Here is a 95,588-nt window from a genome sequence, read left to right as displayed (position 1 = left end):
GATTTTTCCCTGAACGCGACCCTGCTGGAAGGAAACACTGCGGCAGGCAAAGGCGGGGCCATCGGGCTCATTTCCGGTTTCACCACCCAGCTGATTTCAAACACCACGATTACGGGCAATTCGGCCGGAAGCGGGATGTCGGACTCGGGCGGCGGCGTCTACATCCTCAACGGCACGACAATCATCGAAAACTCGACGATCAGCGGCAATACAGCCGGTGTCTCTGGCGGGATCGCCGCGAGGGGTTCGGTCACGCTGGAATCCTCGATCGTTGCGGGCAACACGGCCATCTTCAACACGCTTGGCAACGATGTTGGCGGGGGCTTTAGCAGCGATACGACCAACCGGTTCACATCCTCCGGCAACAATTTGATCGGGGATGGCACGTTCGACGGCCAGACCTTTTTCACAAATGGCACGGGCGGCGACATCGCTGGCACCCCATTTGCACGTCAGGATCCGGGCCTCATAAGCTTGTCTGATAATGGTGGCCCGGTGCGCACGCTGGCCCTGTCCAATCTGAGCCAGGCTATTGATGCTGGCAGCAACAGTTCTGGACTGACGACAGACGCAAGGGGTGTCGCGCGGGAAAGCGGCGGGAGCGCGGATATTGGAGCGTTTGAGTTTCAGGAACCGCCCACCACGGCGCAAACACTCGTTGTTACCACGCTTGATGATGAGCTCGACACAACTACCACCGACGCAACAATCGAGCTGTTCGGCGGCGCGGATGATCTTTCCCTTAGGGAGGCCATCTTCCTCGCCGAGCGCGACCGGACAACCGCTGACACCATCACGTTTGACCCAAGCCTTGCGGGCGGCACGATCACGCTCACTGATGGGCAGTTGGGCATCTATGGCGCGGTGACCATTGATGGCGATGTGGATGGCGACAACAGGGCCGACATCACCATCGATGGCAATAATGCGAGCCGCATCTTTGTCGTGGGCGACGATCCGTTGATCGGCCCAGTAGATGTGACGCTCAACAGCCTCGACATTGCGAACGGAAACTCGGGCAGCCTCAATGGCGGCGCCATTTTCGCCCGCAGCGTGGCCGGCAATCTGTTTATCAACGATAGCACGATCCGGGATAGCGCAACCTTTTCGGCCGGTGGCGGGCTGTTTTTGTATGACAGCAATGTGAGCATCAATGCCAGTCTGATCAGTGGCAACACAGCTGGCGGGGACGGCGGCGGGATCTACAAGACGTCTCCTCTGGGTGCTTATACCACGACGATCGCCAATACGACGATCACCGGCAACACGGCGGGAAGTGGGAGCAACAACAGCGGCGGCGGCGTCTTCAATTACGAGGGCGACCTGGTCATTCAGAACTCGACCATCAGTGGCAATACCGCAGGCATTGCGGGTGGCGTCGGGTCCTACGGAGACAATCTCGCGAATACATCGGTCAGTTCGACAATCATTGCTGGAAACACTGCCACCCAGTCTAGCTATGGAAACGATGTCGGCACACATACGACCAGCAACACAACCAGCTCGTTCACATCGCTCGGCGACAATCTGATCGGTGATGGCCAGTTCAGCGGTAACACTTTATTCACCAACGGCACAGGCGGCGACATCGCTGGTACGACGGCCGCGCAGATCGATCCGCTTCTTGGTGCCCTGGCTAACAATGGCGGGCCGGTTCAGACCCTGGCGCTGCAGCAGGGCAGCCAGGCCATCGACGCGGGCAACAATGATCAGTCTTTGACGACCGATGCCCGCGGAGTTGCGCGTGACAACGGCAGCGGCACCGATATCGGCGCGTTCGAGCTTCAGAGCACACCAACCACGCCGCAGAGCTTTGTGGTCACTACGCTGGACGATGAGCTGGATTTCAACGGACCCGATTCCAACCTCGAGACCATGGGCGGAGCCGGTGACCTCTCCTTGCGGGAAGCGATCTTCCTTGCCAATCAGAACGACCTGACCGCCGACACGATCACCTTTGACACGAGCCTTGCCGGTGGAACGCTCACCCTCACCCAAGGTCAGCTGGTGCTCACCTCGGACATCACCATCGATGGTGACACGACCGGAGATGACAAAGCCGACATCACCATCAGCGGCAATGATGCCAGCCGGGTGTTTAACGTCACGGGGACTGGAACCGACGTCGTCCTCTACAGCCTCGACATCACAAACGGCAATGCGTCCAACACCGGCGGAGCGATCTACGCCGCCGGTGCGGGCAGCCTGACCATCGATAACAGCACCGTTCGCGACAGTGTGGCAGGTATCTATGGTGGTGGGCTTATGGTCTCCGCTACTTCGTTAACCCTGACGTCCAGCCTCATAACCGGCAACACAGCTGGAGACGATGGCGGCGGGGTGTTCACAAACACCGACCTCTTTGGGACCACCGCGACGATTACCAACACAACGATTACCGGGAATGCGGCCGGAACCGGCAGTGACAATTCCGGAGGCGGATTATTTAACGTTGACGGCCTTTTGGTCATCGAAAACTCGACGATCAGCGGCAATACGGCCGGGATCAGCGGCGGCGTCGGAACGTTCGGAGATAGTGCCACCCGCACGGATCTGTCGTCGACCATCATCGCAGGCAACACCGCCACGCAAGCCGGCTATGGCAACGATGTCGGGACCAATCGCACGTCCAATTCGACAAATAGTTTCACCTCGCTTGGCAACAACCTGATCGGCGATGGCAGTTTCAACGGGACCGGGTTCTTCACCAACGGCGTGGGTGGCGACATTGTCGGAACGATCGCAACACCGATCGATCCGCTTCTCGGTGCTCTGGCTGACAATGGCGGACCGGTGCAAACGCTGGCGCTGCAAGCGGGCAGCCAGGCGATTGATGCGGGCAACAATGACCAGAACCTGACGGAGGACGCCCGCGGTGCGCCGCGTGAGTTCGGCACGGGTGCGGACATCGGTGCGTTCGAGAAGGCCGATGTGGCGACCAACGGGCCGGATACGCTGTTCGGGACGGGCGCTGCCGATCTTATCAATGCGCTCGACGGGCTTGATCTGGTCAATGGCTTCGGCGGCGATGACACCCTCAATGGCAACATCGGCAATGACACCCTCAATGGTGGGGACGGCAATGATACCTTGCGCGGTCAGAACGGTACCGATGAGCTGAACGGCGAAGATGGAGACGACACGCTCGAGGGTGGGGCGGGGATCGATACCCTCAATGGCGGGGATGGCGCCGACAACCTCAATGGCGGCGGCGGTCCCGATACGCTCAACGGAGATGATGGGAACGACGTCCTTGCTGGCAGCGCCGGCAATGACACGCTCAACGGCGGGGATGGCAACGATCAACTGTTCGGTGGGGCTGACTTCGACACGCTCAACGGTGAGCTCGGCAATGACTTCCTCAATGGCGGCGCGTCCAACGACATCATCACCGGTGGAGGTGGCAATGACACGCTGATCGGCGATGAGGGCAATGACAACCTGAGCGGTGGCGGCGGGGTCGATCTGCTGTCGGGCAATGCCGGCAATGACGTCATGGCGGGTGGGGCAGACAGTGACACACTGAACGGTGGTGGCGGCGATGACCGCATGTTCGGTGGGGCGGGGGATGACATCTCCCGCGGTCAGGCGGGCAACGACTTCATCTCGTCAGGCTCCGGCGATGACACGCTTGAAGGCGGCAATGACAATGACAGCCTGTTCGGCGGCTTCGGCGAAGACACGTTATCGGGCAATGATGGCAACGACTTCCTGCAGGCAGGCGCGAGCAACGATGTGCTGTTCGGTGGCGCAGGCGACGACACGCTGCAGGGCCGCGAAGACAATGACTTCCTCAATGGCGGAGCAGGCACCGATAGCCTGACGGGCGGCACGGGCGCAGACACGTTCGTCTTCGCCCCCGCTTTCGGCAATGACACGGTCACGGACTTCCAAGACGACATCGATCAACTGGACCTAACGGCCTTCAACTTTGCCAGCGTCAACGGCGCTCTCTCCTTCGCCGCTGATGTTGCCGGAGACGTGGTCTTCACCTTTGGACCCAACACATTCACCATCCAAAACACCACCCAAGCGCAGCTGGTGGATGATATCTTGATTTGAGGCTGGCCCGGTGCCATCCGGGCAACGGTGGCTTTGGCAATGGTCTTATCACGATACCAACTCGCGGTTTCTGCCACTTCATTGTGCAGTTTGGCCGTTGGTGTGGCTGGTTTCAGTCTTTGCGCGAGGGCGCGCGCCGTATATTTTCCACGCGCAAGGATTCGATCGCCCTAACGTCAGGGGCGATCATTTTTAACTGCTCGGCAATCTTAAAGAGTGTGCGAATGACACCGGGACAAATGGCTTTCGTGTCAGGCATGAAACACCTGCTGAGCTATGATCAGCAGGGCGCCAGGATGCTCTTGTGATGGCGCATCCATCATCGATCACAAAGGCGGTTCGGCTGCTTGCGCTGGCGTCGACCGCGCTTGGTGGCCTTGTGATGGGCGGCATTAGCGCGGCGCAGGCGCAACTTATTGATCCGCCAGACCCGGTCAATCCACCCGGTTGCACCGTTAACGTAGCTGGGACTGTAGCAACCTGCCAAGGCCCGCTGGCAATCTACCCTGGCGGCTTACAGGCACTGGGCCCGTTCCCGGTTACGAACCCGGCGGGAACACTTACTACCCTGCAGGTCCTCAACCTACCTGCGCCCATCGGCGGGAATGGCGTTGATTTTACGACGTTTGACTCCAACCTCAGCCTGAACATCGACGTGAGCCCAAACGGCATAAACTCTGCCGGTGACGGCGTGTTGGCTCTGGTTGAATCGCCATTCACCGGTCTCACCACCGGTAATGGCTCCATCACCATAGATACAAGCGGTAACATTCAGGCGGTACTGAATGGGATAGTCGGCACTGTCAGGGACACGGCCTTACCCGGGGCACGCGCCACGAATTATTCCGTCACCATCAGATCGCAGAGCGACATCACATCCGCTATTCGGGGAATATTCGCAATAACGCCGCCCTCGGGCACAATCGATATAACGTCAAACGGTGTCATCACGGTTAATGCTGCAAGTGCTCAGGGATTTTTCAATCCGGCCGGGATCGAGGCCGAGAATGTCGGGAGCGGCGTTGTTCGGATATCGGCCAATGGCGACATCCTGGTGACAAACGTCGGTGCCCCGTCATTCTCTCCGCCAGGGTTTCCGCCCGGACCGATTACCGGCTCTATCGATGGAATTCGTGCGCCAGCAGCGCTGGGTGATCCAAATATCCCCAATGACATTCTGATCACCGCCTCAGCCGGGACCACAATTACTGCCCAGGCTCCGACCTCCGCCAACGGCATTTTTGCGACAGCCGAAAGGGGAACGGTCGTAGTCGATTCCAGCAGCAACATCACAGCAACAAGCCCAGGTGCTTCAGCTGGAATCAATGCTTTTACGACGATCTTTGGACCTGTTTCAGTCACATCAAACGGCACAATCACGGCCACAGATTTCGGGATTTCAGCTTCGTCGAATGCCGTCAATACCGGCGGCTTTGGCGGTGTCACCATTGATGCAAATGGGGCCATCACGGTCAACGACACCGACGGAGATAGTCAAGCCATCGGCATCTCGGGCAGAGCGCAGTTGTCTGGTGACGTGATCATCCGTGCAAGTCAGACGGTTACGGTGTCCGGGAACAATGCCATCGGTTTGCTTGCGTCGGCCAATGGCACGGGCAACGCCGAGTTTACCGTAAGCAACACAGTGAACGCAACCGCGGGCGCGACAGGCATAGTAGTTGGGGTTCAGCCGGGGAGCACAGGAACGGTGAATGTCAACGGCACGAGTGTTTTCGGCGGTACCGTTTCGGCGATTGACTTCCTCGGGCCCGCCGGCTCCACCAATGTGCTCAACACGAGCGGCACAACCTCGCTTTCTGCGACCAGCGGTGTTGCGGCTCAGGGCGGCGCTGGTAATACGACGATCAACAACACCGGGGTGCTCAGCACGCTTACGAACGGGGCTATCCGGCTCGATATCGGCGGCGGCACCAACGCGTTCAACAATCAGGCAGGCTCCACCTTCAACTCAGGCGCGATTGTCAATCTTGGTGCGGGCAACCTGTTCACGAACGCCGGTACGCTCTCGTTGGGAGGTGTCGGCGCGAACTCTCTGACGACTATCACCGGCAACTTCGCGCAGACGGCCTTCGGGACCTTTTTGGTGGATGTGGACGCGGGCGGGACCAACGACCTGCTGGCGGTCAACGGAGCCGTCGATCTGACGGGCTCAACCCTTGCTCTCACCCTGACAGGCGACTTCAGCGCGCCGCCCATTCAGGACAATCGCATCATCATTCAAAACGACGGTACCGACGCGGTCACCGGAACGTTTGGTAACGGTTTGGGCCTCAATGGAGCGGGAACGATTTTTACCGCCGTTAACACGGCTGCCGGCGATGGCAATGACGTTGAGCTCCAGCTGTTCCAGACGTCGATTACGCTGCCAAACGGAGCTACCAATGCGGAAGTCGTAACATTTCCTGACGGCTTTCCGGCTTTCACGTTCTTCGTCAATGGGACCGATGCGGCGACTTTCTCTGGCGCCCTGTCTCAGGCGGGTTCGCCCGTTGCCATCAACTTCAACGGAACGGGGACGTTGGATGTGACCAGCATCAATCCAGTAACCGGTCCGCTTACCGTCAATGGCGGTCTGCTGAACTTCACGGGGACAGGTTCGATCGGTTCGACGACGGTGGCGGTCAACACGGGCGAGTTACAGACTGACGGCGGCGCCTTTACCGGATTGCCGCACGTGACAGTCGCAGCAGGCACGCTGTTTGACGTGAATGGCAACGAGACGCTGGCGTCACTTGAAAACAGCGGAACAACGGATGTCGATCCAACCGCTACCCTGACTGTCGCGACTGTGACCAACAATACGGGCGGGCAAATCGTCAATGCAGGCACCGTCAATGCCACCACCGCCACCAATAATGGCGGTGTGACGAACTCCGGCACATTCGGCGCAACCACGCTCATCAACAATGCTCAGTTCATCAATTCGGGCCTTCTGACCCTGATCAATCCGTTCGACAACAATGCCGGTGGTACGCTGATAACCTCAGGGGTCGTCAATGGAGGTGTGGTCAATGATGGCGCCATCAATGCGAGCGGTACCTTCAATGGACCGATCACCAACCAGGTCACCGGCCTTTTCACGGTCACGGCTGACCTTGTTGGGAACGGCGCTTTCACGAATGCCGCGACCCTTGATGTTTCCGGCGGATCGTTTACCGGTCTGACGGCCCTAACCAACACTGGTGCGGTCACGGTTGACCCGAACCGAACCCTTGCCGCCGCAACCGTCAACCAGACGGCAGGAACGATGACCGTGAACGGCTTCTTAACCGGGGACACCACGATCGGTGGCGGTCTTCTGCAAGGGGTTGGTCAGATAAACGGCAATCTGACGGTGGGTGCGGGCGGCATTGTATCGCCAGGAAACCCGGGTCCTTCGATTGGTACCCTGAATGTGGCCGGCAATTTTACCCAAACCACGACGGGCAACCTGTTGGTTGATATCGACGCCGCCGGTAACTCCGACTTGCTCGCCATTACCGGAACGGCCAATCTGAATGGCGCGCTTGCAATCGTGGGCCTCAGTCCGCAGGCCGCGTTTCCAAACCAGCAAAGCTACACCATTTTGACCGCTGCGGGCGGCAGGACGGGACAGTTCAGCACGGTAACCGACAACCTGCCCGATCTGGACCTCAGCGCGACGTATCTGCCGAACAGCGTTGTCATTGGATACACCCGCACCGCGGCTGCGGCCGCGCTCTCGGATAAATCGATCTTCGCTAACAGCGTGACAGGATCGGTCCTCGCGTCGCGCCTGTTTGCCGAGGCAATGCGCGAGCGCCAGGGTGTACGCCAATTGGGAGACGGTGCGGGCTTGGGCCAAGATGGCGCTTCGCTGGCCTTCGGTGCTGCGACCGACGCAGGTTCAGCGATGCATAACCCTTGGATGTCTTCCTTTTCCGATACCGGCGGTTCTGTTCCTGGTCTCGGAGAGCCTACAACGAGCTTCGAGGTCTGGCTGGGCGGGTTAGGGGCCTTTGGCGAGGTCGATAGCACGAGGGTTGCGCCAGGTTTTGATAGCGCCGTTGTCGGCTTTGCTGGCGGCTTGGACGTGGTGAACAACGGTGCGTTCGGGACTTTACGGTTTGGTGTGGCGGGGGGCTATACGGTTTCGGATATTGACAGCCTCAGAAGCGGCGCCGATGTCGAGACCATCCATGCCGGCGTCAGCGGGAGCCTGGCTTCTGGTCCGTTCCTTCTGAATGCTGCCGGTGCCTTGGGTTTCCAGACCTACGATCTGGATCGTTTGGTGCCTCTTATTGGAGCGCCTGCAGTGCTTGCCCGTTCGTCGGCTGACGGAACTCTTATCGAGGTCGCGCTGGATTCATCCTATGATCTTGCGGCGGCTAACGGTTGGGGAACCGCCCACAATTTGCGCGTCGCGCCGATCGTCTCGTTCGATCATGTCGCAATTGCGCGAGATGGGTTCGTTGAGACCGGTGCGGGCATTTTGAATCTGACCGTGGACAGCAGCGACTTCAGCCGAAGCTGGCTCGGTGCTGGCGTTGAGTTTGCAGCGACTTTCGAAGGCGAAAACGGTTTTTCGGTCACGCCCTCGCTCGCCGTGAAGTACGAGCATGGCATCGGGTCCGACACGCTTTCGGTGAATTCTCAGATCCCAACGGTGGCGGGCGCAACATTCCGCGACAGCGGTGCAGCTCTTAACGACCATGCGCTGGCTATCAACGCTGGGCTGGACGTGGCCGTGTCTGACAGGTTCTCGCTTACAACGACCTATGCCGGGTCGTTCGGCGATAACGCCTGGTCCCATCGCGGCGGGATTTCAGCAAGCTTGGCCTTTTAGTCGTCTCACAGGGCAGGAACACGCGGCGGGCTGTTTCGCCTGGCTCCTCCGCCCCGCGAAGCCGCCCGCATTAGCCGGGCCAGAAGCTTAGTAGACGTCGCGCAGGTAACGCTTCTCGCGCTTGAGGTTGGCGACATACTGCCCCGCATCGTCTGCCGACAGGCTTCCATGCTCGGCGATTAGATCGGTAAGCGCCGTATCGACATCGCGCGCCATGCGCGTTGCGTCACCGCACACATAGAAGTAGGCGCCTTCCTCAAGCCAGGCGAACAATGCCTTTCCGTTCTCGTGCATGCGCGTCTGAACATAGATTTTTTCGGACTGATCTCGGGAAAACGCCAGGTCGAGCCGCGCCAGGAGGCCATCGGCACTCATCTTGCTGATCTCATCTTCATAAATGAAGTCGTCGGAGCGGTGCTGGTCGCCAAAGAACAGCCAGTTGCTGCCTGTTGCGCCGCGCGCCTGACGCTCGTGCAAAAATGCGCGGAACGGCGCGATGCCTGTGCCCGGACCAACCATGATCATGGGCGCATCATCTTTTTCGGGGATGCGGAAGGCCTTGTTGGGTGACAGGAAAACGGGCGCGGTGTCACCCTCTGCCAGGGCATCAGCCATGAAGGTTGAGCACACGCCGCGGTGGGGTCGGCCTTCGGCTTCCCAGCGGACTGCAGCAACGGTCAGGTGCACCTCATCGCCATGGACCTTCGGGCTTGATGAGATCGAATAAGCTCGGTGTTGCAACGGCTTAAGGTGGTCAAGGAACTCCGAAGCCGGGATGACAAGCTTGTCATCGAGGTTCAGGAGGTCAAGCGTGTCGCGACCCCACATGAACGCCTCAAGAGCCTCTTTGTCGCCATTGGTCGCGATGCTGCACAGTTCGTCATGGCCGCTTCGTTCGGCGATCGCGTTGATCATCTCTTTCGAGGGCGTCGTGATCTCAAAACGCGTCATCAACGCGTCTCGGACCGACATGTCGAGCTCTTCGATGTGGGCGTCGGCTGGAACTTCCAACCGCTCCATCATCAGATTAACAAGCTCGGGATTGTTTTGCGGAATGACGCCGATCGCATCGCCAGCTTCGTAAGATAGGCCACTCTCGCTCAGATCGAACGCGATGTGGCGGATTTCCTTGGCCGAGCCAGAGCCAGACAACAGCCGGTTTTCGACCGTTGGCGCGGGGTAGGGGTTCTTGCGGTTCCATTTGGGTTTGCTGGTCTCTGCAGCGCCGTTGGCCTGTTCTGCGACGGGCGCGAGTGCCCCCGGAACGGCGTCCGCAATCAGCGGCAGTGTGCCTTCAATCCAGGCTGCCGCCGGATCCTCATAGTCAACATCGCAATCGAGCCGCTGGGTCAGGCGGCGGGCACCAAGCTGTTCAAGACGCATGTCAACGAGCTTCCCGGCGTGGCAGAACTCATCATAGCTCGTGTCACCAAGTGCCAGCACGCCGTAGGAAAGATGTTCCAGGCGCGGCGCTGTATCGGCGGATAGAGCATCCCAGAAAAGCTGGGCATTGTCGGGCATTTCGCCCTCGCCATAGGTCGATATGACGATGATCGCCTGGTCCATGCTTGCAAGCTGTTCCATGGAGACATCGTCAAGCCCGGCGACATTCGTCTGGAAGCCCTTTGCGCGCGCGGATTGCGCTGTATCCTGTGCAACCATCTCAGCGTTGCCGGTCTGCGTACCATACAGAACGTCGAGCTTGACGGCCTGCTGGGCAGGCGCCGCGGCGGCCGCAGTCTGCTGTTCGCCCATGGCTGCGCGCGAGTGTAACCCTGCGAGGAAGCCGGAAAGCCAGGCCCGCTGGTCCTCGTTAAAGGGCGCGGAATCGGGGATGTAGGGTACTTTCATTGATTACTGTGTCCTCAGGCGGCTGACTGCTCAGGCAGGCTCTTGCCAGCAAACAACTCTTCAAAACTCGGAATTTCGCCCATTGCGTCAACGTTTTTCCGGTCCTGATGCAAAATCCACCCGTAGGTGCCGGGGCTATCCATCGACAGAATGTTGCGCAGCTTGAGAGCTTCCTTGAAATCAAGAAGGCGCTTGTTCGAGATCATCACAGCGAGTTCCTCGTCGCCGTAGACATCGACGGCGGCACGTGCGTGTTTCACGAGGCCGTTCATGACTGCAAAGTCCTCTGTGAGGACCAGATTGCGCGTTGCTTTCGCCGTCTCGGGGGACTTCAGCTCTGTCCCTTTCGGCAGCCTTGAAAGCGCAACCTTCTGTGTGGTCTCCAGAACAAACCAGTTGTTGAGAAGACGGAACATATCGTCCGTGTCGACTTCGCCGTAACCGGGCACGCGCCCGTCCATCACGGGCATGCCCGAGCGCCAGGCTTTCTTGAATTTGGCAACCTGCATGGTCGCAAGACCGGTCGCCAGCTCCTCGATCAAGGCCTTACGGGGCTTAGCGGCAAGGATGGCGTCTGCATCCTGGTACTGCAGCAACGCCTTGGGCATCACGTAGGCGAAATTACCGCGTTCGGTGTCCCAATCTTCCAGCAAGGCGTGCGCGCGGCGCGAGTCGGTCGCGTTGGCGTGCCATGTGAGAAGCGTATGGACGGCTTGGGCGTGGACGTCGGCCTGGGGGTCATTTCCATCCAACGCGCCGGTAATAACCGAATCTTCGCTGATGAACTGCCGCAAGCGACGTTCCGGGTCATATTGATAAGCAAAACCGCCCGACATGCCGTTGCCATACCCCATGGCGAAGCCGCCCAAGTTCAGAACGGCTCCGTTTGTCATGTACTCGGCAAAGAAGTCGCCAACACCTTCGACAACCGCCGTCGCGCCGGAGTTGCGGACCGCAAACCGGTCGCCAGCCTGACCGCCGATAAATGCGCGGCCGCCAGTCGCTCCGAACAGCGCAAAGTTGCCGATCAGGACGTTGTCGCCGACCGCATTTGGGCCGGACGCTGGTGAGCGGACGACGATCTCTCCGCCGCAAGCGCCTTTGCCGACGCCGTCATTGCATGTGCCGGTGTGAATGAGCTGCATGCCGTCATTGCAGAACGCGCCGTATGACTGACCCGCTGAGCCGTTGGTCGTAATGGAAACCGAGCGCGGCGCCAGGAAACGGCGACCGCGGCTGTCGGTGACGGCAGCCGGAATGTCTGCGTCCTTCAGCTCGTGGTTGAGCATGCGTTCGATGTCGATCGCCAACTGCCCACCAACGCTCTTATTCCGGTTGCTGAGCTGCAGCGTGTTTCCACCAATTTCGACCGTCGTCTGGCGCCCTTCGATGAGTGCGGAACGGACCAGATCGAGAAGCGTATCGTCCACGGAGTAGTCGCGCTCAAGATAGATCGGGTTCTCGACAATATTCTCGTCAACCCGGGTCAGCATGGCCCGCAGGTTCAGCTTGCCCACCGACGAGGGATGGTCAAGCAAATGCAGCAGGTCCGACCGACCCCGCGCTTCGCGCAGCGAACGGAAGCCAAGCTGAGCAAGAATTTCCCGTACTTCGTGGGCGATATTCAGAAGATACTGACCAAGCGCACGCGGATCGCCATCGAACACCTCCGGGTTGGTCGTCAGACCAGCGGGGCATTTGATGTTGCAGTTCTTCGCCATCACGCATTTGAGCATCATCAGTGCGGTGGTGCCGAATTCGAAGCTGTCACCGCCCAAGAGCGCGGATTTAACGACGTCGGAGCCGGTCTGGTGTGCGCCAGAGCAGCGCAGAACGACTTTCTGACGAATGCCATTCGCGCAAAGCGCCTGATGGACTTCGGCAATGCCGATCTCTGCAGCGCGACCGGTATATTTCAGCGAGGTGACTGACGCAGCGCCGGTGCCGCCCGTGTTGCCGGCGACGTTGATGACGTCCGCGCCCGCCTTGGCGACGCCGACGGCAATTGTGCCGATGCCTTCGGAGCTCACCAGCTTGACGATGACGCGAACGCGCGCCGCCTTGGCGTCGTGGATGAGCTGCGCGAGGTCTTCGATCGAATAGGTGTCGTGGTGCGGGGGCGGGGAAACCAGTTCCACGCCGGGCGTGCCGCCTCGAGCCGCAGCGATCTCGACGGTCACCTTAGGCGCGGGCAACTGCCCGCCTTCACCGGGTTTTGCGCCTTGGCCGATCTTGATCTCGATCTCTTCAAGCGACGGGTCTGCAAGGTAGCCGGCCCAAACGCCGAACCGTCCGGACGCAAATTGCTTGATGCGCGACGCGCGTATCGTGCCGTAGCGGGAGATGTGCTCGCCGCCTTCGCCGCTGTTCGACATTCCGCCGACCATGTTGGTGCCGTGCGCAACCGCTTCATGTGCGTTGGCGACAAGTGCCCCATGGCTCATGGCACCCGATGCAAGGGCAGGCGTGATGGTGTGGGCTGGTTCGACCTCGTCGAGTTCCACCGCTTCGGGCGCTTCCCGCAACCGGCTGATGTAGTCGAGCGCTTCGCCATGGACATTGACGTGCAACTCGCCACCTTCAATCCAATGGCCATCAATGCTTGACCGGAAACGGTCCACCAAAGACTGCGCGAGCGCATCAATGCGGCTCAGTTCAGAGGCGAGGGGGCCGGTCAACGAGAGAGCGTAATGCCCTTCTGCCAGGGTGCGGCAGCGAAGCCCGCGGATCACAAAGTCATTGTTGCCGGCCCGGTTGAACAACATCATCTCGCGCCGAATCTCTTCGGGTTCGCGCATGAAGGTGATGTCCGCCGGGAACGCGAGAACGTCGCGCAGTGCAGCCGGGCGTTTTGCGCGCTCTTCAGCCATATTGCGCGAGAAACGCTTGTATCCCGGCGTCATCGAGAACGTGTCGATCGCCTCGGGCGTGAGCTTGTCGAAGCTGGTATGCGTGTAGCCAGCCTCATCGATATCGAAGGCATCGCGCATCTTGTTGAGCGTCAAAAGCCGCATCGTGTCCGCAGCTTCGTCGGCGTCGTCATTCGCGAACGCGATCTTTTCCTCGGTCAGGTCGACAAAGCCGCGCACGGCGGCCACGCCGTAGGAGTGTCCCGCACCCTCGCTGCGTTCCTTGAACAGCCCGAGGATTGGAATATCTTTTTCATCTTCCACGCTCAGCGCACGCGCATGCCAATCGGCAGCCGATTGAGCAATCGTTGGGAAGCGTACGCCGCCAACTGGCGTCTTCATATTCGGGAAGTAACGCCGGAAGACCGGGTCGTCGGTATCGAGGAAGTTAGGCTCAAAGAATTCGCCGCCCGAGTAGCTCTCGACCGTACATAGACCCACCTTGCCCATCGTCTTCATCAGCGACTTTTCGGCCGCTTTGACGAATTTGCGGTACGCCTTCGAGGGGTCATCGGGGAATGTTTGCTCAGCACGCAGCCGCACGGCGAGCGCGTAGACCGCCGATGCACCGAAGCCGAGCGCGCAGGCGATATGGTGAGCCGATGCGATCTGCCCGCTTTCCACGATGATCGATCCGTCGAGCCGCAACCCCTCCTCGATCAGCCGCTGATTGACTGCCGACACCGCCAAAGTCATCGGGATAGCTGCCCGTTCACGGCTGACGTGCCGGTCCGTGAGGATGACGATACCGCCATTCTCCCGAATGAACGCTTCGACCTCGTCGCAGAGCATGTCGATGCCTTCGACGAGCGCTGTTTCGTTCGCCGCACTGTCGGTCAAATGGGGCGTGTACAGCAGATCGAAGCGACCGACCGGGCAATGTGTCTGTGAACGGATCTTCAACATGTCGACCATGGTGAGGATCGGTGAGGACAGTACGATCTGCCTTTGGCCAGGAATGCGTGCTGGCCGGCCCTTGTTCGGCTTCGCCCCCAAAGCGACGCGCAAAGTCATGCCATCGGCTTCACGGATCGAATCCAATGGCGGATTGGTCACCTGCGCGAAGCGCTGGGAGAAATATTTCGCGACGCCGCCCTCATTGTCTGAGAGCGCATTGATGGCGTTGCCGTACCCCATAGCCGAAACCTTTTCGGCCCCCGCAGCGAGCATCGGGTCCATCAGAAAGCGGAAGCTTTCCTGATTGTGCGAGTAGGACACGTGCCGGGCTGGCGTGTTCAGATCGCCATCATAGCGTGCAGCGGCAATTTTTGGGTCGATCTCCGCCTCTGCCAAGTCGTCGACGTGAACCTGCGCGTCAGCAAGAAGAGTTGAATAATCCTGCCGCGCCGCCAGCATCTCCAGCGTCTGCTTCGTGTCGAAACAGCGGCCTGCATCGTGGTCATAATAAAGCATACCGCCGGCTTCGATGCGTCCGCGGCTGATGACCGTCTCGCAAGGGAAGTCGATCTGCCCAGCTTCAGACATAACCGCGATGAAATCATCGGTCTCGATCGAGCGAAGTGGTCTAAGACCCAATCGGTCGAGGCGAGCACCAATGATCCGGCCATTGCTGAAAATGAGCGCCGCCGGGCCATCATTCTTTTCTTCGTACAACGAAAAATAGGCCAGCATGTCGCGCACCTGCGGCGACAGGGTGTCATCATTTTCCCAAGCGGGGGGCATCATCGAGACAACGGCGGTGACAAGGTCAAGATCGTCGTCGAAGATGCGCGATTGCAAGGTCTGATCGAGGCGGCAGCTGTCCGATTGGCCTTTGGGGCTGACAATTGCCTTATGACGGGCACGCGCGACCGCTGCCTCCGACAACCGGTTTTTCTTGTCGGTGTTCAATTCGCCATTGTGCGCCATCAACCGGAACGGCTGCGCCATGGTCGGGTGCGGATCGGTGTTGGTCGAAAAGCGCGTATGGAAGAAAAGCGAGTGAACCGCGTGATGAGGATCACTAAGATCCTCAAAATAAGGGATGATCTCGCTTGAGTTCAGACGACCTTTGAAAACCTGGGTGCGCGCCGAAAGAGAGATGGGATAGAGCCCATCGAGTTCCGCGACGGTGTAAGCTTTGGCCTCAATCGCAAGCAAAGCGTCGTTGATGAGCCGGTCAAAATGCCAGGCATCGCAGCCATCAGGCGCTGCGAAGATCCACTGCCGAACAAGCAGCTGATACTTCAAGGCCGCAGGTCGCACTGCGTCCCGATTAACCGGCACGTCACGCGCGACGAGGACTTGGAAGCCCGCGGCATCGAGTGCTGCTTCGATCACATCGAACGCTTGCTGATGGTGTTCTGGATCGTTGGGCAAAAAGAAATTGCCAACTCCAAACGAACCGAGCTCCAGCGTTTTGCCGACGATCTTCGAGAAAAAGGCCTGTGAGAGGTCAACGCTGATCCCCGCACCATCGCCGACGCCTTCCGATGACATGCCGCCGCGGTGCGGAACCGCACACAGCGCTTGATGACCCAGCTGCATCAACTCATGGGTCTGCTTACCGTCCTTACGGGTCAAAAAACCCACGCCGCATGCGCTGTGTTCGCGCTGCGGATCGTACAGGCCAAAAGGATTTGTAGCGGCAACCATGGTGTGATCGTCGATGCGTCCGTCAGAGGGAAGGTCAGATGTAGTGCCCGCCGATCTCATCGCAAAGAGTACAGATCGACGCGTAAGTCTGCTAAATTGCTATAGCATATGAGCAATTTGATTAGAATGGATAGTTGCTCAACGCAAGATGCCGTGCAATCGCCGACCTTCAGCCAGTGCGGCGATCCGATGGGCATTTTGTCGCTAACGGGCCGTTTTCCGGCTGTTAAGCCCCAGGGAATCAGACGACAGCAGCCTCGGTGGCTGCCGAAATATCGTCGTCGGTCACGCCCGGCGCACGTTCCACGATCTTGAGCCCGCCATCAACAACGTCCAACACACCCAAATTGGTGATGATACGGTCCACCACACCTGTGCCCGTCAGTGGCAGCGTGCAGGATTTGAGTAGCTTCGACTCGCCACGTTTGTTGGTGTGATCCATCACCACAACCACGCGGCCTACGCCAGCGACGAGGTCCATCGCACCGCCCATGCCCTTGATGAGCTTACCCGGGATCATCCAGTTGGCCAGGTCCCCGTTTTCCGCGACCTCCATGGCACCCAGAATGGCCATAGCGATCTTGCCGCCGCGGATCATCGCAAAGCTCTGGGACGAATCGAAGTAAGCCGTGTTCGGCAATTCGGTAATCGTCTGCTTACCGGCGTTGATCAGGTCGGCATCCACCTCGTCTTCGGTAGGGAACGGCCCCATGCCCAGCATGCCGTTTTCCGATTGCAGGGTGACCGTGATTCCATCGGGGATGTAGTTGGCAACCAGGGTGGGAATCCCGATTCCCAGATTGACGTACATTCCGTCTTCAAGCTCTTGTGCAGCTCGCGCGGCCATCTCGTTGCGATCCCACGGCATTTTTAGTCTCCAGAAAAGGGTGATTGCGCTCTGGTGAGAGTTTGTTAGGCGGCGCGGACGGTGCGTTGCTCGATGCGCTTTTCGTGCTCACCTTGAATGAGGCGGTGCACATAAATGCCCGGCAAATGGATCATGTCAGGGTCAAGCTCGCCGGTCTCGACGATCTCTTCTACCTCGACAACACAAACCTTGCCGCATGTGGCTGCAGGCACGTTGAAATTACGCGCCGTCTTTCGAAAAATGCAGTTGCCGGTCTTGTCCGCCTTCCAGGCTTTGACGAGCGCAAGATCCGCAACGATCCCACGTTCGAGAATGTATGTCTCGCCATCAAAGTCTTTGTGCTCTTTTCCCTCGGCAACCATCGTCCCGACACCAGTTTTCGTAAAGAATCCAGGGATGCCAGCTCCGCCTGCGCGCATGCGTTCGGCGAGCGTGCCCTGCGGGTTGAATTCGATCTCCAGCTCTTTCGCCAGATACTGACGCATAAACTCGTCGTTTTCGCCAACGTAAGAAGACATCATCTTGGTAATCTGATGGGTATCGAGAAGCTTTCCCAAGCCAAAACCATCAACGCCGCAATTATTTGAGGCGATGGACAGGTTCTTGACACCGCTGGCCACCAAAGCGTCGATCAGCAGCTCGGGGATGCCGCAAAGCCCGAAACCGCCCGCCGCGATCGTCATATTATCGTGCAACAAGCCTTCGAGAGCTTGTTCAGCGTTTGCATATATCTTGCCCATAGAGACTGTCCCTCATCGCGGCTTGGCAGGGTTGGCGCGTCTTTCTCATGATGCGTCGCACAAGACAAGAGCGTGCCGGAAACAGTGACAAGTCTCGATGAGCCATGCCGGCCCCGGGTCAGGACTTGCGCATCAGGTGCATCAAGTATGAGCGCGGGAAGCAGCGCTTTCTACCTCTTGCGGGGCAAACCAGCGGTCCTTTCGGACCCGGATCGATCCGTGCCGGCGACGGGTTGATCGGAATCTCAGTGCCGAGGCAGAGGGGCACAAGCTCGCCGATCGTGTTAACGCTACGTTAACGCTGACGCGGCGCGCCATGAGCACAGCGTGACATCTGTGCAACATAGATTGGCAAACCCCTGTGGGAACCCGATATGCAGGCACTTGTCGCTTGCACCCCCGAAAACCTTCGCTCATGCACAGGTCACGAGTTTGGTTTGTCCGACTCGGCTTGTTCTGGTTGGACAAGTGCTTTCAGGGTCAACAGACCTGGCGCTGCTCCCACATCCTGAATGAGCTTCAACCGGATCAGGTGGTCTGACACGCTTGGTTCTTTAGTTTGATGATTTGGAGGTCTTAAATGACTACGGCAAAACGCCTTCTCCTCGGTACAGCTGCGGCGTTCGTCGCAACCTCCGGGGCGCATGCCGCCGACCTCGGCCTGCCGGTTGCACCGGCTGTCGACTACGTGCAGATCTGCACGATTGGCGGTTTCACTGGTTTCGTCCTGCCTGGCGGCGATGTCTGCTTCGACATTTCGGGTTTCGCCCGCTTCCAGGCGGACATTGGTGTTGACCGCGAAGATGTCGGTTTCAACACCGATAGCGACGATGACGACATCGACTTCGCAAGTGAAGTTGAGATTGACCTCGATGCTCGCACGATGACTGAGTTGGGCTTGCTGCGCGGCTTCATCCGTTTGGGTGCCTCCGGTGAGCCGGAAGATTATGGCCTGAACGTGAACAAGGCTTTCGTTCAGATTAATGGTTTGACCGCAGGTTTGACCGATTCCTTCTTCGACCCGGTTTATACGGACTACGCCATGGCTGGTCTGGGCGCTGCTGACGGCGGCACCGACGACCTTGCTCTGATCGGTTACTCCTTCAACGCTGGCAACGGCATCATCATCATGGCCTCAATCGAGGACAATGGTGGTAACGGTCGTTTTGCTGGTATCGCAGATGTCACAGTCGGCCTGACCGGTACACCAACCCAGGGGCTCCTTGTCCGCGGTGATGGTGGTGTTGATCTCAACGGTAACTTCCCTGGACCGGGCGTTGCAAACTCTGGCACAGTTGTTGCTGGCGAGCATGCCTTCCTGCCGGGCGGCACAATTGGTGATCGCCAGGACACAGACAATGGTCTTGCGCTGGTTGGCGCCACCCAGATCACGCAGGCCTGGGGTACTGCTAAGGTTGCGGGTGCAATCGTGCAGGTCGACGAAGATGGTACCAATGCCATCGACTCGGAAATTGGCTACGCACTTCAGGCTTCAGCTGAGTTCAACCTGCCGTTTGGCGTTAGCTCGGTGTTCGGTATCTTCGGTATCTACACTGAAGGCGCTCTGTCCTACACCGGTCTTGGTGGCGCGACGCTGGGCTTCCCGGCCACGGCTCTGCCTGTTGTTTCGGGCGGTCTGCCTGCGGCTACTATCGACATTTCGTACGATGCTCTCATCGACGGTGCCGGTAACCTACAGCTGACAGAAGCGTTCGCATTGGGCGCAGGTTTTGAGTTCGGTCTGAACGCTATGACTGACCTCGAACTTGATGCGTATTATGCTGACGTTGACCACTTCGGTCTTGGTGGCCTCGGCGACTACCAAGTCTTTGGTATTCGTGGTTCTGTTGCTTACCGGCCGGTCAGCGGTCTTGAGCTGCGTGCGGGCGTCGGCTACACCAGCTTCGACGTCGCTAATGGTCTTGATCCGTTCATCGACGACGGTATCACCGGTCGTTTTCGGATCACCCGTTCTTTCTAATCTGAACATTCAGAGTAGTGGAACAATTGAAGAGCCCGGGTTCGCCCGGGCTCTTTTTTTATTTGGTTCGCGCGCATTCACACCGGAATACTATGGCGTGGTGCTACAGCAGAATTCCTGCCGCCGGCCGGCCTTGAGAAAACCTGAACGCATTCTCCCAAGTCTAACCTTGCGCCTTCGCTAGAAAGCCGCTTTTGTCCATTGGTAAATATCACGCGCCCAAATGGATGGGTGCGTACGCCATGGCCGGGGGAGCTTCAACAGCATGTTTAATTGGCGCGCTTGGATTATCCCAGGTCTTGCAACCCTGATTGTCCTAACAGCGCTTGCTGTCATAGTCCGTGGCGGGCCGATCGAAGCGGACCTTGCGGAGCGTTCAGCCGGTATATTTGCTGAAGACGGTACACCCTGGGCGTCTTTGACGTTGAGCGGCAGAGATGCCACTATGAGTGGCTTGGCGCCCAGCGAAGCAGCACTTGATGCCGCTATTTCTGCGGCGGACCGGGTGTGGGGCGTTTACACAGTCGACGTGAGCGCACTTCAGCTGATGCCACTGGCTGATCCTTACACGCTGGAATTCACAAAATCAGTCGATTCGGTCACGGTGACCGGGGCCTTCCCTGGTGAGGATGTCCGGACCGAGGTTCTGGATGCTGTGCGCGCGGGGCTAGGTGACCTGACCTTGGTTGATCAGACTGAGCTTGCACGCGGCGCTCCGACAGGTTTCTCGGCGTTCGCCGCCTTCGCAGGCGCTGGCGTTGCCAGCGTTGCTGATGGATCTATCGGTTTGGAGGGTGCAAGCCTAACGGTCGACGCCACGGCTCTGGATCAAGAGAGCTTCACGACTGAAGTCGCGCGCCTCGGTGAACCTGTCGATGGTCTTGAAATGGCATCCCTCAGTCTGCGGCCACCTTTGGCTGACCCTTACACGTGGGCGGCTGAGGGCACCAATGGCGGCGTGGTGCTGACCGGGTTTGTACCAGATGAGGAAACGCGGGAAGCGCTCGTCAACGCTGCAAGCGGGCTTGGATCCGTTGATGATCAGATGCTGTTGGCCTCGGGAGCGCCGGACGGATTTGCGTCTGCGGCATCGGCGTTACTGACGCAAATGAGTGCGCTGGATAATCCATCGGCATCGATTTCGGTTGACGAAGCCACGCTTAATGGTGAGGCGCCCGATAGCGCCACCTTTGATGCAGCCAATGCTTTCCTGAGCGCGATACCCGACGGGTTTGGCAGCATATCCGGCACTGTTTTGCCGCCCATCGCCGACCCTTTTACGACGATACTCCGCATGACTGGCGACAGCTTCATCCTTACCGGGGTTCTTCCCGATGAGACCAGTCGGGCTGTGCTGTTTGATGCGTTCGAAGCGCAGGGCCTGACGGTTGGTGATGAGACAACGATTGCTCGCGGGGGCCCATCACAGTTCGAGATAGCCACTGTGCTGGCTGGTGCGGCTGAAGCCATGTCTGGCTTGACCGACGGCGTGGCAACCCTCACCGGTGAAGCGTTGGACATTTCCGGTACGGCACCAAGCTTTCAATCTGTTGGCGCCGCCGAAGAGGGCTTCGCTGCCCTTGCCGCACAGGGCGTTTCGGTTGATGCCGCCATCGAAGCCGGTCCCGCGTCTCCGTTCACGTTCAACGCTTCAACGCAGGGCGCGGGCGTCACGCTTGACGGTTTTGTGCCAAGTGAGGGCAGCCGCGATCAGGTCCTGACCGACGTTGCGGCTCTTTTTCCCGGTGAAAGCGTGATCGACAATTTGCAGGTGGCCAATGGGGCGCCGGGTGGGTTTGAAGCGCTTGTAACAGCAGGCTTGCGGGGACTTGGTCGGCTTGAAGGCGGGCTGTTTTCCATATCAGACAGCGATGCCAACCTTGCGGGTGAAGCGTTCTATGACAGCTCAGCCGATAGCATACAGAGCGATTTGCTGGCCGGTCTTCCCGATGGCATCAATCTGAGCGCGGAGATCGGTGTTCTTCCACCACCTGAACCCGTGGATGAAACGCAATGCCAGCTGCTGTTTGCGCGCTTGCTCGCCGATAACGCCATTCGCTTTGACACAGGCAGCGCGACCATCGACACCTTGAGCTTTGGCCTGGTCGATCGTTTGGTTCGAACCTTACAATCCTGCCCCGACGCGAGGGTCGAGATTTCCGGTCACACGGATTCAGATGGCAGTGACGACCTGAATCAAACTCTTTCGGAAGAACGCGCCAACGCCGTCCTCGATTATGTTTTGGCGGCCGATGTGGACCCTGCCCGCGTCACGGCACAGGGTTATGGCGAGACCGATCCGATTGCGGACAATGCGACCGACGAGGGTAAAGCCCGCAATCGCCGAATTGAATTCAACGTTCAGCGTGAGCAGCAGGAATAAGGCGAACTCCCATGTCCTATCTTATCAGTCAGCTCTGGCTTTTTCTTCTGATCGCGTTCGTCATTGGCGTCATTACCGGGTGGGTGACGACCAAAGCTGCTGACGACAGCAAGTAGGAGGGCCTTATGTTCAATCTTTTCCTGCATACCGCTCTTCTGGTTCTGGCAGCGTTCATTCTTGGGGCTATTCTGGGCTGCTTGCTGCGGCGTTTCTTTGCAAGCGGCTCAAGCTACGGTGCGTCGGCGCGATCAACCCCTGCGGAAACCGCCGCTGCAGTGGCAACGGCAACGGTTGCAGCGCGCACTCAGTCTGAGCCTGATCCAAAGCCCACGCCCACGCCCGCACCCGCGGCCGAGCCAGAGCCTCAGACGGCTGCGGAACCCGAGCCCGAGCCCGAGCCAGAACCTGCAGCCGAGCCGGCGCAGGCAGTCGCCGCGGATGGTATGGATGAAGAAAAGGCGGCCGCAGCAATCGCAGCGCTTCCGGCTGATGCTTCCAATGAAGACAAGGCCAACGCTGTTGGTCAGCGGCCCGAGGGCATGGACGCGCCGATCGGCGGCAAGAAGGACAACCTTCAGCGCATCAAAGGCATCGGCAAGGTCAATGAGGGCAAGCTCAACGATCTTGGTATCTACCATTTCAGCCAGATCGGTGAGTGGAACGCGTCTCAGTCCCGCTGGGTTGGAACATTTCTGTCGTTTGCCGGGCGTATCGAACGTGAGGACTGGATCGGCCAGGCAAAGGTGCTCGCAGATGGCGGCGAAACAGCCTTTGCCAAGCGCGTTGATAAAGGCGAGGTCTCAACCTCAAAGTCGCGAAAAAAGAAGAGCTAACCGCCGGTTACATGCTCCGGATGGCCGACGTTCCAGCGTTAGCATTCAATGAAAGCTTCGCTGTGATGCTATTTCTCGCGTAGCCGACGGAAACCCTCTGCATCAAGATGCACACGCGCATTTGCGTCGGGAGCTGGCTACAGGCTGTGCGCCTCAAAGAAGTGCTGCATGACGTCCAGCACTGGTCCGCGCAGGGCAGGGGCATGCCCTTGCCCAGGAACGATTTCCAGTACACCTCCGCTTTTCTGCTGCGCGAGCGAAACGGCGCGTTGCGCAACGTCCGTATCAAGCAAATCTGATAATTCGCCCCGCACGATCATCACTGGCGCGCGCGCGAGCGCCTGGAAGGGTGCCCAAAGGGCGATCGGGCCCGATTGGGCTGAGACCGCCGCTAAACCGTCAAGAATTCTGGGGTCATAGGCGCGTTCGGGCCGACCATTCTTTTCGTTGAAGGTAAGGCGTGCGGCGCGCGTCCAATCATCGTCGGAGAACGCTGGAAATTGCGGGCCAAGGGCTTCGCGCAGGCGCTGTTCTGCCTCCGGCCAGCTCTCCGGCGGCTCAACTGGCCCATCGCCCAACTGCTGCTTCAGTCGTAGCAGCCCTGCACTGGCGATCTCAGGCCCGATATCGTTGAGGACCGTCGCGCGGATCATCCCGCCGCGCACAAGCGCTATGATCATAGCAAGAATACCGCCGCGCGACGTGCCAACAAGGATCGCGTGTTCAATCCCAAGCGCTGTGCAGACCTGCAGAACGTCATCGGCTTCCTGCTGCACGGTGTAGCTGCTTGCATCGGGTGCGTACTCGGACGCTCCCCGACCGCGCGCATCGAGCATGACGACCTGGCGGGGCTGTTCGGGGTGGCCGGCGAAATGATCGCGTAAGTCGTAAAAGTCGCGCCTGTTACGGGTAAGCCCAGCCAGGCAAAGTAGAGGCGTCCGGCGGCGCCAGTCATCCGCGTTTGGTGTCGCTCGCTCAACGCTCAAGGCCAAGCCGTCTCGCGCTCGTACGGCTTGAATGCTCGTCGAAAAGCTCACGGTCCGCCCGTTATCCGCGGGCGAGGAGCGTCTGATAGACGGTGATGTTTTCCAGGACCCGCTGCACGTAGCTGCGTGTTTCGGAAAAGGGGATGAGTTCGATCCAATCGATAACGTCCACTTGACCGCTCCGTGGGTCGCCGAAGCGTTCGATCCATTGGGGTACCCGACCCGGACCCGCATTGTAGGCGATGAAGGTCAGGATGTACGACCCTTCATAGGTTGCGATCAATTCATCGAGATGGAACGACCCAAGAGCGACGTTATGCGCAGGGTCCGATGTGAGCCGACCCGTTGCGTGCGAAACACCCATTTGTCGCGCAACACGTCGCGCCGTCTCAGGCATCAGCTGCATCAGGCCCAGTGCGCCAGCGCGGCTGCGGGCGGTTGCGTTGAACCCGCTCTCCTGCCGGGCAATCGCGTAGGCAACCTCTCTTGGGAGGCGGTCCGGAATGCGAGCATTCCGGGGGAACGCATCGGTTGGGTAGCCAAGTGTTGCTAACGACCGATGGGCGCGTGCCCCAATTTTTCCAATCTGAACAACGCTCTGAGCGTCACCATGATGCTCTGCAAGGTCGGCCATAGCCACAATTGCGCTGGGGTCTGTCTCCGCGCGCGCCATGGCGTACAGGAAGATTCGCGCGTCTGTTCGCCGGCCGAGGGCATACAAGATGTCCGCATAGGTGAAAAAAGCGGAGTTGGGGGTGCGCGCCGACGGGAGGCCGGGCAGCTGAACGCTCTGGCCGCGAACGGCCGCTGCGGCCTGTCCGTAGAACGTCTCGCCATAATTCATCGCCTGATTAAAGCTTTGCCGTGCGCCGCTCTCGTTCCCACCAGCCGACTGGGCGCGCGCCAGCCAATAATACCCGCGCGAACGCGTGATAGGGGTTGTCCCGATATCGAGGATTTGGCGAAAGTGCGGCTCAGCCCGCGCGGGGTCGTTCATGAAACGCAGCGCGATCCAACCGGCGGTAAAGGCCGCTTCGGCATTGTCGCCAGCATCATCGCCGGGGAGGTTCTGCACCACTTGGTAGGCGAGCTGTGGCTGGCGCACTTCAACCAGATCGCGCGCCACGATGCGGCGTTCGCGCCACCACAGATCCTGGCGCAGCAAGGCTGGTCCCGTCTGTTGAACAGACAACAGGATGTTCGCCGCCTCTTGCGGCCGGTCGGCCCGGCGATACAGCCGCGCTAGCTCATACCGTAGATGAATGTCATTGGGAGCGGCCTGCTGGGCCGCTCTGACCGTGCCAAGACCATCAGTTCCCTGGCGGATGGCCACTGCGCGCGCACCGATAGACGCTCGGTCTGCCGCAGTCAGAAAGCGTCCGACACGCTCGGCCCCGGTTATGCGATCTCTGTACAGGAGCCAGTGAGCACGCGCGCGGTGGTCGTCTTGCGTCAGCAGGTCACCAATCGACGATAGGGCAGCAGCCTCCAGACCATCATCCAGCACATCAGTACGCCAAAGGGCTGAGGCGATGGTGCGTGCCCTTTGCACATTGCCTTCTGCCTTCAATGCCCGTGCCAGCATCAATTGCCCGGCAGCCGTCCGTGGTGCCTCACTGCCGAAAACCGATGAGGGGGGCGTTTGCGACCGGTAAGTTTCAGCGAGCGCCGCTTCGGTTCGCCTTGCGATGACGCTTGCGCCCGGCCATTGAGCCATCGCATCGCGCAGACCTGTACGAAGCTCTAGCGGCGTTCCGTTCGCACCGAAGCGACCGATGAGCCAAAGCCCAAGGTCTCGTGCGATCGGGTCGCTGATAGCCTGGGCCAGGGCGTAGGCCCGCGTGCCGTTGTTGGCATCCAAAGCGTCGAGAACCGGTTGAATTGCTGCGGCCGCGCGCTGGACCTCACTGCCACCAAAATTGGCGAGGCGGATGATGGACGTGTGCTGAGCTGCCTCGCCAAGCGCGCTGAAATGCCTGTTGGTTTGCACCGTGGGCGCCAGCGATCCCGCGCTCGCAACTGTGGTACCCACAACCGTCCCGATGGTGAGCGCCGCAAGCTTTGACATAAGCGGGCCGTAGCGCAGACGCCCCAGTGTAAATCTCAGTCGCCAGTTGAAGAAAGAGAGTGAAAATATTGAAAACATATATCTTTCCCGTTTCTTCAGATAGATCTTGTGGCGGCCGTGATGGGACGCTGTCCGCCAATCGATGTTCGCAAACTGCGGCAGCGGTTAGGCAGTGAGAACGGAGGGCCGCAGTTCCACGAACCATTAACGATGCTTCCTAGCAAAAGATGGTGAAAAGGCGATGAAGCTGGCATGGGTGTGCGGCGTCCAGTTTCGGGACTGGACATTGCCGTTTTGGCAATGGCTTGCTCATCGGGTCGCGCGTTTCTATGGTCCGCCGCGGTCGGCAAGCGGCCTGTTTGAAGTGCTGAAGCCTTGCCGTTTTGTTTGGAGACGTTGATGCCACATTTGTCAGGCTCGATCCCCGCCTTGGTGACGCCGTTTGACGGTGACGCAATCGATATGGACGCGCTGGAAGCGCTTGTCGATTGGCAGATCGCGGAGGGGTCAAGCGGACTGGTTCCTGTCGGGACGACAGGTGAATCGCCAACCTTGAGTCACGATGAACACAAGCAGGTCGTCGAGTGCGTGGTCAAGCGCGCGGCCGGGCGCGTGCCTGTGATTGCGGGCGCCGGCTCGAACAACACGTATGAAGCAATCGATTTCGGGCAGCACGCACAGTCCGTGGGGGCTGACGCGATACTGGTGGTCACTCCTTATTACAATAAGCCCGGTCAAAGTGGTCTGTACGAGCACTTCATGGCAATCGATGCCGCAGTCGATCTGCCCACGATCATCTACAACATTCCTGGGCGCTCGGTCGTGGATATGTCCGTTGGCACCATGGCACGGCTACATGCTGATGGCCGGGCCATCATAGGCGTCAAAGATGCGACTGCCGATCTCGTACGGGTGTCTCAGCAGCGCGCAGCCATGGGGACCGATTTCATCCAGCTATCAGGTGAAGACGCCACCGCCTTGGCCTTCAATGCCAACGGGGGAAATGGCTGCATTTCGGTGACCGCTAACGTGGCGCCTGGTCTATGCGCCCGTATGCAGGCGGCGTGTGCAAGTGGTGACTTCAAGGCAGCGCTCGAAATTCACGACACGCTGATGCCACTGCACACTGCTTTGTTCGTCGAGACCAACCCCTCACCGGTCAAGGCCGCGCTGGAGATGCTGGGCAAGTGCAAGGCCGATGTTCGCTTGCCTATGGTGCCGGTCTCCGATGAGACGCGCGCGCAACTTTCCCATGCCCTTCAGTTTGCCGGTCTGTTGAACAGCTAAGCGTTCGCTGCCATATCGGGCCGCGAAAGCAGGGAAGCATGGCAGCGAAGAAGAATACCAAGCAGGGCCCGCGTCGGACGGTGGCCGAAAACCGCAAGGCCCGTTTCAACTACGAGTTCGTCGAGACGTTTGAAGCGGGGCTCCAACTGACGGGAACCGAAGTCAAGTCGCTGCGCGACGGCAAGGCCATGATCGCGGAGAGCTACGCATCGCCGGAGGGTGATGAGCTTTTTCTCATCAACGCGCACATACCTGAATACCTGCAAGGCAACCGCTTCAATCATGATCCGAGGCGTCCGCGACGCCTGTTGATGCATCGGCGGCAGATCAACCGCCTGATCGGCGCGACGCAACGCGAGGGCATGACAATCATACCCACGCGCATCTACTTCAATGACCGGGGGCGGGCGAAGCTTGAGGTAGCGCTCGCCAAAGGTAAGAAAGTTCACGACAAGCGTCAGACCGAGAAAGACCGGGACTGGGCGCGTGACAAAGCTCGGCTGCTGCGCGATCGCGGTTAGTTGGCGCCGAGCTCGGTGGCTATCGATCGAAAGACGGCGTCGAACATGTCCGGGGTCAGGCGGCCTGTGTTCGTGTTGTAACGCGAGCAATGGTAGCTATCGATCAAGGTTGGCTTGCCGGGAATCCGGTGGCGCGCATTATGCGAAAAGGGGTAGGCACTGCGCTTTTCTGCGATAGCTCGCAGGATCGCGTCATGGGCAATGCGCCCCAGAGCCAAGATGACCTCGCAGTGCGCATTTTGGGCGATCGTGGCCGCTAGAAACTGATTGCAGGTAGCGATTTCTGCGCCGACCGGTTTGTTCTGCGGTGGCACGCAGCGAACCGCGTTCGTAATGCGCGTATCGTGAAGTGTGAGCCCGTCATCTGGATTTGCCTGGTATCGTCCCGTCGCAAACCCAAAGCGCGTTAGAGTGTCGTAGAGAAGGTCGCCAGCCCAATCGCCGGTAAAGGCACGCCCGGTGCGGTTCGCGCCGCGCAAGCCTGGCGCCAACCCGACGATCAGCAAGCGTGCTGAGGGAACGCCGAAGGACGGCACCGGCGCATTATGCCAGTCTGGGTGGGCTTGTTTTTGTGCTTCGATGAAGCTGTGGAGGCGCGGGCATAGGGTGCAAGGATTAGGCGGCTCGGTGCACTCAATCGTCGTCGTATCCGTCGTCATCATCCATGCCGCCAACGTCGAAGGCCCGGCGTGATCCCCTGCCGGCTTCGCCTCTGCCCACAAGGTCCGCCAACGTCGCTAATTCCAGGAAATGGTCTGCTTGTCGCCGCAAGTCGTCCGAAACCATAGAGGGGTTCGTCTTAAGAGAGGAGATAATGGAGACCTTGCATCCTTGCCGCTGGATCGCATCCACAAGCGGGACGAAATTTCCGTCACCCGTGAACAGCACGATGTGGTTAACTTGATCACACAATCCAAGCGCATCAACGGCGAGATCGACATCAAGGCTGGGTCGTGATCGCCGCTTATTACCCTGATTATCGGTATAATCGCGCATCGGCTTTGTCGTGACTTGAAAGCCGTTATAGTCAAGCCAGTCAATCAGAGGCCGCAGAGAGGAAAACTCCTGATCTTCAGCTAGAGCCGTGTAATAATACGCGCGTAAAAGATACGCGTCGCCGACAAACTCGTCGAGAACGCGCCGGTAATCGACATCAATATTCAAAGCTCTGGTTGTTTGGTAGAAATTCGCGCCGTCTATGAAAAAAGCCAGACGTTCCCTTGTGTCGAAGGGGCTCACTGTGAGCATCAATGTTCCCTAAAGTACATAACTAGCGCCAACGTGACGTCCTATCGATACAAGATTACTGCGTAAGCGCAAGTCGCGTTTTTACACTATTGAATAGGCAGGCGGGCGCCCGCCTGCGTTAATCGCTTGCGCCGCAAGCTGCGAATGCGTATAGCCCAACCAATCCTAGAATTTGAAGGAGGGCCGCATGGCTCGTGTGACTGTCGAAGATTGCGTCGACAAAGTCGAAAACCGTTTTGAACTCGTCCTGTTGGCGGCGCATCGTGCGCGCACCATCTCGTCGGGTGGTGAGCTGACCATTGATCGTGATCGTGACAAAAATCCGGTGGTTGCTCTGCGAGAAATCGCTGAAGAGACAGTGCTGCCGGGTGATCTGGAAGAGGCGCTTATCCATTCGCTGCAGACGCAAGTCGAGGTTGATGAGCCTGAGCCTGATGTCGTCCCGCTGATCCCTGCGCCAGAAACGATGACAGGTTTTGGTGCGCCGGCTGGCGCTGATCCAGCGGAAGATGCTCCAAGCTTTGAGCGGATGACCGAAGAAGAGCTCTTGGCTGGTCTTGAGGGCATCGTACCGCCTGAGCGCAAAGACGACATGTAGCGTGGTTCGAGCGCGGGGCTAGCATCACCGCGCGCGTCCAGTAGAAGCTACTTGCTCATTCATAAGTCGCCGACGGATCATCCTTGGTCTGTCGGCGTTTGCATTTGTTCCCAACTGACGCCACTTTGATCTTTTGGGCGTAGTGTCGGGCTCTGTCTGGCCGCGTGCTCACGCAAAGTCGGAGTCCCGTTGCGAAAAATGATGCGGCAATACGAACTTGTCGAACGTGTCGCTCGCTACAATCCCGATGTGGATGAGGCGCTGCTGAACCGCGCGTACGTTTACGCGATGCGCGCGCACGGCCAGCAAAAGCGCGCGACGGGCGATCCCTATTTTTCGCATCCTCTCGAAGTTGCCGCGATCCTCACCGATTTGCGCCTTGATGAATCGACCATTGCTGTTGCCCTGTTGCACGACACGATCGAGGATACCGAGGCCACCCGCGAAGAAATCGACCGCCTGTTCGGCGCGGAGATCGGCAAACTCGTTGATGGTCTGACGAAGCTGAAAAAGCTCGACTTCATAACGTCGGAGGCCAAGCAGGGCGAAAACCTGCGCAAGCTGTTTGTAGCAATATCCGATGATGTCCGAGTTCTTTTGGTCAAGCTCGCAGATCGCCTGCACAATATGCGCACGCTCGGCGCTATGCGCGAAGATAAACGCCAGCGCATTGCCCGCGAAACGATGGAAATCTACGCGCCGCTTGCTGGTCGGATCGGCATGCAGGACATGCGTGACGAGCTTGAGGATCTTTCATTCGAGATTCTCGATCCCGAAAACCGGGCCATGGTGCAGAGCCGCCTGAACGAGCAGCTTGCCCAGGCAGACACCATCATCAACACGACCGTGGAGACGTTGCAGGACAAGCTCGCCGAATACGGTCTTGCATCACAGGTGACCGGGCGGCGGAAGCGGGCCTATTCGATCTACCAGAAGATGCTGCGAAAGGGCCTTTCGTTCGAGCAACTCTCCGACCTTTTTGCGTTCCGTATCATCGTAGCGAACCCGACGGCCTGTTACCGGGCGCTGGGGATCGTTCACACAACCTGGAAATGCGTGCCCGAGCGCTTCAAAGACTACATCTCGGTTCCTAAGCAGAACGATTACCAGTCTCTGCACACCACCGTGATCGGACCCTTCTCACGCCGCGTTGAGCTGCAGATCCGCACACAGGCAATGCATGCGGTTGCCGAGTATGGCATTGCCGCGCATGGCTTCTACAAAGACATGTCGACCGAGGAGGGCCGGGCGCTACAATCATTTCGCGAAGACAGCCAAGCGTTCGCCTGGATAAGGCGCACCGTCGAGACCCTGAACGGCGACGATACGGCAGAGGAGTTTCTCGAGAACACAAAACTCGAATTGTTTCGCGATCAGGTCTTCTGTTTCACACCGAAAGGTCGTGTCATCGCCTTGCCGACTGGCGCAACGCCTATCGACTTCGCCTACGCGGTGCATACGCAGATCGGCGACACCTGCGTCGGTGCGAAGATCGATGGCAAGCTCATGCCGCTACTGACCGAACTCAAAAACGGTAATCAGGTCGAGATCATCATCTCAAAGGCCCAGGTCCCGCCCCCTGCGTGGGAACAGTTTGCGCGCACAGGAAAAGCAAGGGCAGCCATTCGGCGTGCCACGCGCCAGGCGGTTCGCAAGCAGTATCTGGGCCTGGGCCGTTCGGTCGTCGAACGCGCGTTCGATCGTCTGGGCGAGCGTTTCAGCGAGGCAGTGATCGAGAAGGCGCTCCCGCGCCTGGCGCACAAGAGCGTTGATGACGTGTTGACTGCGGTCGGTCGTGGCGAATTGGCCTCGCGTTTGGTGCTCGCAGCCATATTTCCCGAGGTACCTGCCCCCGAACCCAGCAACCCGGCACGGACCGACGATGGTTGGTTTGCGCTTGAGCGCGCGGCGGCTTTGCAGTTCCGCATCCCCGATGAGCGGGCGCAACTTGACCGGCCCGCCTCTGGTGGCATGGGGGGCGACGGCCCGCCGGTTCGTGGTCTTGATGAGAGCATGCCGGTGCGCTTTTCGACCGAAGAACCTCCCATTCCGGGCGACCGGATCGTGGGAATTGTGACGGCTGGCGAAGGCGTTACGATTTACCCGATCCATGCCAAAGCGCTCGCGGCCTTCGAAAACGAACCGGAACGTTGGCTTGATGTCCGTTGGGACCTCGACCCGACCGAAGCGCAGCTGTTTGAGGCCCGGATCAAGGTGACAACGATCAATGAGCCCGGCAGTCTCGCCCGCGTGGCTGCGATTGTCGCCGAACAGGCAGCAAACATTGAAAACCTCGTCATGGAGCGGCGTGGATCGGACTTTCACGATCTGGTTTTCGAGATGGAAGTGCGCGATTCCATGCATCTTCAGAGGATTGTTGCCGCCCTGCGCGGCTGCCCCGTCGTCAGTGACGTTGATCGCATCGGGGTCGCCGCCCAAAAGCCCAAGCCCGAAGACACTACAGGCAAAGGTATGGGTGATGATGTGGTTGTGGGGGTGCGCAGAGCGGGCTAAATCCTCTGCGGACCTCGCACCGGCGCTGTGATCAATGGGATCAACTGGACCGTGTGCGCGAAGAACGGAAAGCCGCGATGAGTTTGACGCGTGATGAAGTGCTCGACATCTTCCGTTCCCAAGATGCAATCCTTGAGGGTCACTTTGTCCTGAGTTCTGGATTGCACAGCGGCACCTTCCTGCAAAAAGCGCTTGTGTACCGGTCTCCGGAGAAGACCGAGCGGCTTTGCCGCGCGCTGGCCGAAACCATTCGCGCCAGTAGCCTTGGCCCGATCGACGCCATCGTGGCGCCTGCCATGGGCGGCATTGTCCCCGGCTATGAAACGGCCCGGCAACTCGGCGTTCCCTATATGTGGGTCGAGCGCGAAAACGGTGTCTTCCGGCTAAGGCGAGGGTTTTCCGTATCTCCGGGCGAACGTGTGCTCATCGTCGAAGATATCATCTCTACTGGCCTTTCTGCCCGGGAAGCGGGCGATGCCTTGCGGGAAGCGGGGGCGGACGTGATCGGTTGCGCCTGTCTCATCGACCGCTCTGCGGGAGAAGCCGATCTTGGAATGCCCGTTATAGCGCTCGCTGACTACAAGGTCCCTGCCTACGCTCCGGACGCTCTGCCGCCGGAGCTGGCGGCGCTGCCGGCGATCAAGCCCGGCTCTCGCGGCCTGAGCTAACGGCTTTCCGATCATGTTGTTTCGTCGCCGTTCTACGCCCAGCTGGTTTGAAACTGCCCGTCTATGGCTTTGGCCCCGCCGGAGTTTTGCCCGCTCAACGCAGTATGTTCTGAAGCGGATCAAGCGCGTGAACGCCTCGCCACGGGCCATCGCGATGGGCGTCGCGTGCGGGGCCTTTGTTTCGTTCACGCCCCTTCTGGGGCTGCACTTTCTGACTGCCTTTGCCCTGGCTTGGCTGTTCGGCGGCAATTTGATCGCTGCAGCGCTGGGCACCTTTGTCGGCAACCCGATCACATTCCCCTTCATCTGGGCGTTCACCTACCGGGTCGGGCAGGTGATGCTTGGCTCTCCGGTCAATGTGAACGAGCAACCGCCAATTGTGGAACTGGAAAAGCCAAGCGGTCTCACCATCGAAGGGCTTGGCGGTTTTTTTGAAGCCGCGTGGCCGATCATGAAACCGATGCTTGTCGGCAGCGTGCCATTGGGGCTGACGGCTGCGGCCGGCATGTTCGTTGTGACCTATTGGACGGTTGTCGGGTACAGCAGCGCGCGCCGCGCGCGTTTCAAAACCAAGCGTCGTCTGCCGCGCGACAGCATGGCCGCCGCCGAAGCTGGGGAAGACCGATGATCATCGGATTGGGCTCGGACCTGTGCGATATTGATCGAATTGAAAGGTCCATCGAGCGCTTCGGCGAGCGCTTCACGCATCGGGTGTTCACGGAGATCGAGAGGCGTAAGTCCGATCGCCGCCGTATGCGCGCTGCATCCTATGCGAAACGGTTTGCGGCCAAGGAGGCTTGCTCCAAGGCGTTGGGTACGGGCCTCAACCACGGGGTCTACTGGCGCGATATGGGGGTCGCCAATCTTCCCTCGGGCGCCCCCACCATGAAGCTCACAGGGGGAGCGGCGAAACGTCTGGCCTCTCTCACGCCTGACGGCCATGAAGCGCGCATTCATCTCACCATCACCGACGACCACCCATGGGCGCAGGCTTTTGTGATCATCGAGGCGTTGCCGAAGCCGCAATAGCTTGAGGCCAATCGACCGTTGTGTGCTGGTTGCCCCAGTGCCACGATTGTGGCGCAATCGACCTGCAGGCGACAGGGCTAAGCGATCATATGTTGACTTAACGCCCCCAAGCGCCGACATCACCGCCAAACGACGTACCCCGCTTCGATGAGTCATGGCTCCGCGCGAAGGCGCGACAGGGGCTTTACATCCAACTGGGCAGCACAAGGTTTATACCCATGGCCGAGCACGGATCCGCTGATGACACGACCGAAGAGCAGCCCAAGAAGAGCGAGCTGTGGGATACGGTCGTTGTTCTATTTCAGGCGTTTCTTATCGCGCTGGTCATCCGAACGCTTCTTTTTCAGCCCTTCGTCATTCCGTCCAGTTCGATGGTCGGCACCTTGCTGATTGGCGACTATCTGTTCGCCAATAAGTTCGCCTACGGCTACTCACGCCACAGCTTGCCGTTCAGTCCGGACATTTTCGAAGGACGCCTGTTCAGTTCCGATCCTGAGCGCGGCGACATCGCGGTCTTCAAGCTGCCGTCCGATGGATCGACCGACTACATCAAGCGGGTGATCGGACTGCCGGGCGATGTGGTCGAGCTGGAGGGCGGTCAGATCATTTTGAATGGCGAACCGGTTCCGCGCGAGCCAGTCGATCCCTTTGTCCATCCTGACACCGGCCAGACGGTCCCCCAGTTCGAGGAAACGCTGCCCAACGGCGTCACCTACCGGGTGCTCGACCTGATCGAAAACTCGATGCTCGATACGTCTTCTCAGCCGTTCATCGTGCCCGAGGGCCACTACTTCATGATGGGCGATAACAGGGACAACTCGTCGGACAGCCGGACGGCCCTGGTGGGGTATGTCCCGCTTGAGAACTTCGTTGGCCGGGCTGACCTCATCTTCTTCTCGATGCGTGAAGGGTCATCGCCGTGGCAAATCTGGCGCTGGCCGTCCGACGCCCGATTCGGCCGAATTTTCGATGGACTTTGAGGGCGTTGAAAGCCTGCTGGGCCATCACTTCGCCGACCGGAGCTTGCTTGAGCGCGCTCTGACCCATGCGAGCTTCGGCAGCGGGGCTTCTGCAGCGGATAGCACCTATCAGCGGCTTGAGTTTCTCGGTGACCGGGTGCTCGCCGTTGTGATAGCCGACGCTCTGATGGCGCGCTATCCCAAAGCCGACGAAGGTGAGCTGGCGCGCAGGCTCAATCATCTTGTCAGGGCCGAAAGCTGCGCGCTGATCGCCCGGGGCCTCGGCGTGGATCAGCATGTTCGGACTGATGATCTCGATATGCGCAGCGATACCCGCGCCGCCCGCGCCGTTCTGGCCGATGTCTGCGAAGGGCTGATCGGTGCGCTGTATCTCGACGCAGGGCTGGAGGTCGCGCGCACGTTCATCGAGCGTCACTGGTCGCGAATGATGGATGAGGCGGGTGGAGCGCGGCGCGACCCGAAAACCGCGCTCCAGGAATGGGCGCACGGCAAGTTCAAGGCGACGCCCGCTTACGTTGAGACTAGCCGGGCTGGGCCCGACCACGCCCCGGTATTTGAGATCGCGGTCCACGTCGATGGCGTTCAGCCGGTGTCTGGCTCGGGCAAGTCCAAGCGCGACGCGCAGCAGGCAGCAGCTCTCGCGATGCTTATCGAACACGGTGTCTGGGAGGCTGACCGCCCATGACCGGCAAGGCCGACCGACGGGCCGACGATGGCCCGGCCATATGGCCGACCCATGAGGGCGACGTGGCCGACCCACAAGCGGACACGCGCGCAGGTTTCGTTGCGCTGATGGGACCGACCAATGCTGGCAAGTCGACCTTGCTCAACCGTTTGGTCGGCGCAAAGGTCGCCATCGTCTCGCACAAGGTTCAGACAACGCGCGCCTTGATCCGGGGCATCGGCATGTTCGGTGAGACCCAAGTGGTGTTCGTCGATACCCCAGGACTGTTCAAACCCCGCCGCTCACTCGACCGGGCGATGGTGCAAACGGCATGGTCGGGTGCGAAGGACGCGGAGTGCATCTGTTTTGTGATCGACGCGCCCAAGGGCCTGACGGAGATTGTCGAAGCTGCGCTTGAAGACTTGCAGAAGCTTGGTGGGCCGAAATGGCTGATCCTGAACAAGATCGATCAGATGGACCAGGCAAACCTGTTGCCTCTGATTGCGGACATCAACACAAAGCTTGCCTTCGACGAGACGTTTCCGGTTTCCGCCACCACAGGTGAGGGGCTGGATACGCTCGTCGATAAGCTGCGCGAAACAATGAAGCCCGGCCCATGGCTCTATCCTGAGGACCAACTGTCCGATCTGCCGATGCGCATGCTCGCCTCGGAACTCACCCGTGAAAAGCTCTACGAGCGCCTGCATCAGGAATTGCCCTACGTCTCCCACGTGGTCACGGAAGACTGGAAGACCTCGAAAAAGGGCCACCGGGTCGAGCAAACGATCTATGTGGAACGGGAGAGCCAGCGAAAAATCGTACTGGGCAAGCGCGGCGCAACCATCAAATGGATTTCCACCGAGGCCCGCAAAGCCATCGGCGAGGCCGTCGAGGCACCCGTACACCTGTTCCTGTTCGTCAAAGTGCGCCCAAACTGGACGACGGATCCCGAGCGTCTCAACGAGATCGGGCTCGATCTGTCGACAGGGTAGGGAGCGCGCACCTATGTCGTTACCGGCTGTGCATGGGCAGAGGCGATAGACGGAACAAGCGTCGATGGAATGGACCGCATCAGCGATCGTGCTGGGAACCCGCAAGCATGGCGAGGCGGGTGTCATCCTCGAGGTCATGACCCGCGACAAAGGCCGTCATCTTGGTCTGGTCCGCGGCGGGCGCTCGCGGCGCATGGCTCCTCTCCTTCAGGCGGGCAACAGCCTTTCGGCAACATGGCGTGCGCGCCTGGATGAGCATCTGGGGAATTTCACCGTCGAAGGCGAAAGGCTTCGCGGGGCGGACCTCATGAACCGGCCGACGGCGCTCAACGTCATCCAATTGTGCGCGGCCCATTTGCGCTTATTGCCTGAGCGTGACCCGCATGCCCGGCTGCACGACATGCTCGGACTGATATTGGAGAATGTCGACGATCGCACCACGCTGCTGGCCCTTGCTGCGCGGTTCGAACTGTTGCTGCTTGAAGAGCTGGGTTTTGGTCTTGATCTCAGCACCTGCGCGGGCACGGGCACGCGAGACAACCTGATCTACGTGTCACCGAAATCGGGCAGGGCGGTCTGCGCCGAAGCAGGGGAACCCTATAAAGACAAGCTTTTGGCGCTGCCCGCGTTTTTGCGCGGCTCGCTGGACTGGCTGGTACAGGGCGATATCGCAAAAGCGTTCGCGCTTACAGGCTTCTTCCTCGAACGGGACGTGTGGGTGCCACGGGGCGTCAGGCCGCCGGATGGGCGGGAGACGCTCGTCAGTCGATCGGGGTAACACCACCGCTTCCGATCGCGCTCACCGGTATAGATGGCGCGTAAGAACGTCTTGCGATGTGGCGGGCCAAGGATGGCACAATTGTTGCTGCCTGAGTTCGCAGGGGAGCGTACTGTTTGGACCTTCGTTTTTTTGAAATTTACCGCAATCCCGAATATGTGCAGCTTCTGATTGAGGGTGCGGGTTTATCGATTGCACTGACACTGTTTGGCGGTCTCGCAGGCTTCGCGCTCGCAATCGGCCTTGCCTCCGTTCGGCACTTTGAGTTGCCCGTTGCCGCTCAGGTTTCAGCCGCATACGTCGATTTCATTCGCAACACCCCGCTGATTGTTCAGCTGTTTTTCGTAACGTTTGGTCTGCCTTTGCTTTTTGGCTACGCGTGGCCGTTCTGGGCGCATGCGTCTCTTGCTCTGACGCTCAACTTCTCAGCCTATTTTGCCGAGATCGTTCGTGCCGGCCTTGCGAGCCTGCCAAAAGGGCAGATCGAGGCGGCTATGGCACTGGGGCTCCATAAGCGTCAGATCTTCTTCAAGATTTCGCTGCCTCAGGCGATCGCCGCAACCTATCCGTCCCTCAACAGCCAATTCATCTTTCTGTTTCTGACAACGGGCATCATTGCACAAATAGGCGTCACTGACCTGACCTATGCCGGCTTGTTCATCGACAGCCGGACTTTTCGGTCCTTTGAGGTCTTTATCACGCTGACGATCATGTATGTCGCGATCGCCCTGTCCTTTAAGGCGATGCTCGCCCAGCTTCATCGCTTCACCTTTGCCTGGGTGGGTGCGCGATGAGGGATCTGTTTGGTGATGTACTGGGCCGGCCGTTCGGTATCGTGATTTTCCAGCTTCTCGAAGCCACACAGTTCACGATCTACCTGTCTCTGATAGCCTTTATCGGTGGAGGTTTCGTTGCCCTGTTGGTCACGCTTGCCCGTGTTTCACCATCAAGGCGCGCGAAAGCGCTGACGGCGGGGTACATCTGGACGTTCCAGTCGGTGCCCCTGTTGATGCTGTTGTTCCTTTTGGGCCTCGGGGTTCCGCGTTTGCTCGGCATTGATATCGACCCGTGGCTCGCAGCGTCGATTGCTTTGATCGTTTACACCAGTGCCTATCTCTCTGACGTCTGGCGCGGCGCGATCGAGGCGATTCCGTCTGGCCAGTGGGAAGCGGGCCGGGCCGTTGGGCTCAAGTTTCTCGCCGTGGTGCGGCTGATCATCGTTCCGCAGGCGGTCAAGCTGATGCTGGCGCCGACCGTGGGCTTCATGGTGCAGATCATCAAAGGCACCTCGCTTGCCTTCATCATCGGCTTCCACGACCTCATGAACGTCGGCAAACGGTGGGCTAATGCGCCCGTCGAAGGCACCGAGCCTTTCGTCATCTACCCGCTGATGGCCCTGATTTATTTCGCCCTTTGTTTTCCGCTTTCGGTTTGGTCACGCCGTTTGGAGCGCCGTCTTGGCAGCGCTTCGAAAAAAGATGTGCCGTCCGCTGCCTGAGCAGCCAACCCACCATACTCGACAGGGAGTACTACTATGTGGACATCCATAAAAACCGGGCTCATCGCCCTGACGGCAACTGCGTTCGTCGCGGTCGCGCCAGCATCTGCAGACCTCGCAGAAATCTTGGAAGAGGGCACAATCCAGATTGCTATCCCGGAGAGCTTCCCGCCGTTTGGCTCGCTTGGACCTGAAGGCGATTATGTCGGATACGATGTCGATGTGGCGACGCTTATTGCGGAGGACTTGGGCGTCGAACTCGAATTGGTTCCAGTGACCTCGCAGCAGCGTATCCCCTTCCTGGAGACCGACCGGGTCGATCTCGTCATCTCGTCGATGGGGGCCAATCCCGAGCGCGCAAAGTCGATCTGGTTTTCGAGCGCCTACGCTCCATTTTTCTCTGGCGCTTTTGCAGGCTCCGACAAGACCATCGAAACCATGGCTGACCTGGCTGGTATGAGCGTTGGCGTTACCGGTGGCACCCTCGAAGACCTCGCGATCACCGAAGATGGTCCATCGGATATGAATGTGGTCCGGTTCGGCGACAACGCGGCGACCTTGGCAGCCTTTGTGTCCGGTCAAGTCGACGTGCTGGTGACCGGCAACACCGTGGCGGCGCAGCTTTCCGCCGACAACCCGGAGCTCGATGTTGAAACCAAGTTCATCATCAATGAATCGCCCGCCTTTATCGGGGTCAAGAAGGGCAACCTCGATCTGCTTTTGTGGGTGAACGTGTTTATCCTGCACAAGACACTGGGCGGTCAGCTCAATGAGCTGTCTGAAGAGCATCTTGGGCAGCCCTTGCCGCCGCTTCCGACCCTCTAAGCCGACCCTGTGAAACCCAGCTGGACCCCTTGCCGTTGATGAGGGGCTCAGCTGATCTTTCGGTATCCAAGTGCGCCGTTTGGCTCGGCTAAGGCTATTGACTTAACTCCCGGATTCGCTGACCCGTTCTCGCAACTATCGGTCTGCCGACTGTATCGAGAAGGGGTTTCCACGTGGGTGCTGCGTCTTGCCATAACTTTCATGATTTTCGCCGGCTTGCGAAACGACGCCTGCCCGGGCCCATCTTCCACTACATCGATGGCGCCGCCGATGATGAGGTCACCTACCGCCGCAATACCTCGGCGTACGACGATGTCGATCTGGTCCCGAGCGTTCTGGCCGGTGTCGAAGAGGTCGACATGGGTGTCGAGGTCATGGGCCAAAAACTCGACATGCCGATCTACTGCGCGCCTACAGCCCTCCAGAGGCTGTTCCACCACGAGGGCGAACGAGCCGTAGCGAAGGCGGCGACCAAGTTCGGCACCATGTTCGGCGTCTCGTCACTTGCCACCGTGCCCGTCGAGGAAATTTCCAAACTCGCGCCGGGACCGAAAATGTTCCAGTTCTACTTCCACAAGGATCGGGGTTTGAACGACGCGCTGCTGGAGCGGGCGCGCGCGGCGAAGTTCAATGTCATGGCTCTGACCGTGGATACGATCACCGGCGGCAACCGAGAGCGCGATTTGCGCACCGGGTTCACATCGCCTCCCAAGCTGACGCCATCGTCGCTGGTAAGCTTTGCAACGCATCCGATGTGGGCGTGGAACTTCCTGACGAAAGAGAAGTTCGACATGCCGCACCTGTCCGGCCATGTCAGCCAGGGGACCAATCTCGCTGTTTCGGTCGGCGACTATTTCTCAACCATGCTCGACCAGTCGATGAACTGGAAGGACGCAGAAAAGCTGTGCGCGCAATGGAACGGTCAGTTTGCGCTCAAGGGCATCATGTCGGTGGAAGACGCCAAGCGGGCGGTCGACATCGGCTGCACCGGGATCATGGTTTCCAATCATGGGGGCCGTCAGTTGGATGGCGCGCGCGCGCCTTTCGATCAGCTTGCCGAAATCTGCGATGCTGTGGGCGATAAACTCGATGTCGTGTGCGAAGGCGGTATCCAGCGTGGCACCCATGTGCTTAAGGCGCTGTCGATGGGCGCCAAGGCCTGCTCCGGTGGCCGGCTCTATCTGTACGCCCTTGCGGGCGCGGGTCAGGCGGGTGTCGAAAAAGCGCTGGGCAATTTCCGGACAGAGATCGAGCGCGACATGAAGCTGATGGGTATCACCAAGCTCGACCAGCTGAGCCGGGACAATCTGCGTTGGCGTCAGGGCGGAAACGGGCTGGCGTGATTGGAATGGAGATAGCTGAGAGCGGCTAGCCACAACTTGCCGACGTGACCGGCGCCGTCTTGCTTGTTCCGGTTCCGCACTCCGCCTATTTCTGAGGTATGTCCGATTTAACGATTCGCACCGGCGGCGGGGACGATGACGGGGATGATGGCATCGAGGCCATCGACCTCGAAGCGGCACTCCGAAAACGCTACCTCGCTTACGCCCTGTCCACCATCACCCAGCGCGCACTGCCCGATGTGCGCGACGGGCTGAAGCCCGTTCATCGGCGGCTCGTCTACGCGATGAGGCAGCTGAAGCTCGACCCCAATCAGAGCTTCAAGAAATCGGCCCGCGTTGTCGGCGATGTCATCGGTAAGTACCACCCGCATGGCGACCAGTCGGTCTACGATGCGCTGGTGCGTCTCGCGCAGGATTTTGCCGTCCGCTATCCGCTTGTCGAGGGGCAAGGGAACTTCGGCAATATTGATGGCGATAGCGCCGCGGCGATGCGCTACACCGAAGCGCGGATGACGGATGTCGCGACGCGCCTGCTCGAGGGCATTGATGAAGACGCCGTCGATTTCCGCGAAACCTATGACGGTTCCGAAGAAGAGCCTGTCGTTCTGCCCGCGAACTTCCCGAACCTTTTGGGCAACGGCTCTCAGGGCATTGCGGTTGGGATGGCGACGTCGATCCCGCCGCACAACGTCGCCGAATTGTGCGACGCAGCGCTGGCGCTGATCGATAATCGCAAGCTCGAGACCGCCGAGCTGATCAAGCTGGTGCCCGGGCCCGACTTTCCAACCGGCGGCATTCTCGTCGACGATGAAGAGAGCCGCTTGCAGGCCTATGAGACCGGACGCGGCGGCTTCCGCGTTCGGGCGCGCTGGGAAAAGGAAGATCAGGGCAGGGGCACGTGGACGGTGGTCGTCACCGAAATCCCTTATGGCGTGGTCAAAAGTCGGTTGGTCGAGCGGATTGCTGATCTGCTGTTGGCGAAGAAGCTGCCGCTGCTGGGGGATGTGCGCGATGAAAGCGCCGAGGACATGCGTCTTGTGCTTGAGCCCAAGAACCGCAATGTCGACCCCGAATTGATGATGGAGTCGCTGTTTAGGCTGACGGAGCTCGAAGCGCGGATCACGCTCAACATGAACGTGCTGGATGCGCGGCAGACACCGCGCGTGATGGGGCTGGGCGAGGTGCTCGGTGCGTGGCTCGATCATCGCCGTGAGGTACTGATCCGCCGCTCGAACCACCGCTTGGGCAAAATCGCCAAGCGGCTCGAACTGCTTGCCGGCTACATCATCGCTTACCTCAATCTTGATGAGGTGATCCGCATCATTCGATACGAGGACGAGCCCAAACAGGAGCTTATGGCGACCTTCGACCTCAACGATGTGCAGGCTGAAGCTATCCTGAACATGCGGCTCAAGGCACTGCGCAAGCTTGAAGAAATGGAGATCCGCAAGGAGCAGGAAGGTCTTCTTGAAGAGCAGGCCGGGCTTGAGGCCCTCGTTAATTCCAAAGCACGTCAGTGGACGCGGATCAGCAAGGATATTAAGGCGCTGCGGAAGGATTATAATCCAGAGTCTGAGCTTGGGCGCAGGCGCACAACTTTCGCATCCGCGCCATCGCTCGATCTGTCTGACCTCGACGCCGCACTTGTCGAGCGCGAGCCGATCACCGTCGTGCTCTCCCAGAAGGGGTGGGTGCGGGCGCTCAAGGGTCACAATGCCGATCTCTCGCGGCTCGACTTCAAGCAAGGCGACCGGTTGAAGCTGACCATTGAAGCCATGACCACCGACAAGCTGGTCGCGGTTTCTACCGGTGGCCGGGTCTTCACGCTGGGCGCCGACAAACTGCCGGGTGGACGCGGCCACGGCGATCCGCTGCGCATCATGGTCGACCTTGAAGCCGGCCACGATGTGGTGGCGCTGCTCGTGCACGATCCGAACCGAAAGCTGCTGGTTGTGAACGGCGCGGGCTACGGCTTCGTGGCGCCGGAGAAGGACATCGTCGCCAACACCCGCAAGGGCAAGCAGGTGATGAACCTGAAGGAGCCCGAGGAGGTGAAGCTCGCCGTGCCGGTTGAGGGCGACATGGTCGCGGTAGTTGGCGAGAACCGCAAACTGATGATCTTCCCGATCGCGCAGGTTGCGGAAATGGCCCGCGGCAAGGGCGTGCGGCTGCAACGTTACAGGGATGGTGGCGTCTCGGACGTTACCACCTTCAAGGCGGACGAAGGCCTCACATGGTCTGACAGCGCCGGGCGGCAGCACAACCGCTCGATGGACGAGATGGCCGAATGGCGCGGTGAGCGCGCGCAGGCCGGGCGCATGGCCCCGCAAGGCTTCCCGCGGAACAACCGGTTCAGGTGAAATCAGGCCTGAGCAGCCTTTTTGGAACGGTCTAAGGTTCGAAAACGGGTGGCGCGCATGCGCTCACCTGGGCATCCCTCCCATCTCGACGACGGATGGAGGCAGCGATGGATTTTCAGATACACGCGCTGGCGGCGGAGCAGTTTGAGCCGCTCTTTTCACTCAGCGATGCTGACCTGCGCGCGGAGAACGCGATCAGGCAGACCGTGCAATCGAAGCCCGGTACGCCGTGCCGCGTAAGCCTTAAGGACGCGGAGGTGGGCGAGACGGTGATCCTCGTCAACTATATCCATCAACCCAAAAGCAGCCCGTACCAGGCAAGCCATGCGATCTTTGTCCGCGAAGGTGCGGCGACTGCGCAACCGCAGGTGAACGAGGTCCCAGACGTGCTGGCATCGCGCTTGATCTCGGTGCGTGCCTTCAACGCGGAGCATATGATGATTGAGGCCGACGTAATGGATGGCGATCAACTCCCGGCGGCTTTGCGCGTTTTGTTCGACAAGCCTCAGATTGCCTATGTGCATCTGCATAACGCCAAGCCGGGCTGTTTCGCGGCCGCCGTGACGCGCGTGGGAGAGTGCGTGTGAGACGAGGTTCCTCCACCCGAGGCTTGAAAGTGGGCCGGAACGGGCCAACTCTTGAGGCAAGACAGGCCGCAATAAACCGGCCATAGTTCGCCTCTACGGTGACGCCAAACCCCTTTTGGAGCACGTGTCATGAGCACAGATCATCTCAATCGCCGCACCATTCTGGCAGGTGGCGCCGCGCTGGCCGTCGCAGGCCCAAGCCTCTTGCTTCCCGCCCAGGCGCGCGCGCAGAGCGTTGCCGCAACCCCGTCGATGCGCGGCGGGTCGAACAACTACCGGCCCGGCGCGCCGATCGTCGAGCGCATTGGCGGCGGCGGGTTTCTAATGACCGGAACCGTGCGCCGTGCGGGCGATGGTGCACCGCTTGAAGGCCAACGCATCCAGATCTGGGCCCACACCACCGAGGGTCATGAGCGTGATTGGCACAGCCATGGCGCGACGCTGACGGATGCGGACGGGCGGTTCCAGATGGATATGCCGCAGATTGTTCCTGCCTTCGGTCAGGCGCACGGGCATCTGGCCTACGATGCGGAGCATGGCGGCGGCGGTTTCGAGACCGTGTTTCTGCGTCCGGTGATGTCCAGTTCTAGCGACACAACCCTTCACGCCGATTTCGTGCTGCAGCCGGCCTGAGTTTGGCGACTGACACCGCTGCCCCTGTCCGGCGGAGCGGACGCGCACGCACCATTCTGATCTGGGCGGGGCTTGCGGTTGCAGTTGCTGTTCCGGTTGCGGCGGCGTCGATGAGCCCGCAATTGCAATGGCGTGATCCCATCTACATCGTGGCTGGATTCGCTGGCGTGATGACTTTGCCGCTCCTCTTGCTGCAGCCGCTACTGGCGGCGCGATGGCTGCCCGGGCTCAAGCCGATCTCGGCGCGGCGCCTGCATATCGCGCTGGGGCTGACCTTGGCCGCGGCGACCCTTGTGCATGTCGGCGGCCTCTGGATCACCAGCCCGCCCGATGTGGTCGATGCGCTTCTGCTGCGGTCTCCCACGCCGTTCTCGCTCTGGGGCGTGATCGCGATGTGGGCGCTTCTGGGATCGGTCTTTCTGGTTCTGCTTCGCAGCCGTCTGCGCCGCCGAACCTGGCAGGCAGTCCACTTCGCCTTGTCGCTGGTGATTATCGCTGGCGCCATTGCCCATGCGCTCCTGATCGAGGGGACGATGGAGTGGCTGTCAAAGGTGCTGATCTGCACGCTTGTTGCGCTGACGGGCGGGTTTGTCGTTCTGCCGCGATTGAAGCAGATCGGGGGGAGGCGCAAAGCAAAGTCGCCCTAAAGCTTCAAATTGTCTTCCCGTGACCGTTCGAGGATTCAATCGAGCCGCGCGCTCACCAACACACCACATACGGACCCTTCAGAACAGGATTTAGGTGATGACCAAACCAGCTAACGATGTTTGCTTCAAAACTGTTATGGCGATGAACGCCTGAAGTCTTGAGCGGTGCCGAAGACACGATCACCTATCGCCAGGGGCGCTGAAGGCAGGCTGCTATTTTGGCGCCCCTACCCAACGCTCCGCCACCCACCGGGCGTCAGATGCTCCTGCGGTTTGAAGCGAGCCTTGTAATCCATCTTCTGTGAACCATCGACCCAGTAGCCGAGATATAGGTACGGCAGCCCGAGTTTGCGGGCGCGGGCGATATGATCGAGGATCATGAACGTCCCCATCGACCGTGCCTCATACGCTGGGTCGAAGAACGAGTAGACCATCGACAGGCCGTCATTGAGCTGGTCGGTCAGACAGACACCAACCAAATCGCCACCATCCTTGTCGGGGCCTTCGAGGCTCAACGGCGTACGCGTCCGGTAGCTGACGATCTGCGTATCGATATGGCTATCTTCGACCATCATCGCGTAGTCCAGCACGCTCATCTCCGCCATGCCGCCATCTTCGTGGCGCGCATCGAGATAATCGCGAAACAGCGAATACTGCTCGCTGGTGGCCTTGTTCTCCTCGTCTGATCCAACAATGTCGGCGTTTGTCTTCAGGACGCGCTTCATCGACTTGGTGGGCTTGAACTCGTCCACCCGTACCCGGACGGACACGCAGGCGTTGCAGCCCTCGCAGGCGGGGCGGTACGCAATGTTCTGTGAACGCCGAAACCCACCCATCGACAGCATCGTGTGCAACTCGCGCGCGCCGGACCCCACCAGATGGGTGAAAATCTTCCGCTCGCGTTTGCCCGGAAGATAGGGACACGGGGTCGCGGCGGTCAGATAGAAGGTCGGGGTATCAAGCGGATGCTTGGTCATGAAGGGGGAGCAGCCTCAAAGTCCGTAGTACCAAGGTGCCAGAAGTGTGAAACTAAGCCAATAGATGAAAACAAGTGGTGCACCGGCCTTCAGGTAGTCCGAAAACTGATAATGGCCAGGTCCCATCACAAGCAGGTTGGTTTGATACCCGATGGGCGTTGCGAACGAGCAGTTGGCCGCAAGGATCACCGCCATCACGAAAGGCTCGGCCGGTAAAGACAAATCGGTTGCAAGTTGCAGGGCGATGGGCGTGAACAGAACGGCCGTCGCATTGTTTGACAAGATGTTCGTCAGCAGCGCGATCACAAGGAAGAACGCTGACAGGATGGCGGTGGCACCCGCTTCGGCGGCGATGAAGATGACCGCGCTCGCAATTGCCGTATCACCGCCGGTCACTTGCAGCGCGGAGCCCATCGCAAGAGCGGTACCCACCATCATGACGATGCGCGAGTCGACCGCACGGACGGCCTGTCGGATGTTCAGGCACTGGGTTGCGACCATTGCGAAGGCCGCCGTGACGGTTGCCACCATCAGATCGACAACACCGAAGATCACAAGCGCGATCGCAACGGCGAAAAGGCCCAAAGCAAATGGCGCCCTTGCGGTGTTGCTGATCTCTGATCGCGATTCCTCCAGCACGAGGAAGTCGCGCTGACCGCGCAGCTTGTCCATCGCTTCATCGCTGCTAGCAAGCAGGAACACATCACCAGCTTCCAGCCGTAACGCATCGAGCGCAACACGCGGCATGCGGGCGCGCCTCTCAACGCCGAGCAGCTGGTGCCCTGCACCGAGATAGGCACCGATCACCTCAATACTCTGACCGATGAAGCGGGAACCGGGCGCAAGCATCGCTTCAGAGGCGTGGACGGACGAGACGCGACGACCAGCCTGCTCTTCGTTTGGCGCAGAAGCAACGAACGCCTTGACCAGCTCATCGCGCTTGGCGGCGACCACGACTGTGTCACCGGGCCGAAGCTCGAGGTCCTCAAATGGTGGCAGAAACAGCCTTGGGCCGCGGCGAACCGATCGCACGGTGATATCTTTGAGATCTGCGAACATGCCATGGGTCGCCCGAGCTCCGACGAGCCGGTGTCCCTCGACCAGCCTTTGTTCGGCAATGAACTGCTTGCCGCGAAAGCCCGATGGCTGCATCGGGCTGGCATCATCGCGAAGGGCACGGGGCAGAGCCCATAGCACGTATGGTATCGCTGCCAGGATCATCAGAAGCGCGATCATGGTTTGGTCAAACAGCCCGACGAAATAGTCGGCGGCCTGATCGGCTGCGGATGCGACCAGAAGGTTGGTTGAGGACCCGATCAAGGTCGTCGTTCCGCCCAAAATGGTCGCGAACGACAGGGGGATTAGAAAAGGCCTGACCCCACCAGGCAGTTTCGCCGCCATCGCGCCAATGATCGGCAGCAACATAACAACCACCGGCGTGTTGTTCAGGAACGCGCTGGCGATGCCAGCGGTCACGATGAGGCCCATGATCGTCAGCACTTCGTGCTTGCCGCCGACGCGCTTTGCAAGGCGTGCTACCGGGGCGAGGGCGTCAGTCTGGAAAAGAGCCTGACCAATGACCAGTAGGGCGAGAATCGTGAACAGGACAGGGCTGGCAAACCCCTCCAGAAGAAGGCTTTCCTCCAGACGGTCTCCAGTCACCGATGGTCCGACGGGTATGCCGGTTGCCACAAGCGCAGGGCCAAAGGCGGAGAGCCCGGAAAACAGGATCAGAAGAGCGGCAAGCACGCCCAGCGAGACCAACTCGATCGACCACCGATCCGACGCGTAAGCAACGATTGCCCCGCCGATGATCACATAGACGAGCCAGACTTCAATTCCGAGCAATCAGCTGCCCTCTCGCCGATGACCTTCGCGGCGGGACCATGGGCAATCTCGATGCTGAGCGCAAGCCGTTGGCTTGCGTCCAGGTAAGCTTGTGGAGGACGTTCAGGCCTGCAGGGACGCGGCACGCTGCTGATTGTTGATAACGATCGTGCCGAGCAACACGTCGTGGAGGCAGCGTTTCGTAGAGGAGAACAGGCTCGAGCCCAGGAGTATGGCCCATAGGAGACCCGTACCCAAAGAAAAATAGAAGATAAGCGCGTGGACGATCGCAATCAGGCCATACATTCGCCCGCCATGCCAAAGGCGCATTTCAATCCCCATCGCCTGCATGCCCGGTGTTGCCGATTTTGGCCCGCCCATGGTGAGGCCGATATAGGCAAGCGCGATCAGCGGCAACAAAATGGGATAGAGCAGCCAGCCAAGCCCCAGTGTCAGCACACCAAAAATACCGATGACAAACACCGCGATGACCGTGAAGACGCTCAAAACCACCAAATCGAGCAGAAACGCAAAGATGCGTCGCGTTCGTACGCCGTCGAACAGCCACGGTTGGGTTGCTGGATCGAAGGCAAAGGTGGCGCCGTTCGGGCTGTCATCGAGTGGCAAAATAGGCGGGCGAGGGGAGCTGGTTTGATCCATAAAAAAGGCACGCGTCCGGTTGCGATGGTGAACGTTGCCCTAAACTTGGTAACGGATTTTCGGCGATTCAAGGATTGTTAGGTAAACCGAAGGCCGCCTTCAGGGTGACCGAACGGTAAAACCTCAGCGTAATTTTTGAGCTATCTCGGGCGCGAAGTAGGTGAGGATGCCATCCGCCCCGGCTCGTTTGAACGCGATCAGGCTCTCAAGAATGGCACGCTCTCGATCAATCCATCCATTGGCGGCTGCCGCTTCTATCATCGCGAACTCGCCGGACACCTGATAGACTGTCGTTGGAACGCCAAATGCAGCCTTTACCCGGTGAACGATATCCAGGTACGGCATGCCCGGTTTGACCATCACAACGTCCGCTCCCTCCTCAATATCAAGCGCCACTTCGGCTTCCGCCTCTTCTCCATTGGCCGGGTCCATCTGGTAGGTCCGCTTGTCACCTTGCAGCGTTGCTGACGCGCCTACGGCATCGCGAAAAGGCCCATAGAAAGCGGAGGCGTATTTCGCCGCATAGGCCATGATCGGCAGGTCTGTGTGCCCCTCAGCGTCGAGGCTGTAGCGGATCGCGCCAACCCGACCATCCATCATGTCAGACGGTGCAATCATGTCGGAGCCGGCTTCTGCGAGAACCTGCGCTTGCAAGATGAGTTGTGCGACCGATGCGTCATTATCGATGTCGCGGTCATTGCTGGCGAAGACGCCATCATGTCCGTGACTTGTATAGGGGTCCAAGGCGACATCGGTGATAAGCCCGACCTCAAGATCGAGTTGCTTGATTGCTCGCAAAGCCTGGCACACCAGGTTGTTGGGGTTCAGCGCCTCGGTTCCCATGGGATCACGCAGGGCCGGATCGGTGTTGGGAAACAACGCAATCGCACGGATGCCGAGGTCAGCGGCGCGTTTTGCACTATCGACCGCAAGATCGGGAGAAACCCTTGAAACGCCGGGCATTGAGGGGATTGGCTCACTATGCCCAGACCCGTCAGTGAGAAAGATTGGCCAGATCAGATCGTGCACCGTCAACGCGTTTTCGCGCGCCAGATCGCGCAGCCAGCCGTGCATTCTGCGGCGACGCATTCGCCGGCCACCGGTGACCGTGTTGACCAGTTCGCGCGCGCCGTGCTTATCCATCTGTCATGACCTTTCGTGCGGGGCCCTATCCCCTGCCGTTGTTGGGGTGCTAGCAGTCGCCCCAGCCAACGACAAGCGAGCCAATGGGCGCGTTTCGATAATGAAAACAGGCTCCAGAGTGTTGGATAGCTGATGCCAAGAAGTTTCTCTCCGCAGCCGCTTGAGCCTATCCGCGTCACGTCAGCGTCGCCAGCACCTGAGCGCCCGACAGAGCGCTGGTTTTACATCATGTTGCGTGGCGTTGGCGTGCTGTTGATTGCCCGAGGATTGTACATCTGGTTTTGCTTCACCGGCCTTATGCCTGAAGTGGCCCCAGCCTATGCCCTCAGCGTAGAGAGCGATCTCGAATTTGCTTTGCTTGCGGGCTCTGCGGTGGCGAGCTTGATCGCAGGTCTGGGCCTGTGGTTGCTGGCGGCTTGGGGAGCGGTCTTGTGGCTGGTCCTAGTCGCTTTCGATGCACTTTTATTTTTTCTCGTGCCCGAGCTTGCTGCTGTCCGGCCGTTCGTTGTGGTGGCAAATGGCGTCCTCGTTACAGCTTACATTGTCATGGCCTTGATTGTGCGGCGCGGGGTTCGTGCTCAGGCGACGATTTGATTGCTTTGCGGCTGGGCCAGCCTTTCCGAACCCTCAATGGCTAAGATTAACGGCTACCCACCGACTGCGGTTAGAGTTTCCTCACCGCAATTGGTGAACGGGTTCTTTCTGTAATCATCGGAGAAATATGAAATTAATCAAAGCGTTTAAGCGCGATTTTAGGCCTCGCTGCTAGCTTCCTCGTCATCACCGGAGAGACATCCGGGAGCAACAGTGAGGCAAGTTCAATGCGTAAGTCCAACACCGCCACGATCGGCTCCGCCAGCCCTGGATCGTCGGTCTCTGCTTATTTTGAGGATGAGCAGGAGCAACATATCGAGCCACTCTACATGGAGGCTCTGCATCTGGTTGAACGGCTTCACCGTCGTTTGCTCGATGTTATCAAGGATGAGTTCGACCGCCGTGGTCGTTCCGACATCAATGCCGTTCAGGCCCTTTTGCTGTTCAACATCGGTGATTCGGAATTGACTGCGGGTGAGTTGCGCACGCGCGGCTACTATCTGGGTTCGAACGTTTCTTACAACCTCAAGAAGCTCGTCGATCTCGGCTTTGTGTCCCACCAGCGTTCGCGCATGGACCGCCGGTCCGTCCGCGTAAGCCTGACGCCGAAGGGTCACGAGATCGCGAACATCGTATCGGAGCTGTATCAGCGTCATCTGATCTCGATCGAGAAGGTCGGCGGATTGGGGACCGAAGAGTTTTCGAAACTCAACAAGTCGCTTCAGCGTTTGGAGCGTTTCTGGACCGACCAGATTCTCTATCGTCTTTAGGACGGCCATCGCTTGCGGTTTGCGCGGGGGTGGGGATGCCCCGCGCTAGCCTGTACAAAAGCCCACATCAGCTTGCCGACACGGCGAGTTGGTGTGGGTTTTTGGTTTCGATAAGGCGCTGCGACCCGCACAAGACGAAGCCGGTTACGTATTTGTGACCGGAACGTGCAGTTGTCCTTATTGCGGCCATACTGTTTTGGAGGCAAACACATACTAAATAAGCTTTTAATCATCCTCAGGCGATAATCTCGGCTGAGTGAAGCGACATGAGATCGACTATGTCGCCCAAGTCATCAACGGGAAGGTCCCCATGGATCGTATCAAGCATGCCAAGACGCGCCGACAAGTTCTGGCGGCAGGGCTCGGATTAGGCGCTTCAGCGCTCGCGCTGCGAGCCGCTTCAGCGCAGCAGTCGGCAATCGACGCGCTCCTTGACCAACGTATCAACCAGAGCACATCGCGCTGGGGCCAACAGTTCGACGCGACCGCATCGGGTCAGGTGCCGCTGGCGTCTACCGAACCAATGTTCTCGCCGGCAAGCGCTGTGAACATCGAGACCGCTCTGCGTCAGCATACCGATATGATGAACCGTGGCGGCTGGCCGCTGGTTCCGCGCGATCAGGTGCTGAAACTTGGCGTGCGCCATCCGAATGTCAGCGAGCTGCGACGCCGTCTGATCACGTCCGGCGATCTGGCCCAGCAATGGGGTATTTCGGACATTTTCGACTCCTACGTCGATTCCGCCGTGCGTCGTTTTCAGGCCCGCCATGGTCTGGTGATCGACGGTATCATCGGGTCTGAAGGCTTTGCGGCAATGAACGTGCCGATCGGCGCGCGCATCCGCCAGCTTGAAACCAATCTCGTGCGCATTCGGTCCATGTCCGGTTTTCTTGGCGACCGCTATGTGATGGTCAACATCCCCGCAGCCGCACTTGAAGCGATCAACAATGGCCGCGTGACCACCCGCCACACCGCAATCGTCGGTAAAGTAGATCGGCCAACGCCCATTCTTGATAGCCGCATCCATGAGCTCAACTTCAATCCGTTCTGGACCGTTCCTGTTTCGATCATCCGGCGCGATCTGATCCCGTTGATGCAGGAAAACCCGAGCTACCTTGCGGAGAACAATATTCGGATCTTCTCCAGTTGGGGAGCGGGTGCTCAGGAATTGCCGCCCGAGACGGTGGACTGGAACTCTGACGAAGCGACCCGCTACATGTTCCGGCAAGATCCCGGCGAGATCAATTCGCTCGGTTCGGTGAAGATCAACTTCCACAACGAGCATCAGGTCTATCTGCACGATACCCCCGACAAATCCTTGTTTGGCGATGACTACCGCTTCCTGTCGTCGGGCTGTGTTCGCGTGCAGAATGTGCGCGAGCTGGTGACATGGCTGTTGGCCAACACCGAGGGCTGGAGCCGTCAGCGAATTGACCAGGTTATTCAGGCTGGCGAGCGCATCGACGTGAATGTTGCCAACCCCGCGCCGCTGTATATCAACTATGTCACGGCTTGGGCGGCCACAGATGGTACCGTGAATTTCCGCGAAGACATTTACGGTCGTGATGGCCTGCCATCCTTGGTTTCAAGCAACGGCTAGCGTTGGCCACTGATCGGACAGGTTCGAGCGGTGGTTCAGCGCGGCGCCCAGCGCCCGGTGAAGTCTACCTAGAGCTGACAACGGTCGATAAGGCACTGCGGGTCGCGGCGATCGATTCGTTGACGGGCGCCGAAGTGATCTTCACGGCGCCCGCCAACGCCCCGCGTCACCGTATCGAAGCGGTCGCGATCGCCAAACTCGAGCGTCGCCTTGCGCTTGATTCAGGCAGTCGGTCTGACCGGCCAGAAGACCCGGACGACGGCGAAGGCATGCGGCGAGGACGCCTCGTCTAGGCGTCTTAAGAGACGAAAGCCAAAGCCGGTGTCATGAGCGGGTAAATTCGTTTCGGACAATCCGCCGCGCGAAAAGCACCAGGTTGCTCCGACCGGCGGGTTTGATCGCAAAAGCTCGTGTGCTATCGCGTTGCAAAACTGGACGGTCATGGGGTCTGTATGCTGAGATCCGTGGCCTGCCGTTCCGATCTCCCAGATACAGGGGCATGCCGTATGGCCATCACCGATCACGATCCTCAGGGTCTCTACCCGACGTTCTTCTCAGACAGTCTAGCGGCCAGCGACCCGCAAATTGCGCAAGCCATCGCAGGCGAACTGGGTCGCCAGCAGCACGAAATCGAGCTGATCGCGTCCGAGAACATCGTCTCCCGGGCGGTGCTTGAAGCGCAGGGTTCGGTCATGACCAACAAGTATGCCGAAGGGTATGCGGGTCGCCGCTATTATGGTGGCTGCCACTTCGTCGATATTGCAGAACGGCTGGCCATCGAGCGCGCCACCCAATTGTTCGGTTGCGGCTTCGCCAATGTTCAGCCCAACTCCGGCTCGCAAGCCAACCAGGCGGTCATGCTCGCCCTCGCCAAGCCCGGCGATACGGTCCTCGGCATGAGCCTTGATGCTGGTGGACACCTGACCCACGGCGCGCCGCCCAACTTGTCCGGCAAATGGTTCAACGCGATCCAGTACGGCGTTCGCAAGGACGATGGCCTGCTCGATTATGATCAAGTTGAGACCTTGGCGCGTGAACACAAGCCCACGATCATCATTGCTGGCGGCTCGGCCTATTCGCGGCAGTTTGATTTCGCGCGGTTCCGTGCGATCGCCGATGAAGTTGGCGCAATCCTTCTGGTCGATATGGCGCACTTCTCGGGCCTTGTTGCCGGTGGCCAGCACCCAAGCCCGTTCCCTCATGCGCATATCGCGACCACGACAACCCACAAGACGTTGCGCGGCCCGCGTGGCGGGATGATTCTGACCGATGACGAAGCGATCGCGAAGAAAATAAACTCGGCTGTTTTCCCGGGCTTGCAGGGTGGGCCGCTCATGCATGTGATCGCCGCGAAGGCAGTGGCGTTTGGCGAGGCGCTGCGCCCAGAGTTCAAGCTTTACGCGAAGAACATCGTGGAAAACTCTAAGGCGCTTGCGGAAACCTTGAAAGGGCACGGCTACGATATCGTGTCTGGTGGGACTGATAATCATATTGTGCTTGTCGATCTGCGGCCTAAATCGCTGACCGGGAAGGTATCGGAGAAGGCCCTAGAGCGGGCTGGCATTACCTGCAACAAGAATGGTGTGCCCTTCGATCCCCAGAAGCCTTTCGTGACGTCTGGTGTGCGGCTTGGTTCTCCCGCGTGCACGACCCGCGGCTTCGGAGTTGCGGAGTTCCAGCAGGTTGGCGACATGATCGCGGAGGTGCTGGACGTTCTGTCACAAAACGCTTCGGACGAAGATACGCTCACAGAGCAGGCCGTGAAGGCTAAGGTCGTAGAGCTGACTGACAGGTTCCCGATTTACCCTGACGCGGCCTGAGCCGCTCGCTGATCTTCGATGCGCTGTCCGTTCTGTCAAAGCCTGAACACACACGTCAAAGACAGTCGGCCTGCAGAGGACAATGCCGTTATTCGTCGCCGCCGGGTGTGCGGCGACTGCGGTGGTCGTTTCACGACGTTTGAGCGGGTTCAGCTGCGTGAGCTTACGGTGGTCAAGCGCGAGGGAAAGCGCGAGCCGTTCGATCGCGATAAGCTTCTTCGATCCGTGACCATCGCTGCCCGCAAGAGACCCATTGAGGAAGAGCGGCTTGAACGCTTGGTCTCGGGGATCGTTCGGCAACTTGAGAGCACCGGTGAGACCGATGTCGCGTCCGATCAGATCGGTCTGCTTGTCATGGAAGCGCTCAAGGGTCTCGACGATGTCGCGTATGTGCGCTTTGCGTCGGTCTACAAGGATTTCCGCGAGGCTCGCGACTTTGAAGAGTTCGTGGAGGAATTGGCGAGCTCGTCTCGGGTGTCAGCCAAGGCTGGCACCGCAGCGGAGAAACGCGCTGATCCCGACGATGTCATTCGAGATTTTCCGCGGTGACAGCTTTGTCTGATCAGTTGGACCGGCGGTTCCTCGCGACGTCGATCCGTATGGGTGCACAGCGTGGCGGCCGTACATGGCCGAATCCGGCCGTTGGTTGTCTTGTCGTGAGCCGGGGCGTTGTCGTAGGTCGCGGCGTTACGGGAAATGGCGGTACCCCCCACGGCGAGACCGTTGCGCTCAAACAGGCAGGCCATCGCGCCCAGGGGGCGACGGTCTATGTGAGCCTGGAGCCATGCAACCATCATGGCCGAACGCCGCCTTGCTCAGACGCGCTCGTCGCTGCCGGCGTCAAACGTGTTGTGGTTGCGCTCGGTGATCCTGATCCACGCGTGTCGGGAAGCGGCGCATCCGCTTTGCGGCAGGCTGGCATCACGGTCGATGTTGAACCGTTTGCCGACATCAAGGCCGACGCGGAGCGCGCTCATCGTGGTCATATTGCTCGCATTCTCCTCGACCGTCCGCATGTCACACTCAAACTAGCGCTCAGCGCGGATGGTGCGATCGGCGCTGCAGGACAAGGTCAAATTGCCATCACAGGTGAGCAGACAAATCGGCTTATGCACGGACTGCGATCGCGCATGGATGCGATTGCTGTGGGTGCAGGCACCTGGAGAACTGATAAACCGCAGCTGACCGTGCGCTTGCCGGGTCTTGAGCGGCGGTCACCTCGCCGGGTGGTCTTTGGTGGGGATGATCCTGGGACGGAGGCCTGGCATCTGCCCAAACACACGGTCCGCTCCAACCTGCGCATGCTCGCAGGCAGCGGTATTGGCGAGTTGCTTGTGGAAGGCGGTGCCACGCTGGCGGGCTTGCTGCTTCGCGAACGTTTTGTCGACGAACTTCTGCTTCTCAAGGGTCAAGGGGTTATTGGGCACGGCGCCATCAAGCCCTTTGATGCTGACCCTTTTGACGATCTCGCACGTGCGGGGCTTTCCGATTGGACAGCTCGCAGCAAACGTCGCGTGGGAGACGATGCGCTGATGGTGCTCGCTCCCAACATGGTCGCAGAGGCAGCAAGCCCTCTGGCCGAAGCGGACAACCCACCACGCGTTGAAATTGCTACCATTTAGGAGGCTATGTGTTCACCGGAATTGTCACTGCAGTCGGAACGGTCGCTGGCGTCGAGCCGATGGGGGAAGATCGCCGCTTTACGATCCAAAGCCCTTATGACGCGGCTGGTATCGATCTTGGCGCATCCATTGCGCATGATGGCTGCTGCCTGACGGTGACAACGCTGGAGCATACCGACGCAGGTGCGCGGTACACCATAGATGCATCAGTGGAGACCTTGCGGCTGACAACCCTTGGAGCATGGTCACAGGGAACGTCCATTAATCTGGAGCGCTCACTAAAACTGGGTGACGAGATGGGAGGGCATCTGGTGACTGGCCATGTTGATGGCATGGCAATCGTCACCCGTCGCGAAGATGGTGAGAACACCAGCTTGTTCGAACTGCAGGCGCCCGATGAGTTGGCCCGGTTCATCGCAAAGAAGGGGTCCGTATGTCTTCAGGGGACATCGCTCACGGTCAACAGTATCGATGGCAATCGTTTCACGCTTATGCTTATCCCCCATACACTGGCAGTTACCACATGGGGTGTGCGCGCCGAAGGCGATACAATGAACCTTGAGATCGACCTGATGGCGCGTTATGCGGAGCGCCTGATGAGCGCCCAGTAAGCGCCCCCCACGTTTCCAGGCTGACCATGGCGCATTTTCTTATCGTAGAAGCACGCTTCTACACCGATCTCCTCGATGAATTGTGTGCAGGGGCACAAGAAGCGCTGGAGGCTGCGGGCCATACTTTTCAGCGCATCGCGGTTCCTGGCGCTCTGGAGATTCCCGGCGCTATTATCATTGCGGAACGGGGCGCAACAACCTTTGACGGCTACATTGCGCTCGGCGTGGTCATTCGAGGCGAGACGACCCATTACGATTATGTGGCCGGCGAAAGCGCGCGAGCCTTGATGGACCTGACGATGAACCCGGGTCTTGCGATCGGTAACGGCATACAGACCGTTGAGAACGGCGATCAGGCATGGGCGCGCGCGCGACGGTCTGACAAAAACAAAGGCGGTGGCGCAGCGGCGGCTGCCATCGCACTGGTCGACCTGCGTGGGCAGATGGGCGCCTGACGGATGGTCGACAGCGAACCACGCCCCGGAACCGGTCGCCTTGCCAACGCGCGCGGTGTCGCGCGGCTTGCCGCTGTTCAGGCGCTGTATCAAATGGACATCGGCAAAACGACACTACCTGAAACGCTTGCTCAGTTCGAGGCATTTCGCCTCGTTGAGGAAATCGACGGTTGGGCCTACAGGCCAGCCGACCGAGGCTATTTTCGGCATCTTGTGACCGGCGTCGTCAAAGAGCAGAAGCTTCTTGATCCTGCCATCCACGCCGCACTGCCTGATGCCTGGCCTCTGACCCGCATCGACAAACTCTTGAGGGCGGTTTTGCGGACGGGTGCGTTTGAGATCATGCGCCGTAACGATATTCCGCAGCGCGTGCTTCTGAACGAGTATGTCGATATCGCCCGTGCCTTTTACGATGACGCTGAGGTCCGGCTGACAAATGGCCTTCTCAACACCCTGGCCGGCCAGTTTCGCAGCAAGCCGACGCGTGCGTAGCGGTTGAATTGCGGCCGCGCCATAGGGATTTTTGCAGGTAGACTGTGCTTGCTTCCTGCCTCAAGAGGGAAGCTATGACGCTCGCCGCAGACACTGGCCTTGAAGCCTACGACGACAACCGTGCCCGCAAGAATGCCTATATCCTGGCAGCAGGGCAGGCGCTTGGCGGAGCGAACGCATCAATCGTGATCGCAACCGCTGGATTGGCCGGCGGCTACGTGTTGCCCGCTGATCAGGCAGCCTTTGCGACGATTCCCGTATCGCTGTTCATTGTCGGGACGGCGTTCTTCACGCTTCCGGCGCAAAAGATCATGGCGCGGGTCGGACGTCGTCCTGTGTACATCGCGGCGGCCGCTTGGGGCGTCATTGCTGGTCTGATTTCCATGCAAGGCGTCTTGTCCGGTACCTTCTGGCTTCTGTGCATCGGAACGTTCATGTCAGGCATGTTCGGCGCTGTGGGGCATTCCTATCGGTTCGCAGCAGCCGACACAGCGTCACCGGCTTTTCGTCCCAAAGCGATTTCCTGGGTTCTCGCCGGGGGCGTCGCGTCCGGCCTGATTGGCCCGCAAGTGGTCATTGCTTTCAATGACCTTTTCGATCCCGTCCTGTTCGCAGGCGCGTTCTTAGGCCAGGCAGGCCTTGCACTGCTTTCGATCGCCATCGTCAGCTTTGTGGACCTTCCCAAACCTGAACCGGTGTCAGCCAGCGCTAAAGCGAACACGCGCACCATCTGGCAAATTGCGAAGCAGCCGCGCTTTCAGGCCGCGCTTTCAAGCGCGGTCGTGGCGTATGGGTTGATGAGCCTCGCGATGACTGCCGCGCCTCTTGCGATGATTGCATGTGGGCATACGGTCGGCGAAGCAGCTTTGGGTATTCAATGGCATGTTATCGGCATGTTCGCGCCGAGCTTCTTTACCGGATCGCTGATCGCGCGGTTTGGTGCCGAACGCGTTATCCTTGCAGGATTTGCCCTTCTGGTTGTCTGCGCGGCTGTCGCGCTCAGCGGTTTGTCCGTCTTCCATTTTTGGGCGGCGCTGGTGCTGCTCGGTGTTGGCTGGAACTTCGGCTTCCTTGGCGCGACGGCGATGCTGACTGAGTGCTACCGCCCCGAAGAGCGCAATATGGTGCAAGGCTGGAACGATCTTGTTGTGTTCGGCTTCGTCGCGTTCGCCAGCTTCTCCTCCGGCGGCCTTCTGCACATGTTCGGCTGGGACCTGATCAACTGGCTGCTGCTGCCGATTACGTTCATCGCGGCGGTTCTGCTGGTGACCCGTGGCCGAAAAGCTGAAGCCGCGGCCGCTTGAACTTTCGTCTAATTTAGCGCGCAATTATCTTCCAATGCTCAGGTTGCGCTTGCGAAGCATCGCACGCTTTGCCAGTAAGAGCGCGATAGGGGCGGCCAAACCCTCAACCTGTTAACGGTGGAAGCGTCCCGGTCTTCTGAAAGGTCCGCAAGGGGTGGACCGAAGCGAAGGAGCGCATTGCCTGATCAAGGCAGTGCCCGTGGCTCCAAGGGGTTAAATTCATGGAACTGTTATTCGTCATCGCGTGCGGTGTGCTGTCGCTCGTCTATGGCATGTGGGCCGCCCAGTCGGTGATGGCCGCCGATGCCGGCAATCAGCGCATGCAGGAAATCGCCAGCGCCATTCAGGAAGGCGCGTCCGCTTACCTTACCAGGCAATACCTGACCATCGCCGTGGTCGGAGTCGTGATCTTTGTGGTGGTCTATTTCCTACTTGGGATGGAAGTGGCCATTGGTTTCGCCATCGGCGCGATTCTGTCGGCGGCGGCGGGCTTCATCGGCATGCACGTGTCGGTACGAGCGAACGTCCGCACTGCGCAAGCTTCGTCGCAGAGCCTCGCAGCAGGCCTGTCCATCGCCTTCAAATCAGGTGCGGTAACGGGGATGCTTGTGGCGGGCCTCGCGCTGTTGGGCGTGGCGGTCTACTACTACCTTCTTACCGGCCCGATGGGCTTTGAGAACACCTCGCGCGTTGTCATCGACTCGCTTGTGGCGCTCGGCTTTGGTGCATCACTGATTTCGATTTTCGCCCGGCTTGGCGGCGGCATCTTCACCAAGGGCGCCGACGTTGGTGGCGACCTCGTCGGTAAGGTTGAAGCTGGCATCCCGGAAGACGATCCCCGCAACCCGGCGACGATCGCCGATAATGTGGGCGACAATGTCGGTGACTGCGCGGGCATGGCCGCTGATCTCTTTGAGACCTACGCGGTGACCGTCGTGGCGACCATGGTGCTCGCCTCGATCTTCTTCACTGGCGAAGCGGCATCGCAGATGATGCTCCTGCCGCTGCTGATCGGTGGGGTCTGCGTGATCACCTCGATCATCGGCACCTTCGCCGTTCGCTTGGGCTCGAACAACTCGATCATGGGAGCACTTTACAAGGGCTTCTGGGCGGCGGCAGTCCTTTCGATCATCGCGCTTGCCGGGATCACCTGGGGCTGGCTTGGCGCCGATAGCGCGTTCACCACCTCCGGCGGAACAAGCTTTACAGGTCTCGATCTGTTTTTGTGCGGAGTGCTTGGGCTCGTGGTGACTGGCGCGATTATTGTCGTCACCGAATATTATACCGGTGTTGGGTATCGCCCGGTCCGGTCTATCTCCCAGGCGTCCGTCACCGGTCACGGTACCAATGTGATCCAGGGCCTTGCCATCTCGCTCGAAGCGACTGCGCTGCCGGCAATCATCATCATCATAGGCATTATCTCGACGTATCTGCTCGCGGGTCTGTTTGGTATCGCCATCGCGGTCACAACGATGCTGGCCTTGGCGGGTATTGTTGTGGCGCTCGACGCGTTCGGTCCGGTCACCGATAATGCTGGCGGTATCGCAGAGATGTCGAACCTGCCAGATTCGGTGCGTGAGACGACCGATGCGCTGGACGCGGTCGGCAACACAACCAAAGCCGTCACCAAAGGCTATGCTATCGGTTCGGCGGGCCTTGGAGCACTCGTACTGTTTGCGGCCTACACCGAGGATCTGAAGTTCTTCGCCAACAATGCCGAAGCAGGGTCATTCTTTGAGGGCGTTGCTGTCGATTTCTCCTTGTCCAACCCTTACGTTGTTGTGGGCCTCTTGTTCGGCGGTCTGCTGCCGTACCTGTTCGGTGGCATGTCCATGACCGCTGTTGGCCGGGCAGGGGGCGCTGTCGTCGAAGAGGTACGCCGCCAGTTCCGGGCTGATCCGGGTATCATGGAGGGCACCTCCAAGCCGGACTATGCTCGGGCTGTCGACATGCTGACACGTGCGGCGATCAAGGAAATGATCGTGCCTTCGATGCTGCCAGTGCTCTCACCCATCGTCGTGTTCTTCGTGATCAATGCAATCGCGGGCAAAGACCAAGCGTTCGCAGCGGTCGGTGCGATGCTGCTCGGCGTGATCGTCAACGGGCTTTACGTTGCCGTCTCCATGACGGCCGGAGGCGGCGCATGGGACAACGCCAAAAAGAGCTTTGAAGACGGTTTCGTCGATAAGGATGGTGTGAAGCACGAGAAGGGTGGCGAAGCGCACAAGGCGTCAGTCACCGGTGATACCGTCGGAGACCCCTACAAGGACACTGCCGGTCCGGCCGTGAACCCGATGATCAAGATCACCAACATCGTGGCGCTATTGCTCCTGGCGGTGCTGGCACACGGCTAAAGGCAAAAGCACGATGCAAACACGAAAGCCCGCCGGAACGCTCCTGGCGGGCTTTTTCATTACGCAGCAGTCGGTGGACGCCTAGAACAGGTCCTGAGGAACGCTACCCAAGCCACCGAGTATTTGACCGATGAAGGTCAGGTCGCGCCCGCCGGTGGGTGTGGTGTTGCTGGCGAAGTCGAAAATGACCCCATCTTGCAGGCCGTAGTCTGCGATCTGCTCAACCAGCGCGGTCTCATCAAAGTACACGGCGACCACGCGCTGTTCGACGATCTCAGGGCGCGAAAAGGCAAACGTCTGCTCACTGCGCTGCGAGATGTAATAGAAGACCTCGTTGTCCAGCGTGGCGGTGGTTTGGGGTGTACCCAGCACGATCAACACCTGATCGCGCGATGAGCCCACCGGAACCTGTGCCAGCCCATCTTCGGGCATGGTGAAGCCGTGGTTGAAGGTCTGCGCCGTGTTGCATCCACCCAGGAATGCTGTAGCCGCGATCCCTGCCAGACCGAAAACAAACTTACGCCGGTCGGTCGATAAACACTTTTGTGGCCGAACGGTGCGCGCCCCGACGCCGCACCCCTTTAATCCCAACTCGCTCAACCCTATACCTCCTCACAATCCTCAAACGCTTGAACGCGCGTCCGAAGCGCCCGTGGCGCACGCCAGTGGACGTACCCAACTCAAATCAATAGGGCAACACGATGGTGCTGGCTTTCTGGAAACGGCGCAACGATACGGTACCGTACACAATCTATCAGAACGTTGCCGAGGCGTCGCGACAGGCAGGCCTCTATGAACGGATAGGGGTGCCCGACACTATTTCAGGACGTTTCGATATGCTGATGGCGCACGCTATCCTCGCATTGCGTCGCCTCAACAAGGTGGAGGGCGATCGCCGTCAGGAAGCGGCTGCACGCGCACAAACGTTTTCGGATGTTTTGTTCAAGGACCTTGATCGCGCTTTGCGCGAAACCGGGGTTAGCGACCGGAAGGTCCCCAAACGCCTCAAATTGCTCGCGCAAGCGTTTTTGGGTCGCGGTAAGGCCTATGGCGAAGCGCTTGATGCTGGCGATCGCGATCAACTCGCCGAGGTTGTTATGCGCAACCTTGGGGGCATCGTCTTTCATGCCGATCGGTCGGACGTTCTGACCGCTGCTGCTGCGCGTGGTGAGACCATCGAAACCGAGGCCTTAGAGCAAAGCGAGCTTGAGCACTACGCGCAGGTCGACGGTGGAATCCTGGCGGCCTATCTGCAGGCAGCCGACGTCGCATTGGCGCAGCAGGATGACACAACCGTCTGTGAGGGTAGCTTTGCTTGGCCGGACGTTGACATACTCGTCAAAGGCTATCTCGAAGAGACAGGCTCGCCACAAAAAGAGGCCACGCCTTGACGATGTCTCGCGGAAATCCCGGCTTGCCGCAGCTGTGGGTCGCTCCTGAGGAGGCGGGTTCAAAGCTGCAACTCACCTTGCACTTTGATGATAAGCAGTGTGGCTGTTTGGCTGATCGGTGTGATCTGGCTGGCGTTCGCGATTTCTCAATGCGCGCCACAGCGCAGCGCCAGTCGGGCGGAAAGCTGTTGGTGGAGGGTTCGGTTGAGGCGACGGTTGGATATGTATGCAGCCAGACCCTTTTGCCCTTCGACGCCGCCGTGAACGAGGTTTTTGAGCAAACCTATTGGCCCGAGAAGGCAATTCAGAGCGGCGAAGACGTTGAATTGGATGCCTTTGCGGCTGATGACCCCGAGCCGCTTCACGCTAAGGGGGCCGACGTTGCCGAGCTGGCCTTTCAGCATTTCTCCCTGGCTATCGATCGCTATCCTCGCCATCCGGATGCAGAGCCCATGCCAGCACCGGACCCTTTGGCGGCTGCGGATGAAGCGTCGCCTGAGGCCAGCCAATCGCCTTTTGCTGTTTTGGCGCAGCTACGCGGGCAACCCGACCGTTGAATCGGCGATCCTAGCCGTTCATGCGTGTGGATCGATGCAAGCGATACCCTTTAATATGGACGCCATCGGATATAGTACGACGGTCCGGACGCGTCCTTGATTTGGCGCGCCATTCACGCTGAGTGAAGCGCTGAACAGCGACCTTAGCCGAATCGGAACCACAGAGGGCCTTATGGCGCACGGCAAAGACCAGCTGACGGTGTCGGTTGATGCGATGGGCGGTGATATCGGCCCAGACGCCATCATCCCCGGTCTTGGCATATCGAAACAGCGCTATCCCGAGCTGCGTTTTGTCCTGGTGGGTGACGAAGCCAAGATCGATCCGCTTTTGGCTGGCTTTCCCAAGGTTCGGGAGGTTTCAAGCGTGGTCCACACGGACGTTGCCATTTCAATGGATGCCAAGCCAAGTCAAGCGCTGCGCCAGGGCCGGCGAACCTCATCCATGTGGAAAGCGCTTGAAGCCGTCAAAGAGGGCGAGGCAGACATTTGCGTATCCGCGGGCAATACGGGCGCACTGATGGCGATGTCGAAATTCTGCCTGAAGACCTTACCCACCGTGGACCGCCCCGGCATTGCTGCGATTTGGCCAACAACGAGGGGAGAATCGATTGTCCTTGACGTTGGTGCAACTGTTGGCGCCGACAAGCAGATGCTGGTTGATTTCGCCTTGATGGGGTCCGCGATGGCCCGCACGCTATTCGGCCTGGAGCGACCAACTGTTGGTCTGTTGAACGTCGGGACCGAGGAGATTAAGGGGCTGGAGCCAATAAAGAACGCCGGCCAGCATCTGCGCGAAGCGCGTTATGACGGATTGGATTACATTGGGTTTGTCGAAGGCAATGATATCGGGACAGGCCGGGTGGATGTCGTGGTTACAGAAGGCTTTTCGGGCAATATTGCTTTGAAAACGGCGGAAGGGACGGCCCGCCAGATTAGCGGTTACTTGCGGGATGCGATGGGCGCGAGCTTGCAGACCAAGCTGGGTGCGCTGTTGGCGAAACCAGGTTTTGATGCGCTGCGCCGGAAGCTTGATCCACGTCGGGTCAATGGTGGCATCTTTCTTGGCCTGAATGGGACCGTCGTCAAAAGTCATGGTGGGGCGGACGCTGTTGGCATCGCTTCGGCAATTGATTTGGCGCGGCTCATGGTGCGCAATCGTCTGACCCAAACGATTGCCGAGCAGTTACAGCAAGCGAGTGAAGCGGCCGCCGCCGCGCAGCCCGACGATGCAGCGACTGGCAGCGAGGCCGCGCCCCATGGAGATGAGCGCGTGGCCGCAACTGGAACACATTCATGACCGACGGCAACACTTCAACCGCGCTCTACAGCCGTTTGGTGGGGGTTGGGAGTTACCTCCCTGCCAATAAAGTCACCAATGATGATCTCGCCGAAAAGGTCGATACATCGGACGAGTGGATCGTTCAGCGAACCGGCATCCGATCGCGACACATTGCGGCCGACGATGAACACACCAGCGACCTTGCGACCCACGCAGCGCGCACCGCTCTCCAGAACGCAAATCTGGACGCGCAAGACATCGATCTTATCGTGCTTGCAACAGCAACCCCGGATCATACCTTCCCAGCAACGGCGACACAGGTCCAAGCCAACCTGGGTATGACGCAAGGCTTTGCATTCGACATGCAGGCAGTTTGCTCCGGTTTTGTTTATGCCATCACCACCGCCGATGCACAGTTGCGCGCGGGCCTTGCAAAACGTGCGCTGGTCATCGGCGCTGAGACCTTTTCACGGATCATCGATTGGACGGATCGAACAACCTGCGTCCTGTTCGCTGATGGGGCTGGTGCCGTGGTGCTGGAGGCCGTGGAAGGACCCATGCAGACCGGTGATCGCGGTGTCATCGCGTCAGCTCTGCGCTCAGACGGTCGCCACATGGACAAGCTATTTGTCGATGGCGGTCCCTCGACAACGCAAACGGCCGGTGTCTTGCGCATGCAAGGGCGCGAAGTCTTTAAACACGCGGTCTCCATGATCACCGACGTGATCGTGGATGTCTTCGAGCAGACCGGATACTCAGGTGACGATATCGACTGGTTTGTCCCGCACCAGGCCAACAGGCGCATCATCGATGCGTCGGCCAGCAAGCTGAAGATTGATCCGGCCAAGGTTGTGACGACCGTCGATCATCATGGAAACACGTCTGCTGCCTCCATTCCTCTGGCACTTGCCGAAGCGGTTGCCGACGGCCGGATCAAGCAAGGCGATCTGTGTCTGCTTGAAGCGATGGGCGGTGGTTTCACCTGGGGCGCCACCCTCGTGCGCATGTGAAAAACGGTTATCTGCCAAGGCGATAGCTACGTTGCAGGCGTGCAACAGTCTCGACCAAACAACGATATTTCCCTGATTCTCAGCGAATCAAATCGATTTCGTCGCGTTTGTCGGTGCGGAGAATTGACCGGCTTCGAAACGACCCATTAGAACGCCCCATCGTCGTTAACCCAAAAAAACGTAAAAAGAGACCGGTATGGCTGGCGGAACGGTAACGAGGGCGGACTTGTGTGAAGCGGTCTATGAGAAGGTGGGTCTTTCGCGTGCGGAAGCCGCTGACCTCGTAGAGGCAGTCATAGAAGAGATCGCGGCGGCCGCGGTCGCCGGAGAGAACATCAAGCTCTCATCGTTCGGGACCTTTGTCATTCGCCACAAAGACGAGCGCATTGGACGCAATCCGAAGACTGGCCAAGAAGTCCCGATCACGCCACGTCGCGTCATGGTGTTTAAGCCCTCCAACATTCTTAAACAGCGCGTCGATGCAGGCCAGAAGCGCTAGCGGGTCCCCCCGAAAGCCGCTCTGAGAGACGATTTCCTATTTTCTTTGCCGATAAACCTCTTGGGTGCGGACGCTTGGCTGCCCTAAGGTGACGATGCTGATTCGCGGCACCCGGGTCAGTCAAGTTCGTCAATTTGCGGTTGCGTAGGCTGGTCCCATGGCGCGTGGCTCCACGAAAAGTCCAGATGCATTTCGAACGATAAGCGAGGCGGCTGATGTTCTCGACTTACCGCAGCACGTCCTGCGCTTCTGGGAGACCCGGTTCAGCCAAATCAAACCGATGAAGCGCAGCGGTGGGCGGCGCTATTATCGCCCCACGGACATCGCGATGCTGCGGGGTATCCGCCATCTTCTGTATGAAGAGGGCTACACGATCAAAGGCGTGCAACGCATCTTGCGGGAGCAAGGTGTGGCTTTCGTCTCCGCACAGGGAGACGATGGGTCGCCGCAGGCTGCACCCCAGGTGGATGCTCCGAAGGCACCCGCCGATGTTCAACCAAGAACAGTTCCAGCGGATGCGCCGTCTCCACCCCCGCAACAGGCGCACACTGGGGCAGCTTCAACGCCATCCCACATAGAAACCGCAAGTTCTTCTCACAACGCCGACACATCCAATATCTCTGCCAGAGAACCACGTCCGGCAGGTGGTACTACGGCAATGACACAAGACAATGGTGGCAGAGCGAGGCTCTCGCATGCAGATGTCAACGCGTTGGCTACAGCTTTGCGAGATTTGATTGAGTGTAAGAACATGCTCGACGACGCGCGACCGGGAACGACCGGGCCGTCATCCGACGGTGCGGGCGCAGACGAGCGGCCATAACGCGCCATAGCAATCAAAAATTTACGCTATCAGTATTCAATTGCGCGCGGGCATGGCTGGGTGCCCACTCCTACAATCGCGCGCTGAGCTCCTCACCATGCAAGCTCCCAAGATTGACTTGTCTTCGCTGCGCTTTCTTGTGGCCGATGATAGCCGTTTCATGCGGCGCCTGATCAGCCCAGCGCTAAGGGCGTTTGGTGCCAGGCAAATTGCGGAAACGTCATCCGCCCAAGAAACGCTCGACCGCATTCTCCAGAAAGAGACTGACATTGTCTTGCTTGACTGGGAGTTTGGCGACGGAACGGGTGAGTGGATTATGCAGCAGATCCGTCGTCCAGGCCATCCGTCAGCCTATCAAACGGTCATCATGATGTCGGGTCACGACGAGCAAAGCAAGATTTTGCGAGCGCTGGACTTCGGGGTCAATGGCTATGTTGCCAAGCCCGTCGCGCCTGCTCGGCTGTATCTTCAGATCGCGCGCGCCGTGCTTCAACCGAAGCCATTCATTCGAACTCAGACATACTTTGGTCCAGAGAATCCGAGCATCGCGAGACACGCCGCAAACCGTGGGAGCGCAGATTCTGGCGCACCCAAAGCTTCGGCAGCCTCAGTCGATCTTGAGACGTTTGAGATCGTTTAGCGCCGATCGCCGTCTCGCCTCAAACGCCTGAGCGCCTAAACGACCGGGCGGCAAAACACGCGCTGCCAAAGTTAGCAGCGGGCGCATTGCGCGATATCTTGCTCAAGCGCCTTGTGCAAACGCATGCGCGTCCAAGGCCATTGCATGGGACTTATGAGGTGGTCGGAGCGGCGGGATTCGAACCCACGACCTCTCGTCCCCCAGACGAACGCGCTACCGGGCTGCGCTACGCTCCGACGGCAGCGTCAATAGCCCCGCACCGCCCGCAGCGCAAGGCCGTGCGGATGAACCTAAGTTCAAGCTTTGAGAGAGGCGGCGGCCAATGGCACTGTTTGGCGCTTTTGGTGCGTCCGGCGAGGTTGATAAGGGTTGGCGATTGACGCGCCGATCAGACCCCAACTCAAACCGAGCATCATAAAGAACTGCCGCCAGCGATCGGTGTCGATGAACGTTCCAACCAGCATCAGGCCCGTAAAAAGGGCCAGCAGTGGTATCGCAACCGACCGAAAGGGCGGATTGTACAAAACCACTTTGAGAAGGTGAAACGCGGTCAGGAAAACCAGTGTGGTGTAGGCGAAGAACCCCATCCATCCGTGCGCCATTAACGCATTGAGATACACGTTGTGGGGGTCAATCCCGAAGATTTCTTTGAAGCCGAACGCGCCCAGACCCAGCGGATATTCCGGGGCCATAGCGAAACCGCGGACGATCCGGCCGAAGCGGCCAAGCTCTCCCGCATCATAGTTCTGAACCAGACTGGCGCGAACGGTGAAGAGGTCGCCGATTGCCGGCACGGATAGTGCGATTACCACACCGCCGGTGAGCACCGCGATGCCGCAAATTGAAAGTACGATAACCCGCAAGCGTTGCGCCGCACTGTTTGTCAAAACGAAGTGCAAGAGTGTGATGACGCCCGCACAATATGCTGTCAAACCCCAGGCACCGCGCGAAAAGGAAAGCAGAATACCCAGCGTCCCGATCAAAATCACGGTCATCGGAAACAGCCATTTGCTCATGGGCCGCGATAGGATCGCGTAGATCGCGAAAGCGACGCCACCTACCACAAATGGGCCAAAAACGTTTGGATCCTGGAAAGGCCCGCGCGCCCGTCCGTACAACGTGAAAAGCTCAAAAGTACCACCGATATTGAAGTAGCCCATAATGCCGATCAGCGTCGCAAGGATCGCTCCGCACTGCAGCGCGTTCACGACCAAAGCCATTCGAGCCAGCGTGTCGCGATAGACAAAGCACGCCCACAGAAGGCTAGTGGACGCGAGGAACGCGGTAACACTCATTTGAAAAAGCGCCTCACCGAAATCCGGCGCGATCATGACCCCGACAAAGCCGCCAGCCACATAAACGATCAGCAGGGCGAGCGGTAAAATGATCGGCTTGGGAATGGCCATCCCAAACAGGAAAGCGGTGCCAATAGCTGCGATTGCGAGAAATTCGTAGGGCGCTGGCTCAAACAGAACGAAGAAGCTCGAGAACGCCACGATCCACATGAACCCAAGGCCTAGCCATGTAAGCCGTGGATCGACGTTTGATTGTGCAAACTGGGGTGATCGCAGTCGGCCATTGGTGGTCGCGACGGTGCCGGTCAACCGAGACCCACTGATGTCGGTCAATATGCGTTCTCGTTTTTCGTGAGCAGCGCCAGCGGGGTCATGGCTATGATCTGCAGATCGAGAAGAATGGACCAGTTCTCGATGTAGTAGAGGTCATGCTCCACCCGCCGTTCGAATTTCTCCATCGTGTCCATCTCGCCGCGCCAGCCGTTCACTTGTGCCCATCCGGTAATGCCCGGTTTCACCCGGTGGCGCGCGAAATATCCATCAATCACCTTTTCAAACGGTGTGCCGCGCAGATGGCCCTGTACGGCATGCGGCCTTGGTCCAACCAGCGACAGGTCGCCTTTGAAAACCACATTGAACAGTTGCGGCAACTCATCGAGGCTGGTCTTGCGGATGAAGGCACCAAGCGGCGTGACCCGTGGGTCGTCCCGTGTCACGACCCGCGCCGCGTTGGCATCGCACAAGTCATGATACATCGAGCGAAACTTGTAGATTTCGATCGGCTCATTGTTGAAGCCGAAGCGCTTCTGCTTGAACAGGATGGGGCCTTTGCTGGTCAGTTTGACGGCGACGGCCGTCATGAGCATGACGGGCGCTAGGGCGATAAGCATCATAGCGCCGATCACGCGATCGAGCAGCGCCTTTAGGACATGGTCCCAATCGGCGAGGGGGCGATCGAAGACGGCAAAAAACGGCACGTTGCCGATGTAGCTGTAGGCGCGCGGCCGAAAGCGCAGCTTTGTGGTGTGCGCGGACAGCCTGACGTCAATCGGCAAGACCCACAGTTTCCGCACCATGTTCAGCACCCGGCTCTCCGCCGTGACCGGCAAAGTCACGATCACCAAATCGAGTGGTGCGATGCGAGCGAAGGCAACCAGATCGCTCACTGAACCCAGGTTTGGCAGGCCCGCACATGTCTCGTCACTGCGATCGGCACTGCGATCATCAAAGAAGCCCAGCAGGTTCAGGTCGCTTGTCGAGGAAGCGCGAAGAGCTTGGATCAGCTGTTCGGCATCTCCGCCACTGCCGACGATGGCGGCGTGGCGCATCAACCGGCCCTGTTGGGTCCAATGGCTGACAAGCGCAATCAATCCGCTGCGGAAAACCATCAAGGCGAGCAGGCCGATGGAAAAAAACAGTCCGACCCACAAGCGGCTGACATCATCACCCAGATTGGAGAAGAACCCGACCGCGAGCATCGCACCAAACAGAGCTGTCCAACCTGCGACAAGCCGCAAGCCCTGGTAGCCAACGGACCGCATTCCGTAGGGCGTGTACAAACCGAGAATCTGGAAGATGATAATGCTTGCGGTCGCGATCCCGGCGATGATCGCAGCGTATGCGCCCGAAAAGCCAAGTTCGGCCTGCAGATATCCGAGGTAAAGCGCACAGCCCACAAGCAGAATGACAAACCATTCGACCATGCGGACGATGCCGGCCAGGATGACTGGAGAGAAGGACTTTCCTTCAAGGGTCGCTGCGAGCTCGCGTGCTCGGTCTGAAAGCGTTTCCATGGCCGAAGCCTTGGACGCTGAAGCGCCGTTTCCGGCAGCGTCCAAACTGGCAGCTTTCAATTCCTCGCGGACAATCTGGCCGGAGCTCAGCAGCATGTCACCCACAATCCCTTTGGCCCTGAGAGATGTTTAGCCCTAGCAGCCAAATCTTTGCAGTGGATTTAAGCGAACTGGTGAACGAGCCGTTTTCGATCGCTCAACTGGTCGTTAACGCCCGGTAACTTTGTGCGATCTGGTCGACCATCCGGTCGACATGGAAGTTCGTTGCCACGTGCTCGTATCGCGCCTGCAGCGCGTTGTGCCTTGCTTCGTCTAAAGGCAGCAGATCAGCGCGCATCGCTTCGGCCAGAGCGTACGCGCTTTCAGGTTCGATCAGTTCCGTCCGGGTCGGCCCGAAAATCTCCCCGATGCCGCCAACATTGGTCGCAACGACGCGCTTGCCCGCAGCAATGGCCTCCATGACGATGTACGGCAACGACTCGGCCCGTGAGGGAACTACAATCGTGTTGGTTGCCTCGAACGCCTCGCGAACCGGTCGCCGCCCGACGAAATCTACCTGGTGATCGACACCGAGCCTTTCGGCAAGGCTCCTGTAATGATCAAGCATCGGCCCATCACCGAGCATCAGTACGCGGGCTGGGCGATCGTCCGGCGATCGCACGATCGTCAGCGCTTGTAAAAGAAGATCAACGCCCTTGATGGCGCGCATCTCCCCGACGAACGCGAAGTCATACTGTGGGTTGGTCAGGGTGAGCGGTTTGCCGGCAAACTCCTTTTGCCCAAGGCCGTTAAAAATGACCCGCGACCGGCCTGTCGGGGCGCCGATCTTGGTAGCGTATCCCAATTCACTGTAACGGCTTTCAAACAGAAACTGGTCACACAGTGGCAGCAGGAACTTTTCTCCCAGCAGATAAAGTGCGCCGGGCATGGCATCCCACGTGTAGTGCAGCGATCCACCATGTGGGGTGTAAAACGCCTTGGCTGGCCGTCGCCAGGCACCCATTCGCGCATAGAGCCCACCCTTAGCGCTATGACCATGAACGATGTCGGGTTTTAGCTCGTGCACGATCTTCCGGCACGCGCGGATACCGCTGAAGTCGCTGCTACCAGGAAGTCGCGGTATGTCGAGAAGGTGAACGCCCAACGAGAGCCGCGGCGCAAATCGTTCGAGGGTCTCGCGGACATAGTCCGTTGCGCGCAGAGAATCGACCACGATTCCCAGTTCAAAGCCTCGTTCAAGTAAGCCGTCCGTCAGGTCGAGAATATGACGCCATAGCCCACCGACGGGCGCCCGCGTGATCAGCAGTACGCGCAGCGGGCGCTCTTCATTGGGGGGCGAAGGTGATGCATCACTCACAGCCAACGTTCACCAACAGTGATGACGTCGGCTGGTCTGATGGGTTCATCAAGGCCAATGCGCCCGGTGTGCACGCGTCCATTGATTGTCCGTGTGATTTTGACGCCGTTACGCGATGCGCGCGGTGTAAACCCGCCGGCAATTGCGATCGCACTGCGCGCCGTCATACCAGCAACGTAAGGAAACTGACCGGCATCTCCGACCTCGCCAAGGACGAAGACCGGGCGATATGTTGAGACTTCAACACTGACGTCGGGTGCACGTAAGAAACCGTTACGCAGAGCGGCCGTAATTGATTGATCGAGTTCATCTGTTGTCAGGCCGCGCGCTGGGATTTCGCCGACCAGCGGCATGGAGATCATGCCGGCAACATCAACGGTGTACGTTTCGCTTAAGCTTGGTTGTTCGAACACCGTTATGCGCAGGGCGTCGCCCGAATCGAGCATGTAGGGTTGAGCCAGCAAGGCGTTGAACGCTTCCGGTCGTGGACCTGTGGCGCAACCGGCAACGACCAGTGCAGCTGCAAGCACACCAAGCCTTGCGAGGGCCAGCCGCGCCCGAAGGACCGTTTCAAGACCACGAATACCAAACCGGATCATCGGGAACCCAACCTACTGATTGACGCGCGAGCCGTGTTGACCTGTCTGGTCCAACGCGGCGCGCCTAACGAGCATTTGCGCCCGTTTGTGAACGATCAAGGTTAATCAACCGTTTTCTGCGGAGGCGGACGTTACGGCAGGCTGACGACATAGATCTGCCGAAAAGAGCGGGTCTTGTGCACCACTGTGGCGGACAAAGGCTCGTGCGATTGGCAGCTGCGGCGCTCAAATTAACGGCTTGCTTACCATGCTTGCTTACCGTTCGGGCAGCAGTCGTGGCCCTTGAGCCTATGGAGTAAAGCGTTGGCGTCCCCCCACAGCAATCAACCACCAGCAGAAATCAACGTCGCTTATCTGTTGGCGTGTTTGTGGTCCGCCAAGTTTGCGGTTTTGCTGTTCGTGGCGATCGTCACCGGCCTTACATACCTGTTTACGCAGATTGCAGAGCCCCAATATGAGGCCGAAGCACAGTTGCTCATCGAAACTCAGGAAACCGCGTTTACGCGTCCTGAGGTCGAAGATGCGCTGAATATTCAGCAGCTCGATGAACGCGATATCGCCAGCGAAGTGCAGGTCCTGCGCTCGCGCGATGTGGCGTTGCAGGTCATTGATCAGCTCGGGCTTGCCGACTTGGAAGAGTTCGATCCGGTTCTGGAAGGGGTCTCTCTGGTCAAGTCGGTCATGGTTCTACTCGGCCTTTCGGAAGACCCCTTGCGTCTGTCCCAGGCTGAGCGGGTCTATCAGGAGTTCGATGACGGGCTAAGCGTCTACAACATACCCGACTCACGCGTTGTGGTTGTCGTTTACGAGAGTTCCGATCCCGAGTTGTCGGCACGCATTATCAATACTCTGATCGATACCTATCAGGCGACACAACGGGCGGCTCAGGTGACAACGACCCGCTCCGCAACTGACTTTCTCGAAACGGAAATCAACCAGTTGCGCCAGCAGGTTGCTGATGCCGAGGCGGCTGTGGCGCGTTTCCGGTCGAGTTCGGGACTGTTTCTGGGCCCGAACAACACAACCCTTTCTGCCCAGCAGCTTTCTGAGACGAGCAGTGAACTAACCCGTGCGCGTTCCGATCAGTCCGAAGCGCGATCGCGCGCGCAGGAAATCCGTTCACTGATCGCATCGCAAGGTACACAGATCGCGCTGCCACAGGAGTTCTCAACCGCGCTGACCGAGCGGCTGCAGGAGGAGCAGGCACAAATTCGCTCAAACATTGCTGAGCTCTCAGCCACGCTGTTGCCCGGACATCCGCGGATCCGGGAACTGAATGCTCAGTCGGGAGACCTGGGGACTCAGCTCCGGGACGAAGCTAGCCGGATCGCCCAGCGTTTTGATAATGCAGCGCAAGTCGCAGAGGCGCGGGCGCAGGCTCTGGAAGATCAGCTGGCGCAATTATCAGCGGAAGCCGCGCGCGTTGCAGACGCGGAAGTTGAGTTGCGTGCGCTGGAGCGTGAGGCCGCTGCCCAGCGCGACTTGCTGCAAAGCTATCTCGTGCGTTTTCGTGAGGCTGCCACCCGCGACGAGCCATCGCTTCTGCCAACAAATGCTCGCGTCATTCAGACCGCTCAAATCGAGCGAGAGGCCGTGTTCCCGCGCACGATGCCGATGATCATGATCGCATTTGCTGGCAGCTTCGCTTTTGCCCTTCTCGGCGTTACCAGCCACGCTATTTTGTCCGGTGCGGTCCGCGAAGACCCTGTTGATGCTTACGAGCAGCAGCCTCCCTACGAATCTGCCGTATCCCCGGCGCCTCGTGCGAACCAATTTGAAGGCCCGGCGCCAACACGCGACGTATCTGAGCTCCAATTTTCAAACCAACTGGAGCTATCAGATTCGCTCGAGGACCCCGCGCCCCGAGCAGAAGCCGACCGGACCGCTCAGCGTATCGCAGCCGCAGCCGCCGGTGCAAGGCGTACCCGCCCGTCGAGCCCGGTTCAACCCGTCGCCGCGCCTGCCGTACCCAGCGCGATGACGATCGACCCGGATACGGCGTCAGCCGATATCGCTCGTCCGCTTGTATCTGAGCTTCAGACGCCACCCGGACCGCCAGCCTCCGTTCCCGCAACCTATGCACTTGCGGACCCATCGGATTGTCGGCGTTTGTTCTCACATCTTCGGACGATTGGTTTGGGTGCTGAGGATGGTCTTCGCACCACTGTAGGTGCAGCAGACACCAGTCACACCGCAGGTGAAATAGCCCTTCGGCTTGCACGCGCGACCGCGCAGGCTGGGCGATCGGTAGTGATGATCGATTGTGTCGGCGACTTGCGCGCGTTGGGCATGGGTCCGAATGGTCCGGGGTTCCAGGAGCTCGTTACGGGTTCTGTCGCCTTTGATGCAGCCTTGCATAAAGACCCCAAAAGCTCGCTGCACATCGTGCCGGGCGGCTTCACGCTCGCTGATCGGGACATGATCGCGGACGACGCCGCGGACCTGGTTTTCTCGGCCTTTGCATCGAGCTATGACAGCGTCATCGTCAATGCTGGGCGCGATGCACAGCTGTTACTTGAGTGTGCTCGTATCAATGATTGCATGGTGCTGGGCGGTCGGGCCAACCGGGTCGCAGCGCTTGCTCAGACACTCTCAGCGCTCGTACCTGAAGATCGTATGATCGCGGTTCAGATGCCGCAGCCGACACCATCACCTTTTACGGTCAGCCCTGCAGCCGCGCAATGATGAAGCGGGCTTGCCGCGCAAAACGCGCGATGAGGGGATTGCTTAGCAACGCGCTGCGAGTGATGGATTGTGCCCTGTTTATGAAGCCAATGATCCAACCGCGTGCCGTTATCCGCCGTTCAATTGAGTAGAGCGGGATCGTATCGGTCCATGATTGTTTGTACCGGTGATCTCCAAAACCGAGGTCAAAAAACGCGCTACCTTCTCCCGCAAGGCGCTTCATGAGATTGTACAGCATGACGTCGCCCGGGCTGCGCCCGGCGATGTGCGGCGCCGATGACATGGAATGGACCGCGCCGGATGCGTGCCCCTGAAAGTGCCCGAGCGCGAAGACGGCTGCTACCTCTTCGCCTACAAAGAGCCGATAAACGTCCAGCGACCCACTACCGGTTTTCACACTCTGAGCGCCTAGTGCCCGCAAGAAACTGCGGTCCTTTGCATGATCGAAACGGTTGAACATTTTCAGCGCGTCAAAACGCTGCTTCTTCTGGGCGAAGAAGGTTGAAAGCGCCTCGTCCACATCGTCGACGGTATCCGCCTTGTCCAAACGGATTGGACCGATTGTCTCCAGCGCGCGCATTTTGCTGCGCAGTTTCTTCATGAAGGGTTTGCCGCGCCGCGCGAGCGCAAAGGCGTCGAAATCTGCAGGCAGGCCGATACCAAAGACTGCGTCGCTACAGCGGCTCGCATCGCCGCCGAGCAGCAAATTCTCAGTATCCCCGAAGGATTGTGCCATGCATCCAAGCGAAAGAAAGTCGCCCGCTGAAGCAAGGCGCAGATGTCTCGTCAGATCATCGACAAAACCATCCTTCACCCAGGCGATCATAGAATCTCGCAGGTCGGGGTGCCGGTGGGTTAGCGGTATCCGGATGTTAGCGTGGTGCCCACCGATAGGTTCGATTTGCACGATGCCCGCCAGGGTTTGCCGCGCGTGAAGGGGTAAAAGCAACGCAGGGGACGCACCGATTTTGGCAACCACGATTACCGGAAAGTTGTTTGGTTCATCGAAGCAGTCCAGCCAAGTCTTGCACCAATCATAGGATTGATAAATTGAGCCGTGTGCATGCTCCTCAAAGGAGCGCCACACCTCTTTGGCGTCACTTAGATCGGTGAAGACCTCGATGGTTCGCGCCGCGGTTTGCGCACGGTGCTCCGTTGGAACGTTTTCCCTTAGCGGTTTGTCCGCAATGGCCGACCTTTCGGCACGCTGTAATGCGCCAGCGGCGGGTGCGAGAAGCGACATGGGGGGCTAAGGCTCGAGCGAATGAACGTTTTATTTGCTTTAGCAGGAATTGCTCAGCCAGGGGTTAAGTCGAAACAAAGGTTCGGTGCTTAGTTAATTGCCAGCTTATATTAACTGCGGATTTTCTTCATGACTTCAGCGCGTATCAAGCTGATGCAGGGTGGTCTGAAAACCCTGCACACGCTTAAGGTTCATACGGTGATGCGTCCGTTCTCCGAAGGCCTGGGCATGATCGTGACCCTTCACCGCGTGCGGCCTACTGCGGAGCGGATCGACGCGCTTGGAGCGTATCCGGAGTTCGACCCCAATGGTCTGCTGGAGATAACACCGGAGTTCCTCGATGAGGCACTAAAAGCCCTCAAGTTATCTGGCCTCTCAATCGTCAGCTTCGATGAGATGATTGATGCGGTTCGCTCGACCAGCCTTCGGAAGGGCCGGGTAGCCGCCATTACGTTCGATGATGGCTATATTGATAATCAGCAGCACGCGCTCCCTGTCCTTGAAGCCCACAACGCTCCCGCGATGATCTACATGCCGTCCGACTATCCGCAAGGTCGTGGCGAGTTATGGTGGGTCGCGATTGAACAGATCATTCGGCGGACCGAGAGCTTGCTCTTCCCGCATGTGCCCGAGAAGGGACCGCAGCAAACGCGTACCTCCGAGGAAAAGCTGTCATTCTATCTTGAGCTGTACTGGCATCTGCGTGCAGTGGATCAGGACCATCAGCGCAGCCTTGTGCGCGAAATGTGCGCTGATCAGGGCTTCGATATGTTCGACCTGTGCCGCCAGCTGATTGTTGACGAACCAGGTCTCAAACAGTTGCATGCGCATCCGCTGATCTCCATTGGCGCGCACACCATGTCCCACAGGGCTATTGCGGCTTTATCGCCAGACGACGCGCTAGCTGAGATGTCCGGTGGAGCTGACTGGTTGGAAGGCGCCCTCGGTGCACGACCAAAGCATTTTGCTTTCCCTTATGGTGATTCTGGTTCTGCCGGACCACGAGACTTTGCACTCGCGCAGCAGGCGGGCTTCGAAAGCGCCGTGACCACGCGCAAGGGCATGATCTATCGCGAACATCGAGACAGCCTGTTCGGTTTGCCTCGGGTCAGCCTCAACGGCAACTTTCAGGATCGGCGCTACCTGGAAGTGTTTGCTTCCGGTGCACCCTTCCTGCTTGCCAACCGCCTGCGCAAAGTCGCCTGAACGTTGCTACTCCACCGGATCCGGCTTGAGCATCCACTTGATGATCAAGAACGCGGGAAATGCCCATAAGCAGCCGGTGCCAAGGTAGTAGATCAGTTCAAAAGAACGAGATGCGTCTTCCAGCAGCCGGACGCCCAAGGCCATTGCGGCGAATGCCCAAAAGATTATGAAGGCAACCAAGCCAATCGTGCCGACCATCTTTCGTGCGCGCATTTTCAGCGCCATAGCGGTCTCCTGGGGTTTACCGGCCTGTCATCTGACTTAGAGCAGATAACGCCCTGCCGAGACCGTGCAAGCGCCGAAGTCCTTTATATTGGGTACAGCGTCGTGCGGCACGGGGCCGCAAAGCGCAGACTATGCAAATTTCTGCGCTTTCGCGCTATACAGTGCCAGGAAATTAGCCTGACACTTGAGAGAAAAATGGCTGTGTTATCTGACGCCAATGCCAACGTCGATCACCGTTCGACCGCAGAGGCAGATCGCTACAAACCGGTGCGTCGCTGGCTGTGGAGTGTGGCCGCCTTGGTGCTGCTCATGGTCGCTGTTGGTGGTGCGACGCGGCTGACGGATTCAGGGCTTTCCATAACGGAATGGCGGCCGATTACGGGGACCATCCCGCCACTTTCCATGAAAGCGTGGGAAGCGGAATTGGAAAAGTACCGCCAGATCCCTGAGTATCAGCGGATCAATCGCGGCATGTCGATGGCCGAGTTCCAGTTCATTTATTGGTGGGAGTGGGGTCACCGGTTCCTGGGACGCGTTATCGGCTTGGCGTTTGTGCTTCCGCTGGTCTATTTCGCTGTCCGCAAGGCTCTTCCGCCGCGCTCGATGCCGAAGCTTTTGGGTCTTTTGGCCTTGGGCGGTCTGCAAGGTTTCATCGGCTGGTGGATGGTGGCATCCGGCCTCACCGAACGTGTCGACGTCAGCCAGTACCGGCTTGGCGTGCATCTTACGATGGCCGCGATAATCCTGGCGAGCATCGCATGGGTGGCGCAGTCCCTTAAGCCGCTTGATCCTGCGCTTGCCGAGCGGCGGGCCTCACCTGCTTTCGGCGCTGTCACGAGCATTATCCTGTCGTTATTTGTGCTTGTGCAAATTTTCCTTGGTGCGCTTGTCGCTGGCGTCGATGCTGGGCTGACCTACACCACTTGGCCGCTCATGGATGGCAACTTCATCCCGCCGGTCGCAAAATTGCTGATCCAAGATCCATGGTTCGCGAACTTTGGCGAAAACCCACTGACCGTCCAATGGGTGCATCGGATGGGCGCATACGGTTTGCTCGCGTTCGCACTCTTCCATGCGTGGCGAATGTCACGGCATGCAAGCGATACACGTGACGCCAGGATGGCTCGTATGCTCGCCGTGATCATCGCGATGCAGGGGGTCATAGGGATCGTGACACTTCTGACCCAGGTTGAGGTAGAGTGGGCGCTACTGCATCAGTTCTGGGCCTTTATGATCTTGACCGTTACGGTTCTTCACGTTGCTCGTCTACGCGGCGTCGGTCTTGTTCTCGACCCTGTGCCGGCAAACGCAAAAAAGCCAGCGCCAGGTTCGTCCGGCGCCGGCTTGATGATTGATGAAGGACGCGCTGCTTAACCCAGCGCCTGTTCCAGATCAGCGATGATGTCCGCCGCATCCTCGATGCCGACCGAGATGCGAACGGTGTCCGGGCTGGCGCCAGCCGCGGTCTTCTGCTCATCGGACAGCTGAGAGTGTGTGGTGGATGACGGGTGAATGACCAGCGAACGCGTGTCGCCAATATTGGCGAGGTGCGAGAACAGCTTAAGACCCTCAACCAGCTTCACGCCTGCCTCGTGTCCGCCCTTCAACCCGAAGGTGAAAACGGCGCCGCCGCCATTGGGCGAGTATTTTTCCTGAAGAGGTTTGTATTTGTCACCCTCAAGTGCGGCGTACGACACCCATGCCACCTTGTCATGGCCTTGCAGATAGCGCGCAACCGCCAAGGCGTTATCGCAATGGCGCTGCATCCGTAGGGGCAGGGTTTCAAGACCGGTCGCGATCAGGAACGAGTTGAACGGCGAGATGGCTGGGCCGAGATCACGAAGGCCCAGAACCCGGCATGCGATGGCGAACGCCATACCACCCAAGGCCTCGTGAAGCTTGACGCCGTGATATTCGTCGAGAGCTTCTGAGAGCTTGGGGTATTTGTCGGACGCGGACCAATCGAAATTCCCCCCGTCGACAATGATGCCGCCCATGGAATTGCCATGGCCTCCGATGAATTTCGTTAATGAATGGATAACGATGTTTGCGCCGTGCTTGATCGGCTGCACCAGGTAGGGGGAGGCCATCGTGTTGTCGGCGATCAAGGGAATCCCGGCTTTCTGAGCAACTGCTGCAATCGCTTCGATATCGGTGATCACGCCGCCGGGATTGGCGATCGATTCGATGAAGATCGCTTTTGTCTTTGGCGTGATCGCAGCCTCAAAGGAGCTGATGTCGTCGGGGTCTGCCCAGACGACGTTCCAACCAAAGCTTTTGAAGGAGTGGTTGAACTGGTTGATCGACCCACCGTAGAGCTTACGCGCGGCGACGAATTCATCGCCCGGCTGCAGCATGGTGTGGAAGACCAGCATCTGCGCGGAATGACCGGATGCAACGGCGAGAGCGGCCGTGCCGCCCTCAAGTGCAGCCACGCGCTGTTCAAGCACGTCCTGGGTCGGGTTCATGATCCGCGTGTAAATGTTCCCGAAAGCGCGCAGACCGAACAGATTGGCCGCATGTTCGGTATCCTCGAACACAAAGCTCGTGGTCTGGTAGATGGGTGTCGCACGCGCTCCGGTCGTGGGGTCCGGCTGAGCCCCCGCATGGACCGCAAGCGTGTTGAACCTGTGGGATTGATCGGTCATGATTTAGCTCCGAAAGCGGGCAGAAGCCCTGGTATGGTGGAAGTGTTCTGAAAATCGAATAAACGTTCTTTATATAGAACGACTGAATGCGTCAACGGTCAGCAATGGCCACTATAAATTTGCGGTAATATATTACCAATATCGTATCACATTGAAATATAAGTAAAATTTAGGTTGCATTGCGATTGACGCGTTGTCGCGCGTTGCGTATACACCGTCCGGCTGACGCCATGGCGTCAAACGTTTTCACACCGACTTATCATGATGAGACCGCCCGCGAGGCGCTGGTCGTACTTGTAAAATGGATTGTCCATGAAGACCTTCTCTGCAAAACCTGCCGAGGTCGAAAAGAAGTGGATCGTCGTCGATGCGGAAGGCCTTGTGGTCGGACGCTTGGCTTCGTTCGTCGCTTCCCGGCTGCGCGGTAAACATAAACCCATTTTTACGCCTCACGTGGACTGTGGTGACAACGTCATTGTCATCAATGCCGATAAGGTGGTTTTCACGGGCCGCAAGCGCGAGCAGAAGAAGTACTTCTGGCACACGGGCTATCCTGGCGGGATCAAAGAGCGGACAGCGAAAGCGACCTTGGAGGGGCGCTTTCCTGAGCGCGTCGTGCTGAAGGCTGTAGAGCGCATGCTTCCGCGCGGCCCGCTTGGCCGCCAACAGCTGTCCAACCTCAGGGTATATCCCGGCGCGGATCATCCGCACGCGGCCCAGCAGCCTGAGTCGGTCGATTTCAAGAGCTTCAATACGAAGAACAGTCGGAGTGCCGCCTGATGAGTGAACAGATCAATTCGCTAGAAGACCTTGGTGGTGCGCTTGGTGTTGAACCCAGCGATGGCGTTGTTACCGAAAGCGCTCCGGTTCATGTCCAGAAGCTTGATGAGCATGGTCGGGCCTATGCAACCGGTAAGCGGAAGGACGCCATTGCGCGCGTCTGGATTAAGCCGGGTAGCGGCAAGATCACCGTCAATGACAAAGATTTTTCCGCCTACTTCGCACGTCCCGTTCTGCAGATGATCGTGCAGCAGCCGATCGTTGCCGCCTCACGCGATGGTCAGTACGACATCGTCGCGACGGTTAAGGGTGGCGGCTTGTCGGGGCAGGCTGGTGCGGTTCGCCACGGCATCTCCAAGGCCCTGACCCATTACGAGCCGGAGCTGCGGGGCGTTCTGAAGCCCGGTGGCTTCCTCACCCGTGACAGCCGCGTCGTTGAGCGGAAGAAGTACGGCCGAGCCAAGGCTCGCCGGTCCTTCCAGTTCTCAAAACGCTGACACCGTCTGCGATCTAGTCATTTGAAAGCGGGGTGTGTTGGCACCCCGCTTTTTTGTTGTCCGTGATTGGGTAAGCACCATGAGCAAGCGCATAAAAACCGCCATTCTGGGGGCCTCAGGTTACACAGGTGCTGACGCGATTCGTCTGGCGCTTCGCCATCCGAACATTGAGTTGGTCGCCCTCACGGCGAACGCGCATGCGGGCAAACCCATCGGCGCTGTCTTCGAGCATCTTCAGGGAATGGGCCTTCCTGACCTTGTGCGCATCGAACAGCTCAACTGGACGGATATCGACTGCGTGATTTGCGCGCTTCCGCACGGCACAACACAGGCAACCACGCAGGCCATCCGTGCCGCAAACCCCGAATGCGTCGTGGTCGATATGTCGGCTGATTTTCGCCTGCGTGACCCGGAGACCTATGCCACTTGGTACGGTCTCGAACATGCTGCCCCGGACCTGCAACCGCAGGCAGCTTACGGGCTGACAGAACACAACCGCGATGCCATTCGTGCGGCCAAGATCATCGCATGCCCAGGCTGCTTCCCAACCGCTGCACTAACCGCGCTTCTGCCGCCGTTGGGGGAAGGTGACATCTCCGGCGACGATATCATCATCGATGCCAAAACCGGTATATCCGGTGCGGGGCGGGGGTTGAAACAGGGAATGCTCTTCTCTGAAGCGGGCGAGGGGACATCACCTTATGGGGTTGGTCATCATCGCCACATGCCCGAGATCGAACAGGAACTCTCCAAGATCGCGGGCGAGCCAATCACCGTAGGTTTCACGCCGCATTTGGTGCCTATGGTGCGTGGCGAACTGCTTACCTGTCATGTGCGCCTCGCGCCCGGTAAGTCTGCGCAAGATGTCCGCACCACGCTGATGCGCCGGTACGCTGAGGAGCCGTTTGTGCATGTGCTCCCGGAAGGCGGTATTCCGAAAACGCAGAATGTACGCGGCTCAAACATGGTCCACCTTGGGGTCTTCGCCGACCGTTTGCCCGGCCGTGTGATTATCGTTGCTGCTCTCGACAATCTGGTGAAGGGGTCTGCGGGCCAGGCGTTGCAGAACCTCAATCTGGCGTTCGGATTGGACGAGACTCTGGCGCTGGAGCAGGTCGCGCTATTCCCCTGAACCCTTGGGTGGCGAGGGTTTGAAGGGCTGCATACCTGCACGGGCCAGCTCGTCGGCGCGCTCGTTCATGGGGTTGCCGGCATGGCCTTTCACCCAGTGCCACGATACCGAGTGCCTTTGAAGCGCAGCATCGAGCGCTTCCCACAGATCGCGGTTCTTGACGGGCTTCTTGGCGGCGGTTTTCCAGCCGCGCGCCTTCCAGCCGGGAAGCCATTGGGTGATGCCGTCTTTCACGTAGACAGAGTCTGTATGCAGCTCCACCGTTGACGGTCGGGACAGCGCGTTCAGTGCCTCAATAGCTGCCTTTAGCTCCATGCGGTTGTTGGTTGTCTCTTCAGCGCCGCCCTTCAACTCCTTTTCATGACCCTTGAACGTCAGAATAGCGCCCCAACCGCCTGGCCCCGGATTGCCCGAGCAGGCGCCATCGGTCCAAATCTCCACTGGCGTTTGCGTCATCTCAGTCAAAGTCCAGCCCGTAGAAGCGGGCATCACCCACGCCCTGATGAAAGGCGAGCTTGGTCGCGTACTCCCGCGGATCTTTGGGCACAACAAGCGCGCCCTCGGGTACCGTCAGCCAGTCATAAAGGCGCGTCACAAGAAAACGTATGGACGCACCGCGGGCGAGCAGGGGTAAGGCTTCCACTTCATTCCGCTCAAGGCGTCGCACGCTCTGATAACCGGCAACCAGCGCTCGAGCCTTCGTGACGTTAAAGGCGAGGTCTGGCTCAAAGCACCACGCGTTCAGGCAGATCACAAGATCGTAGGCGAAGGCATCGTTGCAGGCGAAGTAGAAATCGATGATGCCGGATAGCTCATTCCCAAGAAAGAAGACGTTGTCGGTGAACAGATCCGCATGAATGACGCCTGACGGTAGGTCGTTTGGCCAGCGTGTTTGCATGCGCTCCAGTTCACGCCCCATTCGGGTTCGAAACCCCGGAAAGGCCTCATCGGCACGCTTTGGGATCAAGTCGTAGAGTTGCATCCAACCATCCAGTGAAAGCGTGTTTTCGCGTCTCATTGCGAAATCAGCGGTCGCCGCGTGCATCTGCGCCAACGTTTCACCGAGTTTCCGGCAGTGGTCAGCTTTTGGTCGCCGTACGGCCACGCCATCAAGAAACGAGATGATGGTAGCAGGCCGGCCGCACAACTCGCCAAGGACAGCGCCATCGCGCCGCGCAATCGGGCTCGGGCAGGTGATATCGCGCGCTGACAGATGGTCCATGACACCGAGGAAGAATGGCAGATCGGCGGCGTTAACTCGTTTCTCAAACAAGGTGAGAATAAAGCTGCCGGCCTCGGTGCGCAGAAGGAAGTTGGAATTCTCGACGCCTTCCGCAATGCCCTTAAACGCGAGGACGACACCGAGGTCGTAATCGTTCAGAAACGCTTCAAGGTCGGCATCGCTGACATCGGTGTAAACGGCCATCAGAAGTCCAGAATGCGTCCGTCAGCCGTTCACGAAACGCATATCATCGGCGGTCAAGACAACATCACGCAGGTTTTTTGCGACCGGGAAAAGCTCATTTTCCTCAGCTGTGACAACAAGATCAACTGATGTGTCAAAGTCTTGCTTTAAGCGATCAATGACGGCGTTAACGAGGATCTCCGGCGCGGAAGCCCCTGCCGAGAGTGAAACGACCGCGCCGTGTTTCAGCCCGTCAAGCGGGATATCGTCGGCCCCAGCTATGAGAAGCCCTTTCGTGGCGCCAGCTCGTTCGGCCACCTCAACAAGCCGCTTGGAGTTGGACGAGTTGGGCGCACCCACAATCAGGAACAGATCGGTCCCCGGCGCTGCCGCCTTGACGGCCTCTTGGCGGTTTGTGGTCGCGTAACAGATCGATTCACCCGCTGGGTCCTCGATCTCGGGGAACTTCTTTTTCAGCGCCACTATGACTTCCATGGTGTCGTCTACGGACAAGGTGGTTTGTGTGACATAGCCAAGTTGAGCTGGGTCTGGTGGCTCGTAGCGGGCGACATCTTCGGGCGTCTCAATCAAATCGACCGCGCCCGATGGTAATTGCCCCATTGTACCGATGACTTCTGGATGCCCTTCGTGGCCGATCAAGACCACCTGTCTGCCTAGCCGCATATGCCGTGCAGCCTGTTTATGTACCTTGGAGACGAGCGGGCAGGTTGCGTCGAAGTACATAAGGTTCAACGCCTGGGCGTTCTCGGGCACGGATTTGGGAACGCCATGGGCTGAAAAGATCACTGGCGCTTGGGTCCCCGTCGGAATCTCGTTGAGCTCTTTGACAAAGACTGCGCCCTTATCACGCAGGCCATCAACCACGTACCGGTTATGGACGATCTCGTGCCGAACATAGACAGGTGCGCCGTAGGCTTTTAGTGCCATCACGACCATCTGAATGGCGCGATCAACCCCGGCACAGAAGCCCCGTGGTCCACACACCTTAAGCGTGAGTTTCGGTTTGAGATCGCTCACCACGTCCATGTCCGCTTCCTAGGCGAAGGGTTGAGAGCTTTCAACCATAGCGTTGACGCCAAGCTGCACTACATATCTGTTGCGCGAAACTGCACCATTCAAGTTCGAAAAGAAGGATACGCCATGCGTTTGTTGTCTGCTCCTGTTTTCTGCCTGGCCATCGCCGCTTTTGTGGCAAGCCCGCACGGCGAAAGCGTTGCGCAGTCGACCGAAGGCGGAACTGACCAGAGCTGTCGCTTCGAACGCGTTATCGACCTGCGCACTGGTACGCCCTCCACGATCCAGCGGTTGCTGGGCGAAGCGCGGCAGACGCAATTGGTTTTTGTCGGCGAGCGCCATGGTACCGCTGAGCATGTTGAACTTGCGCGCTGCATCCTCGAGCAGAAAGGGCAGGGACGCCCACCGGTGCTTGCTATGGAGCACGTTCCGGCAAATTTTCAGTCAAACCTCGATGAGTGGCGGCGCACGAGCCTGTCGGACCCCGACAGCTTTGCAGAGCGTGTGGGATGGGGTGATCTAGGCTGGGCAGATTTTGCGGTTTACCGGCCACTGATCGAGACGGCTGGCGCGGTACGAGCGCACATAGTGGGGACGGACCGCCCGGCATTTGGTGCAATAGGTAGTTTGTCAGCGGATGCGCTTCTCGAAGTTGCTCCGACCTATGGGCTGCAGACCGAGGACATCATTCCCCTTCTGGTTCCCGATATCATCAATGCGCGCTGCGAAACGGTGGATGAGCAAATGGCGCGGCGGATTGCCCTGGACCAGATGGAACGTGAGCGAATCATGGCGGGACGGCTTATCGCGGGGCGTGGGCGCGGTTCCTCCACTCTGTACATCGGTGCTCGCGCGCATGTGCGCGCGGACGCGGCCATTCCTTACCTACTTGAGCGCACCGACCGACCGCCTACCATGCTGCGCATTGCAGCGTACACAGCAGACGAATGGTCCACGTTGACCGGGGGCCAGGGTCTTACAGGTCTTGGCTTGGAAGGCCGTTTCGATGTTGTTGTCATCGCAGGCCAGTCGGATGTGTCGGAAGCAGATCGCTGTGATCAGATGAGGGAGGCGATGGGCCTCAACTAGTGGTGACGCTAAGCGCCCCAGATCGCGCGCAGAACTCTTAACCAGTTTTTCCAGCAAATGTTCTCAATGAGCGGCTCGTCGAAGCCGCGATGGCGCATCGCTTCAACGAGTTTCTGTAATCCGGCCGCTGAACCGATTTCTCGGGGCACGACCGCCCCGTCAAAATCAGAGCCTAATGCGACGCGCGTCTCTCCCATCCGGTCAACCAGATAGGCCAGATGATCGACCATGATGTCGATTGGGGTGTCTGACCGCATCCGGCCATCCTCGCGCAGGAAGGCTGTCGCGAAATTGAGACCGACGAGCCCGTCGCTCTCTGTAATGGCGTCGAGTTGGCAGTCGGTCAGGTTGCGGGCGTGCGGGCACAGCGCATGAACGTTAGAATGGGTTGCAACAATTGGCTGTTGGATCAGCGCGGCCACGTCCCAGAAACCGGCTTCGTTCAGATGGGCGACATCAACCAGTATCTTCAGTTCCGTGCAGCGCTTTACGAGCCGCTTGCCGTCATCGGTCAGTCCCGGGCCGATATCCGGCGTTGCCGGAAACCGGAATGGAACGCCGTGGCCAAAGATCGTTGGCCGGCTCCAGACCGGGCCGAGTGACCGCAAACCGGACGCAACCAGATCATCCAATTGATCGAATTCGGGGCCAATGGCTTCCGCCCCTTCCAGATGAATGACCGCCGCAGGAATTCCCTCCTGTATGGCCTTTTCGATTTGATCGACGGTCACACATACAGTGCAACCACCGCCAGTCTCGATGGCGCGCAAAATCGCCAATTGGTCCTTCACGACGTGCGCTGCGGTCATCCGGTCCACCGGTGGTGGAAGCGGAACGTCGTATCCCGCTTGCCGCATCGCGCGCTCTGCACGATCGCTAGGGCCTGCGGAACCGGGCACCCAAAGGGCAAATAGTCCGCCCACCATAGTGCCGGATTGCATCTTCTGAGCATCGATATGGCCGCGCGCCCGACCGGTTGAGAAACTTCCTGCCACTTCCACTCCGCCCGCAATATGCAGGCGCGCGAGCAAATCGTTGTGCCCATCAAAGACCGGGATCGGCGTCATGCGACAGGTTCGAGCCGGACCGGCAAGGCTTCGAGGCCATGGAAATGGTAGGCGTCCTTGGTGATCAGACGACCACACACCTCGATAGCCGGAGCAAAGTCAAAAATGAGCGGCAGGACACGAGCCAGTTCCAATCTTGCCAACGCGTGGCCGATACAAAAATGGATACCGGCTCCAAACGCGACTTGTTTGACGGGTACCCGGCTAGGATCGAACTGTTGCGGGTTTGCCATCGCGCGTGGGTCATGGTTGGCCATGCCCAAATGGAGCCCAACAACGTCTCCGGCTTTGAAGGGGTGGCCGAACAGCTCGCAGTCTTCAAGCACGTACCGCGTGAACATGTGTAGTGGCGGCGCGTAACGCAGGACCTCCTCAACAAGTGCGTCGGCATCTTGCAGCCAGGCCGCGCGCCGCTCCCGTCCGGTATCCAGAAGAATGCGCAGCCCGTTTCCCATTGCGTGGACCGTGGCTTCATGCCCGGCGTTCAGAAGTAGGATCACGGTGGACACCACCTCGTCCTCCGACAAACGGTCCGTTGAGTCTTCAATATGGACAAGTTGGCTCAGCAGGTCGGTTCCGGGCGCCTTCCGGCGCGTTCGGACAATCGCTCGGACCCATTGGGAGAACGCATTTGCAGCCGTGTTGGCAGCCGTTTCGTCAAACGAGGTTCGTCCCGGCATATACATCTTCACCATCGCGTGGGACCAGGCGAGCAAGCGTGGTCCGTGTTTTTGGTCGATCCCAAGCATGTCCGCAATCGTTGAAACGGCGAGAGGTTCGGCGAACTGTGAAATGAGATCGACGGGGTGATCAGGTGCGAAGGAGCGCAGCAGGCTCTGAGCCCGTTCTTCGATTGATGGGATCAGCTGTTCGATCTGCCGCGAGACAAAGGCGCGGTTGATGAGGCCGCGCAGGCGGGTGTGATCGGGTGGCTCGAGCTCAAGGAGCGAGTGTGCTTCGGCCGCGTCAAATGCCGCCAGATGTGGAGGCCGCGGTGGCCAACCAAGCTCTTCTCTTGGGATGCGATGGAGAATTTGTCGTCCCAGCCGCTTGTCACGGAACAGGGCGTTTACGGTTTCAAGGCCGCCGAAAACCCAGTGGCCATAGTCCTGCCAAAATAAAATGGGGCCTTCGTCGGACGCTTCAGCATGCAATTTGGCGTAAGTCCCGTAAGGATCATCGAAGAACGCACGCTCGCGCGGATTTTGCCTGAAGCTAGCCGTTTCATCGATGGGCTGGGAGTGCGCGCGCATATTGAGTAAGTAGGCTCGCCGTGTGCGTAGAAAAAGGCCCGACCTGATAACCGGCCGGGCCTTACATGTTCATCGTTGCGACGACGCCGCACTCACAGAGCAGCCAACTACGAACAGCCGCTTGTGGAGCCGCAGGTATCGCACTTCAGGCACGTACCATTGCGAACCATTGTGAAGTTGCCGCACTCTGAGCAGCTTTCACCCTCATAGCCCTTCATGCGAGCGATCGAGCGTTGTTCAGCTACCGACGGTTCATGGCGAATGGCGGGTGCAGACGCGACGACCGCCGGTTCTGCGCCTAAATGCATCGCGACATTCGATGCCACTGCCGCAGACGAAAGCGAGGCCGTCACCCCGCCACTCGTTGGAGCTTCCGCGACGGTCGAGCCACCAACGACCTGCAAACGCTCTGCGACCTTACCGCGGACCAGTCCTGCCGAAACGATTGAATTCGCGGACGGTTTTTCAGCATCTTCGCCCTTACCAAGCGTCGTCGCACCGTGATCGTCTGGCGTAACATGCGCAAGATCGTAGCGGCCAAGGTAGGACACGGCCAACTCACGGAAAATATAGTCGAGAATGGACGTCGCATTTTTGATCGTCTCATTACCTTGCACCATGCCCGCTGGTTCAAAGCGCGTGAAGGTGAACGCATCGACATACTCTTCAAGCGGCACGCCATATTGCAGGCCAAGGGAAATGGCGATGGCGAAGTTGTTCATCATCGCCCGGAAGGCGGCCCCTTCCTTGTGCATGTCGATGAAAATCTCGCCGATACGCCCGTCTTCATATTCTCCCGTGGTCAGATAAACCTTGTGGCCACCAACGCGTGCTTTCTGCGTATAGCCTTTGCGCCGATCGGGCATCTTTTCGCGAACGCGAACCTCTTTTTCGATGATCCGCTCAACGATCTTTTCCGCCACCGCTTGCGCGCGCATAGCCTGTGGTGCCGCAATGATTGCCTCAGCGACATCGTCGGCATCTTCATCATCGTCATTGTCGGCAAGAAGCTGCGCGTTGAGCGGCTGGGACAGCTTTGACCCATCGCGATACAGAGCGTTCGCCTTGAGCGCCAGCTTCCATGACATCATGTAAGCGTTCTTGCAGTCCTCGACGCTCGCCGAATTCGGCATATTGATCGTCTTGGAAATCGCGCCGGAAATAAAGGGCTGAGCCGCCGCCATCATATGGATGTGGCTCTCGACGGACAGATAGCGTTCGCCCTTCTTTCCGCATGGATTGGCGCAATCAAAGACAGCATAGTCCTCTTCCTTGAGGTGCGGTGCGCCTTCAAGTGTCATTGTTCCGCAAACGTGCTCGTTGGCCATTGCGATTTCGTCAGCATCGAAGCCGAGCGCCGCGAGCATTTCGAACGACGGATCGTTCAGCTGCTCGTCCGTGAAACCCAACTCATCAATGGCGATATCATCTCCAAGCGTCCAGCGATTGAAGACGAATTTAATATCAAACGCTGAGGCGAGGGCGCCTTCAACCTTCTTGATCGCATCGTCGGAAAAGCCGCGCGCTTTCAAAGAGCCATGATTAACCCCAGGTGCCTGGGCCAGTGAAGCGTGGCCGACCGCATAGGCTTCAATCTCCCCGATTTCTGCTTCGGAATAGCCAAGCGCGCGCAGCGCTTCAGGAACCGCGCGGTTGATGATCTTAAAGTAGCCGCCCCCAGCTAGCTTCTTGAACTTCACCAATGCGAAATCGGGCTCGATGCCGGTGGTGTCACAATCCATCACGAGGCCGATTGTGCCTGTGGGAGCGATCACGGTCGCTTGCGCGTTTCTGTAGCCATATTGTTCGCCCAGGTTTACCGCTTGATCCCATGCCTGGATGGCATGGGCAATGAGCCGCTGGTCGGGACAGTTTTCATGATCGAGCGGAACAGGGTCGACGCTCAACCCCTCATAGCCGCTGCTCAGGCCCAGTGCCGCGTTGCGATGGTTGCGCATCACGCGAAGCATATTCGGTCCATTGGCAGCATAGCCCGGAAACGGTCCGAGCTCGCGCGCCATCTCCGCACTGGTCGCGTAAGCCACGCCGGTCATGATTGCCGTCAGCGACCCGCAGATGGCTCGCGCTTCGTCGCTGTCATAGGCGATACCAGACGTCATCAGCAGCCCGCCAATATTGGCATAGCCGAGGCCCAGCGTCCGGTATTCGTAGGATAGCTCGGCGATTCGCTTCGATGGAAACTGCGCCATCGCCACCGAGATTTCGAGAACCATCGTCCAGAGGCGGACGGCATGCTCATACGCTTCGATATCGAAAACGTTTTTCTCGCCTTCGGGGCCGGTACCATTGAACTGCAGCAGGTTTAGCGACGCCAGATTACAGGCTGTATCGTCGAGAAACATGTATTCCGAACACGGATTGGACGCGCGGATACGACCCGCCGCCGGCGAGGTGTGCCAGTCATTCATGGTCGTGTTGAAGTGCAGACCCGGATCAGCCGACGCCCAGGCGGCGTGGCCGATTTTTTCCCATAGATCGCGGGACTTCACCGTCTTTGAGACTTTGCCCGTTGTGCGCTCGACCAGATCCCAATCGCCATCGTTCTCTACAGACCGCAGGAAGTCGTCGGTGATGGAAACAGAGTTGTTGGAGTTCTGGCCCGAGACGGTACCGTAAGCTTCTGAATCCCAGTCGGTATCGTAAGTTTCAAACGCCAGCTCAGTGTAGCCTTGGCGTGCGAATTGGATGACACGGTGAATGTAGTTTTCGGGCACCAGTGCCTTCTTGGCGGCGCGAACCTCACGCTTTAGCGCCGGGTTTTTGGTGACCTCGAAGCAGTCACCGCCTTCGCCTTCGCAGTTAACGCAAGCCTTCATGATGGCCGTCAGGTGCTTTTTGACGATCTTTGAGCCGGTGACGAGAGCGGCGACTTTCTGCTCTTCCTTCACTTTCCAATCGATGTAGGTCTCGATGTCGGGGTGATCGACATCCACCACAACCATCTTGGCGGCGCGCCGGGTTGTGCCGCCGGATTTGATTGCGCCGGCCGCACGGTCGCCAATGCGCAGGAAGCTCATAAGGCCAGACGACTTGCCGCCGCCCGAGAGCCGCTCACCTTCGCCGCGCAGCATGGAAAAGTTTGATCCGGTTCCCGAGCCATATTTGAACAGCCGTGCCTCGCGAACCCACAGGTCCATGATGCCGCCCTCGTTCACCAAATCGTCGCCGACGCCCTGGATAAAGCAAGCGTGCGGCTGCGGATGTTCGTAAGCGGATTGCGACTTGGTCAGCTCGCCGGTTTCGGGGTCTACGTAATAATGTCCCTGACCCGGGCCATCGATGCCATAGGCCCAATGCAATCCGGTGTTGAACCACTGTGGAGAGTTCGGCGCCACGCGCTGCGTCGCCAACATGAACGCCAGCTCGTCGCGGAAGGCGAGGGCATCATCTTCGCCATCAAAGTAGCCGCCCTTCCAGCCCCAATAGGTCCAGGTGCCTGCAAGCCGGTCAAAAACCTGCCTCGCATCTTTCTCCGGACCGTAGCGCTCATCTTCAGGAAGCTCGGCGAGCGCTTTCTCATCGGCAACCGAACGCCAAAGCCATGACGGCACAGAATTCTCTTCCACCTTCTTCAGGCGCGCCGGCACCCCGGCTTTTCGGAAGTACTTTTGGGCGATGATGTCGCACGCCACCTGGCTCCACTGCTCAGGAACCTGAATATCAGTCAGCTGAAAGACAATTGACCCGTCGGGATTGCGAATCTCACTGTTCGCAGAGCGGAACGTAAGGTCTGCATAAGCTGTCTGATCAGGTTTGGTGAAATGCCGCGCAACACGCATCGTCGAAAAGCTCCTTCAGCCCCAAAAGTGGCGCGTATGCGCCGATTATTCTTCTCTAAAACCAGTCACAAAGTTCCGTAGCGAAAGCTTTCGCTGGCAAAGTGGCCGGAAAACGTTGAGCAATCTGGCTCCACTTCGAAACATCGAGTCGGAGCGTGCCACCACGCAGGTCGGCCTGACCTTCAAGCACGCTAGATGTAGTGTGTAAACGAATAATTAACACCATATCTTGTGAAACTCACGCGCAAAATACCCTGCGCACAAAAAGGCCCAGTGCGGACATTTTTCTGCGATACCCTGACAGCGCATGACTTGAAACTCGCCCACGACGGGCGGGCGAAACCGTAACGGCGTGTAAGAGGCCCGACTCGCATGCGTCCGTCAACCACCGTACGGCGGTAAAAAAAGAGCGGGGGGTTTTCCCCGCTATCAGTGTGGATAGTGCGTCGGAGCGCGGCTGAGTACTGAACCGGCGAAGCAACCCCAAGCAGCCGCAACGTCATTCGGTGTTTTACGTAGATATTCGTGAAACTACGAAGGGGTGAGAACCCTGACGAAGCTGGACAGTCTGTCGCAAATTTCGCACAAGTTTGTGTGCTTCGTGCACCGCTCCATACAAGGCACAATCATGAAACAGTTTTTGCTCCGCTTCTTTACCTGGTGGCAGGATCAAACGTTCGGGACCATGTGGTTTACCGCTCGCAAAGGGCAGCGCGTAGGCGAGGATGAGCTTGGTAATGTCTATTACAGAGCTGATGTCCCACCGCACGGTGAGCGCCGTTGGGTAATCTACAAGGGTGAAGCAGACGCATCAAAAATCTCTCCCGGCTGGCACGGTTGGATGCACAAGAAGACAGACACGCCACCAACCGAGGATGGCTATTCGCCGAAAGACTGGGAGAGGCCGCATCAACCAAACTTGACCGGAACGCCCGGAGCGTACCGGCCAGATGGCTCCATACTCACGCCAGCTAAGCGCCCGGCGGCTACAGGCGATTATGAAGCTTGGTCCCCAGGCGACTAAAACACCGGGCCACCGGCCAGCATGGCGAATCTGGCGCTTTTCGGCCCCAACACAGCCAGCAGAGCTGTTCAGCTACCGCCGAATCAACACAAAGATGGCGTTGGAAAACGCGCGGTAGTCTGGCTTTGCCGCGTAAGTGGAGGAACACGCATACCATGCTTCGATGGATCAGCGCTGGCCTCGCCAGCGCGTTGCTCGTAATTGCCGTTGGCGCAATCGGTTCGAGGGCGCAAACCGCTGCGCCAGTGTTACGCAACGAACGCCCAGTTGCGCTGTTTTCCGGCCTCGACAAAATCACCGGTGAACTTCACTCGTTTTATGTGCTGGTGGATGAGACTGTGCAATTTGGCGCCCTACAGCTGACGCCGCGGGTCTGCTATGATCGGCCGCCATCGGAGCAAGAAAAAACCACCGTGTTTCTTGAGGTGGATGAGCTGACCCTCGACCGCCGGATCAGGCGGATTTTCACGGGTTGGATGCTTGCGGAAAGCCCCGGACTGAACGCGATCGATCACCCGGTCTACGATGTCTGGTTGATTGGCTGCAGTGATTCTGCGCCTGCAACCCCTTGAGAGGGCCAGTGCAAGAAATCTGCAGTTTGCGCCGTCGCTCGCGCGAGCAGTCCTCGATACTCCATTGCTGGGATTTCAGTCGCCCCGAATTGCTTCAGATGATCGGTGATAAATTGCGTGTCGAGTAACGTGAAACCGCCTGCAATCAAACGTCCTACAAGGTGAACCAGCGCCACTTTTGAGGCGTCTCGGCGTTTGGAAAACATGCTCTCGCCGAAGAAAGCAGCGCCGATCGCGACCCCGTAGAGCCCGCCAACCAGAACGCCGTCATAGCGGCATTCAACCGTATGGCAGAGGCCGCGATCAAACAGTTCGCGATAGAGACGGCGGATATCTGCATTGATCCACGTGGAGGAACGTCCCGGCGCAGCATCGCCACAGCCAGAAATGACGCCGTCAAAATCATGATCCACCCGCACTTCAAACAGATCACTTCTGACCGTGCGGGCGAGCCGACGCGGAACATGAAAGCTATCGAGCGGAAGAATACCGCGCATCGGCGGGTTAACCCAAAACAGGTTTGGGTCGTCCGCATCTTCCGACATTGGAAAGAAGCCAACCTCGTAAGCTTCCAGAAGCAAGTCTGCCGTTATCGGGTTAGGCATCGTTGGTGCTTGATGAAAGGCGCTAATTCAGCCCTGCGATGATTCCGCGTTCTCCGCAAGCCAACGCTCCAACCAGTGGATGGAATAGTTCCCGTTCCGAATATCGTCTTCGTGGACGAGTTGTCGGAACAGAGGGATGGTCGACTCAATTCCGGATATGACGAACTCATCCAAGGCCCGAGACAGCCGATTGAGCGCCAATTCCCGGGTGTCACCATGAACAATGAGTTTCCCAATCAGACTGTCGTAGTGGGGCGGGATTTTGTAGCCAGCATAGACCGCTGAATCCACACGGACGCCCAACCCGCCGGAAGGATGGAACGCCTCAATAAGTCCAGGTGAGGGTCGAAAGGTTTCGGGGTGCTCGGCGTTGATCCGGCATTCGATGGCGTGGCCGGAGAAGGACACCTCATCCTGGCTGATCGATAGCCCATGCCCGGCGGCAACCCGCAACTGTTCGGCGACCAGATCCAGCCCCGTGATGGCCTCTGTTATCGGGTGTTCAACCTGCAGACGCGTGTTCATTTCGATGAAGTAGAACTGTCCGTCCTCGTAAAGAAACTCGATGGTTCCCGCA

The 95,588-nt window shown here is 59.0% G+C and carries 78 protein-coding genes, 1 tRNA gene and 2 pseudogenes (1 of these 81 only partly in view); 52 read left to right on the top strand and 29 right to left on the bottom strand.

The window, feature by feature from the left end; genetic code table 11:
- The coding region (locus tag AAF739_14145) for a calcium-binding protein (GenBank protein MEM6383809.1) at positions 1-4,062 on the top strand (4,062 nt) is incomplete at its 5' end.
- A gap of 307 nt (positions 4,063-4,369) precedes the next feature.
- The gene (locus AAF739_14140) at positions 4,370-8,887 is read left to right on the top strand and encodes an autotransporter domain-containing protein (protein ID MEM6383808.1); all 4,518 of its coding nucleotides are present in this window, start codon (positions 4,370-4,372) and stop codon (positions 8,885-8,887) included.
- Between the two features lie 87 nt (positions 8,888-8,974).
- Here AAF739_14140 and AAF739_14135 read toward each other — a convergent pair whose 3' ends face one another.
- The 4 genes from AAF739_14135 to AAF739_14120 form a co-directional block, all read right to left on the bottom strand.
- Positions 8,975-10,738 (bottom strand): sulfite reductase subunit alpha, encoded by a 1,764-nt coding sequence (locus tag AAF739_14135; GenBank protein ID MEM6383807.1) that lies wholly within the window; start codon positions 10,736-10,738, stop codon positions 8,975-8,977.
- A gap of 14 nt (positions 10,739-10,752) precedes the next feature.
- The gene (locus AAF739_14130) at positions 10,753-16,242 is read right to left on the bottom strand and encodes a glutamate synthase-related protein (GenBank protein MEM6383806.1); all 5,490 of its coding nucleotides are present in this window, start codon (positions 16,240-16,242) and stop codon (positions 10,753-10,755) included.
- Between the two features lie 241 nt (positions 16,243-16,483).
- Positions 16,484-17,110, bottom strand: coding sequence for a 3-oxoacid CoA-transferase subunit B (locus AAF739_14125; protein MEM6383805.1), 627 nt, complete (start codon positions 17,108-17,110; stop codon positions 16,484-16,486).
- Positions 17,111-17,154: 44 nt separating this feature from the next.
- Complete coding sequence (locus AAF739_14120; GenBank protein ID MEM6383804.1) at positions 17,155-17,850, bottom strand: CoA transferase subunit A; 696 nt, start codon at positions 17,848-17,850, stop codon at positions 17,155-17,157.
- Positions 17,851-18,430: 580 nt separating this feature from the next.
- Between AAF739_14120 and AAF739_14115 the strand changes: the two genes are divergently transcribed.
- The 3 genes from AAF739_14115 to AAF739_14105 all read left to right on the top strand — a co-directional run bounded on the left by AAF739_14115 (position 18,431) and on the right by AAF739_14105 (position 23,047).
- Positions 18,431-19,831 (top strand): porin, encoded by a 1,401-nt coding sequence (locus AAF739_14115; protein ID MEM6383803.1) that lies wholly within the window; start codon positions 18,431-18,433, stop codon positions 19,829-19,831.
- 265 nt (positions 19,832-20,096) lie between these two features.
- Positions 20,097-22,214 carry an OmpA family protein gene (locus tag AAF739_14110; GenBank protein MEM6383802.1) on the top strand — a complete coding sequence of 706 codons (2,118 nt, stop codon included), beginning with the start codon at positions 20,097-20,099 and terminating at the stop codon, positions 22,212-22,214.
- Between the two features lie 125 nt (positions 22,215-22,339).
- On the top strand, positions 22,340-23,047 hold the full coding sequence (locus AAF739_14105) for an endonuclease (protein MEM6383801.1): 708 nt from the start codon (positions 22,340-22,342) through the stop codon (positions 23,045-23,047).
- A gap of 137 nt (positions 23,048-23,184) precedes the next feature.
- On the opposite strand, the gene AAF739_14100 is transcribed toward AAF739_14105, so the two are convergent.
- Both AAF739_14100 and AAF739_14095 read right to left on the bottom strand, forming a co-directional pair.
- A complete protein-coding gene (locus AAF739_14100; GenBank protein MEM6383800.1) occupies positions 23,185-24,084 on the bottom strand; it encodes an alpha/beta hydrolase in 900 nt (299 codons plus the stop codon).
- 10 nt (positions 24,085-24,094) lie between these two features.
- A complete protein-coding gene (locus AAF739_14095; GenBank protein MEM6383799.1) occupies positions 24,095-26,179 on the bottom strand; it encodes a transglycosylase SLT domain-containing protein in 2,085 nt (694 codons plus the stop codon).
- A gap of 321 nt (positions 26,180-26,500) precedes the next feature.
- On the opposite strand from AAF739_14095, the gene dapA reads away from it, so the two are divergent.
- Positions 26,501-27,388, top strand: coding sequence for a 4-hydroxy-tetrahydrodipicolinate synthase (dapA, locus tag AAF739_14090; protein MEM6383798.1), 888 nt, complete (start codon positions 26,501-26,503; stop codon positions 27,386-27,388).
- A gap of 38 nt (positions 27,389-27,426) precedes the next feature.
- Positions 27,427-27,909: an SsrA-binding protein SmpB gene (gene smpB / locus AAF739_14085; GenBank protein MEM6383797.1), complete on the top strand. Its 483-nt coding sequence runs from the start codon at positions 27,427-27,429 to the stop codon at positions 27,907-27,909.
- Here the strand turns inward: smpB and AAF739_14080 are convergent.
- Entirely contained in the window at positions 27,906-28,571 is a 666-nt protein-coding gene (locus tag AAF739_14080) for a uracil-DNA glycosylase (GenBank protein ID MEM6383796.1), read from the bottom strand. The two genes, smpB and AAF739_14080, sit on opposite strands and share 4 nt — an antisense overlap.
- Positions 28,543-29,157 carry an NYN domain-containing protein gene (locus tag AAF739_14075; protein MEM6383795.1) on the bottom strand — a complete coding sequence of 205 codons (615 nt, stop codon included), beginning with the start codon at positions 29,155-29,157 and terminating at the stop codon, positions 28,543-28,545. The genes AAF739_14080 and AAF739_14075 overlap by 29 nt, the downstream gene beginning before the upstream one ends.
- A 187-nt stretch (positions 29,158-29,344) precedes the next feature.
- Here AAF739_14075 and rpoZ point away from each other — a divergent pair, with 187 nt between their 5' ends.
- The 17 genes and pseudogenes from rpoZ (at position 29,345) to AAF739_13990 (ending at position 45,273) form a co-directional block, all read left to right on the top strand.
- Positions 29,345-29,755 (top strand): DNA-directed RNA polymerase subunit omega, encoded by a 411-nt coding sequence (gene rpoZ, locus AAF739_14070; GenBank protein MEM6383794.1) that lies wholly within the window; start codon positions 29,345-29,347, stop codon positions 29,753-29,755.
- A 198-nt stretch (positions 29,756-29,953) separates the two neighbouring features.
- A pseudogene (locus AAF739_14065) lies at positions 29,954-32,179 on the top strand (bifunctional (p)ppGpp synthetase/guanosine-3',5'-bis(diphosphate) 3'-pyrophosphohydrolase).
- 173 nt (positions 32,180-32,352) lie between these two features.
- Positions 32,353-32,937 (top strand): orotate phosphoribosyltransferase, encoded by a 585-nt coding sequence (gene pyrE / locus AAF739_14060; protein ID MEM6383793.1) that lies wholly within the window; start codon positions 32,353-32,355, stop codon positions 32,935-32,937.
- Between the two features lie 13 nt (positions 32,938-32,950).
- Positions 32,951-33,565 carry a DUF2062 domain-containing protein gene (locus AAF739_14055; GenBank protein MEM6383792.1) on the top strand — a complete coding sequence of 205 codons (615 nt, stop codon included), beginning with the start codon at positions 32,951-32,953 and terminating at the stop codon, positions 33,563-33,565.
- Positions 33,562-33,966: a holo-ACP synthase gene (gene acpS / locus AAF739_14050; protein ID MEM6383791.1), complete on the top strand. Its 405-nt coding sequence runs from the start codon at positions 33,562-33,564 to the stop codon at positions 33,964-33,966. Before AAF739_14055 ends, acpS begins: the two co-directional genes overlap by 4 nt.
- A 218-nt stretch (positions 33,967-34,184) precedes the next feature.
- Entirely contained in the window at positions 34,185-34,946 is a 762-nt protein-coding gene (gene lepB, locus AAF739_14045; protein MEM6383790.1) for a signal peptidase I, read from the top strand.
- Positions 34,936-35,631, top strand: a complete 696-nt coding sequence (rnc, locus tag AAF739_14040; GenBank protein MEM6383789.1) for a ribonuclease III — start codon at positions 34,936-34,938, stop codon at positions 35,629-35,631. The genes lepB and rnc overlap by 11 nt, the downstream gene beginning before the upstream one ends.
- On the top strand, positions 35,628-36,602 hold the full coding sequence (gene era / locus AAF739_14035; protein ID MEM6383788.1) for a GTPase Era: 975 nt from the start codon (positions 35,628-35,630) through the stop codon (positions 36,600-36,602). The genes rnc and era overlap by 4 nt, the downstream gene beginning before the upstream one ends.
- Positions 36,603-36,666: 64 nt before the next feature.
- A complete protein-coding gene (recO, locus tag AAF739_14030; GenBank protein MEM6383787.1) occupies positions 36,667-37,380 on the top strand; it encodes a DNA repair protein RecO in 714 nt (237 codons plus the stop codon).
- 116 nt (positions 37,381-37,496) lie between these two features.
- Positions 37,497-38,174, top strand: coding sequence for an amino acid ABC transporter permease (locus AAF739_14025; protein ID MEM6383786.1), 678 nt, complete (start codon positions 37,497-37,499; stop codon positions 38,172-38,174).
- Entirely contained in the window at positions 38,171-38,878 is a 708-nt protein-coding gene (locus tag AAF739_14020; protein MEM6383785.1) for an amino acid ABC transporter permease, read from the top strand. The genes AAF739_14025 and AAF739_14020 overlap by 4 nt, the downstream gene beginning before the upstream one ends.
- 36 nt (positions 38,879-38,914) lie before the next feature.
- Positions 38,915-39,703 (top strand): transporter substrate-binding domain-containing protein, encoded by a 789-nt coding sequence (locus tag AAF739_14015; protein MEM6383784.1) that lies wholly within the window; start codon positions 38,915-38,917, stop codon positions 39,701-39,703.
- Positions 39,704-39,876: 173 nt separating this feature from the next.
- Positions 39,877-41,046: an alpha-hydroxy acid oxidase gene (locus tag AAF739_14010; protein MEM6383783.1), complete on the top strand. Its 1,170-nt coding sequence runs from the start codon at positions 39,877-39,879 to the stop codon at positions 41,044-41,046.
- A gap of 98 nt (positions 41,047-41,144) precedes the next feature.
- Positions 41,145-43,406 carry a DNA topoisomerase IV subunit A gene (gene parC, locus AAF739_14005; GenBank protein MEM6383782.1) on the top strand — a complete coding sequence of 754 codons (2,262 nt, stop codon included), beginning with the start codon at positions 41,145-41,147 and terminating at the stop codon, positions 43,404-43,406.
- Positions 43,407-43,513: 107 nt separating this feature from the next.
- The gene (locus tag AAF739_14000) at positions 43,514-43,993 is read left to right on the top strand and encodes a DUF1203 domain-containing protein (protein MEM6383781.1); all 480 of its coding nucleotides are present in this window, start codon (positions 43,514-43,516) and stop codon (positions 43,991-43,993) included.
- 129 nt (positions 43,994-44,122) lie between these two features.
- On the top strand, positions 44,123-44,626 hold the full coding sequence (locus AAF739_13995) for a twin-arginine translocation pathway signal (protein MEM6383780.1): 504 nt from the start codon (positions 44,123-44,125) through the stop codon (positions 44,624-44,626).
- A 2-nt stretch (positions 44,627-44,628) separates the two neighbouring features.
- On the top strand, positions 44,629-45,273 hold the full coding sequence (locus AAF739_13990; protein ID MEM6383779.1) for a ferric reductase-like transmembrane domain-containing protein: 645 nt from the start codon (positions 44,629-44,631) through the stop codon (positions 45,271-45,273).
- Positions 45,274-45,500: 227 nt separating this feature from the next.
- Here AAF739_13990 and AAF739_13985 read toward each other — a convergent pair whose 3' ends face one another.
- From AAF739_13985 to hemB, 4 genes are all read right to left on the bottom strand, one after another.
- Positions 45,501-46,250, bottom strand: a complete 750-nt coding sequence (locus tag AAF739_13985) for an arginyltransferase (protein ID MEM6383778.1) — start codon at positions 46,248-46,250, stop codon at positions 45,501-45,503.
- Between the two features lie 15 nt (positions 46,251-46,265).
- On the bottom strand, positions 46,266-48,098 hold the full coding sequence (locus AAF739_13980) for an SLC13 family permease (GenBank protein ID MEM6383777.1): 1,833 nt from the start codon (positions 48,096-48,098) through the stop codon (positions 46,266-46,268).
- Between the two features lie 102 nt (positions 48,099-48,200).
- Positions 48,201-48,737, bottom strand: coding sequence for an RDD family protein (locus AAF739_13975; protein ID MEM6383776.1), 537 nt, complete (start codon positions 48,735-48,737; stop codon positions 48,201-48,203).
- A 123-nt stretch (positions 48,738-48,860) separates the two neighbouring features.
- Positions 48,861-49,880 carry a porphobilinogen synthase gene (gene hemB / locus AAF739_13970; protein ID MEM6383775.1) on the bottom strand — a complete coding sequence of 340 codons (1,020 nt, stop codon included), beginning with the start codon at positions 49,878-49,880 and terminating at the stop codon, positions 48,861-48,863.
- Positions 49,881-50,012: 132 nt separating this feature from the next.
- On the opposite strand from hemB, the gene AAF739_13965 reads away from it, so the two are divergent.
- The 12 genes from AAF739_13965 (at position 50,013) to AAF739_13910 (ending at position 61,502) form a co-directional block, all read left to right on the top strand.
- A complete protein-coding gene (locus AAF739_13965) occupies positions 50,013-50,474 on the top strand; it encodes a DUF6163 family protein (protein MEM6383774.1) in 462 nt (153 codons plus the stop codon).
- 314 nt (positions 50,475-50,788) lie between these two features.
- The gene (locus tag AAF739_13960) at positions 50,789-51,244 is read left to right on the top strand and encodes a MarR family winged helix-turn-helix transcriptional regulator (GenBank protein MEM6383773.1); all 456 of its coding nucleotides are present in this window, start codon (positions 50,789-50,791) and stop codon (positions 51,242-51,244) included.
- A 310-nt stretch (positions 51,245-51,554) separates the two neighbouring features.
- Positions 51,555-52,844 carry a L,D-transpeptidase family protein gene (locus AAF739_13955; GenBank protein ID MEM6383772.1) on the top strand — a complete coding sequence of 430 codons (1,290 nt, stop codon included), beginning with the start codon at positions 51,555-51,557 and terminating at the stop codon, positions 52,842-52,844.
- Between the two features lie 2 nt (positions 52,845-52,846).
- Complete coding sequence (locus AAF739_13950; GenBank protein ID MEM6383771.1) at positions 52,847-53,137, top strand: hypothetical protein; 291 nt, start codon at positions 52,847-52,849, stop codon at positions 53,135-53,137.
- 213 nt (positions 53,138-53,350) lie between these two features.
- Positions 53,351-54,664 (top strand): serine hydroxymethyltransferase, encoded by a 1,314-nt coding sequence (gene glyA, locus AAF739_13945; GenBank protein MEM6383770.1) that lies wholly within the window; start codon positions 53,351-53,353, stop codon positions 54,662-54,664.
- An 18-nt stretch (positions 54,665-54,682) separates the two neighbouring features.
- Entirely contained in the window at positions 54,683-55,213 is a 531-nt protein-coding gene (gene nrdR, locus AAF739_13940) for a transcriptional regulator NrdR (GenBank protein ID MEM6383769.1), read from the top strand.
- A complete protein-coding gene (gene ribD / locus AAF739_13935) occupies positions 55,210-56,286 on the top strand; it encodes a bifunctional diaminohydroxyphosphoribosylaminopyrimidine deaminase/5-amino-6-(5-phosphoribosylamino)uracil reductase RibD (protein ID MEM6383768.1) in 1,077 nt (358 codons plus the stop codon). The genes nrdR and ribD overlap by 4 nt, the downstream gene beginning before the upstream one ends.
- A gap of 8 nt (positions 56,287-56,294) precedes the next feature.
- The gene (locus tag AAF739_13930) at positions 56,295-56,897 is read left to right on the top strand and encodes a riboflavin synthase (GenBank protein MEM6383767.1); all 603 of its coding nucleotides are present in this window, start codon (positions 56,295-56,297) and stop codon (positions 56,895-56,897) included.
- 26 nt (positions 56,898-56,923) lie between these two features.
- Positions 56,924-57,352 carry a 6,7-dimethyl-8-ribityllumazine synthase gene (gene ribH, locus AAF739_13925; GenBank protein ID MEM6383766.1) on the top strand — a complete coding sequence of 143 codons (429 nt, stop codon included), beginning with the start codon at positions 56,924-56,926 and terminating at the stop codon, positions 57,350-57,352.
- 3 nt (positions 57,353-57,355) lie between these two features.
- Positions 57,356-57,844 carry a transcription antitermination factor NusB gene (gene nusB / locus AAF739_13920; protein ID MEM6383765.1) on the top strand — a complete coding sequence of 163 codons (489 nt, stop codon included), beginning with the start codon at positions 57,356-57,358 and terminating at the stop codon, positions 57,842-57,844.
- Between the two features lie 74 nt (positions 57,845-57,918).
- The gene (locus AAF739_13915; GenBank protein ID MEM6383764.1) at positions 57,919-59,148 is read left to right on the top strand and encodes an MFS transporter; all 1,230 of its coding nucleotides are present in this window, start codon (positions 57,919-57,921) and stop codon (positions 59,146-59,148) included.
- Positions 59,149-59,369: 221 nt separating this feature from the next.
- Complete coding sequence (locus tag AAF739_13910; GenBank protein ID MEM6383763.1) at positions 59,370-61,502, top strand: sodium-translocating pyrophosphatase; 2,133 nt, start codon at positions 59,370-59,372, stop codon at positions 61,500-61,502.
- 81 nt (positions 61,503-61,583) lie between these two features.
- On the opposite strand, the gene AAF739_13905 is transcribed toward AAF739_13910, so the two are convergent.
- The gene (locus AAF739_13905; protein MEM6383762.1) at positions 61,584-62,102 is read right to left on the bottom strand and encodes an outer membrane protein assembly factor BamE; all 519 of its coding nucleotides are present in this window, start codon (positions 62,100-62,102) and stop codon (positions 61,584-61,586) included.
- A gap of 101 nt (positions 62,103-62,203) precedes the next feature.
- On the opposite strand from AAF739_13905, the gene AAF739_13900 reads away from it, so the two are divergent.
- The 7 genes from AAF739_13900 (at position 62,204) to AAF739_13870 (ending at position 67,701) form a co-directional block, all read left to right on the top strand.
- A complete protein-coding gene (locus AAF739_13900) occupies positions 62,204-62,893 on the top strand; it encodes a ubiquinol-cytochrome C chaperone family protein (GenBank protein ID MEM6383761.1) in 690 nt (229 codons plus the stop codon).
- A gap of 2 nt (positions 62,894-62,895) precedes the next feature.
- Positions 62,896-63,450, top strand: a complete 555-nt coding sequence (locus tag AAF739_13895; protein ID MEM6383760.1) for a DUF177 domain-containing protein — start codon at positions 62,896-62,898, stop codon at positions 63,448-63,450.
- Between the two features lie 172 nt (positions 63,451-63,622).
- Positions 63,623-64,747, top strand: a complete 1,125-nt coding sequence (gene plsX, locus AAF739_13890) for a phosphate acyltransferase PlsX (protein ID MEM6383759.1) — start codon at positions 63,623-63,625, stop codon at positions 64,745-64,747.
- Complete coding sequence (locus AAF739_13885; protein ID MEM6383758.1) at positions 64,744-65,739, top strand: beta-ketoacyl-ACP synthase III; 996 nt, start codon at positions 64,744-64,746, stop codon at positions 65,737-65,739. Before plsX ends, AAF739_13885 begins: the two co-directional genes overlap by 4 nt.
- 196 nt (positions 65,740-65,935) lie before the next feature.
- The gene (locus tag AAF739_13880; GenBank protein ID MEM6383757.1) at positions 65,936-66,238 is read left to right on the top strand and encodes an integration host factor subunit alpha; all 303 of its coding nucleotides are present in this window, start codon (positions 65,936-65,938) and stop codon (positions 66,236-66,238) included.
- Positions 66,239-66,395: 157 nt separating this feature from the next.
- Positions 66,396-67,061, top strand: a complete 666-nt coding sequence (locus tag AAF739_13875; protein ID MEM6383756.1) for a MerR family transcriptional regulator — start codon at positions 66,396-66,398, stop codon at positions 67,059-67,061.
- Between the two features lie 97 nt (positions 67,062-67,158).
- Positions 67,159-67,701: a response regulator gene (locus AAF739_13870; GenBank protein ID MEM6383755.1), complete on the top strand. Its 543-nt coding sequence runs from the start codon at positions 67,159-67,161 to the stop codon at positions 67,699-67,701.
- A gap of 159 nt (positions 67,702-67,860) precedes the next feature.
- Here the strand turns inward: AAF739_13870 and AAF739_13865 are convergent.
- The 5 genes from AAF739_13865 to AAF739_13845 form a co-directional block, all read right to left on the bottom strand.
- A tRNA-Pro gene (locus tag AAF739_13865) sits at positions 67,861-67,937 on the bottom strand.
- A 60-nt stretch (positions 67,938-67,997) separates the two neighbouring features.
- Positions 67,998-69,329, bottom strand: coding sequence for a hypothetical protein (locus tag AAF739_13860; protein ID MEM6383754.1), 1,332 nt, complete (start codon positions 69,327-69,329; stop codon positions 67,998-68,000).
- On the bottom strand, positions 69,326-70,885 hold the full coding sequence (locus AAF739_13855; GenBank protein MEM6383753.1) for an undecaprenyl-phosphate glucose phosphotransferase: 1,560 nt from the start codon (positions 70,883-70,885) through the stop codon (positions 69,326-69,328). Before AAF739_13855 ends, AAF739_13860 begins: the two co-directional genes overlap by 4 nt.
- Positions 70,886-70,985: 100 nt before the next feature.
- Entirely contained in the window at positions 70,986-72,146 is a 1,161-nt protein-coding gene (locus AAF739_13850; GenBank protein ID MEM6383752.1) for a glycosyltransferase, read from the bottom strand.
- Positions 72,143-72,745: a polysaccharide biosynthesis/export family protein gene (locus AAF739_13845; GenBank protein MEM6383751.1), complete on the bottom strand. Its 603-nt coding sequence runs from the start codon at positions 72,743-72,745 to the stop codon at positions 72,143-72,145. The genes AAF739_13850 and AAF739_13845 overlap by 4 nt, the downstream gene beginning before the upstream one ends.
- Before the next feature lie 303 nt (positions 72,746-73,048).
- On the opposite strand from AAF739_13845, the gene AAF739_13840 reads away from it, so the two are divergent.
- Entirely contained in the window at positions 73,049-75,430 is a 2,382-nt protein-coding gene (locus tag AAF739_13840; protein ID MEM6383750.1) for an exopolysaccharide transport family protein, read from the top strand.
- Here AAF739_13840 and AAF739_13835 read toward each other — a convergent pair.
- On the bottom strand, positions 75,408-76,673 hold the full coding sequence (locus tag AAF739_13835) for a GNAT family N-acetyltransferase (GenBank protein ID MEM6383749.1): 1,266 nt from the start codon (positions 76,671-76,673) through the stop codon (positions 75,408-75,410). The two genes, AAF739_13840 and AAF739_13835, sit on opposite strands and share 23 nt — an antisense overlap.
- A gap of 129 nt (positions 76,674-76,802) precedes the next feature.
- Between AAF739_13835 and AAF739_13830 the strand changes: the two genes are divergently transcribed.
- On the top strand, positions 76,803-77,879 hold the full coding sequence (locus AAF739_13830; protein MEM6383748.1) for a polysaccharide deacetylase family protein: 1,077 nt from the start codon (positions 76,803-76,805) through the stop codon (positions 77,877-77,879).
- Between the two features lie 6 nt (positions 77,880-77,885).
- Here the strand turns inward: AAF739_13830 and AAF739_13825 are convergent, their stop codons facing one another.
- Positions 77,886-78,104: a DUF2842 domain-containing protein gene (locus tag AAF739_13825; GenBank protein MEM6383747.1), complete on the bottom strand. Its 219-nt coding sequence runs from the start codon at positions 78,102-78,104 to the stop codon at positions 77,886-77,888.
- A gap of 195 nt (positions 78,105-78,299) precedes the next feature.
- Between AAF739_13825 and AAF739_13820 the strand changes: the two genes are divergently transcribed.
- The gene (locus AAF739_13820) at positions 78,300-79,478 is read left to right on the top strand and encodes a COX15/CtaA family protein (GenBank protein ID MEM6383746.1); all 1,179 of its coding nucleotides are present in this window, start codon (positions 78,300-78,302) and stop codon (positions 79,476-79,478) included.
- Here the strand turns inward: AAF739_13820 and AAF739_13815 are convergent.
- Positions 79,475-80,752, bottom strand: coding sequence for an O-acetylhomoserine aminocarboxypropyltransferase (locus AAF739_13815; GenBank protein MEM6383745.1), 1,278 nt, complete (start codon positions 80,750-80,752; stop codon positions 79,475-79,477). The genes AAF739_13820 and AAF739_13815 overlap by 4 nt on opposite strands.
- A 312-nt stretch (positions 80,753-81,064) precedes the next feature.
- On the opposite strand from AAF739_13815, the gene rplM reads away from it, so the two are divergent.
- From rplM to argC, 3 genes are all read left to right on the top strand, one after another.
- A complete protein-coding gene (rplM, locus tag AAF739_13810) occupies positions 81,065-81,532 on the top strand; it encodes a 50S ribosomal protein L13 (GenBank protein MEM6383744.1) in 468 nt (155 codons plus the stop codon).
- Positions 81,532-82,029: a 30S ribosomal protein S9 gene (gene rpsI, locus AAF739_13805; protein ID MEM6383743.1), complete on the top strand. Its 498-nt coding sequence runs from the start codon at positions 81,532-81,534 to the stop codon at positions 82,027-82,029. The genes rplM and rpsI overlap by 1 nt, the downstream gene beginning before the upstream one ends.
- A gap of 79 nt (positions 82,030-82,108) precedes the next feature.
- On the top strand, positions 82,109-83,161 hold the full coding sequence (gene argC / locus AAF739_13800) for an N-acetyl-gamma-glutamyl-phosphate reductase (protein MEM6383742.1): 1,053 nt from the start codon (positions 82,109-82,111) through the stop codon (positions 83,159-83,161).
- On the opposite strand, the gene rnhA is transcribed toward argC, so the two are convergent.
- From rnhA to ispH, 3 genes are read right to left on the bottom strand one after another with little or no spacing between them, the layout of a single operon-like run.
- Positions 83,150-83,617, bottom strand: coding sequence for a ribonuclease HI (gene rnhA, locus AAF739_13795; protein MEM6383741.1), 468 nt, complete (start codon positions 83,615-83,617; stop codon positions 83,150-83,152). The two genes, argC and rnhA, sit on opposite strands and share 12 nt — an antisense overlap.
- Before the next feature lies 1 nt (position 83,618).
- On the bottom strand, positions 83,619-84,587 hold the full coding sequence (locus tag AAF739_13790; protein ID MEM6383740.1) for a homoserine kinase: 969 nt from the start codon (positions 84,585-84,587) through the stop codon (positions 83,619-83,621).
- Between the two features lie 21 nt (positions 84,588-84,608).
- Positions 84,609-85,613, bottom strand: coding sequence for a 4-hydroxy-3-methylbut-2-enyl diphosphate reductase (ispH, locus tag AAF739_13785; protein MEM6383739.1), 1,005 nt, complete (start codon positions 85,611-85,613; stop codon positions 84,609-84,611).
- A 114-nt stretch (positions 85,614-85,727) separates the two neighbouring features.
- Here ispH and AAF739_13780 point away from each other — a divergent pair, with 114 nt between their 5' ends.
- Positions 85,728-86,690, top strand: a complete 963-nt coding sequence (locus AAF739_13780; GenBank protein MEM6383738.1) for a ChaN family lipoprotein — start codon at positions 85,728-85,730, stop codon at positions 86,688-86,690.
- An 8-nt stretch (positions 86,691-86,698) separates the two neighbouring features.
- Here AAF739_13780 and AAF739_13775 read toward each other — a convergent pair whose 3' ends face one another.
- The 3 genes from AAF739_13775 to AAF739_13765 form a co-directional block, all read right to left on the bottom strand.
- A complete protein-coding gene (locus tag AAF739_13775) occupies positions 86,699-87,757 on the bottom strand; it encodes a dipeptidase (GenBank protein ID MEM6383737.1) in 1,059 nt (352 codons plus the stop codon).
- Entirely contained in the window at positions 87,754-89,010 is a 1,257-nt protein-coding gene (locus AAF739_13770) for a cytochrome P450 (protein ID MEM6383736.1), read from the bottom strand. Before AAF739_13770 ends, AAF739_13775 begins: the two co-directional genes overlap by 4 nt.
- Before the next feature lie 107 nt (positions 89,011-89,117).
- Complete coding sequence (locus AAF739_13765) at positions 89,118-92,810, bottom strand: vitamin B12-dependent ribonucleotide reductase (GenBank protein MEM6383735.1); 3,693 nt, start codon at positions 92,808-92,810, stop codon at positions 89,118-89,120.
- Positions 92,811-93,438: 628 nt separating this feature from the next.
- Here AAF739_13765 and AAF739_13760 point away from each other — a divergent pair.
- A complete protein-coding gene (locus tag AAF739_13760) occupies positions 93,439-93,834 on the top strand; it encodes an NADH:ubiquinone oxidoreductase subunit NDUFA12 (protein ID MEM6383734.1) in 396 nt (131 codons plus the stop codon).
- Positions 93,835-94,070: 236 nt separating this feature from the next.
- Positions 94,071-94,379: pseudogene (locus tag AAF739_13755) on the top strand (DUF2155 domain-containing protein).
- Here AAF739_13755 and aat read toward each other — a convergent pair.
- Positions 94,355-95,011, bottom strand: coding sequence for a leucyl/phenylalanyl-tRNA--protein transferase (aat, locus tag AAF739_13750; GenBank protein ID MEM6383733.1), 657 nt, complete (start codon positions 95,009-95,011; stop codon positions 94,355-94,357). The pseudogene AAF739_13755 and the gene aat overlap by 25 nt on opposite strands.
- 27 nt (positions 95,012-95,038) lie before the next feature.
- Positions 95,039-95,588 carry the 3' end of an acetyl-CoA carboxylase biotin carboxylase subunit gene (gene accC, locus AAF739_13745; GenBank protein MEM6383732.1) on the bottom strand. 809 nt of this gene lie beyond the right edge of the window, so 550 of the gene's 1,359 nt are visible here — the last part of the coding sequence; its start codon lies off the right edge, out of view — the gene reads right to left on this strand; the stop codon is at positions 95,039-95,041.

The sequence above is a fragment of the Pseudomonadota bacterium genome, assembly GCA_039024915.1.
Taxonomy (GTDB): domain Bacteria; phylum Pseudomonadota; class Alphaproteobacteria; order Rhizobiales; family MH13; genus MH13.
Note: the sequence above shows the minus strand (reverse complement) of the source record. Positions and strands in the feature narration are given on the sequence as shown.

What these genes read in the sequence shown, in the direction of transcription:
- dapA (MEM6383798.1), top strand. Translation starts at nt 26,501, where the DNA reads ATGCCACATTTGTCAGGCTCGATCCCCGCCTTGGTGACGCCGTTTGAC.
- AAF739_14125 (MEM6383805.1), bottom strand. Translation starts at nt 17,110, where the DNA reads ATGCCGTGGGATCGCAACGAGATGGCCGCGCGAGCTGCACAAGAGCTT.
- AAF739_14095 (MEM6383799.1), bottom strand. Translation starts at nt 26,179, where the DNA reads ATGTTTTCAATATTTTCACTCTCTTTCTTCAACTGGCGACTGAGATTT.
- nusB (MEM6383765.1), top strand. Translation starts at nt 57,356, where the DNA reads ATGGTCGACAGCGAACCACGCCCCGGAACCGGTCGCCTTGCCAACGCG.
- AAF739_13775 (MEM6383737.1), bottom strand. Translation starts at nt 87,757, where the DNA reads ATGACGCCGATCCCGGTCTTTGATGGGCACAACGATTTGCTCGCGCGC.
- glyA (MEM6383770.1), top strand. Translation starts at nt 53,351, where the DNA reads ATGGCCATCACCGATCACGATCCTCAGGGTCTCTACCCGACGTTCTTC.
- AAF739_13875 (MEM6383756.1), top strand. Translation starts at nt 66,396, where the DNA reads ATGGCGCGTGGCTCCACGAAAAGTCCAGATGCATTTCGAACGATAAGC.
- AAF739_14020 (MEM6383785.1), top strand. Translation starts at nt 38,171, where the DNA reads ATGAGGGATCTGTTTGGTGATGTACTGGGCCGGCCGTTCGGTATCGTG.
- AAF739_13915 (MEM6383764.1), top strand. Translation starts at nt 57,919, where the DNA reads ATGACGCTCGCCGCAGACACTGGCCTTGAAGCCTACGACGACAACCGT.
- AAF739_14135 (MEM6383807.1), bottom strand. Translation starts at nt 10,738, where the DNA reads ATGAAAGTACCCTACATCCCCGATTCCGCGCCCTTTAACGAGGACCAG.
- AAF739_14055 (MEM6383792.1), top strand. Translation starts at nt 32,951, where the DNA reads ATGTTGTTTCGTCGCCGTTCTACGCCCAGCTGGTTTGAAACTGCCCGT.
- AAF739_13815 (MEM6383745.1), bottom strand. Translation starts at nt 80,752, where the DNA reads ATGACCGATCAATCCCACAGGTTCAACACGCTTGCGGTCCATGCGGGG.
- AAF739_14120 (MEM6383804.1), bottom strand. Translation starts at nt 17,850, where the DNA reads ATGGGCAAGATATATGCAAACGCTGAACAAGCTCTCGAAGGCTTGTTG.
- recO (MEM6383787.1), top strand. Translation starts at nt 36,667, where the DNA reads ATGGAATGGACCGCATCAGCGATCGTGCTGGGAACCCGCAAGCATGGC.
- rnhA (MEM6383741.1), bottom strand. Translation starts at nt 83,617, where the DNA reads ATGACGCAAACGCCAGTGGAGATTTGGACCGATGGCGCCTGCTCGGGC.
- AAF739_13955 (MEM6383772.1), top strand. Translation starts at nt 51,555, where the DNA reads ATGGATCGTATCAAGCATGCCAAGACGCGCCGACAAGTTCTGGCGGCA.
- rpoZ (MEM6383794.1), top strand. Translation starts at nt 29,345, where the DNA reads ATGGCTCGTGTGACTGTCGAAGATTGCGTCGACAAAGTCGAAAACCGT.
- AAF739_13995 (MEM6383780.1), top strand. Translation starts at nt 44,123, where the DNA reads ATGAGCACAGATCATCTCAATCGCCGCACCATTCTGGCAGGTGGCGCC.
- AAF739_14140 (MEM6383808.1), top strand. Translation starts at nt 4,370, where the DNA reads ATGGCGCATCCATCATCGATCACAAAGGCGGTTCGGCTGCTTGCGCTG.
- AAF739_13790 (MEM6383740.1), bottom strand. Translation starts at nt 84,587, where the DNA reads ATGGCCGTTTACACCGATGTCAGCGATGCCGACCTTGAAGCGTTTCTG.
- AAF739_13845 (MEM6383751.1), bottom strand. Translation starts at nt 72,745, where the DNA reads ATGATCCGGTTTGGTATTCGTGGTCTTGAAACGGTCCTTCGGGCGCGG.
- AAF739_13760 (MEM6383734.1), top strand. Translation starts at nt 93,439, where the DNA reads ATGAAACAGTTTTTGCTCCGCTTCTTTACCTGGTGGCAGGATCAAACG.
- AAF739_14075 (MEM6383795.1), bottom strand. Translation starts at nt 29,157, where the DNA reads ATGCTCACAGTGAGCCCCTTCGACACAAGGGAACGTCTGGCTTTTTTC.
- AAF739_13855 (MEM6383753.1), bottom strand. Translation starts at nt 70,885, where the DNA reads ATGCTGCTGAGCTCCGGCCAGATTGTCCGCGAGGAATTGAAAGCTGCC.
- argC (MEM6383742.1), top strand. Translation starts at nt 82,109, where the DNA reads ATGAGCAAGCGCATAAAAACCGCCATTCTGGGGGCCTCAGGTTACACA.
- AAF739_14105 (MEM6383801.1), top strand. Translation starts at nt 22,340, where the DNA reads ATGTTCAATCTTTTCCTGCATACCGCTCTTCTGGTTCTGGCAGCGTTC.
- AAF739_14115 (MEM6383803.1), top strand. Translation starts at nt 18,431, where the DNA reads ATGACTACGGCAAAACGCCTTCTCCTCGGTACAGCTGCGGCGTTCGTC.
- AAF739_13985 (MEM6383778.1), bottom strand. Translation starts at nt 46,250, where the DNA reads ATGACCAAGCATCCGCTTGATACCCCGACCTTCTATCTGACCGCCGCG.
- AAF739_13770 (MEM6383736.1), bottom strand. Translation starts at nt 89,010, where the DNA reads ATGCGCGCGCACTCCCAGCCCATCGATGAAACGGCTAGCTTCAGGCAA.
- rplM (MEM6383744.1), top strand. Translation starts at nt 81,065, where the DNA reads ATGAAGACCTTCTCTGCAAAACCTGCCGAGGTCGAAAAGAAGTGGATC.
- era (MEM6383788.1), top strand. Translation starts at nt 35,628, where the DNA reads ATGACCGGCAAGGCCGACCGACGGGCCGACGATGGCCCGGCCATATGG.
- AAF739_13880 (MEM6383757.1), top strand. Translation starts at nt 65,936, where the DNA reads ATGGCTGGCGGAACGGTAACGAGGGCGGACTTGTGTGAAGCGGTCTAT.
- AAF739_13900 (MEM6383761.1), top strand. Translation starts at nt 62,204, where the DNA reads ATGGTGCTGGCTTTCTGGAAACGGCGCAACGATACGGTACCGTACACA.
- AAF739_13965 (MEM6383774.1), top strand. Translation starts at nt 50,013, where the DNA reads ATGCCAAGAAGTTTCTCTCCGCAGCCGCTTGAGCCTATCCGCGTCACG.
- lepB (MEM6383790.1), top strand. Translation starts at nt 34,185, where the DNA reads ATGGCCGAGCACGGATCCGCTGATGACACGACCGAAGAGCAGCCCAAG.
- AAF739_13885 (MEM6383758.1), top strand. Translation starts at nt 64,744, where the DNA reads ATGACCGACGGCAACACTTCAACCGCGCTCTACAGCCGTTTGGTGGGG.
- AAF739_14110 (MEM6383802.1), top strand. Translation starts at nt 20,097, where the DNA reads ATGTTTAATTGGCGCGCTTGGATTATCCCAGGTCTTGCAACCCTGATT.
- AAF739_13825 (MEM6383747.1), bottom strand. Translation starts at nt 78,104, where the DNA reads ATGGCGCTGAAAATGCGCGCACGAAAGATGGTCGGCACGATTGGCTTG.
- acpS (MEM6383791.1), top strand. Translation starts at nt 33,562, where the DNA reads ATGATCATCGGATTGGGCTCGGACCTGTGCGATATTGATCGAATTGAA.
- AAF739_14000 (MEM6383781.1), top strand. Translation starts at nt 43,514, where the DNA reads ATGGATTTTCAGATACACGCGCTGGCGGCGGAGCAGTTTGAGCCGCTC.
- AAF739_14130 (MEM6383806.1), bottom strand. Translation starts at nt 16,242, where the DNA reads ATGGTTGCCGCTACAAATCCTTTTGGCCTGTACGATCCGCAGCGCGAA.
- AAF739_13820 (MEM6383746.1), top strand. Translation starts at nt 78,300, where the DNA reads ATGGCTGTGTTATCTGACGCCAATGCCAACGTCGATCACCGTTCGACC.
- AAF739_14080 (MEM6383796.1), bottom strand. Translation starts at nt 28,571, where the DNA reads ATGATGACGACGGATACGACGACGATTGAGTGCACCGAGCCGCCTAAT.
- smpB (MEM6383797.1), top strand. Translation starts at nt 27,427, where the DNA reads ATGGCAGCGAAGAAGAATACCAAGCAGGGCCCGCGTCGGACGGTGGCC.
- AAF739_13870 (MEM6383755.1), top strand. Translation starts at nt 67,159, where the DNA reads ATGCAAGCTCCCAAGATTGACTTGTCTTCGCTGCGCTTTCTTGTGGCC.
- nrdR (MEM6383769.1), top strand. Translation starts at nt 54,683, where the DNA reads ATGCGCTGTCCGTTCTGTCAAAGCCTGAACACACACGTCAAAGACAGT.
- rnc (MEM6383789.1), top strand. Translation starts at nt 34,936, where the DNA reads ATGGACTTTGAGGGCGTTGAAAGCCTGCTGGGCCATCACTTCGCCGAC.
- AAF739_13780 (MEM6383738.1), top strand. Translation starts at nt 85,728, where the DNA reads ATGCGTTTGTTGTCTGCTCCTGTTTTCTGCCTGGCCATCGCCGCTTTT.
- hemB (MEM6383775.1), bottom strand. Translation starts at nt 49,880, where the DNA reads ATGGATAAGCACGGCGCGCGCGAACTGGTCAACACGGTCACCGGTGGC.
- AAF739_14015 (MEM6383784.1), top strand. Translation starts at nt 38,915, where the DNA reads ATGTGGACATCCATAAAAACCGGGCTCATCGCCCTGACGGCAACTGCG.
- aat (MEM6383733.1), bottom strand. Translation starts at nt 95,011, where the DNA reads ATGCCTAACCCGATAACGGCAGACTTGCTTCTGGAAGCTTACGAGGTT.
- parC (MEM6383782.1), top strand. Translation starts at nt 41,145, where the DNA reads ATGTCCGATTTAACGATTCGCACCGGCGGCGGGGACGATGACGGGGAT.
- plsX (MEM6383759.1), top strand. Translation starts at nt 63,623, where the DNA reads ATGGCGCACGGCAAAGACCAGCTGACGGTGTCGGTTGATGCGATGGGC.
- AAF739_13910 (MEM6383763.1), top strand. Translation starts at nt 59,370, where the DNA reads ATGGAACTGTTATTCGTCATCGCGTGCGGTGTGCTGTCGCTCGTCTAT.
- rpsI (MEM6383743.1), top strand. Translation starts at nt 81,532, where the DNA reads ATGAGTGAACAGATCAATTCGCTAGAAGACCTTGGTGGTGCGCTTGGT.
- AAF739_13830 (MEM6383748.1), top strand. Translation starts at nt 76,803, where the DNA reads ATGACTTCAGCGCGTATCAAGCTGATGCAGGGTGGTCTGAAAACCCTG.
- ribH (MEM6383766.1), top strand. Translation starts at nt 56,924, where the DNA reads ATGGCGCATTTTCTTATCGTAGAAGCACGCTTCTACACCGATCTCCTC.
- AAF739_13895 (MEM6383760.1), top strand. Translation starts at nt 62,896, where the DNA reads ATGTCTCGCGGAAATCCCGGCTTGCCGCAGCTGTGGGTCGCTCCTGAG.
- AAF739_13835 (MEM6383749.1), bottom strand. Translation starts at nt 76,673, where the DNA reads ATGTCGCTTCTCGCACCCGCCGCTGGCGCATTACAGCGTGCCGAAAGG.
- AAF739_13975 (MEM6383776.1), bottom strand. Translation starts at nt 48,737, where the DNA reads ATGGATCAAACCAGCTCCCCTCGCCCGCCTATTTTGCCACTCGATGAC.
- AAF739_13765 (MEM6383735.1), bottom strand. Translation starts at nt 92,810, where the DNA reads ATGCGTGTTGCGCGGCATTTCACCAAACCTGATCAGACAGCTTATGCA.
- ispH (MEM6383739.1), bottom strand. Translation starts at nt 85,613, where the DNA reads ATGGACGTGGTGAGCGATCTCAAACCGAAACTCACGCTTAAGGTGTGT.